98 protein-coding genes and 1 tRNA gene (1 of these 99 running past the window's edge) are annotated in these 115343 nt (G+C 63.2%); 9 read left to right on the forward strand and 90 right to left on the reverse strand.

Going from position 1 to position 115343, the window contains the following annotated elements; genetic code table 11:
• The 14 genes from B5F33_RS04530 to B5F33_RS04595 all read right to left on the reverse strand — a co-directional run.
• On the reverse strand, window positions 1–485 hold a 485-nt coding region (locus tag B5F33_RS04530), incomplete at its 3' end, for a transaldolase family protein (RefSeq protein ID WP_087410615.1).
• Window positions 486–636: 151 nt separating this feature from the next.
• Window positions 637–1599: a transketolase C-terminal domain-containing protein gene (locus B5F33_RS04535; RefSeq protein ID WP_087410616.1), complete on the reverse strand. Its 963-nt coding sequence runs from the start codon at window positions 1597–1599 to the stop codon at window positions 637–639.
• Entirely contained in the window at window positions 1599–2453 is an 855-nt protein-coding gene (locus B5F33_RS04540; protein ID WP_239284794.1) for a transketolase, read from the reverse strand. The genes B5F33_RS04535 and B5F33_RS04540 overlap by 1 nt, the downstream gene beginning before the upstream one ends.
• A gap of 56 nt (window positions 2454–2509) precedes the next feature.
• On the reverse strand, window positions 2510–2797 hold the full coding sequence (locus B5F33_RS04545) for a PTS sugar transporter subunit IIB (RefSeq protein WP_087410617.1): 288 nt from the start codon (window positions 2795–2797) through the stop codon (window positions 2510–2512).
• 120 nt (window positions 2798–2917) lie between these two features.
• On the reverse strand, window positions 2918–4345 hold the full coding sequence (locus tag B5F33_RS04550; RefSeq protein WP_087410618.1) for a PTS ascorbate transporter subunit IIC: 1428 nt from the start codon (window positions 4343–4345) through the stop codon (window positions 2918–2920).
• A 51-nt stretch (window positions 4346–4396) separates the two neighbouring features.
• Window positions 4397–4867, reverse strand: coding sequence for a PTS sugar transporter subunit IIA (locus tag B5F33_RS04555; protein ID WP_087410619.1), 471 nt, complete (start codon window positions 4865–4867; stop codon window positions 4397–4399).
• A 15-nt stretch (window positions 4868–4882) separates the two neighbouring features.
• Entirely contained in the window at window positions 4883–6937 is a 2055-nt protein-coding gene (locus B5F33_RS04560; protein WP_087410620.1) for a BglG family transcription antiterminator, read from the reverse strand.
• Window positions 6938–7363: 426 nt separating this feature from the next.
• Window positions 7364–8311, reverse strand: a complete 948-nt coding sequence (gene metA / locus B5F33_RS04565; RefSeq protein WP_087410621.1) for a homoserine O-succinyltransferase — start codon at window positions 8309–8311, stop codon at window positions 7364–7366.
• Between the two features lie 71 nt (window positions 8312–8382).
• Window positions 8383–9495, reverse strand: coding sequence for a Gfo/Idh/MocA family oxidoreductase (locus B5F33_RS04570; RefSeq protein WP_087410622.1), 1113 nt, complete (start codon window positions 9493–9495; stop codon window positions 8383–8385).
• A gap of 134 nt (window positions 9496–9629) precedes the next feature.
• Window positions 9630–10751: an AAA family ATPase gene (locus B5F33_RS04575; RefSeq protein WP_087410623.1), complete on the reverse strand. Its 1122-nt coding sequence runs from the start codon at window positions 10749–10751 to the stop codon at window positions 9630–9632.
• 249 nt (window positions 10752–11000) lie between these two features.
• Window positions 11001–13202 carry an ATP-dependent DNA helicase RecQ gene (locus B5F33_RS04580; RefSeq protein WP_239284795.1) on the reverse strand — a complete coding sequence of 734 codons (2202 nt, stop codon included), beginning with the start codon at window positions 13200–13202 and terminating at the stop codon, window positions 11001–11003.
• A 290-nt stretch (window positions 13203–13492) separates the two neighbouring features.
• On the reverse strand, window positions 13493–14332 hold the full coding sequence (locus tag B5F33_RS04585) for a Cof-type HAD-IIB family hydrolase (protein ID WP_087410625.1): 840 nt from the start codon (window positions 14330–14332) through the stop codon (window positions 13493–13495).
• Between the two features lie 266 nt (window positions 14333–14598).
• A complete protein-coding gene (locus B5F33_RS04590) occupies window positions 14599–14997 on the reverse strand; it encodes a VOC family protein (protein WP_087410626.1) in 399 nt (132 codons plus the stop codon).
• Window positions 14998–15054: 57 nt separating this feature from the next.
• Window positions 15055–16500, reverse strand: a complete 1446-nt coding sequence (locus B5F33_RS04595) for a glycoside hydrolase family 1 protein (RefSeq protein ID WP_087410627.1) — start codon at window positions 16498–16500, stop codon at window positions 15055–15057.
• A gap of 576 nt (window positions 16501–17076) precedes the next feature.
• On the opposite strand from B5F33_RS04595, the gene B5F33_RS04600 reads away from it, so the two are divergent.
• Entirely contained in the window at window positions 17077–17937 is an 861-nt protein-coding gene (locus B5F33_RS04600; RefSeq protein WP_087410628.1) for a MurR/RpiR family transcriptional regulator, read from the forward strand.
• A 417-nt stretch (window positions 17938–18354) separates the two neighbouring features.
• Here B5F33_RS04600 and B5F33_RS04605 read toward each other — a convergent pair whose 3' ends face one another.
• The 23 genes from B5F33_RS04605 to B5F33_RS04715 all read right to left on the reverse strand — a co-directional run bounded on the left by B5F33_RS04605 (window position 18355) and on the right by B5F33_RS04715 (window position 44771).
• Window positions 18355–19044 (reverse strand): Bax inhibitor-1 family protein, encoded by a 690-nt coding sequence (locus B5F33_RS04605; protein WP_087410629.1) that lies wholly within the window; start codon window positions 19042–19044, stop codon window positions 18355–18357.
• A 180-nt stretch (window positions 19045–19224) separates the two neighbouring features.
• The gene (gene moaC, locus B5F33_RS11010) at window positions 19225–20550 is read right to left on the reverse strand and encodes a cyclic pyranopterin monophosphate synthase MoaC (protein ID WP_239284797.1); all 1326 of its coding nucleotides are present in this window, start codon (window positions 20548–20550) and stop codon (window positions 19225–19227) included.
• A gap of 838 nt (window positions 20551–21388) precedes the next feature.
• Entirely contained in the window at window positions 21389–22477 is a 1089-nt protein-coding gene (gene moaA, locus B5F33_RS04615; RefSeq protein ID WP_087410630.1) for a GTP 3',8-cyclase MoaA, read from the reverse strand.
• A gap of 197 nt (window positions 22478–22674) precedes the next feature.
• Window positions 22675–24795 carry an ABC transporter ATP-binding protein gene (locus B5F33_RS04620; RefSeq protein WP_087410631.1) on the reverse strand — a complete coding sequence of 707 codons (2121 nt, stop codon included), beginning with the start codon at window positions 24793–24795 and terminating at the stop codon, window positions 22675–22677.
• Window positions 24795–26690: an ABC transporter ATP-binding protein gene (locus B5F33_RS04625; protein WP_087410632.1), complete on the reverse strand. Its 1896-nt coding sequence runs from the start codon at window positions 26688–26690 to the stop codon at window positions 24795–24797. The genes B5F33_RS04620 and B5F33_RS04625 overlap by 1 nt, the downstream gene beginning before the upstream one ends.
• Entirely contained in the window at window positions 26683–27369 is a 687-nt protein-coding gene (locus B5F33_RS04630; protein WP_087410633.1) for a MarR family winged helix-turn-helix transcriptional regulator, read from the reverse strand. The genes B5F33_RS04625 and B5F33_RS04630 overlap by 8 nt, the downstream gene beginning before the upstream one ends.
• 401 nt (window positions 27370–27770) lie before the next feature.
• Entirely contained in the window at window positions 27771–28097 is a 327-nt protein-coding gene (locus tag B5F33_RS04635) for a helix-turn-helix domain-containing protein (protein WP_239284799.1), read from the reverse strand.
• Between the two features lie 10 nt (window positions 28098–28107).
• Entirely contained in the window at window positions 28108–28680 is a 573-nt protein-coding gene (locus B5F33_RS04640; protein ID WP_087410635.1) for a hypothetical protein, read from the reverse strand.
• A 172-nt stretch (window positions 28681–28852) separates the two neighbouring features.
• Complete coding sequence (locus B5F33_RS04645; RefSeq protein WP_087410636.1) at window positions 28853–29098, reverse strand: hypothetical protein; 246 nt, start codon at window positions 29096–29098, stop codon at window positions 28853–28855.
• A 64-nt stretch (window positions 29099–29162) separates the two neighbouring features.
• Entirely contained in the window at window positions 29163–29954 is a 792-nt protein-coding gene (locus B5F33_RS04650) for a hypothetical protein (protein WP_087410637.1), read from the reverse strand.
• The gene (locus tag B5F33_RS10800) at window positions 29951–30817 is read right to left on the reverse strand and encodes a hypothetical protein (protein WP_143757945.1); all 867 of its coding nucleotides are present in this window, start codon (window positions 30815–30817) and stop codon (window positions 29951–29953) included. The genes B5F33_RS04650 and B5F33_RS10800 overlap by 4 nt, the downstream gene beginning before the upstream one ends.
• The gene (locus tag B5F33_RS04660; RefSeq protein ID WP_087410639.1) at window positions 30738–31676 is read right to left on the reverse strand and encodes an ABC transporter ATP-binding protein; all 939 of its coding nucleotides are present in this window, start codon (window positions 31674–31676) and stop codon (window positions 30738–30740) included. Before B5F33_RS04660 ends, B5F33_RS10800 begins: the two co-directional genes overlap by 80 nt.
• Window positions 31677–32329: 653 nt before the next feature.
• Window positions 32330–34636 carry an NAD-dependent DNA ligase LigA gene (gene ligA / locus B5F33_RS04665; RefSeq protein WP_255376250.1) on the reverse strand — a complete coding sequence of 769 codons (2307 nt, stop codon included), beginning with the start codon at window positions 34634–34636 and terminating at the stop codon, window positions 32330–32332.
• Between the two features lie 548 nt (window positions 34637–35184).
• Entirely contained in the window at window positions 35185–35382 is a 198-nt protein-coding gene (locus B5F33_RS10960) for a hypothetical protein (RefSeq protein ID WP_087410640.1), read from the reverse strand.
• A gap of 12 nt (window positions 35383–35394) precedes the next feature.
• A complete protein-coding gene (locus B5F33_RS04675) occupies window positions 35395–35991 on the reverse strand; it encodes an Rnf-Nqr domain containing protein (protein ID WP_087410641.1) in 597 nt (198 codons plus the stop codon).
• The gene (locus B5F33_RS04680) at window positions 35991–36638 is read right to left on the reverse strand and encodes an Rnf-Nqr domain containing protein (RefSeq protein ID WP_087410642.1); all 648 of its coding nucleotides are present in this window, start codon (window positions 36636–36638) and stop codon (window positions 35991–35993) included. Before B5F33_RS04680 ends, B5F33_RS04675 begins: the two co-directional genes overlap by 1 nt.
• Before the next feature lies 1 nt (window position 36639).
• Complete coding sequence (locus tag B5F33_RS04685; RefSeq protein ID WP_239284802.1) at window positions 36640–37263, reverse strand: FMN-binding protein; 624 nt, start codon at window positions 37261–37263, stop codon at window positions 36640–36642.
• Complete coding sequence (locus B5F33_RS04690; RefSeq protein WP_087410643.1) at window positions 37250–38182, reverse strand: RnfABCDGE type electron transport complex subunit D; 933 nt, start codon at window positions 38180–38182, stop codon at window positions 37250–37252. The genes B5F33_RS04685 and B5F33_RS04690 overlap by 14 nt, the downstream gene beginning before the upstream one ends.
• Window positions 38183–38188: 6 nt before the next feature.
• On the reverse strand, window positions 38189–39526 hold the full coding sequence (gene rsxC, locus B5F33_RS04695; protein WP_087410644.1) for an electron transport complex subunit RsxC: 1338 nt from the start codon (window positions 39524–39526) through the stop codon (window positions 38189–38191).
• A 475-nt stretch (window positions 39527–40001) separates the two neighbouring features.
• Window positions 40002–40472, reverse strand: a complete 471-nt coding sequence (locus tag B5F33_RS04700) for a dCMP deaminase family protein (RefSeq protein ID WP_087410645.1) — start codon at window positions 40470–40472, stop codon at window positions 40002–40004.
• Window positions 40473–40702: 230 nt separating this feature from the next.
• Window positions 40703–42175: a trypsin-like peptidase domain-containing protein gene (locus B5F33_RS04705; protein ID WP_087410646.1), complete on the reverse strand. Its 1473-nt coding sequence runs from the start codon at window positions 42173–42175 to the stop codon at window positions 40703–40705.
• A 439-nt stretch (window positions 42176–42614) separates the two neighbouring features.
• Window positions 42615–43283 (reverse strand): response regulator transcription factor, encoded by a 669-nt coding sequence (locus tag B5F33_RS04710; RefSeq protein ID WP_087410647.1) that lies wholly within the window; start codon window positions 43281–43283, stop codon window positions 42615–42617.
• A gap of 147 nt (window positions 43284–43430) precedes the next feature.
• Window positions 43431–44771 carry a glutamine synthetase family protein gene (locus tag B5F33_RS04715; protein ID WP_087410648.1) on the reverse strand — a complete coding sequence of 447 codons (1341 nt, stop codon included), beginning with the start codon at window positions 44769–44771 and terminating at the stop codon, window positions 43431–43433.
• 754 nt (window positions 44772–45525) lie between these two features.
• Between B5F33_RS04715 and B5F33_RS04720 the strand changes: the two genes are divergently transcribed.
• Window positions 45526–46500: a hypothetical protein gene (locus tag B5F33_RS04720; RefSeq protein WP_239284804.1), complete on the forward strand. Its 975-nt coding sequence runs from the start codon at window positions 45526–45528 to the stop codon at window positions 46498–46500.
• Between the two features lie 346 nt (window positions 46501–46846).
• Here the strand turns inward: B5F33_RS04720 and B5F33_RS04725 are convergent, their stop codons facing one another.
• The 10 genes from B5F33_RS04725 to hisS form a co-directional block, all read right to left on the reverse strand.
• A complete protein-coding gene (locus tag B5F33_RS04725; protein WP_087410649.1) occupies window positions 46847–47053 on the reverse strand; it encodes a hypothetical protein in 207 nt (68 codons plus the stop codon).
• A 95-nt stretch (window positions 47054–47148) separates the two neighbouring features.
• Window positions 47149–49374 carry a ferrous iron transport protein B gene (gene feoB / locus B5F33_RS04730; protein ID WP_087410650.1) on the reverse strand — a complete coding sequence of 742 codons (2226 nt, stop codon included), beginning with the start codon at window positions 49372–49374 and terminating at the stop codon, window positions 47149–47151.
• Between the two features lie 206 nt (window positions 49375–49580).
• The gene (locus tag B5F33_RS04735; protein WP_087410651.1) at window positions 49581–49802 is read right to left on the reverse strand and encodes a FeoA family protein; all 222 of its coding nucleotides are present in this window, start codon (window positions 49800–49802) and stop codon (window positions 49581–49583) included.
• A 57-nt stretch (window positions 49803–49859) separates the two neighbouring features.
• Entirely contained in the window at window positions 49860–50081 is a 222-nt protein-coding gene (locus B5F33_RS04740) for a FeoA family protein (protein WP_239284806.1), read from the reverse strand.
• A 630-nt stretch (window positions 50082–50711) separates the two neighbouring features.
• Entirely contained in the window at window positions 50712–51656 is a 945-nt protein-coding gene (locus B5F33_RS04745) for a type I phosphomannose isomerase catalytic subunit (RefSeq protein WP_087410653.1), read from the reverse strand.
• A 179-nt stretch (window positions 51657–51835) separates the two neighbouring features.
• Complete coding sequence (locus tag B5F33_RS04750; protein WP_087410654.1) at window positions 51836–52093, reverse strand: HPr family phosphocarrier protein; 258 nt, start codon at window positions 52091–52093, stop codon at window positions 51836–51838.
• A 241-nt stretch (window positions 52094–52334) separates the two neighbouring features.
• Complete coding sequence (aspS, locus tag B5F33_RS04755; RefSeq protein WP_087410725.1) at window positions 52335–54089, reverse strand: aspartate--tRNA ligase; 1755 nt, start codon at window positions 54087–54089, stop codon at window positions 52335–52337.
• A 314-nt stretch (window positions 54090–54403) separates the two neighbouring features.
• Window positions 54404–55216 (reverse strand): HAD family hydrolase, encoded by an 813-nt coding sequence (locus B5F33_RS04760; protein ID WP_087410655.1) that lies wholly within the window; start codon window positions 55214–55216, stop codon window positions 54404–54406.
• Between the two features lie 350 nt (window positions 55217–55566).
• Window positions 55567–58344, reverse strand: coding sequence for a phosphoenolpyruvate carboxylase (locus B5F33_RS04765; RefSeq protein WP_239284827.1), 2778 nt, complete (start codon window positions 58342–58344; stop codon window positions 55567–55569).
• 369 nt (window positions 58345–58713) lie between these two features.
• A complete protein-coding gene (gene hisS / locus B5F33_RS04770; RefSeq protein ID WP_087410656.1) occupies window positions 58714–60027 on the reverse strand; it encodes a histidine--tRNA ligase in 1314 nt (437 codons plus the stop codon).
• A 315-nt stretch (window positions 60028–60342) separates the two neighbouring features.
• Here hisS and B5F33_RS04775 point away from each other — a divergent pair, with 315 nt between their 5' ends.
• Window positions 60343–61428, forward strand: coding sequence for a beta-eliminating lyase-related protein (locus B5F33_RS04775; protein ID WP_087410657.1), 1086 nt, complete (start codon window positions 60343–60345; stop codon window positions 61426–61428).
• A gap of 246 nt (window positions 61429–61674) precedes the next feature.
• Here the strand turns inward: B5F33_RS04775 and pyk (B5F33_RS04780) are convergent, their stop codons facing one another.
• From pyk (B5F33_RS04780) to B5F33_RS04835, 12 genes are all read right to left on the reverse strand, one after another.
• Window positions 61675–63135, reverse strand: coding sequence for a pyruvate kinase (gene pyk, locus B5F33_RS04780; RefSeq protein ID WP_087410658.1), 1461 nt, complete (start codon window positions 63133–63135; stop codon window positions 61675–61677).
• Window positions 63136–63251: 116 nt separating this feature from the next.
• Window positions 63252–64742 carry a pyruvate kinase gene (gene pyk / locus B5F33_RS04785; protein ID WP_087410659.1) on the reverse strand — a complete coding sequence of 497 codons (1491 nt, stop codon included), beginning with the start codon at window positions 64740–64742 and terminating at the stop codon, window positions 63252–63254.
• A 436-nt stretch (window positions 64743–65178) separates the two neighbouring features.
• Window positions 65179–66030, reverse strand: a complete 852-nt coding sequence (locus tag B5F33_RS04790; RefSeq protein ID WP_087410660.1) for a class II fructose-bisphosphate aldolase — start codon at window positions 66028–66030, stop codon at window positions 65179–65181.
• 170 nt (window positions 66031–66200) lie between these two features.
• On the reverse strand, window positions 66201–67136 hold the full coding sequence (locus B5F33_RS04795; RefSeq protein ID WP_087410661.1) for a hexose kinase: 936 nt from the start codon (window positions 67134–67136) through the stop codon (window positions 66201–66203).
• A 74-nt stretch (window positions 67137–67210) separates the two neighbouring features.
• Window positions 67211–68383 (reverse strand): N-acetylglucosamine-6-phosphate deacetylase, encoded by a 1173-nt coding sequence (gene nagA / locus B5F33_RS04800; RefSeq protein ID WP_087410662.1) that lies wholly within the window; start codon window positions 68381–68383, stop codon window positions 67211–67213.
• Between the two features lie 361 nt (window positions 68384–68744).
• Window positions 68745–69911 carry an SIS domain-containing protein gene (locus B5F33_RS04805; protein ID WP_087410663.1) on the reverse strand — a complete coding sequence of 389 codons (1167 nt, stop codon included), beginning with the start codon at window positions 69909–69911 and terminating at the stop codon, window positions 68745–68747.
• A 125-nt stretch (window positions 69912–70036) separates the two neighbouring features.
• Window positions 70037–70771, reverse strand: a complete 735-nt coding sequence (locus B5F33_RS04810; protein WP_239284808.1) for a GntR family transcriptional regulator — start codon at window positions 70769–70771, stop codon at window positions 70037–70039.
• 254 nt (window positions 70772–71025) lie between these two features.
• Window positions 71026–72126 (reverse strand): PTS system mannose/fructose/sorbose family transporter subunit IID, encoded by a 1101-nt coding sequence (locus tag B5F33_RS04815; protein WP_087410665.1) that lies wholly within the window; start codon window positions 72124–72126, stop codon window positions 71026–71028.
• A complete protein-coding gene (locus B5F33_RS04820; RefSeq protein WP_087410666.1) occupies window positions 72116–72916 on the reverse strand; it encodes a PTS sugar transporter subunit IIC in 801 nt (266 codons plus the stop codon). The genes B5F33_RS04815 and B5F33_RS04820 overlap by 11 nt, the downstream gene beginning before the upstream one ends.
• Window positions 72917–73009: 93 nt before the next feature.
• Complete coding sequence (gene agaV / locus B5F33_RS04825) at window positions 73010–73492, reverse strand: PTS N-acetylgalactosamine transporter subunit IIB (protein ID WP_087410667.1); 483 nt, start codon at window positions 73490–73492, stop codon at window positions 73010–73012.
• 117 nt (window positions 73493–73609) lie between these two features.
• A complete protein-coding gene (locus B5F33_RS04830; RefSeq protein WP_087410668.1) occupies window positions 73610–73894 on the reverse strand; it encodes a preprotein translocase subunit YajC in 285 nt (94 codons plus the stop codon).
• Window positions 73894–74334: a PTS sugar transporter subunit IIA gene (locus B5F33_RS04835; protein ID WP_087410669.1), complete on the reverse strand. Its 441-nt coding sequence runs from the start codon at window positions 74332–74334 to the stop codon at window positions 73894–73896. The genes B5F33_RS04830 and B5F33_RS04835 overlap by 1 nt, the downstream gene beginning before the upstream one ends.
• A 574-nt stretch (window positions 74335–74908) precedes the next feature.
• On the opposite strand from B5F33_RS04835, the gene B5F33_RS04840 reads away from it, so the two are divergent.
• Window positions 74909–74984 (forward strand) — tRNA-Thr (locus B5F33_RS04840).
• A 412-nt stretch (window positions 74985–75396) separates the two neighbouring features.
• On the opposite strand, the gene B5F33_RS04845 is transcribed toward B5F33_RS04840, so the two are convergent.
• The 25 genes from B5F33_RS04845 to B5F33_RS04965 form a co-directional block, all read right to left on the reverse strand.
• Complete coding sequence (locus B5F33_RS04845) at window positions 75397–75870, reverse strand: YhcH/YjgK/YiaL family protein (RefSeq protein ID WP_087410670.1); 474 nt, start codon at window positions 75868–75870, stop codon at window positions 75397–75399.
• Between the two features lie 39 nt (window positions 75871–75909).
• Window positions 75910–77139, reverse strand: a complete 1230-nt coding sequence (locus tag B5F33_RS04850; protein WP_087410671.1) for a hypothetical protein — start codon at window positions 77137–77139, stop codon at window positions 75910–75912.
• 59 nt (window positions 77140–77198) lie between these two features.
• The gene (locus B5F33_RS04855) at window positions 77199–78284 is read right to left on the reverse strand and encodes an isocitrate/isopropylmalate family dehydrogenase (RefSeq protein WP_087410672.1); all 1086 of its coding nucleotides are present in this window, start codon (window positions 78282–78284) and stop codon (window positions 77199–77201) included.
• Between the two features lie 2 nt (window positions 78285–78286).
• Window positions 78287–78979 carry a hypothetical protein gene (locus tag B5F33_RS04860; RefSeq protein ID WP_087410673.1) on the reverse strand — a complete coding sequence of 231 codons (693 nt, stop codon included), beginning with the start codon at window positions 78977–78979 and terminating at the stop codon, window positions 78287–78289.
• A 19-nt stretch (window positions 78980–78998) separates the two neighbouring features.
• Window positions 78999–79463, reverse strand: coding sequence for a hypothetical protein (locus tag B5F33_RS04865; protein ID WP_087410674.1), 465 nt, complete (start codon window positions 79461–79463; stop codon window positions 78999–79001).
• A 3-nt stretch (window positions 79464–79466) separates the two neighbouring features.
• A complete protein-coding gene (locus B5F33_RS04870; protein ID WP_087410675.1) occupies window positions 79467–80591 on the reverse strand; it encodes an NAD(P)-dependent oxidoreductase in 1125 nt (374 codons plus the stop codon).
• Window positions 80592–80749: 158 nt separating this feature from the next.
• Window positions 80750–81700 carry a DegV family protein gene (locus B5F33_RS04875; RefSeq protein ID WP_087410676.1) on the reverse strand — a complete coding sequence of 317 codons (951 nt, stop codon included), beginning with the start codon at window positions 81698–81700 and terminating at the stop codon, window positions 80750–80752.
• An 83-nt stretch (window positions 81701–81783) separates the two neighbouring features.
• Window positions 81784–82368, reverse strand: a complete 585-nt coding sequence (raiA, locus tag B5F33_RS04880; protein ID WP_087410677.1) for a ribosome-associated translation inhibitor RaiA — start codon at window positions 82366–82368, stop codon at window positions 81784–81786.
• Between the two features lie 169 nt (window positions 82369–82537).
• On the reverse strand, window positions 82538–83638 hold the full coding sequence (locus B5F33_RS04885) for a transporter substrate-binding domain-containing protein (protein WP_239284810.1): 1101 nt from the start codon (window positions 83636–83638) through the stop codon (window positions 82538–82540).
• A 564-nt stretch (window positions 83639–84202) separates the two neighbouring features.
• Entirely contained in the window at window positions 84203–84985 is a 783-nt protein-coding gene (locus B5F33_RS04890) for a phosphoribosyltransferase family protein (RefSeq protein WP_239284812.1), read from the reverse strand.
• A 105-nt stretch (window positions 84986–85090) separates the two neighbouring features.
• Window positions 85091–86755 carry a regulatory iron-sulfur-containing complex subunit RicT gene (ricT, locus tag B5F33_RS04895; RefSeq protein WP_087410678.1) on the reverse strand — a complete coding sequence of 555 codons (1665 nt, stop codon included), beginning with the start codon at window positions 86753–86755 and terminating at the stop codon, window positions 85091–85093.
• On the reverse strand, window positions 86746–87888 hold the full coding sequence (gene holB / locus B5F33_RS04900; RefSeq protein ID WP_087410679.1) for a DNA polymerase III subunit delta': 1143 nt from the start codon (window positions 87886–87888) through the stop codon (window positions 86746–86748). Before holB ends, ricT begins: the two co-directional genes overlap by 10 nt.
• Window positions 87889–87891: 3 nt before the next feature.
• Window positions 87892–88647, reverse strand: coding sequence for a dTMP kinase (gene tmk / locus B5F33_RS04905; protein ID WP_239284814.1), 756 nt, complete (start codon window positions 88645–88647; stop codon window positions 87892–87894).
• A gap of 254 nt (window positions 88648–88901) precedes the next feature.
• Window positions 88902–89813 carry a hypothetical protein gene (locus B5F33_RS04910; protein WP_158095309.1) on the reverse strand — a complete coding sequence of 304 codons (912 nt, stop codon included), beginning with the start codon at window positions 89811–89813 and terminating at the stop codon, window positions 88902–88904.
• Between the two features lie 667 nt (window positions 89814–90480).
• Window positions 90481–93084: a DNA topoisomerase I gene (locus B5F33_RS04915; protein WP_087410681.1), complete on the reverse strand. Its 2604-nt coding sequence runs from the start codon at window positions 93082–93084 to the stop codon at window positions 90481–90483.
• A 475-nt stretch (window positions 93085–93559) separates the two neighbouring features.
• The gene (locus B5F33_RS04920) at window positions 93560–94501 is read right to left on the reverse strand and encodes a DUF4097 family beta strand repeat-containing protein (RefSeq protein WP_087410682.1); all 942 of its coding nucleotides are present in this window, start codon (window positions 94499–94501) and stop codon (window positions 93560–93562) included.
• A gap of 2 nt (window positions 94502–94503) precedes the next feature.
• Window positions 94504–95172, reverse strand: a complete 669-nt coding sequence (locus B5F33_RS04925) for a helix-turn-helix transcriptional regulator (protein ID WP_087410683.1) — start codon at window positions 95170–95172, stop codon at window positions 94504–94506.
• Window positions 95173–95442: 270 nt separating this feature from the next.
• Entirely contained in the window at window positions 95443–96126 is a 684-nt protein-coding gene (gene hypB, locus B5F33_RS04930) for a hydrogenase nickel incorporation protein HypB (RefSeq protein ID WP_087410684.1), read from the reverse strand.
• 181 nt (window positions 96127–96307) lie between these two features.
• Window positions 96308–96661, reverse strand: coding sequence for a hydrogenase maturation nickel metallochaperone HypA (locus B5F33_RS04935; RefSeq protein WP_087410685.1), 354 nt, complete (start codon window positions 96659–96661; stop codon window positions 96308–96310).
• A 7-nt stretch (window positions 96662–96668) separates the two neighbouring features.
• Window positions 96669–97457, reverse strand: a complete 789-nt coding sequence (gene tatC / locus B5F33_RS04940; RefSeq protein ID WP_239284816.1) for a twin-arginine translocase subunit TatC — start codon at window positions 97455–97457, stop codon at window positions 96669–96671.
• Window positions 97457–98155: a twin-arginine translocase TatA/TatE family subunit gene (locus tag B5F33_RS04945; RefSeq protein WP_087410686.1), complete on the reverse strand. Its 699-nt coding sequence runs from the start codon at window positions 98153–98155 to the stop codon at window positions 97457–97459. Before B5F33_RS04945 ends, tatC begins: the two co-directional genes overlap by 1 nt.
• 120 nt (window positions 98156–98275) lie before the next feature.
• On the reverse strand, window positions 98276–98590 hold the full coding sequence (locus B5F33_RS04950; RefSeq protein WP_087410687.1) for an STAS domain-containing protein: 315 nt from the start codon (window positions 98588–98590) through the stop codon (window positions 98276–98278).
• A 66-nt stretch (window positions 98591–98656) separates the two neighbouring features.
• A complete protein-coding gene (locus B5F33_RS04955) occupies window positions 98657–99352 on the reverse strand; it encodes a tetratricopeptide repeat protein (protein WP_087410688.1) in 696 nt (231 codons plus the stop codon).
• Window positions 99353–99360: 8 nt separating this feature from the next.
• Complete coding sequence (locus B5F33_RS04960) at window positions 99361–99855, reverse strand: hypothetical protein (RefSeq protein ID WP_087410689.1); 495 nt, start codon at window positions 99853–99855, stop codon at window positions 99361–99363.
• Entirely contained in the window at window positions 99855–101141 is a 1287-nt protein-coding gene (locus B5F33_RS04965; protein WP_087410690.1) for an aminotransferase class I/II-fold pyridoxal phosphate-dependent enzyme, read from the reverse strand. The genes B5F33_RS04960 and B5F33_RS04965 overlap by 1 nt, the downstream gene beginning before the upstream one ends.
• A 292-nt stretch (window positions 101142–101433) precedes the next feature.
• On the opposite strand from B5F33_RS04965, the gene B5F33_RS04970 reads away from it, so the two are divergent.
• Complete coding sequence (locus tag B5F33_RS04970) at window positions 101434–101688, forward strand: hypothetical protein (RefSeq protein WP_087410691.1); 255 nt, start codon at window positions 101434–101436, stop codon at window positions 101686–101688.
• Window positions 101689–102093: 405 nt separating this feature from the next.
• Here the strand turns inward: B5F33_RS04970 and nhaA are convergent, their stop codons facing one another.
• From nhaA to brnQ, 4 genes are all read right to left on the reverse strand, one after another.
• Window positions 102094–103452: a Na+/H+ antiporter NhaA gene (gene nhaA / locus B5F33_RS04975; protein WP_204214409.1), complete on the reverse strand. Its 1359-nt coding sequence runs from the start codon at window positions 103450–103452 to the stop codon at window positions 102094–102096.
• Window positions 103453–103731: 279 nt separating this feature from the next.
• Entirely contained in the window at window positions 103732–104676 is a 945-nt protein-coding gene (locus B5F33_RS04980) for a DHHA2 domain-containing protein (protein ID WP_087410693.1), read from the reverse strand.
• Window positions 104677–104902: 226 nt separating this feature from the next.
• On the reverse strand, window positions 104903–105859 hold the full coding sequence (locus tag B5F33_RS04985) for an ROK family protein (RefSeq protein ID WP_087410694.1): 957 nt from the start codon (window positions 105857–105859) through the stop codon (window positions 104903–104905).
• A gap of 427 nt (window positions 105860–106286) precedes the next feature.
• Window positions 106287–107630, reverse strand: a complete 1344-nt coding sequence (brnQ, locus tag B5F33_RS04990; protein WP_255376251.1) for a branched-chain amino acid transport system II carrier protein — start codon at window positions 107628–107630, stop codon at window positions 106287–106289.
• A 180-nt stretch (window positions 107631–107810) separates the two neighbouring features.
• Here brnQ and B5F33_RS04995 point away from each other — a divergent pair, with 180 nt between their 5' ends.
• Window positions 107811–108821, forward strand: a complete 1011-nt coding sequence (locus B5F33_RS04995) for a restriction endonuclease (RefSeq protein ID WP_158095310.1) — start codon at window positions 107811–107813, stop codon at window positions 108819–108821.
• Between the two features lie 36 nt (window positions 108822–108857).
• Here the strand turns inward: B5F33_RS04995 and B5F33_RS05000 are convergent, their stop codons facing one another.
• Window positions 108858–111623: a UvrD-helicase domain-containing protein gene (locus B5F33_RS05000; protein WP_239284818.1), complete on the reverse strand. Its 2766-nt coding sequence runs from the start codon at window positions 111621–111623 to the stop codon at window positions 108858–108860.
• A gap of 226 nt (window positions 111624–111849) precedes the next feature.
• Between B5F33_RS05000 and deoC the strand changes: the two genes are divergently transcribed.
• The 3 genes from deoC (at window position 111850) to B5F33_RS05015 (ending at window position 115061) form a co-directional block, all read left to right on the forward strand.
• Complete coding sequence (deoC, locus tag B5F33_RS05005; protein ID WP_087410696.1) at window positions 111850–112521, forward strand: deoxyribose-phosphate aldolase; 672 nt, start codon at window positions 111850–111852, stop codon at window positions 112519–112521.
• Window positions 112522–113057: 536 nt separating this feature from the next.
• On the forward strand, window positions 113058–113774 hold the full coding sequence (gene deoD / locus B5F33_RS05010) for a purine-nucleoside phosphorylase (protein WP_087410697.1): 717 nt from the start codon (window positions 113058–113060) through the stop codon (window positions 113772–113774).
• Between the two features lie 84 nt (window positions 113775–113858).
• A complete protein-coding gene (locus B5F33_RS05015; RefSeq protein ID WP_087410698.1) occupies window positions 113859–115061 on the forward strand; it encodes a phosphopentomutase in 1203 nt (400 codons plus the stop codon).
• A gap of 234 nt (window positions 115062–115295) precedes the next feature.
• Here the strand turns inward: B5F33_RS05015 and B5F33_RS05020 are convergent, their stop codons facing one another.
• On the reverse strand, window positions 115296–115343 hold the end of the coding sequence (locus tag B5F33_RS05020; RefSeq protein WP_158095311.1) for a DHA2 family efflux MFS transporter permease subunit. Its footprint extends 1383 nt past the window's final position; 48 of the gene's 1431 nt are visible here — the last part of the coding sequence; its start codon lies off the right edge, out of view; it ends in the stop codon at window positions 115296–115298.

Genomic DNA, 115343 nt, shown 5'->3' on the forward strand with positions numbered 1-115343 from the left:
CCCGTCCAGTCGTAGTTCTTGACGCAGGTCACGACGTTGGCGAGCTGCTCGATGCCGTCCTCGGCGATGTCGTCGAAGCGGCCCACGAACGGGCTGATGTAGCGGGCGCCGGCGTTGGCTGCCAGCAGCGCCTGCGGGGCGGAGAAGACCAGCGTCATGTTCACGCGGACGCCCTCGGAGGCGAGCTGGTGCGTGGCGGCAAGCGACTCGGCGCAGATCGGCAGCTTAACCACGATGTTGGGCGCGAGCGCAGCGAGGCGACGGCCCTCGGCGATCATGTCGTCGGTCGTGGTAGCGGTGGACTCGGCTGAGACCGGCAGACCCTCGCAAAGCTCGGCGATCTTCACCATGTGGGGCTCAAAGTCGGCCAGCTTGCCACCTGTGCGCGCATAGAGCGACGGATTGGTAGTGACGCCGGCCAGGCAGCCCCAGGAGAGCGCCTCACGAATCTCGTCGAGGTCTGCAGTATCGATAAAGAACTTCATATGCACTCCTTCTGTAATGACAAATTCAGCGTAAACGAGCCCGATGGCGAGACTCTTATACAGCGCCGGCCCAGCCCTCTCGACCTGCGTCCTGTAATCCTTCCGCCATCGGGCTCAACAAATCAGCAAAAGACCGGCATTTCGGCCCGTGCTACCCAAGCAAACCGGCGACCGTCTTGACCAAATCGTCGGCAGTGAGCCCGAATTCTTTCTGCAGGAACGCCGGAGAGCCTACCTGCCCAAACCGCTCGACAACGCCATGGCGGCGGAACGGCACCGCAACCGTATGCTCGGCGAGCACCTCAGCGACAGCGCTGCCCAAACCACCGATTACCCCATGGTTCTCAAACGTGACAACGGCCTTCTTGCCCGCGGACTCCGAAAGTATCAGATCAACATCGAGAGGCTTGATGCAGAACATGTCCACGACCTCGCAGCTTATACCCTGCTGCTCAAGGATTTCGGCAGCATCAAGCGCATCGCTCAACAATTGGCCCGCCGTGATAATCAAGACATCATCGCCGGTGCGAACCACATTGCCGTGTCCCATTTCGAACGTTGAGCCCGGTGCGTATACATTGCGCACCGCCTTGCGATTTGCCCGGAAGTAGTGGATACCTTGACCCATTGCCGCAAACGAGCGAATAATCCACTCTGTCTGCACGTCGTCGGCTCCGTCGCAAACAACTGCACCGGGAATAGTGCGCATAAGCGCCACGTCTTCCCAACTGGTATGCGTGCCACCGTTTGTTCCTACGCAAAAGCCAGGATCAGAACCATAGATATTGATGGCGTTCTTTGCATAGGCACCCGACAAATACACCTGATCAAAGGCACGGCGCGTCGCAAAAGGAGCAAACGTATGCACAAAGGGAACAAAGCCCTCAGAGGACATGCCGGCAGCAATGCCCATCATGTCCGCCTCGGCAATACCGCACTGCACAAACTGATGGGGATTGGTCGCGGCAATCTTGGTAAAACCACTCGCGCCACCAAGGTCCGCCTCAAGCGCCACAACGCGCTCGTTATCCTTCATGATGTCCTGAAGGGTCTCGACAACGACCGAGCGCAGCTCACGCCCCATCTCATCGCGATTTTCTGCAAGCTTAATCATTAGGCCTCACTCCCTTCAATCTGCGCATCGAGCTCAGCGATTGCCTGCTTTGTTGCATCGATAATTTCGGGAGTGTTGAACTTCACCGAGTGATTGGCCATCATCTGCTCAAAGAATGGAACGCCTGCGCCCTTGATGGAATCAAGAACGATACACACCGCACTGTCAGAGACCGCCTTAGCCGCGTCGATGGCAGCGTCGATGGCATCGACGTCGTTGCCTTTGACCCGTTGCGTCTCAAACCCGAATGCCCGCATCTTCTCAGCAATGTCAAACGGGTTCATGACGTCTTTCGTATATCCGTCGAGCTGCTTTTTATTGTCATCAATGATCACGATGCAATGGTTTAAACGATTATGAGCTATGAACTGGAATGCCTCCCAGCACTGCCCCTCGTTCAACTCTCCATCGCCCACGATAAGGTATACGTACGCGTCAGACCCTTTTAGCTGCAGCGCCTTAGCGATTCCCGCGGCGGTCGAGGTGCCCTGGCCCAGAGAGCCCGTAGTCATATCAACACCAGGGGTCTTCGTGCGATCGGGATGCGAAGGCAGGTTGGTGCCTCCATCATTGAGCGTATAGAGCATCTCGCGATTGAAAAAACCACTCTCGGCGAGCGCAGAATACCAACCCGGCCCCGCATGTCCCTTGGACAGCACGACGCGGTCGCGACCCTCCCAGCGCGGCTCTTTGGGATTGAAGCGCAGCTGTTTCCCATACAGCACGGCCATGAGCTCAACGATGGAGAGCGAGCCACCCAGATGACCTTGCCCTTCATCAAGTAGCATCGAGAGCACGTCCCGGCGAATCTTCGCTGCAAGCAGCGTGACATTCGCACGACTCGTATCGTCCACGTAAACCCCTTTCACGGTCTTGCAAGAATCGAGCGATTATCGGAAAAGTCAGAAAGCTACATGCCGAACTTTTCGCGCAGCTTCGCCTCAAGCTCCTTCTTGTCAACAATGTTGGTAAGAATGCAGTGCTGCTCCTCCGGAATATCGGACGGAATGAACGCCGCAAGGTCACGACCAACTACAAACAGATCGGCAGCACCCAGTCGGATATCTCCGGTTACCGAGTGGAATACCTGCACGTCCTCGCGGCCGAGCTTCTTCAGCACGTCCTTGATGTTCATCTCGACCAACATGCTCGAACCCAAACCAGAGCCACATGCGCACATGATTTTCTTGATCTCCATGGTGTTCTCCTAACGTCGTGTTAATGCGGAATAACGTCGGCCGCAATGGCCAGCTATCTGCAACGGTTTCCAGACCGAGGTGCCGCCGTCTGCCAAGGCGGCACCTCGTGAAAAGAGGGGTTACTCAGCGTCCGCAGCCTTCTTGGGCTTAGGAGCGATGAAGTTGTACAGGATAGGCAGCAGGAAGCAAATCACGCAGATGATGAACAGGGGCATACCAGGCGCCATCTGTGCAAGGTTGCCGAAGAGGATGCCCAGCCACGAGAAATCTGCATCCGAGAAGGTTGCGCTCGTGAAGCCCAGCATGGTGAAGACAGGCATGCAATTTGCAGGAAGGAACGTGATGAACAGGCCATGCACGAATGCGCCAGCGATGCAGCCCTTGAGGCCGCCCTCAGCATTGCCGAAGACACCTGCGGTGGCGCCACAGAAGAAGTGGGGCACGACACCGGGCAGGATAAGGGCGCACGGAACAACCGCGGCATTGATGCCAGCAAGCACGAACAGTCCAACAATACCGGCGACGAACGAGGTGAGGAAGCCAATCAGCACCGCGTTGGGAGCATAGGGGTAGCACACGGGGCAGTCGATAGCGGGAACGGCACCAGGGACAAGCTTCTCGGCAATGCCCTTGAAGGCGGGAACAATCTCGCCGACGATCATACGAACACCAGAGAGAATGATGTACACGCCACCAGCGAAGGACAGACCACTCGTAACAGACCAAACAATCCAGTTGTTCGTCGTTTCGGTGCCAACGTTCAGCAGGTTGTTAAGGTAAGAGAACTGCGAGGGATCCTCGGAGAGAATGCCGCGGCCCACGGCGACGCCGGTAACGATGACGAACAGAGCAACCATGGTGATGCCAATAGCGACCGTGTTGTCACGCAGGAAGATAAGACGCTGCGGGAAGTTGATGTCCTCAGTGGACTTGCTGTTCTTAGACTTGAACAGGCTTCCGACCTTGCCCGCGAGAGCATAGCCGATACCACCGAAGTGACCGAGAGCGATATCGTCGGTGCCCACGATCTTGCGGAATGTGGGCTGGCAGTAGGCCGGAGAGAGAACCATGATGACAGCGAGAATGCAGGAGCCGGCAGCAATGAGCATCCAGCCATCCAGGCCACCAATGGAAAGTACAACAGCGAGCATGCAAGCCATGTACAGGGTGTGATGACCGGTAAGGAAGATATAGTGCATGCGCGAGAAGCGGGCAAGGACAATGTTGAGAACCATGCCAAAGCACATGATGAGTGCGGACGCCTGGCCGAAATCGTTCAAAGCCATCGAGACGACAGCCTCATTGTTCGGCACAACACCCTGCATGTTGAACGCATAGTTGAAAACCTCGCCGAAGGCGTTCAGCGAATCGGACTGCAGGAACGCTGATCCAGCGTTGAGCACCAGGAAGCCAACGATGGTCTTGATGGTTCCAAGGGCAATCTCTTCAACCGGCTTACGCTGAAGCGCGAGGCCCAAAAAGGCCAACAAGCCAACAAGGATGGCCGGCGTAGACAAAATGTTGACGATAAAATCAATTACTGCCATTTCCCTTTCCTTTCCAATGACGGGGCAGCGAGCAGGCGCCAAATCGATGCGCTATTCCACTGCCGGAGCACCAACAAACAGTTCATAGGCAGCATCGGCATCCGGCGCCTCAGCAAGGCGCGTGATGTTGTCGGGATCTCCAAACAAAACAGCAAGCTGTTGCATAGCGCCGATGTGCGAATCGGCATCAATCGCCGCAAGCGTCACCAACACGCGGACATCCGGACCTTCCGGCTTGAACCGCACGGGGTTGCGCACAATGGTCAAAGCGACCTGCTGCTTAATGACGCCCTGCTCGGGACGAGCATGAAGCAGGGCCAGATCGGGGCAGAGCACGTAATACGGACCCATTTCATGTGTGTTCTCGATAATGCCGTCAATATAGCGCGGCTCGACGAATCCCCCGTCAACCAAAGGCTGCACCGCTACGCGGATAGCCTCTTCCCACGTGTCAACTCCGTCCAGAATCTGGACGTTCTCACGAAGAACCATATCGGCGAGCGTCTTGACTTCCTGTGCCATCTTTTCTCCTCCTCTCTAGCGGTCGGCGTTTTTCGTTTCAAAATCCGTCACAAAGTCCATGAGCTGTTGAACGTTGTCTGTCTCTGCCAACGTCTGCATGAACTCAGGGGTTGTAAGCAATTCCGCAAGATGAACCAGTGCGCGCATATGAGATGTCGCATCCACCGTTGCCAGCATGAAGACGAAGCGAACCGGATCGCGGTCAGCGGCGCCAAAAGCCACCGGCTCCGCCAACCGTACACAGGACATAGCAGTGCGATGAACATGCCCTGCACCTGCGGCGTGTGGAAGCGCGACGCCTTGTGAAATGACCACGTAAGGGCCAAGCTCGGTGATGTTTGCAACAACTAGGTCGATGTAGCCCGAATCGATGGCCCCGCTCTCAACGAGCGGTTCGCCCGAAACGCGGACAGCCTCTTGCCAGCTATGAGCTTCCTTATCCAGGCGAACGTTGCCCAGAAGCAAATCGCCAAGGGAAGCTCCCATAAGCCCTTCGGCGCTGTCCGCCGTTGCAGGCGACGTCAATCCATGAGGTGCAGACGACGTTGCCGCTGTGGCGTTCGCCTTTGGCACCTCGGCATCCACGATGAATCCGAACTCATTGAGGGCTCGACGAATGTTGGCGATGTCCTCGTTCTTCAAAAGCGGGCGAACTTCGACATAGGGAATATCAATTTGCAAAGGAACTGTCGAAATTACCAGATCGATTCCCATGTCTGAGGTAATGCTCGAAACCTGATGCGCCGGTATATTTGCAATGAGGTTGACGTCGAACACACGGCTGACCTCTGCTGCCAGCAGCTCGGCCGTTCCGAACCCCGTCGAGCACACCACGACAATATTGGGGAGGCGCACCTCAGCCTTTCGGCTGTTGACAATGGACGTCTCGAAATGCAGCAGGATGTAAGCAATCTCGTCCGGTGTTGTCTCGGTCAGTTCTCCCAGAATGCTCGAAGACACAGCCTCCTTGATGATGGCCGCATGCTCGGCATAGCTGCCCAGAAGCTCATCTCTCAGCGGATTTTCCAGCATAAGGCCGACTTTCTTGCGGTAGATGCTGCTGGAAATATGCTGCAACAAGCGATTATAGAGATTCATGTCATGGGTCAGATCTACGCCCACACGGTGCGAGACCGTAGCAATGAGCGAAATGCAGGCGAATTCAACCCCCACATTCCCGTTCGCCAACGCAGAGGCGACCTCGCCCGAACGGGCGCCCATATGAATCTCGATGTAGTAGCGCTCTTCTTCTGGGAGCTTGACATCAAGCTCCTCCTCGATGCGCTTCAAAATGTAGTTCGCCATTTCAAAGTGTGCATCGGAGTCTTCCAGGAAGGCGTCGATGTTGATGGGTGCATCGATTTTGGTGCCTTGGCGACGCCGTTTTATTGATAGCGCAATATGCACCACCATGGCTTCGAATGCCGTATCGTCGAGGGTCACGTGGTAGAGGCGCTCGGCATCGCGAACAATCGCCGCAATGCGCTCCAGGTCCTTCTGAGGAAACCAGGTGGTATAGTCCGCAGGATCAAAACCAACATGGGAGCTGTCCGTTGCGCGGCAATCTCGAATTGCCTGGGTGAACATTCGGCGGCGATCCTGTTCGCTCGCTACAACCCTGGCACCCTTTCCGCGACTCCGTTCAATGGCAAGGCCATGTTCCTCACAGTAGCTGTATACCTTGGCAAAATCGCGCGTTGCGGTAGCCCTGCTCACGCCAAATGTGTCAGCGAACTCCTGGATGGTCACGAAGTCGTCAGACCAACACAGCATAGAGACAATGATCAGGACGCGTTCACGCTGTGAAAGCGCCTCGTTGTTGAAATCGTCGCTTCCCGTAGATGAAAGCGCCATAAGCAAGTTGCGCGGAACGCCCTCCTTGAGCCGGGCGATTTTCGACCGCACCACAATGGCGTCGGCCTCGATGATGCCATAGAGACGATTATTCAGTTCATCGATGTCGTACCGAACCGAGCGTAGCGTGACGCCATACCTCTCGGCAATGCGCTCCAAACTGAACTCCCCGCGTTCAGCGAGCAGCCGAAGCTCATGTCGTTGGCGAATGTTCACGTGGCGCCCTCCTTTTCCGCATCATTAATCTACTCATTCACAAAATGCACACACAAGCGTCATCCATTTCATATCGGCGAGGAAACGGATGACGCATGGTGTGAAAAGAATATAAAATTAGCTTTTTATCTGCGGAAATGCTCTATATAAAGAACTTCAGAGCACGTCGTAAGCCGCCTGAGCTACCTTTCGCCGGGCGTTCAAACGAAGCTTGTGAGCCATGAGAAGCTGGAAGCCCATCACCTATGGCTCATTACATTAAGCCCTGCATAGAAGGTGCTGGCTGCTTCCCATATGACGATATCCCAAGGAGCTCCGCAGGGGGCATCATCACGACGCCATCCAGAACAGCAAACTCCCTGAGATATCGTCAGAAGAACCACCCTGCACGCAATGGCGCAGGGAAGTAAATAGTAGACGCAACCCCTAAACCAGGCCCGCCATGGCGCGGGCGTTACGGCCTGCCTTGCGAATGTCGTAGGGCGTGGTCTGGTAAACGTAGTAGTTGAGCCAGTTGGTGTAGAGCAGCTGGGCCTGACTGCACCAGGTGTTCAGCGGCTCCTTCGAGGGGTCGTCGTCGGGGAAATAATTCACCGGGATGTCCGGATCGATGCCGCGGGCCACATCGCGCTCGTACTCCAGCTTGAGCGTGTCGGCGTCGTATTCCGGATGGCCAAACACAAAGAACCGGCTGCTGTCGGTGCTTTTCACAATGTAGAGCCCCGCAACGTCGGAGGTCGCCAGGATCTCGAGGTCGGGATGCTTCTGCACGTCCGCCTCGCGCACCTCCGTGTAGCGCGAATGCACCGCAAAGAAACGATCGTCGAAGCCGCGCACGAGCGGAGACTGCTTTTTCACGAGCTTATGCTCGTACACGCCCGAAAGCTTGCGCGGCAGCTCGTGCTTCTGGATGCCGTAGTGGTGGTAAAGCCCCGCCTGGGCTCCCCAACAGATGTGCAGGGTGGAGTGGACATTGGTGGTCGACCAGTCCATGATGCGCTCGAGCTCGGGCCAGTAGTCGACGTCGGTGAAATCCAGCTGCTCGACCGGAGCACCCGTGATGATCAGGCCGTCGAAGTGCTCGTGCTCGACCTCTTTGAAGGTGCGATAGAAGGTCTCCAGGTGCTGGGCCGACACGTTTTTGGCGTCGTGGCTCTGCGTGCGCAGCAGCTCGACCTCGATCTGCAGCGGGGTGTTGGAGAGCTTGCGCATGATCTGCGTCTCGGTGGCGATCTTGGTAGGCATGAGGTTCAAGATGAGCACCCGCAGCGGACGAATGTCCTGGTGGATGGCGCGATACTCGGTCATGACAAAGATGTTCTCGCCCTCGAGCGCCTGGGTGGCGGGCAGGGCGTCGGGAATGCGAATGGGCATGAAGACGCTCCTTTATGGCTTCGGTGAGCCTCAATCTTTTCACGCGCCGAGATGCGCGTCAAGCAACCCTCCTACGCTCCTGCGACCGCAACGCCCGCCGCGGCGGCGAGGTCCGCCTCCTCGGGGTAATAGATGCCCCAGTCGTAGCGCAGCCGCGTCATGGTGTCCATAACATCCGCCGCATAGTCGATGAGCTTGGCTTTCGATTCGTCGCCCGCCGCAGCCGCCTCGAGGTCGGCCATCTCATAGGCGAGGGCATACGCCTCCTCGCCCTCCTCCACGATCTCGCGATGCCCGTCTTCGGTCCACACAATGCTTGCGCGGTCGGCGCGCGGATAGTCGTTGATCTCCAGGTAGCACTTGTCGAAGCTGATGACCGCGCGCTTGGGCTGCTTGGAATGAAGCGACAGCGAGAACACGCCCAGCTGGCCCTCGGCGTTGCGTGTCACGAAACCGCTCGTCTGGTCGACGCCCGTGACGGCGCGGTTGGCAAGCGAAACCACCTCGTCGGGGTGGCTCGCCATGAAGATACGCGCCACGGTGAGCGCATAGACGCCAATGTCCAGCATGGCTCCGCCCGCCAGGCGCGGGTTGTAGAACCGGTTGGTAAGATCGCCGTACTCCTTGAAGCTGCCGAAGTTCACCTGCGCAAGGTTCATGGCGCCAAACTCGCCTGAGGCTGCGCGGGAGCAGAGCTTCGCATAGAGCGGCATGTGCAGGATGGTCGTGGCGTCCATGAGCACCACGCCGTGCTCGGCGGCAAGGGAGCGGGCCTCGGCCAGCTCGGCGCTGTTGAGCGTGATGGCCTTCTCACAGAGCACGTGCTTGCCGGCGGCCAGCGCGTCGCGCAGGAAGGAGATGTGGGTGTTGTGCGGCGTGGTGATGTATACCGCGTCGATATCGGGGCTCGCATAGAGTTCGTCGAAGCTGCCGAACACGCGCTCTACGCCGTAACGCTCGGCAAAGGCGACGGCCTTTTCGTGCGTGCGATTTGCCACGCCGACCAGCTTGCGCCCGGCGAGCCCCATGGTCTGCGCCATCTGGTTGGCGATGGCGCCGCAGCCGATCACCGCCCAGCGCAGATGCGGGGCGCTAAAGATGTCCTTGGGAAACGGTTTGCCCTGCACCGCTTTATAAGCGGCGGCAGCGGCAGCAGCAGAATCGAGGGGCGTGGACGAAGACATGGTGGAAGACCTCCTCCGACGACATTTGCGACGGGATGCGGACGCGCGCCGTATCCCGTCGTCGTTTCGGAGAAATTATACCGCGCGGTGCGGACGCCCCTTCTGCGCGGCGACGGCAGCATCCGCCGCGACGCTCACCGTGCAATGTATCGCATGCGGATTTCATCTCCGTGTTTTCTCAGATAGTCACGCATGTAAGGAATCGAGAACGCCACGAATCCACGCGCCGTAGGCTCGATTACCTGATGCTTGATCAGCATGCGGCGATAACTGGTCAGCGAGCTTGGAGCTACATGCAGGCGCTCCGCAATCTCCGCCGTTGCGGAAACCTCTTGGTCCTCAGTCATCGCCAGTGCATACTCAATCGCCCGCAAGGGAAGGTCCGCAAGGGCCGTCTCCAGTACCACGTTACCAAACTCATCCATAGCACGTGACACGCCTTCTTGAACGTCGTGCTTGTCGATGGCCAGAGATGTCTTGGCGTGTTCCCGCGCGATCGCCCAAACGTGGTACCCAACAAGCTGGATGAGGTATGCATAGCCAGCCGTTGCCTGCGCCATGCTGTCAAGAGCCATCGCGTCGATGCTCATCCCCGCGTGTTCGATGGTATGGCGAAACGCCCTGGCTACGTCATCGTGCGCGATGGGTGCTAGCTCCTCACTTTTAGCACGACGTAGAAACGTCAACGCCTTTCCGTTGATGAGGTCGAGCACGCCCGTTGTGATACCTGCAAACACAAATGCAATGTTCTGCCGCTCTCGAATAAGGTGTTGGACCGTCGCCGCAACAAGGCGAATATCGTGTTCATCGGCATCCTGTATCTCGTCGATGGTCACCAACAGACCACGGCCTTGCTCCGTCTGCTCCGTAGCGATACGCGTCATGATTCCGCGCAGGCTTTCCTCGCGATACATTGTCGTGCTTGTCCCCTGCACGGAAATCAACCCAAGGTTTGCGCCCAACGACACTTCTTGCTGTTGAGGAGACCCTTCAAGCTCGTAGCGAATCGCCTCGGCAACATTGTCCACCGCGGTTACATCAACCACACGCCAGCCTTTATCGCGAGCAATATCCCCTAGTTCAGTGAGTAGCACTGTTTTGCCCGAACCACGCGGGCCGGTGATGCGCATCAGGCGCGCGGGCGAGCCAATACCCTCTTCAAGGCCGTCGATAAAGTCGTGTGTGACCTTGCTCCGTCCAATAAGAACAGGCGGCTCGGCGCCCGCTGTGGGGCGGAAGGGATTGAGCAGCGCCATTGAAGCCTCCTTTGGCACCTCGCCTCTCGTTTGTTGTGTTAACCATAGCTCTAGCAGCTATCGTAACTATCGTAACAATAGCAACTATAGTAAGAATAGTAAAAGCAGAAGCACCGAACCAGTGATTGTTGATTGCGCAAAACGAAACTCACAGCCCAGCGAAGGATCAAACGCAGGCACCTCCGCCTGAAGACGCTGATGTGAACGCCCGACAGACCAGAACTTGCCTGCAAAGACACCTGCCAGAACCTACTGTCCCGCTTCAAACGTAGCGATGGCGCCAAGCAGCACCTCGCCGTATTCTTCGGCCTTTCGCTCGCCGATGCCCGTGACCTCGAGCAGCTCGTCTTTGGTATGGGGACGGCGACGGCAGAGCCCGCGCAACGTCGCGTCGTTGCACACCACGTAGGCCGGAACCTGGCGCTCGTCGGCAAGCTCGCGGCGCAGGACACGAAGCTGTTCGAAGAGCTCGGCGTCGTCGCCCACCCGCGGGCGCGCATCCTGCTGAGCCTCGTCGCGCAACAGGTCCACCGCCCGTCGCACGCGCGTGGCCGCCCGCTTGGACGCACGCCGCTTGATGGTAAAGCGAAACGGCGGGAAGGCGCGGCCGCCGGCAGCGGGTGCGTCTCCTGCAACCAGGTCGCCGGTGTCGGCGGCCGGCGCCTCACCAGCGGCTCCCAGGCCGTCGGCGATGCCCGGCGCGGCACCGGCCCGCACGTCATCCGCAGCTGCCAGGGCAGCCGCCCACGCCCCTGGATCCACCAGGGGGTCTCCCGCAAGCGCCTCGGCCGCACGCGGCCCCAGCCCCACCACCGGGTACTGCCCCTGCGAGATCGACAAATAACCGCGACCCGCCAGCTGGTCGATCACCTCGCGAATCCGTGTAGCGGGCATGTCGGCAAGCGATCCGTAGCCCGCGACCTCGTCCAGCCGATACGAGCGAACGCGCTCGTTTTCGGCTCCATGCAGCGCGTCGGCAATGACGGTCTTGCCAAACCGGCCCGGCCGCGCGGCAACAAAGCGAACAGCGGCGCGCGCGGCATCGGTGACGTCCTCCACCGCGAAGGACGTCAGGCAATTCGAACAGTTGCTGCACCCTTCCGCAGCGTCGCCCGGAAGGCTTGACGACATCCCCGCCGCCTCATCGCCAAAATAGCGCAGGATATACTCGCGCAGACAGCCCGTCGTCTTGCAGTACCCCTCCATCTGCGAAAGCAGGCGAAACCGGTTCCGCCTGGCCTGTTCGCGCTGCTCGGGGTCAAGCGTCTCGTCGTCGCGCTCCTGGTCGATCAAAAAGCGGCGAATGCGAAAATCGTTGCCGTTCCACAACAGCAGACACGATGCCGGGTCGCCGTCGCGCCCCGCGCGGCCCGCCTCCTGGTAGTAGGCCTCGATGCTCTCGGGCACGTTGTGATGTATGACGTAGCGCACGTTGGGCTTGTCGATGCCCATGCCAAACGCGTTGGTCGCCACGATCACCGACATGTCGTCGCAGATGAACGCCTCTTGCGCGTGCCGACGTTCTTCGACACCCATGCCCGCATGATACCGGCCCACCCGCACGCCATGGGGCCCAAGCGCGCGCCCTAGCTCGGCTGCAAGCTCGTCGGTAGCCTTGCGGGTCGAACAATACACGATGCCGCTTTCCTGAGCATGCTCGAGCACGTAGTCGCGAATGCGCGTGAGCTTGGCTTTTTCGCCCAACTCTTCCACCCCAAAATACAGGTTCGTGCGATCAAACCCCGTCACGACCGTCTCGGGAGCGCGAAGCCCCAGCATAGCGGCGATGTCCGTGCGCACGCGCTCGGTCGCCGTAGCGGTAAAGGCGGCAAGCACCGGGCGCTGCGGCAGCGCGGCGACGAAATCGGCAATGGCAAGGTACGCCGGGCGAAAGTCCTGCCCCCACTGCGACACGCAATGGGCCTCGTCGACCGCCACCAGGGGCACGCCGAGCCCTCCCGGAGCCGCCGCATGCTGCGCAAATGCCAAAAACCGCGGGTCCGACAGGCGCTCCGGCGCCACGTACATGATCTGATACCAACCCTCAGACGCACGCTTGAGTACGGTGTTCTGCTGTCCGGGCGTAAGCGTGGAGTTGAGATACGCCGGCCGCGCGCCCGCTGCCTTGAGCGAACGTACCTGGTCGGCCATGAGCGACACGAGAGGCGACACCACAAGCGTGATGCCCGACATCATGAGCGCCGGCACCTGGTAGCAGATCGATTTGCCGGCGCCGGTGGGCATAACGCCCAGCGCGTCGCGGCCGGATAGAATGGCCGACACCATACGGTCCTGGCCGGGTCGAAACGAGGTGTAGCCGAAGTAGCGCTTGAGCGTCTCGAGTGCAGCCGCCGGGCATCCGCACTCGGACGCGCCCTGAAGACGTCCGTCGCCCGCGGACGCAACGCTCGCCACACCTGAGGCCATCGCTGTTCCCGACGTCGCTTCCACCGCCGCATCCTCCCCTATCTCCCCTGTGTGCATCCGTGTGTATCGCGAGCATTATACCGTCGCCTGCAGACGCGAGAGGAAGCTGCGGTCTGTGCGCCGATTGTTGGTGTCGGCCCGGACCAAGGCGGCCGGCCTCGCGTTGTGTAGCAATTCACACGCTTGCCAAAAGAATTGTGGCAATCCACACGCTCAACCCACCTAAAAGGGGCCTCGAACGTGTGAATTGCCACACAACAGACATTGGGCGTGTGAATTGCTACACAACAGGCTTCGAGCACACGGCGACGCGGCTACAGCAAGCCCAGGTGCTCGAAAGCGTTCCACAGCCCGTCGTCATCGACCGCGGTGGTCACATAGTCGGCCGCAGCCTTGGCCTCCTCGCCGCCCGAACCCATCGCCACGCCCACGGCACAGGCCTGAAGCATGGGGACGTCCACCTTGGCGTCGCCCATGGCGATGGTGTCGGCCATGTCGGCCCCCAACGCGTCGACGGCTACGCGGACCGCACGCGCCTTGTCGATGCCCCTCACCCCGAAGTCGCCAAACAGAGCGTGCTCGCCCTTACCGCCCCAGGTACCTACCTTCATGTCAGAGAAGTCGCGGCGGGCGTCGAGGTAGTCGTCATAGCTGCGGAGTACGAAGCTCACCTTGTTGACGTCGTCGCGATAGAGCTCGCAGCCAAACTGGAGCAGGGGAAACACGTCCTCGACCGTGACATCGGCGGGCACCGGAGCACCCGCGCCCTGCGAGTAGGCGACCACGGCCTCGTGCCCGTCCTCGCGGAAGTTCTCGCTCGCAAAGAGGCCGTTGTTGCTCTCCAGGTAGAAGGCGAGCCCGCGTTCGTGGCACCAGTCGACGATCTTGCGGCATTGCTCTGCCGAGATGTGCTGATGCATGACCTCGCGACCCTCGACCTCGACATAGGCTCCGTTGCCGCCCAGCATGCCATCGAAGCCAAGGGCCTCGAGCTCGGGCGAAACTTCTCCCTTGCTGCGCCCGGTACACATGAGCACCTTGTGGCCGTTTGCCCGTGCCTGGCGGATGGCGCGTGCGGCGGATTCCGGCAGCTCGTTGTCGTAGGTGACGATGGTGCCGTCGACATCGAGGAAGATAATCTTGCGGTCGGACATGAGGCCTCTCCTAGCGGTCTTGGGGTGTTGGATGGTTTGGGGGGGTTGGACGGGCGCTTGGCATGCGGTGTCTGACGGGTGCTGGTGGGCGTCGGGCGGGCGCTGGCGGGCGCCCCCACGGACGCCTGGCGGTGCTTGGGTGAACGTCTGGCGGGTGTCCCACGAGTGCTGGGCAGGCGCTGGCGGGCGTCCCACGAGTGCCGGGTAGCTACCAGCGGACGTCCCACGGGCACCCGGCGGGTTATTGCCGGGCGCCCAGCAGACGCCTACACCGTGATCTCGATGCGATTGCCCTCGGGGCCGGCGACGCAGCTCTCGTAGTAGCCGTCACCGGTGGTGCGCGGGCCGCTCAGCACCTCATAGCCGTCCGCGGCAAGGCGCGCCGTGAGCTCGTCGACCTCCTCGGCGCTTCCCACCGAAAACGCCAGGTGGGCGAAGCCTTGGCGCTCTGCGGAAAGATCCACGCCATCGGAGGCACCTCCGCCCACTCCGGGCTTGGCCATGACCTCCAGGCGCGCGCCGTCGTCAAAGGTTAGAAAATGCGAGCGAAAGCCCGTGCGCTCGTTGTGATACTCGTCGTTCGCCCTCGCCCCGAAGTAGCGCACGAAGAAATCGCGCGCGGCGGCAAGGTCCTCAACGTAGAGTGCAACGTGTTCGATCCTCATGGGTGTTCTCGCCTTCCTCTCGTAACGTAAAAGCCCCGTCGCAAACCGAATCAAAGGCTACTCAAGGCCGTCGGCGCCGTTGCTCTGAATGATCTTCTGATAGGCAAAGAAGCTGTCCTTGCGCAGGCGGCTGTAATCGCCGGTGCCGTCGTCGTGCTTGTCCACGTAGATGAACCCGTAGCGCTTGCGCATCTCGCCGGTGCCGGCCGACACCAGGTCGATCGGGCCCCACCACGTATATCCAATGAGGTCGACGCCGTCCTCGACCGCCTCGCGCATGGCCAAAACGTGCTTCTTCAGGTAGTCGATGCGATAGCCGTCGTGAATCGAGCCGTCCGCCTCCACGGTGTCGAACGCACCCATGCCGTTCTCGACCACCATGAGCGGAATCTGGTAGCGCGCATAAATCTGGTTGAGCGCAATGCGCAGGCCCGTCGGGTCGATCTGCCAGCCCCAGTCGGTGGACTCCAGATAGGGGTTCTTGCCGCCGGAGACCATGTTGCCGCCGGTGGTCTCGACGTCGCCGTGCGTGGTCACGGTGTTGGACATGTAGTAGCTGAAGGTGTAGAAGTCCACCTTGCCGTCGGCGATGTTCTGCAGGTCGCCGTCGCGCACGTCCAGCTCCACGCCGTGCTCGCGCCAGTAGCGGCGCGCGTAGTACGGATAGGCGCCGCGAACCTGCACGTCGGAGCAATACCAGTTCATGCGGTTCATCTCGAGCTCGTTGGCAAGAACGTCGGCAGGGTCGCAGGTGGCGGGATAGGTGAGGATGAAGCAGTCCATGTTGCCCATCTTGAACTGCGGGTACTTCTCGTGCGCCAGGCGCACCACGCGGCCGCTCGCCACAAACTGGTGATGCAGCGCCTGGTAGCACTGCTGCGGGGTGACCTCGACCTTGGAGGCCGGGCCCTCGAAGCCGCGGATCATGCTCGTCTCGAAGAGCGCGCCGGCCGCCGAGGCGCCCAGATTGATCTCGTTGAAGGTCAGCCAGTAGCGAACCTTGTCCTGATAGCGCTCGAACACCGTGGCGCAGTAGCGCTCAAACAGCTCTATGAGCTCGCGGCTCTCCCAGCCGTTGTACTTCTCTACAAGCGCGTAGGGCATCTCGTAGTGCGAAAGCGTCACAAGCGGCTCGATGCCGTGCTCGCGCAGGCAGTCAAAAACGCGGTCGTAAAACGCGAGGCCGGCCTCGTTGGGCTGGGCATCGTCGCCATTGGGGAAGATGCGGCTCCACGAGATGGACAGGCGGAACATGTTGAAGCCCATCTCTGCGAAGAGCTCGATGTCCTGCTCGTAGCGGTGGTAAAAATCGATGCCGTCGTGGTTGGGATAGAACCGATTGGGGTCGATGTCGATCGTGATCTCGCGCGGGGTGTCCACGCTGCCGCCAAGGAAGTGGTCGTCGACGCTGGGACCGCGGCCGTCCACGTCCCACGCGCCCTCGAGCTGGTTCGCGGCCGTCGCGCCGCCCCAGAAGAAGCCTTTTGGAAATGCCTGTGCCATAAGTCGCTCCTGTCTCTGTTCTCCGTCGTTGTCGGGCGGTGCGGCACGTGGCACCTGCGGAGATGCCCAGGCGGTGCCGCGTGCTGCACCGGGGAATGCCCGGGCGGTGCCGCGTGTTGCACCCCGGGAGGGCGCCCAGGCGGTGCTGCGTGTTGCACCCCGGGGGCTCCCAAACGGTGCCGGGCGTGGCACCCGCGGGGGTGCCCCAGCGCCGCCCGTCTTGGCGTGCCGTGCCTACAGTATGCCTGTCAGCGCCCAAGATGAGAATGGGTGTCAGGCAATTGGAGACATCTTTTCTAAGGTCAACGGCATATTGTCGGTATCGTTGATACTTTTTGATACATTGGTGTCGTGCGGTGCGAAGCTGGAGGTCGTGCGGCGCGGACCTGGGCGCCGCGCGGTGTGCCGTCGTAGGCGGGCACGCCCCGGCGCAGCGCGGCGGCGCGTTGCGCGCGTCCCGGCGTAGCGCGGCGGCGCGTTGCGTGCAGACACCCCCGCGACACGGGACCGCGCTGCGCGCAAACCCCCTCCCGGCGCAACACGTCATCCGACGAGCCAGACCTGCAAGGAGACATCGTGGACATCAGACGAAAGATTCAAGAGGCCCGACACCTCACCCCTACCGAGCAGCAACTGGGGCAGGTGGTACTCGCCCTGGGCGACCGCCTGCAGACCTGTTCCATTAAGGAGCTCTCACAGATGGCCTCGGTCTCCATCGCAACGGTGCATCGCTTCTGCAAGAAACTCGGCATCGATGGCTTCAAGCAGCTCAAGGTCGAGCTCGCCCGCTCCGACACGGCAAGCGCCCGCGCGCAATCGGTCGACATCAATTTTCCGTTCATGACAGGCGAGACGGCGGCGACCATCCTCCCCCACATGCGCGCTCTCTACGACGAAACGCTTGCCGACACCCTGCAGCTGCTCGACGCCGAGGCGCTCGACCGCGCGGCGGAGCTGCTCGACCGTGCCCGGCGCATCGATATCTACACGCAGTCGCATAATCTCTTTCCTGCGCAGATGTTCTTCGAGCGGCTCCTGTCGTCCGGCATCGAAGCCACCTGCCATGAGCGCGACGAGCGACAAATACGGCGCGTGCTTGCCTCGGACGAGCACGACGTCGCCGTCATGATCTCGTACTCGGGGCTCAACCCACACCTGCGGCGGCTCATCCCCTTGTTGGCGCAGCAAAAAGTACCCGTGGTGTTTATCGGCACGCCCGCCGGGGCTCGCCGGAACCCTGGGCTCGACGTATACCTGTCAGTGAGCGACCGCGAGGACCTGCAAGGACGCATCACCCAGTTTGCCAGCCACATCGCCGTGCAGTTTGTACTAGACGCGCTGTTTAGCTGCCTGTTTGCCCGGCGCTACTCCGCATGCGAGACCTTCCTGGAGCGCGCCCTTCCCTACGCGAGCTTGCCCGGCATCGATCAGGCCTAGGGGATGCAACGCAAAGGCTGCTTTCCGGCGCGGACCAGATGCCGCAGGCAGACAATACGTCTTTGCATGACAGCCGGACGGACTCCGCAAGGCTTCGAGCGCGCCCTTATGCCAAGCGGGGAGAGCGCGGCACCCCCTATAACGGCCCCATATGGCTATCCCAGAGAACTCGTTTCGGTTTTATGCAGTTAATTCGCGACAAGCCGAGTAGATCCCGGTTTAACCTTCTCGCGACCTGCGGTTTTGTCGCGAAAAAGTGGCCCCTACTCGCCAAATCGAGAAATAACTGCATAAAACCGAAACGGGTTTCTTTTGACCTCTCTTCGCCTGCACCATGGCGCATACATTGCATAGATACGACAAAGGCGCGGGCCGCACCATGCAGCCCGCGCCTTTCCGGCAAAAAGATCTCGCAGCCTAGTCGCGGTTGCCCAAAAGAGACAGTATGCGCAGGAACACGTTAATGATGTCCAGATACAGATCGACCGCAAACCACAGGGCGTTCGTGAGCGTCGGTGCCGCTGCGGAGGCGCGGTACACATCGAAGCCAATGAAGCCGCAGAAGATGAGGATGACCGCGATGTCCGTGAAGTTCTGGCGCACACCCATCACCATGAGCACCAGCTCGACAACAAGAATCGCCAGCAGCGAGATGCTCAGCACGCCCTGGATCTTTGCAAAGAAGTTGGGGAACAGGAAACCCGCCGCCCCAAAGATGACCATGATGGCGGCCGTCGCGGCAAACGCGGTCGAGATGCTCTCGAGCGAGTAAGCCGTAAGGGCAAACGACGTGGTAAACCCAAAGGAAAGCGTGAATAGAGCGTAGCCCACAACCGCAATCGGCATGCTCTCCTTGGAGCGGCCGATGCTCATGGCAATAAGCCCGCCGATGGACAGCACGAGGCTTCCAATCGTGTATGTAAGCGCGTTGTGGCTCACGAACAGTAGGAAATCGGCCGTGGACGTGTAGTACGAGCATGCCGCCATAACCACGAAGGACAGCAGCACGAGCCCGGTAAGGACCGCGTTGTATAGCCGGCGCGAGACGAGCTTGCCAGCCGGGCGCTCGGCCACGATGGGGCTATCGAAGCGCTCGAGTTCGTTCATGATGACTCCTAATCTCTCGGCGGCGGCAAGGGACCGCCGCGTAGTTGGCACCAGTATACCCAGCGCGCAGCAGCCGCAGGCGATGCGGACAAACGTTGGCTTTCTAGTCACAAATGTCTAGGTTCTGTCAAGCTGCAGCCGCCACCTTGCGACAACCTGCCCGCTCGGCGTGGGAAGGCGCTACGCCCGACCGGCAAGAGCCTCGCGCACAAGGTCGGCCACGGCGTGGGCATCGTTGATGTCCACGACCCGGGTGCCCCGCGGCGCCTGACGCGCCACTACGTCGTTGCAGGCAAGCGCGATGGTGCCTTCGTCCATAAGGTCCACTGAGCTCGCGCCGCGGCGCCGATCGACGCCCGACCGCGCGACCACGATATTGCGCAGCCCTGCCGTCTTGTAGCCCTCGACGATCACCACGTCGACATCGGTGAAGCGCGCAAGCATGTCGCCGAGCGGCATCTCGGCGGAGGTGTCGGCGTATTCCGCAAAGCGGTCTGCGCTGATGAGGCCCACGTGCCGGCTGCCGGCGTGGGCGTGGCGCCACGAGTCCTTGCCCGGCACGTCGATGTCAAAGCCCGCGTGCCCATGATGCTTGATGGAACCCACGCGCAGGCCGCGCGCGGTCAGGATGGCGATGACCTTCTCGACAAGCGTCGTCTTGCCGGAGTTCTGATAGCCCACAAACGCGATGGCCGGAGCCGGATGGCCGCTGGACGGCGCGGCCGGCACGCTCGCAGTTGCGCGCGCAGCCACGGGCGCCACCTGCGCGACGGCCGGGACGGCGTCGCTGCTGGAAGCCGACTGTGGGGTCGGCACGTCCTCGGCCGCGACCTCGCTTGCCACTGGGGCCGGCGCCGGTGTCTCGAGGGTTGCGGCCGCCTCGGCTGCGCGGTCGGCGTCTGGTGCGGCGGAAACAGATGCCGCTTGCGCCCCGCGCTCCCACAGACCGCTACGACCGCCCTCCTTGCGAAGCAGCCGCACGTCCACGACCTCCATGCCGCGATCGACCGCCTTGCACATGTCATAGATGGTGAGGCACGCGATGCTTGCCGCCGTAAGCGCCTCCATCTCGATGCCGGTCACACCCGTCACGCCGCAGGTGGCCTGAACACGAAATCCCACGCGCCCATCCTCACGCGCCGGGGCCCACCCTTCGCGTTCCGAAGCGCCGGAGGCCGCGATGGGCTGAATATCCACCTTACTTTTGGCGATCAGGAGCGGGTGACACATGGGGATAAGCCCGCTCGTGCGCTTGGACGCCATGATGCCCGCGACGCGCGCGCAGGCAAGCACGTCGCCTTTTTTGGCGCGGTCCTCGAGGACCATGGCCTGCGTCTCGGGATGCATGAGGATGCTCCCCTCGGCAATGGCGATGCGATGCGTCTCAGCTTTTTCCGAAACATCGACCATGCGCACATCGCCGCGCTCGTCCACGTGCGTCAACGTGTCGCGATACGCATCGCGCGCGCCCACCGCAGAGTCAGTCATGTCGTTGCGAGTCCCCATGCGAACCTCCATGCCCGTCGCTTCAAGCCCTATTGCCATGATTGTATCCCGAAGCGATACGTACCCGCCATGCAAGGTATCTCTCAAGCACAGTCTTACTGCGACGCGCTTACGGGGGCGCATCCTCCCGGTGGCGCATCCTGTTGCAAAAGGCGCTCCGGCGCCACCGACCCAGCTTGTCATGCCGTAAAACACGTGGCGCCGGGCGCCTTCGGCGCTGCGGCAGGCTTGTGCACCGCCGCCCCAGAGGCTCGCGGGGCCCAACCGGCGCCTGGAGACGCCGTGGTCACGCTAAAAATCGTTTCGATGGTCAAAAAGGTCACTGAGGTAGTTTTTGCGGGGTGTTGCTATTTTGAATATTTGCCATGTATAAAGCCTGCACCAAATATCAACACCCCAAAACACTCGAAATCACAGCTCCACGAAGCAATGTGGGCGACTTTTCGGCGCATATTGGGGAACTGAAAAACTACCTCAGTGACCTTTTTGACCACTGCGATGATATTTAGCGTTGTTGACACCAGCAAAAAGTGAAGGATTTTAATCAGACACCCAATTCTATACATTCTTTAAATGATTTTATGCAATTTACCACCGCGGCGCATCGAATGGGCCCGCGTCACTGCAGCAGCGGGCCAGGCCCCGTCGGTGCGGCGCGTCGCACCCCGCGTGGCGCCCGCCCGCGCGGCGCAGCGTCTACCGGCACAGCGCGGCACGCCATCCATCGGCGCGGCGCCGCATACGCCGCGCCTCGACGTACCTCCGACCAGCGCGGACACCCTCTGGACCGCGAACCCCAGTAACGCACCATCACCGCACGCCAAGCGGATCGGCGGCGTCAGCCGCCGATCTGTGACATAAAGCGCTCGGTGCCTTCGATAACCTCGTGTTCCTGCGGCTTGTGCGCGATTGCATCGCGATAGATGGCCAGCACGCGCGCGTCATCCCCGGCGCGTAGGGCGTCGCGCACCGAGTATTCCGCATCCGAGAACAGGCAGGGTCGAATAGCCCCGTCGGCCGTCAGACGCATGCGATTGCACTGCGAGCAGAAATGGTTTGACATAGCCGAAATGAAGCCAACCGTTCCCGCCGCCCCCGGAAAACGCCAATACCGAGCGGGTCCGGCACCCGAGGGGCCGGAGCCCTCCCCCACCGGCTCGAGCGCGCCCAGGCCGGCGGCAACGCCAGCCTCGGAAATCCGCTCTCGCAGCTCCTCCGAAGGCACCGTATCGCTCGCGTCCCACGCGCTCGCATCGACGCCGCCCGGGCAATGCGGGTCTGGGCCCTGGCGGGGCGCCTCGGCAACGTCATGGGCGCGCGCCGTACCCGTGCTTTCGTCGCCGATGGGCATGTACTCGATAAACCGCACGTGCACCGGCCGCTCCACCGAAAGACGCGCAAGCCCAAACACGTCCTGCTGCAGGCGCCGAACCACCACGCAGTTCACCTTTACAGGGTCAAACCCCCATGTCAGCGCGGCATCGATACCGCGAAGCGTCTGCTCGAGCCTGCCTAGACGCGTGATCTGCGAGAACTGGCGGGGGTCGAGCGTGTCCAGAGAAATGTTTACCCGGTCGAGGCCCGCCTCCCTGAGCTCGGGCGCAAGACGCGGCAGCAGGGCACCGTTGCTGGTAAGCGAGATGTCCTCGATGCCCGGAATGGCCCGCAGCTCACGCACGAGCGGTACGATGCGATGCGACACAAGCGGCTCGCCACCCGTAAGGCGCACGCGGCGGATGCCCTCATCGGCAACGAGCCGCACAAAATGGGCAATCTCCTCGGCGGAGAGCAGCTCGCCGTGTGCGCGCGGCGGCACGCCCTCTTCGGGCATGCAGTAGACGCAACGGAAGTTGCACTTGTCGGTTACGGCAATCCGCAGGTAGGAGATACCGCGACCAAAACCGTCATGAAGTTCATGGGTGGACATGCGCCCTCCCTGCCCGTCTGCTTATTATTCCCACATGAGGATAATAACACGGCGCAACAGGCGCAACGTCAACGGGCCAAACGGGCTGCGGGGCCCACGCGACCAAGAAACGTCGCGCGGGCCCCGCAATGCGTACGGCTTCGGCCAGAGCGGGCGCGCCTGCACAGCCGCAGCCAGCGCGCCCTTATTCCACAGGCCTAGTCAAGCTCCTTCAGCCCCTGGCAGAGCTTCCAGTACTCGCCATGCAGCGCGTAGAGCTCCTCGTGCGTGCCGCGCTCGATGATGCGCCCGTGATCGAGCACCATGATCGCGTCGGCGTTGCGTACGGTGGACAGCCGATGGGCGATCATGAACGTCGTGCGGCCACGCATAAGTGCATCCATGCCACGCTCGATCAGGGCCTCGGTACGCGTGTCGATAGAGCTCGTCGCCTCATCCAAAATGAGCACCGGCGGGTCTGCGACCGCGGCGCGGGCGATGGCCAAGAGCTGGCGCTGCCCCTGCGAGAGGTTCGCGCCGTCGGAGGTGACCATGGTGTCGTACCCCTGCGGCAGACGCCGGATAAAGCTGTCGGCATTTGCCAGGTGCGCCGCGTGACGCACCTCCTCGTCTGTGGCGTCGAGCTTGCCGAAGCGGATGTTCTCCGCGATGGTGCCCGTAAACAGGTGCGTGTCCTGCAGCACGATGCCCAGGCTGCCGCGCAAGCTTGCCTTCTGGATGTTCTTGACGTTGATGCCGTCGTAGGTGATCTCGCCCTCGTCTATGTCGTAGAAGCGGTTGATGAGGTTGGTGATGGTGGTCTTGCCGGCGCCCGTGGAGCCCACGAACGCGATCTTCTGACCAGGCTTTGCAAACAGGTTGAGGTCGTGCAGCACCTCGTGACCGGCTTCGTAGCCAAAGCTCACGTCGTGGAAGCGCACGTCGCCGCGAAGCGGGATGAGGCCCGTTGCCAGCACCGTGCCATCCACGCCGATGGCCGTGGTCTGGGCGAGGGCGCCTTGGTCCTCCGCCGGGGCGTGTGAGGCGGCGTCGATGGCGCCCATGCCGCCCGCGTCAGCCACGGCGCCCGCACAGCCCGCACAGCCCGTACCGCCCGCGCCGACCGCCGCAGCAGCCGTGCAGCGCACCGTCGCATCCGCGCTGCCCGCGTCGGTCGCGGCGCCCCGGCCGCCCGTGCCGCCCGCGTCAGCCACGGCGCCCGCGGCCATCGCACCAGCCGCACCGCCCGCCACCGGCACCAGCGCGCCCCAGGCGCCCAGGCCCATGCCGTCGGGCAGCTGCCAGGCCCACGTGTCCTTGCCGGTCTTGACCAGACGAACCTTGCCCTCGTCCACCTCAGGCTTCTCCTTCATGGCCGCAAACACGCGCTCGGCGCCGGCCAGGGCCGAAAGCAGGAAGTTCGACTGCTGCGTAAACTGGTTGATCGGCAGCGCCGTCTGACGCACAAACACCAGGTAGCTCGCCAGCGCGCCCACATCGGTGAGCCCCGCGATGGCCATGAAGCCGCCCAGCACCGCCACGATCGCGTAGTTCACGTAGCTGATAGACACGACCGCAGGGATCATCGACGCGGCATAGGCCTGCGCGCCGGTGCCCGCCACGCGCAGCCGCTCGTTCTTCTCGCGGAAGGCGTCGACGTTGGGCGCCTCGTGGTTAAAGACCTTGACGACCTTCTGGCCGGTCACCATCTCTTCGATATAGCCGTCAAGCTCACCCAGCACGCTCTGCTGCCGCTGGAAATAGCTGCGGCTTTTCTTGGTGGAGAAGCGAATGTAGGCGAACATGGCAACGTAGCCCACCACCACAAGCAGGCTCAGCTGCCAGTTCAGCACAAAGATCATGACCAGCGTGCCCGCGATCTGGATGAAGCTCTGGATCACGAGGGCGAAGCTGTTGTTCATGGCCTCGGCCACGGTGTCTACGTCGTTGGTGAAGTAGCTCATGATGTCGCCGCGGCTGCGCGTGTCGAAGTAGCGCAGCGGCAGCGTCTGGATGTGAGCAAACAGGTCGCGGCGAATGTCGAAGAGCACCTTCTGCGCCGCGTGCACCATAAGCTGCGTGTAGCCCAGAGCCGCCACCACACCCGTCGCGTAGATGATGGCGGTCGCGATCACGCACCACACGAAGCCGTCGAAGTCACCCGCGGCCAGGCGGTCGACCACGGGGCGAATCATGTAGGTGCCCACCAGGTTGGCCACAGCCGAGATACTCACCAGCACGGCCACAGCCAGGAAGAGCAGCTTATGCCTGCCCATGTACGACAATAGCTCGCGCAGGGTGCGCATGAGGTTTTGAGGCTTGTTTCCGGGAGCCGGCATCAGCGCTCACCCCCTTCCACAGACCCCTGTTGGGGCGGGGTTGTTTTAGATGATTCGGAGACAGAGGGCGCAGGGGCCTCCGCCACAGCGCGGCCCCCTTCGCGGGCACCATCCGCGGCGCGACCCATTTCGGCCTCTTCCCCCGTTGAGTCCCGAGAGCCCTGTTCGGCTTGCATCTGCTTGGTCTGAGACTCGTAGATCTCCTGGTAGATGCTGTCGTGCGCAAGCAGCTCCTCGTGCGTGCCCACCGCATGCACGCGGCCGTCGTCCAGCACGACGATCTGGTCGGCAGACATCACGGAGCTCACGCGCTGGGCGATGATGATCTTCGTCACGCCGGTGAGCGCCGCCAACGCCGCGCGGATGTCGGCCTCGGTGGCCATGTCCACCGCGCTTGTGGAGTCGTCAAAAATGAGCACCTTCGGATGCTTGAGCAGCGCACGGGCGATGCACAGGCGCTGCTTCTGCCCGCCGGATACGTTCACGCCGCCCTGACCCAGGTCGTAGTCGAATCCGCCGGGCAGCCGGTCCAAGAACTCGTCCACGCGGGCCTGCCGGCACGCCTCTACCAGGTCTTCCTGCGTGGCGTGCGCGTCGCCCCACAGCAGGTTCTCGCGCACCGTGCCGCTAAACAGCACGTTTTTCTGCAGCACGATAGAGACGGCGTCGCGCAGCACGGCCAGGTCGTAGTCGCGCACGTCGTGGCCGCCCACCATCACCGTGCCCTCGGTGGCGTCGTACAGGCGCGGAATAAGCTGCACGAGCGTCGTCTTGCCCGAGCCCGTGCCGCCCAGCACGCCCACGGTGGAGCCGGCGGGAATGGACAGCGTCACATGCTCCAGCACGTTTGCCTGGGCGTCTGCACGGTACTTAAAGGACACGTCGCAAAACTCGATCGAGCCGTCCGCGACCTCGGTCGCCGCGCCCTTGGGCGAGGTGAGGTCCACCGGCTCATCCAGCACCTCGCAGATGCGATGGATGCTCGCAAGCGACCGCGTAAGCAGCAAAAACACGTTCGAGATCATGATGAGCGAGTTCATAATCTGCATCACGTAGGAAAGAAATCCGGTGAGCTCGCCCACGGCCAGCGCGCCGCCCAGGATCATCTGGCCACCAAACCACATGATGAGCGTGGTCACGGTGTACATAGACACATAGAGCACAGGCATGTTGAGCACCGCGAACCGGAAGGTATGCTCGCTTGTGCCGGCCAGCTCCTCGTTCACGCGGCGGAACTGGTCGCACTCGTAGTCGCCGCGCACGTACGCCTTGACGGCGCGCACGGCGGTGAGCATCTCCTGCACCACGTCGTTCAGATGGTCGACGGTGCGCTGCAGCACGCCGTAAAGCGGGCCCACGTGCCGCACGATCAGCACGAGCGCGATCGCCATGACAGGTGCCACGGTCACAAACACCAGCGCAAGCGTAGAGTTGAGGTAAAACGCCAGGCCAAAGCCAATAATGAGCATCACCGGGCCGCGCACCATGGGGCGAAAGCCCGCGTTGAGGGCGTTTTGGATCACGGTGACGTCGGTCGTCATGCGCGTGACGAGCGAGCTTGTCTCGAAGTGGTCGAGGTTGGTGAAGGAGTAGTCCTGCACGCGCTCGTATTCGGCTGCGCGCAGATGCGCGCCCAGGCCGTAGGAGGCACGTGCCGCAAAGCGCGCGTACAGAAGGCCCGTGATAAGCGAGAGCACCGCGCACACAGCCATGTACATACCCTGGCGCAGGATGTAGTCCACGTCGCGCGTGGCTACGCCCACGTCGATGATGTCGGCCATAAGGATAGGGATGACCATCTCGAAGGCGCTCTCAACAACAACGAGCAGCATGCCGATAATGGCGTCGCGGCGGTACTGGCCCAAAAAACCCACGATGCGGCGAAACTCATGCATGGTGTGCCTCCTTGCCGGTTGCGACGGCAGAAGCGAAGGCGGCCGGCGCGTCGGTGGCAGCGGGCGTCGGGGTCACGGCGGGTCCGTCGGCAGAGCGGCTCCCGTCGTTGGTGACGCCCTCGGCTGCTGCCGGCTGCGCGACCCGCACGGCGCGGGCATCGCGGTCGTTGCGGGCGTCGATAAGTTCCCGCTCGTAGGCTCGCAGGTTGGTACGAGCGCGCGTGAGGTAGTCCGCAAACGCCAGGCGCTCTTCGCGCGTGAAGCCCGTAAGCATTGCCGAGGCCTCCTCGCGGCAGGCGGCGTCCCATGCGCGGGCCACACGGCAGCCGTCGGACGTGAGGGTCACCACCTTCGCACGGCGATCCTCGGCGTTGGTCTCGAAGGTCACAAAGCCCTTGCGCTCCAACGCGTCGAGCGCGCGCGACACCCCCGCCGGATCAAGTTCGTAGTAGTCGGCAAGTTCGCGCTGCGAGCACGGCCCAAAATGGTTAAGGTACGAGAGCAGCTTGGGCTGCCCGGTACCCAGGCCAATGCTTGCCATAAAGGGATGCAGCAGCGCCCGCTGCGCATGGCTCGCTCTAAACAGCAGCGAGCGATAGGTAATGAGGTCGGGCTCGTCGCCTCCGGGGGCATCGGCGGCCGCACCTCGTCCGGTCTGCACTGGATCATCCTGTGCCATATGACCATCTCCGATTATGTGACTGGTCAACTAATTATGCGGCACCAGTATACGCCCGCGGTAAAGCGCCCGCAATTGCAACACGGCGACAAGCAGAGCTGTAACAGCGTTGCCGAGCGCTATGGAGGCCCCCTTTGGAACGTTCGTTTCGAAAAAGGGCGTCCAAAACGCGAAGCGGCGAGTAGACCGGATTATTGCAGAACAAAACCGCAGGTAAAACGGTTGGGGCAAAAGGGTCTACTCGGCGAATCGCAAAAGCGACGCCCTTTTCCGAAACGAACGTTCCTGCAAGGGCGAAATAGCCCAAAACGCCTCGCCCGAGCGGGCCGAAGCACGGCGAAGAGGCGGCGGCCAGCGCCCAGCAGCCAGCGGTGCCGCCCAAACGTTACCAGCCGGCAGCCTTACTCGTCGCTCAGGTCCACGGCATAGACGTTCGTGGGAAGCGAGGCAGCCTCGGCGTCGCCTTTCATGCGGCGGATGCCGTTGCGCGTGCGCTCGATAGCAAGCTCCTCCAGCTCTTCCTCGCTCACGCGCTTGATGAGGTCACCGGGCTGGCAGTCAAGCTCTTCGCAGATATCCAGCAGCGTCTTCAGGCGAATGGCCTTGACCTTGCCATTGCGCAGCTTGGAGATGTTGGCCGGCGTGTGACCTGTGGCGCGAATTAAATCGGAGCTGGTCTTGCCAGCTTTGAGCAGCTGCGCCTCGAGTTCGATGATCAGATAATCCACAGCCGCCCCCTTACACGAGCTCGTCCGTTTGCTCCTGGAGCAGCGCCGCATAACGCCACATGATGGAGATGGAAAAACACACGAGCGCAGCAAGTAGCGACCCCACATCGATCGCGACGCCGTTCTGCCCGCCCACGAGGAGGACAAACGGGTTGGGCCAATAGGAAATGGAGAGGGTCGGCGCAAAGTCTAGCAGCACATTGCCTCGAAATATCAAGGCCAGCAGTGCGTTGACCACGAATAGACCACCGAGTCCGGCTATAAGCCGCGCATGCCGCACAGTAAATGGCGATTCGCCGCGCGACATGTCTCGAAAGATGCTCAAAAGCGTCGCCTCGAGGACGAGCGCTATGAACAGCCACATAACGGCAGGAAAGATGTGGATGTTAAAGTCCTCGCCCTCGAGCACACCGAAAGACGTGAAATGCGCACCTAAGCTCATCTGATGCCCAGCAATGACACCACAAGCGACCGCGATGGCAATGGTCACCACCATGAACACCGCAAAGACGGCGCTCAACACCGACCCCAACCTCTTCAGTCGGCGCATGGAAGCCTCGATATGTTCGACGCTCTTCGACATGGTTCTCCTTCGACGAGGCAATGTTATCGTGAAACACATTCTATCGGTTTGCGCGAAACCCTGCGGCAAACCCATCACCTCCGGAGGAGAAATCAGTCGGCGCACATTGTCGCTCGCGATACGACATGTACGGGTAACGTTCATGTCTGGAAGGGCGCCCAATCTGAAATAATCAGACCCGCTGTAGCAGGCTTTGCACCAAAATGTCGGCCATTTCGTCACAGCCATCTTCTGTAACCATGTCACCACGACGCAGCTGCTCGATCAGATCATCGAGGCAATCTGTCTCCCCACGTTCAAGCTGTTTGAACTTGCTGTAATATTCGGCGTTCAAACCCAGGACTCCACCGCTGCGCGCATTGAATATGATGGCACCGTCGCCATCTGGCAGCACAACATTAAATTTGGACATCACCATATGAAACACCGTCTTTCACTAATATCTTCACTAATATCCATGGTCGTTAACTAAGGACGAACACTTAGCTCCGAAGTCGATGGACTCCAAGACACACGGCAGCTACCGCAACTGCAATCAACGTGCTCGCAAGGGAAAACTGCAGTGTAGGCACGACGTAAGCATCGATGTAAACTGGAGCACATATGTACATCCACCAACTCATCTGAGCTTGCACGACATGTGGAATCCAAAATCCCAAGTAATTTGCCAGAAGCAACGTTCCGAGAACAAACGTTCCTTTTCCGAGCAACGAGATGGCAACTGAAGCGATTATTACGAACGAGATGCAGAGAGACGAGCAGAGCAAGAGACGGAACGCAAACTCGCCAATCTGTGACAGCTGCACCGGTGTGCATAGCATCATTGCCATAGCGGCTGCAACGCTATAGAGAACAAACGCTCCCACCACATAGATAGTCGCTACAATACCACGAATAAATAAAATACCGGCATATTCTTGACCTTTACCTGCCGACAACTGGCACGCTTTACCGAACAAGCGATCACCATCAAGCCGACCAACCACAAGAAGCGCAATCATCGGGAAAAACAACGAATGAGCCAGAGGGGCAACACATATGGTAAGCACGTTGGCACCCAAAGGAATCATGTCGACATCCACATACGTTGGATCGGGGAAAAAGCCCCATGCCATAGATGCCGGTATGTTGTCTACATAGGCAATCCATGGGCCACTTGTCACCATATAACAAAGCGTCACGAGTGAATAGCAAATCAGAAGCATCTGAGGGATCTTGAGCCTCCATGCGCGACTCATTTCGAAACGCAGCTCACGTGATAACTGTTCCATCATTTGCCCCGAATCTTAAACGCTGCTACGCCGACTATGAGAGCGACAAATACGCTTTCAACTGCATAGACAACTATCGATGAAATGCTCAATCGACCAAAAGCAAGCGCGCAAGAGAACAGCAAATAGGGCGCCGGCGTCAACATAACCCAGTCTGCGTTTGCCAGAGGACGGCCGCCTTTATCAAACCAGCTAATCGTCGAAGCATAAAGAAACAACACCGTAATACCAACAACAGAGACGAACGGGTTACGTGTAACGTGGTATAGCGCCAGCGATTGCGCAACGACTGACATAAGCAGAAACACGTTTATCAAACTGCACCCTGCGAACCTCATCAGAGCGGCACCATCAATCACGGCACCGTAACGCGTCGCAGCCGCTAAAAAGCTAACAGCGCACATCACAGCATACCCACTGCCGACTACCAACGAGCAAGCCAAAAACTCTGAAACAACCCCACGCGCCGCCGTCAATCCTCGCGCTCGCGAGACGCAATAGCTCTTCGAACGGTAGTTGGAAGATGCCATTCCCACAGCGCAGGCAACAGCCAAGGGAACCCACAGGAACGTCAGAAAAAAAGAATTACGAATGGCGGTTCCGATCAAGTCATGGGGATCAATGCAGTTGGCAACATACCCGATCACGTTACCGACCACATAAGCATTTGCTATGTCTTGCGACAAGAAAATGTTGTCGCCGGTTGTCATCACCGAGTAGAGTCCAAGCACAATTACACATGCCGCTATTACCCATGTTGTCCAGACTGAAGGCAAATGCCTTACATCAGCTGCTAACCTGCGAAGCATCGCTTTCGTGCGCCAGCAGCCTTCCGTAATACTCTTCGAGCGATTCATGTTCATCATATGCCTCTTCGACAGTTATGCCGTTTTGTACTAAAAGTCCTACGAGAGAGCCAAGACTGCATGCTGGATTCTTGATTTCGAGGCCTTGATCCCCATCCAGCGCCACTGAGTCTGTATAGCTCTTATCCTCTAGCAACCGTTTTGCCCGGAGAACGTCGGAAACTTTGAGCTTCACGGTAACGTCGCTCGCGCCGTTCAGCTCTTCCCGTCCAACCTCTTGCAACACCCGGCCATGACTCATAAACACAAACCGTGTGGCAATACGTTGCAGCTCGGGGAGGTTGTGGCTGGAGAGCAGGATGGTCTTTCCGTCGTCCTCACGCAGCGTACGGATGATTTCACGTACCTCAGCAATGCCCGTGGGGTCCAACCCGTTAATAGGCTCATCCATGATGATAATTGCCGGGTTCCCCAGCAACGCAGTTGCAATGTCGAGGCGTCGCTTCATGCCCAAAGAATAGCGTTTCACCTTCAGGTTCTGAGCATCGAGCAGATTGACTTTCTTGAGCACCTCGACAACCTGTCCTTTGGGAACGCCCCACTCCGCACAGCGAACTATGAGGTTGCCACGGGCGCTCATCTCTTGGTATGCGCCGCTTGCGTCAGGCACGTACCCGATGTTCATGCGTGCTTTCAACAGTCCGCTTTGGCCCGTCGCCCCCAAAAGCGCGATGCTGCCGGAGGATGGACGTGTAAGGCCAACCAAGATATTGATGAGGGTGCTCTTGCCGGCGCCATTCTCTCCAATGAGTGCGCAGACATCTCCCTCGTAAACGGTCATGTTCACCGAATCCAATACGACACGCTTGCCATATCGTTTCGTAATGTCATGAACCGTGATGACTCCGTTGTTGTTCATTTTTACACCGCATTTACAATTCTGCGCCTTAGCAGGCGTTTTACTGCAAGCGGCCCCACTGGAGGATGGCTATTCAGTGGGGCCGACCACCGTTGTCAAGCAATCTGACAGACGTTCGTTAAGACAAAACATCAAGCCTAGTGAACGTTACAAAAATAGATTCCTTTGCACGCACACGACGGATTGTAGTTAGCACAACCCTTCAGGCCGCAGTTATTACCACCACTGACAACTGCATACCATTCCATAATTTCCCTCCCTTCCTTCTTTCCTGTTGGACAAACTTACTGTAATTCGATAACTATCAACTTTCAAGAGTAGTTTTTTGTTTATGACATTCTTATTACAAAGATTGCTCGCTGACACGCATTGCCGTACATCGGGTACGCGTCCCCAATCGCCGCTCGCCTGCGATACAGACGGCCATGTCCCTCATAGAGGCCATGTTGCGTGCAGACATACATCCTCGGTGCATAAACAGAAAAAGGGTGCAGCCTTGCACGGAACAGAGCGGAAATCCCTCTTGTTCCGTGCCTGGCTGCACCCATATTCCTAATTTGCACCGCCGTTGCGTTGCCGCACGCGACACAACAAGGGCGGCTATCCGCCACCCAGGCTTCTTTGCGTTGCAGGCACATGCGCCCGCGCCGTGGCTACTCCGCCTGCGGCACCTGTCCGGTCGCGAGAATCTGCTCCAGCGCATCCTCGTCCAACACGGGAATGCCCAGGCTCTCGGCCTTGGTGAGCTTGCTGCCCGCCTTGGGGCCCGCCACCACGTAGCTCGTCTTCTTGGAAACCGAGCCCGTCACCTTGGCGCCAAGGGCCTTGAGCGCCGCGCCCGCCTCGTCGCGCGTGCGCCGCTCGAGCGTGCCGGTAAGCACAAAGGTAAGACCCTGAAGCGGGCTCTCGCCGGCAAGCTCCGCCGAGACGCCGGTCTCCTCTGCCGTACGAGCCGCGGCGGTGCCCAGGTCCTCCTCGAGCGTAATGCCCGCCTGCCGCAAACGCTCGAGCACCGCCAGGTTCTCCGGCACTGCAAAGAACTGCTTCACGCTTGCCGCGATCTTGGGGCCAATGCCATCAATCTGCGCGATGTCTTCCTCGTTGGCAGCAATGAGCGCCTGCAGCGTAAGGAAGCGCTGCGCCAGAAGCTCGGCCACGCTCTTGCCCACGTGACGAATACCCAGCGCAAAGAGCACGCGAGAAAGCGGCTGCTGCTTGGAGCGGGCAAGCTCGTCCACCACCTTCTGCGCGATGGTTGTCCCCACCGGAATGGGATCGCCGGCATGCACGCCGCGGCGTTTGTCGTCCTTCTGGTAAGTGCGGCCTGTGTCGAGCGCGGCCACCGCGTCGACGGTGAGGCTATAGAAGTCCGCGACATCGTGCACAAGGCCGGCTTCCATGAGCTTGTCGATGAGCTCATCGCCCACGCCGTCGATGTCCATGCAGGGGCGGCTCACCCAGTGCGCCAGACGCTCCTTGGTTTGCGCCGGGCAGTCGATGGAGACGCAGCGGTAGGCTACCTCGCCCTCCTCGTGCACCACGGGGCTGCCGCAGGCCGGACAGCGTTCGGGCATGTTCCAGGGCTCGGCGTTTGCGGGGCGCTTGTCCAGCACGGGGCCCACGACCTCGGGAATCACGTCGCCGGCCTTGTGGACCACGATGGTGTCGCCCTCGCGCACGTCTTTGCGACGAATCTCGTCGATGTTGTGCAGGGTCGCGCGCGCGATGGTGGAGCCCGAGACCGTCACCGGGTCGAACTCCGCGACCGGCGTAAGGACGCCGGTGCGCCCCACCTGAATGCGAATCTCGCGCAGGACGGTCTGCTTTTCCTCGGGCGGGAACTTGAACGCGATGGCCCAGCGCGGGGCGCGCGCCGTGAAGCCGAGCTCGTTTTGCTGGTCGAAGGAGTCGACCTTTACCACCACGCCATCGATGTCGTAGTCCAGGTCGGCGCGGTGTGCCAGGGCCTCGGCGCAGAACTCGTGCACCTCGGCGGGCGTGGCGCAGCGCGCCACGTTGGGGTTGACCGAGAAGCCGGCGTCGCGCAGCCACTGCAAAAACTCGTGCTGGCTGTCAACGTGCAGCGGAGCCGTGTCTGCCACGGCATAGAGGAAGGTCGCAAGGTCGCGGCGCGCGGTGATCTTGGGATCCTTCTGGCGCAGGCTGCCTGCGGCGGCGTTGCGCGGGTTTGCAAAGGGGTCACGACCCTCGGCGTCGGCCTCCTCGTTGAGGCGCAAAAAGCTGCCCTTGGGCATGTAGACCTCTCCGCGGACCTCGATGGTGGTGCCGGCGTCGGCGCCCATGTGCTCGAGCGCCGCCGCCTTGAGGTGCATGGGGACATCCTTGATGGTGCGGACGTTCAAGGTCACGTCCTCGCCCGTGGTGCCGTCACCACGCGTGGCCGCACGGATGAAGGCGCCGTCGCGGTAGGTAAGAGCCACGCCCAGGCCGTCGATCTTGAGCTCGCAGGTGTAGACCGCCTGGCCGGCCCCCAGCGCTTCCTCGGTGCGCTCGAGCCATTCATCGAGCTCGTCGAGGTTCATGGCGTCGTCCATGGAGTACATGCGCGCCATATGCGTGACGGGCGCGAACTGCTCCGAGACGTAGCCGCCGACGCGCTGGGTGTAGGACTCGGGCGTGACGAGGTCGGGATAGGTGGCCTCGATGTGCAGGAGTTCCTGGAGCAGCTTGTCGAAGGCTGCGTCGGTGATCTCGGGCGCATCGAGCGCATAGTAGCGATAGGCATGGTAATCCAGCAGGTGACGCAGCTCTGCCGCGCGGTCGGCGGCAGCGCGGTGCTCCTTGGCGGCGTTATCGGCCGGCTGCGCGCCTGCGGCCGCAGCCGTACCCGTTGCCTCGCTGCCTGCGTGCGCGCCACCCGCGGCGCCATCGGACCCCGAAGCCAGCGCGTCTGATCCTGCCGCATTGATCGTTTCGCCAAACAGGTTTTCCTGCTCCACGATACCCTCCTTGTCCTGCGCCAGCCGGTATCGGGCGACGCTCGAAACGTTCAACCTATAGGGTACCATCCCGCGCGGAAGTGCCTCTTGGGGCTCTTGGGTCGTGAGGCCGAGACCATGCCTAACAGCATACAAAACCGGCTAGAACGCGCCGCAAAAACAATGGTGTGCAAAATCGCGATTTTTCGGCTCTTGAAGGCAGTATGCATTACCCATATTGGGGAATTATTGCCCACGAGACACACTTTACATCGGGTTTGTATGGCCCGAAGGGCCAATATGCCTCCTCTGAGAGCCAAAAAGTTGCGATTTTGAACACCTAGCGATGGATATCTGACTGTCGCCAATATATGCTTACATTTCTATGTATATCTTTGTATAAATATCGCATGAATCTGCATATCTATAATTTTGCCAAGGAATGGATCACTGGCGGCCTAGAGATTGACCGAAAAAGGCCCTGCGGCGGCGCGTAAGCGCCGGCCGCAGGGCCTTATTTCGCACTAACCTGCACTCGCAGCAAAACAAAGGTTGCAGGCTCAAACCAGCTACGCCCTGGCGGGAGCCTCCGTCGCAGCCTCAGGTGCCGCGGCTTCAGCCGCGGCAGCCTCTGCCGCCTCCTCGGCGGCGCGCCTCTCCAGCCAGGCCGCGCGACGGTCGCGACGCGACACGACGCCCAGCACCACAGCCGGAATAAAGGCAACGACCACCAGCGCCATCAGCGGGGCAAACACGTAGATGAACATCCAGATACCCCCTTACACGAAGAGACCGCCGGCAATGCCAGCAACACCCGTAAATGCAAGCGCAACCAGCGAAGCGGTGATAAGCGAGATGGGCAGGCCACGCAGTACGCCGGGAACCAGGCGCTCATCGATGCGGTCGCGCAGGAACGCGAAGGCGACGATGGCAATGAAGGCACCCAAGCCGGCACCGAAGGAGCTGCCGAGCGCAACGTCGAACGTCGAGGTGGCAGCCACAGCGGCGTTGCCCATCGGCACGGCAAGCATAGCCGCGTTCACGGCGACCACAGAGGCCGTCATGAAGGTGCGGTCGCGCACCTCGCGGTCCTTGCCGGCAGCCATAACGGCGGCGATGACGTACGAGACGGTCACGCCAACCACAAGATAGGCCATAGGCGCAAGGTAGGAGATGCCCCACGGCTGGAACAGACCGGTGTACAGTGGCCATCCGATGAGCCCCACCAGGAAGGACGCGGCCCACACCATGCCGCCGAAGCGGAAGGCGTCCTGCGGGCGCTCAGCCACAAGCAGCACCGACACCATGCCGACCAGCTGCACAAAAACGAGATTCTGGTCGAGCGCGGCGGTGAAAAGGGCGTTCAGAAGCTCCATTACCGCTCACCTCCCTGGGACGCAGCGCTCTTCTTGGCAGCGTCGACGATGGAATTGATGAAGGTCGTCACAAGCGCCAGCACCAGAAGCGAGCCGGCAGGCGTGCCAAAGATGGCGATAGGCGTGGCGGCGAGCTCGTTCATGGTGAGGCCAAAGATCTCGCCCGTGGAGAACATGCCGTTGATGAGGCCGACGAACGCCAGCGTGGCCACCGTGCACACCGCGCCGAAGACAGCGGTGCCGCACGAAGAGGTGCGGGCCGGCGAGGCCGCGTAGCCATCGTCCATGACAAACGCCATGGCAAGCGCGTTCACCGCGGCGATGGAAACATACATACCAAGGTTCTCGTTGATGAGCGGGTCGACCACGCGCAGCGCAAAGCCGCAGATGGTGGCCACGGCGGAGCTCACCATGAGCATCACCGGCAGGTAGGAGAACTTGCCGGTCACGGCGCGCAGCGGGTGCGCAAGGGCAGCCATCACAAGAATGGAGACCGCGCTCACCACGCCGATCGCAAAGCCGTTCTCAAGCGACGTCGCCACGTACAGACCCGGCAGCGACCCCGCGACGACCACGAACGCCGGCGAATGCACGAGCTCGTGCAGGCGCGCGTTCTGGTCTTGAAGCACAGATTCATGCAGTGCCATCTTAGTTACCTCCCAACGCGGCATAGGCCTCGAAGGCAATGTTGAGGTCCGACACCACCGCGGTCGAGGTGAACGTGGCGCCCGAGACGCCGTCCACCTGGGTCTCGCCCGAGCCGGCCTCGTCAAGCGTGAGGGTGCCCGATGCGGCAAGGCCCTCGAAGGTGCCGAAGAAGTCGTCGGTCAGGGCGTTGGAGCCGATGCCGTCGGTCTCGTCCTCGGCCACGACCTGGATGCCGGCGACGGTGCCGTCGGAGGCGATGCCGATCATGAGCTCGACGTCACCGTGGTAGCCCGTCGATGACACATCGAAGACGTAGTCGCCGGAATCGGTCTGGTACACGGAGTTCAGGCCGTCGATGGCAGGAGCGGTAACCTGCTCGAAGGAACCGGCGTCGGGGAACAGCAGAGCGCGCTGCGCACCGCCCTTGGCCTCGTCCAGGCGCTGGTCGGCATCGGCAAAGGCCGTGCTGCCCCACTCGCCGGCGTAATACACGCCGGCCGTCACGCCGCCGCAAACGCCGGCAGCGATGAGGATGGCAAAAAAGGTGTACAGGGAGCCATTGCGGTGCCGCTTGATCCAAGAGGGCTTCTTGGGGGCGGCTGAAGTCTCGTTAGACGAGGGCATTCTTGACACCTCCCACCGGCTGAGACCGCGTGTAGCGATCGATCAGCGGAACGAACATGTTCATGAACAGAATGGAGAACGCCACGCCCTCGGGGGCAGAGGCGAACAGACGCACGAGCGAGGTGACCAGGCCGCAGCCCACACCGAAGATGATCTTGCCCTTGGGCGTCATGGGCGTGGTGGTGTAGTCGGTCGCCATGAAGAACGCGCCCAGCGCAAGACCGCCGGAGAGCAGCTCGAAGAGCACGTCCTGGCCGGCGATGCCGGTGATGACGGCCACCGTGGCAATGAACGGCAGCGTCGCCCAGGCGTCCACGACCTTGATCGCCAGCAGGAAGATGTAGCCGATGAGCAGGGTCAGGATGCAGGTCTCGCCGAGCGCGCCCGCATGGTTGCCCAGGAAGAGGTCGAGGTAGCTGTACGGCATGGAGCCCTGAGCCGCCATGGCAAGCGGCGTGGCGCCGGTCACGGCGTCAAGCGACTTGCCCACGACATCCGGATACGAGGCGAGCGCCGAAGGCAGCGCGACCATCACGAACACGCGGCCGGCGACGGCGGGGTTCGCGATGTTGCAGCCGATGCCGCCGAAGAGCATCTTCACGATGACGATGGCGAACGCCGTGCCCAGCATAGCGACCCAAAACGGGCAGTTGGCGGGCAGGGTGAACGCAAAGAGCATGGCCGTGACCACGCAGGACATGTCGCCTGCGGTGGACTCGCGCTTCATGATGATGCAGCACAGGTGCTCACAGACGAGCGCCGTGGCAATGCACACCAGCACAAGCAGCGGAGCGCCCAGGCCGTAGAGCACGGTCGCAGCGATAAGCGTGGGCACCAGCGCCAGGCACACGGCGCCCATGACCTTGAACGTGGAGCTTTTCCCGTGGAAGTGAGGGGAGGCTTCGTTGATGAGATTCATGACGGCTTACGCCTCCTTCGCAGGTTGGGTACGGCGAGCGACGTCGCTGCGGTAGAAGCCCTTGCCCTCGCGGATCGAGGCGGTGATGCGGCGATGCGCCGGGCACGCGAATGCACACGAACCGCACTCCATGCAGTTCATGACCGCGAACTCGTCCAGCTTCACCACATCGTGGCTGCGCGAGGCGGCGTCCAGCTGGAAGGGCATAAGGCCCAGCGGGCAGGCGCGCACGCAGCGGCCGCAGCGGATGCAAGGCGTCTCGTCCGGCAGGATCGCGGCGTCGTCAAGGCACAGGATCGCGTTGTTGGCCTTGAGGATCGGGCAGTCGATGTCGGTGATGGTGCGGCCCATCATGGGTCCGCCCATGATGATCTTGCGCGGCTCCTTCACCAGGCCGCCCGTGGCCTCGACCACGTCGTGCACACTCATGCCGATAGGAACACGGTAGTTGCCGGGGTTCTTCACGCAGTCACCCGCGATGGTCACGGTCTTGCGCACCAGCGGCACGCCGTAGCGGAAGTACTCCTCGATACGCGAGACGGTGGTGACGTTGAGCACCAGGCAGCCGGCGTCCACGGGCAGACCGCCCGCAGGAACGGCGCGGCCGGTCGTGGCCTCGATGAGGACCTTCTCTCCGCCGGCGGGGTACTTCGTGGGAACCATGAGCACCTCGACGAGGTCGCCCGCGCCCTTCTCCTCGATCGCCTTGCGCAGGGCCTCCACGGCCTCGGGCTTGTTGTCCTCGACGCCGATCACGGCGGCGGGAATCTCAAGCGCGCGGGCGATGCGGACGACACCGTCCACGACGCGTCCGGGGTGCTCGATCATCTGGCGATAGTCGCTCGTGATGAACGGCTCGCATTCCATGCCGTTCACGACCACGAACTCGAACTTCTTTCCCGGAGGGCACTTCATCTTGAACCACGACGGGAACGATGCGCCGCCCAGGCCCACCACGCCCGAGGCGCGGACGCAATCGATGAACTCATCCTTGTTGGAGTACGTCGGCTTGGTGAGCGACGGATCGTTCTCCATCTTGCCGTCGGACTCGATCTGCACCACCGGCGCATGCTGGCCCGTGGGCAGCGTCTCCTCGGCGACCGAGGTCACCGTGCCCGAAACCGTCGCGTGGATGGGCGCGCACAGTCCCGTGCCGTCGCCGATGAGCGTACCGATGTAGACGTGGTCGCCCACGCTGACCACCGGCTTGCACGGAGCTCCGATATGCATGTTCAGCGGGATGCGAACCTGCTTGGGGGGCTCGATCGACGTGACGGGACAGTCTCGGGTGTCCTTACACTGGGGCGGATGTACACCGCCCAACGTCTTGTGCAGAGAGAACATAGATCCCCTTCCCTCTTTCCCCTTCTGTAGCGAGGCGTGGCGTCGCCTCGCAACCCAGCACAATGCAAATATGCCAGCCATACAGTTTACCGTATTGCTTCACATTTTGAACACTTATTTGGGGTAATGCGTGCACCTCACACGCGATGTACGTGCGGGTTGATTGTTTGCGCGCGGGGATGAGGGGGCGCAGGCGCGGCTTGGCGAGCGCGAGACGGGCCGTCACCCGCGCGCCGCCGGGGAGGTGATGGCCAGGGTACGTGGGCCAAAGACTGGCAGGTACGGGCATCACCTGGCGGGCGGAGCGGTGCCTGGAGCGAGTGTGCGGTGGGCGGCGCCCGGAGCAGGGCGGGTGCGAACGCGAGTTGTGCTCGAGGCAGGCGCGCACTCAAACCAAGCACGGCACCCAAAGCAAGCGCTGCGCCCCATGCGATCGCACCCGAAACAAACGCCCGCCGTTCATACGATCGGAATCTTAGTCCTCCACCGAAACGGCTCGATAGGTAATGCCGCATCGGTCGAGGATGCTCTTGGAGATGAGGTTGTCCTCGGTGCCCTCGTACTTGTCGCTGAGATACACCACCTCGCCGATGCCAGCCTGCACGAGCGTTTTTGCGCATTCGTGGCACGGGAACAGCGTCACATACACCGTGGCGCCGCCCATGTCCTTGAGCGATCCGCGATAGTTGAGAATCGCGTTCGCCTCGGCGTGGATCACGTAGCTGTGCTTGTCGTGGAGCGGATCGTCGGCGGTGTCCCAGGGGAACTCGTCGTCGTTAAGCGCCGAGGGCGTGCCGTTGTATCCCACCGAGAGAATACGATGGTTGGTGTCTGCGATACAGGCCCCCACCTGCGTGTTGGGATCTTTGCTGCGCATGCTGGCCGCCATGGCCACACGCATGAAGAACTCGTCCCAGCTGATGACATCCGTGCGCTTGCCCGGCATGGCGCGCTCCTTTCCGTCGTGTCCACTGCCCGTTGTATATCTTGCTCGCATCAAACCATAGCGAGGCGGGCGCTGTCAAAACAGCGTGCGGGCTTGGGCCGTCTCCCCCACCCCGCACGCCCGCAAAACAACGAAGGCGGCGGGGCCGAGTCACTCCCCGCCGCCTTGCGGTCTTGTTGCGGCCCCTGCGGCCGCTGCACCAAAGCTCCTAGAAGCTCCGGCTGCCGTTGTTAGAAGCCCTGGCCACCGTTTTGGCCATAGCCCTGGTTGCCGCCCAGCAGGTCCTCCAGGTACTGACGCAGCTCCTCCTCGGAAAGCGAGTTGCCCGCGCCGTTACCCGTGGTGTTGTCCTGCTGCTCGGACTGCAGCGCCTCATCGGACCCCAGGGTCACGTCGACATCCTGGTCCTTGCCGTCGCGGTTGATGGTAAGCGTCACCTTATCGCCCACCTCGTGCTCGCGCAGAGCGATGATGAGGCCGTCGGCCGAGGTCACCTCGTTGCCGTCGATGGCGGTCACGATGTCGCCTTCCTGGATGCCCGCCTCGGCCGCGGGACCACCCTCGGTTACCGCGGCAATCTGCGCGCCGCTGCTCGTAGAGAGTCCCTGCTGGCGCGCGGACAGCGCGTTCACCGAGGTCACGGACACGCCGAGGTACGGATGCACCGGGGTCTTGCCGTCGATGATCTGGTTAGCGATATTGATCGCGTAGTTCACCGGAATCGCGAACCCGACGCCCGAGCTGGAGCCCGAGTAGCTCTCGATGATCGAGTTGATACCGATGAGCTTGCCCTCGTCATTCACGAGCGCGCCGCCGGAGTTGCCGGGGTTGATGGCCGCGTCGGTCTGGATCATGTTGGCATAGATGGTGGTGCCGCTCGTGGCCTGCATAGCGGTGGAGCGATACAGCGCGCTCACGATGCCGGTGGAGACGGACTGCTCGTTGCCGAAGGGGCTGCCGATGGCCATGACCCACTCGCCCACGGTCAGGTTGTCGGAGTCACCGACCTCGATCGGGGTAAGCGCAGAGGCGTCGGCGTCCTTGAGACGGATGACAGCCAGGTCACTGGACTCGTCGCTACCCACGACGTCGGCCTCGTAGGTCGTGCCGTCGTCGAGCGTTACCACGATGCTCTGGGCGCCCTCGATAACGTGGTAGTTGGTGATGATGTTGCCGTCGGTGTCCAGAATCACGCCGGAGCCGATGCCGCCGCCGTCACTCGTGGTGGTGGCGATGGACACCACCGAGGGCAGCGCCTTTGCCGAGACGGCCTCGGCGAGCGTGGTGTCCTCGGGGTCGATGTCGATGGTCTGCACCGAGTTGGACGCGGGCTCGACGTCGGTGTTCGTGATGCGGAAGGCCCCCGTCATGGCCAGCGCGATAACCAGCACCGCGCCCACCACGAGGCCGCCGAGCGACGCCAGGAAGACCGGCAGCGCCTTGGCCTTGGTCTTCACCACCGTGCGGGTGACGGTCTCGGTCGATGGCACAAACGGCACCTGCTCGGTCGTGCCGGGCTTGGAGCCCTGCCCGCCTGCGCTTGCACCGCCGTCTGTGGACGAGCCGCCGGGCATCTGCGTGGTCTTAGCCGTGTCGTCCTCGGGACGACGCGGGGTCTGCTCTATCTCGACGCGCGGGGTGGACGATCCCGTCCCGGCGTTCTCGCCCATCCCATCCGGGCGACGAGGCGTGTTCTCACTCATATCCTCTTCCTTTCCGAATGCTTGGCGGCAATGCCGCGGTCGCTCTCTGTGAGTCTGGAACCGTTGTACCCCATGTCTTGGCCTGCATATATCCTCGTGTAGCCAGTTTTAGTGGAGCTTAAGTATTTCGACGCTGCGGCGTAAGAAAGTGGCCCATCCCGACCATCACGCCGACACAATCGAATCCGCGACCTCCGCGTGCAGGACGCTCTGCAGCAATCCGCCAGCCACCGCGCCCGCCGTGGGCGGAACACCGGGCGCAGAACCGGAGGCGCACCCGCCGGCTACCCGAGGCCCGCCGCGCGCCACACATGCCGGCCGCCGCGCCCGCCGCACACAGCAAAGGGCGACCCCGACGCTTCTCAGCCGAAACGCCGGGGCCGCCCCGTCCACATCGTATTAGTTATACAAGACCCGCCCACGGAGGGCAGCCCTCTGGCTACTCCTTGAACAGGTAGCCCACGCCGCGCACCGTGGTGATGTGCGCTGCAATCTGCGGGCCCACCTTGGAGCGGATGCGTCGAATGTGCACGTCGACCGTGCGCGTGCCGCCGCAGTACTCGAAGCCCCATACCCGGTGCAGCAGCACCTCGCGCGAGTAGGCGCGGTTGGGATGCGTCGCCAAAAACGACAGCAGCGAGTACTCCATAAGGGTGAGGTCCACCGGCTCGTCGTCCAAATAGACCTGATAGGTCGCCAGGTTGATCACAAGGTTGTCGATTCGCAGCACGTCGTCCACCGCAAACGACTCCTCGTCGCCCAGCAGACGCCGCACGCGAACCTCGAGCTCGGTCGTGCTCGCCGTGGAGCAAATGAAGTCGCAACGCGCATGCGGGGGCATCCGAAGCCCGCCAAGCGCCTCGTCGTCAACAATAAGCAGCATCGGAATACCGCCGCGATCGTCGAGCCACTTGCTAATCTGCTCGATGCGGTCGTTGCGCACGCCATCGGCATCCAGCAGCAGTAGGCTAAAGTCGTGCGCGGCGGTAGGTGAGTCGGGTGTGGCAAGGCTAACCTCGACACCCATGCTGGTGGTTAGCGAACGCACAAACTCATGAAATCGCGTCGTGCGCGCCATAAACAAAATACAGGTCTCAGTCTCGGGCATGCCACACCTCCTTGTACAGGTACATCATATCGTATGCATCCATCCTGCAGGTAAATATCCCGCAAATAAGTGACTAGACCAATAGGAATATGGGTAACGAACGCCCCCGAGCAACTTCGGAGGCCTTCTCCCCTTTCGTAAAGGTCGTCACGAGTTCGCCAGGTAATGGCGAATCTCCCACTCTGTGATGGTGGAGGCATACTTCTCCCACTCATCGCGCTTCTTCTTAAGGAAGAACGAGTGGATATGCTCGCCCAGAACATCTTTCATGAACTGGGACTTTTCAAAGATGTCGAGCGCCTCGTCCAGGCTGCGCGGCAGACGCGTGTAGCCCAGGGCCTCCAGGTCGGTCGAAGTGCGACCGAGGGCGTCCACCGGGGTCTCGGCGGGTAGCTCCAGCTTGCGCTCGATGCCGTCCAGGCCGGCCGCCAGCGTCACGGCGTTGGCCAGATACGGGTTTGCCATGGGGTCGGGCGAACGCAGCTCGATGCGCGTGGAGAGCTGCTTGCCCGGCTTGTAGATGGGCACGCGAATCATCGCGGCGCGGTTGCGCAGGCCCCAAGTGGCGTACTCCGGCGTCGGCCCCTCCTTGGCAAGCAGGCGCTTGTAGGAGTTGACGGTGGGGTTCGTGATGGCCGAGATCTCCGGCGCATGCGCCAGGATACCCGCCATGTAATGCTTGGCGATATCCGACAGGTGATACACCGGATCGTCCTCGCCCCAGAACACGTTGTTGCCGTCGTAGTCAAACAGCGACTGATGCAGGAACATGGCGCTCGAAGCCTCGCCGGCGATCGGCTTGGGCATAAACGACGCGTGCACGCCCGAGGAGAACGCCTCAAGACGAATGATGTGCTTGGCGGTCATGATGGCGTCGGACGCCGTAAGCGCCTCTGCGTGGCGCAGCGAGATGCCATGCTGCGAGGGACCGGACGAATGGAAGGTGTACTCCACCGGAATGCTCATCTTCTCGAGCATGAGCACCGTGTCGCGGCGCAGGTCGCGCGCGGAGTCAGACGGCGTGAGGTCGAAGTAGCCCACCTCGTCGAGCGGCTCAGGGGTGCGCTCGTCCGGGAAATGATAGAACTCGATCTCGGAGCCCACGTTCATGATGAAGCCGGCCTCTTCGGCGCAACGGAACATGTGGCGCAGGCATTCGCGCGGGTCGCCCATAAACGGCTTGCGGTCGGGCGTGCAGATGTCGCAGAACACGCGGGCCACGCCGTCGCGCGAGGGGCGCCACGGCAGCACCTGGAACGTCGAGGGATCCGGGAACGCCAGCATGTCCGCCTCCTCGGGCGGGGTAAAGCCCTCGATGGCCGAGCCGTCGAAGCCGATGCCTTCCTCGAAGGCGACCTCGAGGTCCTCGGGGCTGATTGCAAAGCTCTTGAGGCGCCCCAGCACATCGGTGAACCACAGGCGAACGAACCGGATGCCGCGCTCTTCGACCGTACGCAGGACGAAATCGATATTCTGCTGCTGGTCCATGAAGCAACACCTTCCTATCTCGTCGGCGCCTGCGCGCCCACGCCATACTATGCGCGTCTACTGTCTCATAGGATTGTTTCGGAGCGGTTACCCATGGATTGCAACGGTATAGAAGCGTCGGCAGGCGGAGGCGGCAGAGACACGGGCGACTCGGTTTGGAGCATACAACGGAAACGTGGGCGGTTCAGCCTGGAGCCTTAGCGGCATGAGGTGGCGACGCGTGAATGAGCTTTGGCTAGGGGCAACGGTTTCGGGCAACGGCTGCACGCCATCGACAAACTTCGGTGCAGAAATGAAACCTCGGTGCAATTCCGGAAATCGGGTGCAGCCATGCACGGAAACGGGCGGTCGAGGCCTGGATTCCGTGCGGCGCTGCACCCATTTTCAGCTTTTGCACCGAGGTTTCATTTCTGCACGCAATTTCTTGAGGACACCTTGCATCGCTATCGCAGCGTCGATGCATCGTCCTTTCGTCCCGCAAGCACAACACGAATTATTAACTGTAGGAAACCCACATCGCCAGAGACTTGCAACCGTTTACTAGCTATTCGCAACCGTCCACCGAGTCGACATCAGCCCGTCGAAAGCATACACGCGACCTGAACTGCCCTTGTAAGAAAGTGGTGAGAATCTGGTAAGAGACCTGTAAGATACCTTCCTGCTATGGTTCCTCAAAAGCGCTGGTCAACGGTTTAATTACGCCTCGATTAAAGAGACGTTAAGCTTTCACGACCGCCCAATCTGGGGAGGAACCATGTCCAAATCACTCGAAGAGAATCTGTGGAAGCGCATCGCCCATGAAGAACAACGAGGTCGATATCTCGTCCCATCAAATCGGGAGGAGCGACAAGCACTCGAGCGGCGCGTGCGCGCAGGAATGCTCATCTCGCCGTATAAGGATATGTTCGTCCGTCCGGAATACCTCACGCAGCTCTCTGCGCGCGCACGCACGCTGCACACCGTCAAGGCTTTGGCAGCGCTTCATCCCGATTGGACCTTTTGTTTCAGCACCGCAGCGCTTTTACATGGCCTGCAAGTCTCAAATAAGCTGCTTCAACCTATTGATATCGCCATTGAGCCAACGGGAAATCGCCGCAGGGCCTCTGGAATTGCCGCATGTCACGTCGTTCCCCATCAGGAGGCATTGCTTGTTGCGGGCGTGCGCGCCACCGCATTGTTACAGACGCTTCTCGACTGCGCCTGCGCATATCCCTTTGCCTATGGACTTGCCATTGTGGATTCCGCCCTGCACTGGAAGCTCACCACCAAAGAGGAAGTAACGGAGTTCTTCCTTCAACGGGGAAAGGGACGACACGGCATTGAAACCGCACGAAAAGTTGCTGCGTACTGCGACGGCAGAAGTGACAACGGAGGAGAGTCCATCGCACGGGCTATGATCATCGAACTTGGCTTCGCGGTGCCCGAACTGCAAGTTGAGATCTATGACCCCATGGAGCCGTCCGTCCCAAAGGTTGCCGACTATTATTGGCGTCGTCCAGATGGACACGAGATTATTGGTGAGCTTGACGGTCTGGGAAAGTACCAGGGCGTCTTGTCGCATCAGAATTCCGATGCAAGTGATATCGTTCAGGCATTTTCACGCGAACGCATTCGTGAGTCGCACCTTAACCTCACCGGAGCAACCGTAATACGCTTCACGATTGCTCAAGCTCAGGACGAGGACTATATGTTAAAGCTACTCTCGACCGCAGGAGTTCCGCTTCGATAGTCAAGAGGCGCGTCGACGGCGCAGCGTGCAGTCAAGGCGTTAAACGCTCGCCCGCCACAGATGCTCGACAAACTTCGGTGCAGAAATGAAACCTCGGTGCAAAAGCTGAAAATGGGTGCAGCGCCGCACGGAATCCGGGCCTCGACCGCCTACTTCCGTGCATGGCTGCACCCGATTTCCGGAATTGCACCGAGGTTTCATTTCTGCACGCAATTTTCCGACCCCAGGCATCAATACGCCGCGCACGGGTCAGCTCCGGCGTCACAGCATCGCCCGCGTGCGCCTATCGCCCAGACAACACGCGCCCTGGCGCCCAACGCTGCCGGAGCGATGCGCCAACGGCACCTTACTTCACGCCGTGGCCAAGCTCGTCGGCAACCTGATCGACGCCCTTCATCGCCGGGCAGCTCTTTCGCTCGGCCGAGCTGCACCGACCGGAGCACGTGCCTCCCTGGGCGCAATCCGCGCACGACCCCTTGCGACGCACGCGCACGCAGACGGCCACAAAGGCGACGGCGACCAGCGCCAGAATCACAAAGTCGATGAGGCCCATGGGCTCCTCCAATCTAGCTCGTCACCACTGTACCCAAAAACGCCTCCCCGACGCGGCATGCTGCCGGCGGGGAGGCGGGACAGAGGGAGGCTTGTTTACGCTGCTGCGGCAGCAAATGCCTCGTCGTCCTTCCAGGCATCCTTCGGCATGGGCCGGAAGAGCTGGAAGAGGATCAGCGCCGCAAAGATCACGGCCACGACGGTCCACACGCTAAAGACGCCCGTGGCAGCCAGGTAGAACTGGTTGATCATGAGACCCACGACCCACGCGAAGGCGCACTCGTAACCGATGGCGATCGCGGTCCACTTGCCGGACTGCATCTGGGCACGGATGGTGCCCATGGCTGCAAAGCACGGGGCGCACAGCAGGTTGAAGGCGCCAAAGGCGGCGATGGCACCCACCGTGGGGAACATGCCGGCAAACGCGGTCCACAGGTTCGGGTCCGTCTCGGTGCCGTCGGCGATGTGCAGCAGCGAGCTTGCGGTCGCAACGACGTTCTCCTTGGCCACCAGGCCGGTGATGGACATGGCCGTCGCCTGCCAGGAGTCAAAGCCCAGCGGGGCAAAGATGAAGGCGATGGCGCCGCCCAGCATCGCGAGCACGGAGTAGTCGGTGAACTCCTCGGGGATGCCGGCCATATCGGGCAGGAAGCCGAAGGCGCCGTCGTACACGCCGAAGTTCGACAGGAACCACACCACGATGGTGGAGGCGAAGATGATCGTGAACGCCTTCTTGATGTAGGCAGAGACGCGCTCCCACACGTGCAGCCACCACGACTTCAGCGACGGGAAGTGGTAGCTCGGAAGCTCCATGACAAACGGCGTCGGACGGCCGGCAAAGAGCTTCGTCTTCTTCAGCATGATGCCCGACACGATAACGGCAACCACGCCCAGGAAGTAGAACAGCGGAGAGATCCACGGCGCCTCGGCATCGCCCACAAGCGCGCCCATGAGCAGCGCGATGATGGGAAGCTTCGCGCCACACGGGATAAACGTCGTGGTCATGACCGTCATGCGGCGGTCTTTCTCGTTCTCGATCGTCTTGGTTGCGAGCACGCCCGGCACGCCGCAGCCCGTCGAGACAAGCATGGGAATGAACGACTTGCCCGAGAGGCCGAAGCGGCGGAACACGCGGTCCATGACGAAGGCGACGCGGGCCATGTAGCCGCAGTCCTCAAGGAAGGAGAGCAGCACAAAGAGGACGAACATCTGCGGAATGAAGCCGAGCACGGCGCCCACGCCCGCCACGATGCCGTCGAGCACGAGGCTCGAGACGAGCGGGCTCGCACCGCCCGCGGTCAGCAGGCCCTCGATGGCACCGGGAATGGAGGGGAAGCTCATGCCGAACAGCTCGAAGCCCTCGCCGAAGAGGTTGTCGTTTACCCAGTCGGTGCCGGCCGTTCCGATGGCGCCCGACGACGTGGCGATGAAGTAGACGGCGAACATCACCACAAGGAAGATCGGCAGGCCCAGAATGCGGTTCGTGACCACGCGGTCGATCTTTTCGGACACGGACATCTTGGCAGGCGCCTTCTTGACGCACTCGTCCATGATGTGCGCGATTACCGCATAGCGCTCGCCCGTGATGATGGATTCGGCGTCGTCGTCGCAATCCTGCTCGCACTGCTTGACGAGCCGCTCGACGGTCGCCGCGCCCTCCTTGGTGAGGTTCACGAGCTTGGCGGCGTCGCGGTCGCGCTCGAACAGCTTCACAGCATAGTAGCGGCGCTTGCCCGCTGCGACGGAGGACGGCAGCAGCGCCTCGATCTTTTCGAGCACGTCCTCGATCGCGGAGTCAAACTTGTGCTCGGGCACCCTGTCTTTGGACGCGGCTGCGCGCTTGGCCTCGGCGATGAGCTCGTCGATACCGGTGTTCTTGAGCGCCGAGATCAAAACGACCGGCGCGCCCATGCGCTTCGAAAGCGCGCGAGTGTCGATCTTGTCGCCATTCTTCTCGACCAGGTCGGCCATGTTGAGGGCAATGACCACCGGGAGCCCCGTCTCGACCACCTGCAGCGCCAGGTACAGGTTGCGCTCCAGGTTCGTGGCATCGATGACGTCGATGACCACGTCGGGCTCGCCGCTCATGAGGTAGTCGCGGCTTACGCGCTCCTCGGGGCTATAGGGAGACAGCGAATAGATGCCGGGGAGGTCGGTGATGGTCACGCTCTTGTCGCGCGACAGCTTGGCCTCCTTCTTTTCGACCGTGACGCCGGGCCAGTTGCCCACGTAGCCGTTTTGGCCGGTAATGAGATTGAAGAGCGTCGTCTTGCCGCAGTTGGGGTTACCCGCCAACGCGACATGAAGCGAAGATGCTGACATGTACTCCTTCTTCCATAGGCTTTGAAACTTTTGCCAAGTTGCCGAGTCAGCGCGGACGATGGAGTGTGAGGCCGCACATCCGCCGGGAGTTTTAACCCGGGCTAACAAATGCTACTGCGTATGTGCTATTTGTTAGCTAACGCTAACTCTACCTGTAAAAAAAGAGGCTCCCCTGCCATCGTGCAACGGCCCAGGAGCGCCCGCCACTACTGGACCTCGACGATCGCGGCCTCCTCCTTGCGGATGGAGAGCTCGTAGCCGCGCACGTTGATCTCGACCGGATCGCCCAGCGGCGCAACCTTGACCACGTTGAACTTCGTACCCTTGATGAGTCCGAGGTCCATGAGGTGACGACGAAGCGCGCCCTCGCCATGCAGCTTGACGATGGTGGCAGAATCCCCCACCTTCACATCTCCCAATGTTTTCATTACATCCCCCTTCCCGGTGTGTCGTTTGGATACGGCGCGCAAAGGCGCGCTGGCGCCCTAGACCGCCATGACGTGGCTTGCGACCTTGCTGTCCAGGCCGAAGCGTGCGCCCTTGATGGTCACGATGATGTTCGAGCCGCCGGCAGCCACCACATGGACCTCGGACCCCTCGACAAAGCCCAGATTCTCCAAGTGATGTTTGATGCTCTCGCCACCGCGCACGCGCGTGACGGTGACCGTGTCGCCGCTATGTGCCAGCGACAATGGCATGGCAGGCATTCGCGGGCCTTCAGTCATTTCCATCACCCTATTCGTCGCATCCAACATGTCGAAAGCGGTTGCCGTTGGGCGAAACCGCTTGTTCACCTCAGTAAACTATCACGTCACATCATGCTTGTGAAGTAAAAATTAGCCTTGGTCAACAAAAAAGTTAGTCACTACGCACTTTAGCAGGGAAAACACGTACGGGCGTTGGGGCTGTGGCCTTGCCTTGTCGTGTTGGATTGCCACACGCGACGCTAACACATGCAGCGATCGGCACTTTGGGTCACCTGAGGCCTCGCTCAGTGCACGCCATGCCGCGCGCAACGGGTGCCATGCCCCCCACGAGAGGGCTGAAAGAAAACTCGTTTCGTTTTTATGCAGTTAATTCCTGACTCGCCGAGTAGACCCCTGTTTTTGCACCAAAAAGGGCGCCAAAACACCAGGTAAGCACTTTATCTTACTAAAGTGTACTTCGCATATCCCGAACTAACTGCATAAAAACGAAACGAGTTTCCTGAACGGGCGATTTCGAGCTATCGACAAGGGGCGCGGCGGCCCCGCCCTGCTTATCAACCACAAACACAGGCGGCCCCGAGGCAGTTTGCATTGCCCCGGGGCAGCCACTTGCCCGTATGTGGTTTCGCGTTACAGATGCGAGGTGACGACAGTCATGGCCCCCTCGAATGCAAGCTCGTCACACGCAGAGAGCGCCAACAGGTGCGAGCCCTTCTTGACCGGCATGCCACAGCAGGTGCCCTCGCCCTCGACCACGCTCACGCAGGTGAAGGGATAGGGCGTCGGCATGGTAAGCGCGGAGGGGCAGCCGTCCTCCCCCACGCGCACAAGCTCGACGGTGTAGCAGCTGTTGGACTCCAGCTGGGCCACCGGCGCATCGCCCAGGTCGATCGCGCCCGAGGTGGGCGGGACCTGCTCGAAATCGATGACGTCGAGCGCCTGCTGCATATGCAGCGGACGCAGCGTTCCGTCGTCCTGCTTGCGGTCGTAGTCGTAGACGCGGTAGGTCACGTCGCTCGACTGCTGCGACTCCAGAATCACCGTACCGCCCTTGATGGCATGCACGGTACCGGGGTCGATCTGGAAGAAGTCGCCGGTCTTGATTGGCAGCTCATTGAGCAGGTCGCTCCAGCGGCCCTCCTCGACCATCTGTGCGAACTCCTCGCGAGAATGGGCGCGCTGGCCCACGATGATGCTACCGCCCTCCTCGGCCGACAGCACGTACCAGCACTCGCGCTTGCCCAGGGAGCCGTTCTCATGTTCGGCGGCATAGGCATCATCCGGATGTACCTGGATAGAGAGGTCGTCCTTGGCGTCGATGATCTTGATGAGCAGCGGGAAGCGGTCGCCGCCCTCGTTGCCAAAGAGCTCGCGATGGACATCCCAGAGCCACGAGAGCGTCTTGCCCGCGTACTCGCCCGACGTGATGGTGCAGTCGCCGTTGGGGTGGGCAGAAATTGCCCAGCACTCACCGACGGGGCCGTCCGGGATCTGATAGCCGAACTCGGTCTCGAGCTTGCGACCGCCCCAGATCTTCTCCTTGAAGACGGGCTCAAGCGTGATGATGGATTCCATGGAAGCGCTCCTTATCGGACGAGAACGACGCGGTTGGACATCTTGAAAACGTCCTGTCCTAGGATACCGCAACGCAGCATCGCGCTACAGATACCCATGTCATTGGGACTCGCCATTGGGGACGGGTACATTTGGCGAATGGCACATTCGCCAAATGTACCCGTCCCCAATGGCAAAGGTTAAAGGCAGGCGGCGAGGGTGGTGCGCAGACGGACGGCAGCGTCTTCCTCTTCCGGGCCCTCGACCGTGATATGCAGCGTATCACCCTGGCTTGCGTTCAAACTCATGAGACCCATGATGTCGGTCGCCGCGACCTCCACGCCCGATAGCGCTACGGTAATCTTGCCCTCGTAGGAGCCGGCAAAAGAGCCAATCTCGGCCACGGGGCGAGCATGCAGCCCGGCTCGGCTCTGTATTACATGGGTGAACTCGACCATGGCCCCTCCTTTGGGATCGCAACCCGGAATCGGGAACGCCCCGATGCGCGGGCGTATCCGCATTGTACCGTCGCCACGCCAACGGAAGTTCCGGGCCCACAAGAAAAGGGGCACCGTCCTCAAGCGATGCCCCTTCTTAGACAGATTGGTTGAGCGAGCGGAACAGGGTGTGACCCAGCCGCACCGCGCGGCAAGCGCCGGCAGCCATAAGCAACACGGCCCCACTCGACGGCCCTGCCCGCTACATGAGGCGCAGGCCAACCTCCTTGAGCTGTGCCATGGAGACCTCGCTCGGCGCGGCGCTCATGAGGTCGGAGCCGGACGACGTCTTGGGGAATGCCATGACGTCGCGGATGGAGTCCACGCCGGCCAGCAGCATGCACACGCGGTCCAGACCAAGCGCGAAGCCGCCCATGGGAGGCGCACCGAACTCGAGCGCGTCCATGAGGAAGCCGAACTGCGAACGTGCGCGCTCCTCGGTAAAGCCCATGAACTCGAGCATCTTGAGCTGCAGCTCGGAGTCGTGGATACGCATGCCGCCACCGCCGGCCTCGAAGCCATCCATGACGAAGTCGTAGGTGCAGCTGCCCATGGCCAGCGGATTGGTCTCCAGCAAATCGAGCTCGTCGACGTGCGGCAGCGTGAACGGCTGATGCTCGGCCTCGTAGCGCTTGGCCTCGTCGTCCCAGTGGAACAGCGGGAAGTCCACGACCCACAGGAAGTCGTGGCCCTCACGCGGAAGCTCGAGCGCGTCGGCCATATGGCAGCGCATGCCGCCCAGAATCTCGTCGGAGGCAAGACGCGGACCGGCGGCGAACATCACGAGGTCGCCGGGCTCGACGTCGCAGCGACGACGCAGCTCGTCCATCTCTTCGTCGGAGAAGAACTTCACAATCGGCGAGTTCATGGAGCCGTCCTCGCGGAAGGCGATCCACGCCAGGCCCTTGGCGCCGAAGGTCTCGGCGACCTTGCCCAGCTTGTCGATCTTCGCGCGCGGCCAGGTGCCGGCGCCCTTGGCGTTCAGCGCCTTGACGACATGACCCTCGGTGTTTGCGGCGCTCGAGAACACCTTGAACTTCGACTCGCGGAACACGTCGGTCAGGTCCACAAGATGCATGCCGTAGCGCGTGTCGGGCTTGTCGGTGCCGTAGGTGTCCATTGCATCCCAATAGGAGATGCGACGCAGCGGCGTGGGCATCTCGACGCCCATCTTGGCGAAGGCGTCCGAGAGCACGTCCTCGAGCTCGGACATGACGTCGTCCTGGTCGACGAAGCTCATCTCGATGTCCACCTGCGTGAACTCGGGCTGGCGATCGGCGCGCAGGTCCTCGTCGCGGAAGCACTTGGCCACCTGGTAGTAGCGCTCGACGCCGCCCACCATGAGCAGCTGCTTCAGGAGCTGCGGAGACTGAGGCAGGGCGTAGAAGCTGCCCGGCTGCAGGCGGCTGGGGACGATAAAGTCGCGCGCACCCTCGGGCGTGGACTTGAAGAGGCTCGGGGTCTCGACCTCCATGAAGGCGCGGTTGTGCAGCGCCTCGCGGATAGCGAAGGTGAAGTTGGAGCGCAGCTGCAGGCGGCTCATCATCTCGGGACGACGGATGTCCAGGTAGCGATAGCGCAGACGCGTGTCCTCGGACGTCTCGATACCGTCCTCGATCTGGAACGGAGGAGTCTTAGAGCGGTTGAGGACCTCGACGTGGTCGACGAGCACCTCGATCTCGCCGGTGGCGAGCTTGGGGTTGACCGTCTCCTCGTCGCGGGCGATCACGGTGCCGTGCACCAGGATGGGCCACTCAGGACGCATGGTCTCGGCGATCTTGAAGGCCTCGCCGCCGGAATGCTCGGGGTCGAAGGTGCACTGGGTCATGCCCGTGCGATCGCGCAGGTCGCAGAAGATCAGTCCGCCGTGGTCGCGGCGGCGCCACACCCAACCGGTGAGCTTGACCTCTTCGCCGATGTTCTCGGCGCGCAGCTCTCCTGCGGTGTGGGTGTGCATGGAATGCAAGGTGTGGGTGTCTGCCACAGAAATCCCCCTTCATCTGTGCCGCCCCGTGCCGGAGCGGGCGGCGTCGGTACAGATCGGCCCGCCTGCGTAGACCGCACAGGCAGGCCGGGGCACACGGCCCCGCGGCGCTGCGCCCCCAGAGGTCGGCGCGTGCGCACGTGATTGTCGATAGTACCATCTGCCCGCATGTATCGCCACAAAAGCCTGTAATCTACGCCATTGTTAACGTATTGGATTGCGGGCTGCGGGCTGCGAATTGGATGAGCTTGCGGCCCTCCCGCGGACCGCGGCGCGTGCCTCAACCTCTAAAACGGCCACGACCCTGCTGCAAGGGCAAACATGGCATCCGCCACGGCATCGTCCTCGCAACGCCCGATGTGCCAGCGCGCAGCCGCGGCGGCCTCGGGCGTCGCCCCGGCCACCGCCACGGAATTCGGCACCACGTCGAACATGGCAAGGTCGTTCCCCGCGTCTCCAAATACCACAACTTCGTCCAGGCCGATACCCATGTGCTCGCACAAACAGCGCACGGCCGCGCCCTTGTTCCACCCCGACGGCATGATGTTCGTGTAGCCCACCATGGGCATATCGAAGTCCAGGCCCTCGATGCGCTCATTCAGATCTGCAACCAGACCGACCGTGCCGGCGGCATCCGTGTTCATAAACACATTCGCCTTGAGCACGGGGAAATCGGGAAGGCCGTCGCAGGGCAAGCATGCGCGAGCATACGCAGAAAAGACCGCGTCCAAGTCTTCGCGCTGCCCCGCACACAGCAAGGGTTGAGCGCCTTCGAAGCAGATGAGACCGGCACCCGGCAGCTCCTGCAGGTACGCCATGAGCTGCTCCAACGACGTCCGGGGAAGCAGCTTCTCGCAGATCTTCTCGTTGTGCAGATACACCTCAAGACCGTTCGTGGCGATGCACGTATCACAGCACGCGCGGTCCCCGCCAAAGAACGGCGGAATCTGCGCCTTGCCACGTCCGCTTGCAGGACCAACCACCAGGCCGGCGTCCAGGGCGGCATGAATCGCCTCGACCGTTCGCGAAGACACCTCATGCTGGCCCGTGGGGAGAATCGTCCCGTCGATATCCGTAAGAATGAGCTTCACCTGATGCATGAGATACCCCCGTTCAACGTCACCCGCACAGTATAGCCGCACCGGACGCGCGGCGGCGCGGGCGCGACCGGACGTGGCGGCGGGACCGCGCCGACCCCCGGCGCGCCGGACGCCTGAGCGGCTATTGCATCGCGTGGAAGGCGCGCTAACCAATCCCGCCGCGCCGCACACTAAGCGCTCCTCAACCGTCGACCCCCGGCGCACCGGTCGCACAGCGGCGCTGCCCCGAGCCCCACGTTCCAACCTCCACGCTCCAAAACAGCAAAACGCCGCCGGCAAGAAAGCCCTGCCAGCGGCGCATACCATGCAAAAACGCTCTCAGCGATTCGCCATCACTCAGCGATTCGCCATCACCCGGTGTTCTGGAGGCCGGCAGAGACGCCGGCCACGGTGGACAGAATCAGCGACAGATACTTCGCCTTCGCCTCGTCCGAGAGCTCTTCCTGCTCCTCGCGCACGATGCGCAGCGCACGGACCTGCGCAAGCGAAAGCGCGTCCACATAGGGGTTGCGCACGCGGACGGCGCGCCCCAGCACGCGACGATGTTCGAGCGGCCAGTCGTCGCCCACGATGGCGAGCGCCCACTTGCGCGTGAGCATCATCTCGTCGTACACCTTCTGAGCAAGGTCCTCGCGGTCGCCCAGAGCCAGGTACATCTTGGCGATGCGCCCGTCGGTCTTGGCAATCGACATCTCGATGTTGTCGATGAACGTGTTAAAGAGCGGCCACTCGTGATAGGCGCGACGCAGCAGGTCGAGGTCGCCCAGCCGCTCGCAGGCGGAGCCCAGGCCATACCAGGCGGCAAGGTTGATGCGCGCCTGCGACCACGAGAACACCCACGGAATGGTGCGGAGGTCGTCGAGCGACTGCGCGCCCAGGCCGCGCTTGGCCGGGCGGCTGCCGATGGGCAGCAGGCCAACCTCGGTGAGCGGCGTCACCACCGAGAACCACGGCGCGAAGTCGTTGGTATGCAGCAGGTCGAGGAAGTGCTCCTGTGCCGTCGAGCTCAGACGATCGGCCATGTCGGCATAGCGCTCGGTGGTCTCCATGTTGGTGCGCTCCACCGACGGCGCGGAGTTGAGCAGCGTCGCCGCCGCGACCGACTCGATGTGGCGCTCGGCCAGCACCGGGTTGCCATAGCGGGCGAAGATGACCTCACCCTGCTCGGTGACCTTGAAGAAGCAGTTGACCGAGCCCTTGGGCTGGGCCAGCACCGCGCGGTTGGCGGGACCGCCGCCACGGCCCACGGCGCCGCCGCGGCCATGCATGAGCACCAGGTCGATGTCGTGCGCCTCGGCCCACTCGGCAATGCGGCGCTGCGCCTCGTGCAGCACAAAGGTCGCCGTCACGGGGCCGGCATCCTTGGAGGAATCCGAATAGCCGAGCATGACCTCCATCTTGCGGCCGGTTTCCGCCAGGCGACGCTGCACATCGGGCAGCTCAAGCATCTGGTCCAAAACGTTGGTGGCGTTCTCCAGGTCTTCGACCTGCTCGAACAGCGGAATCACGTCGAGCGTGGGCACGTCTTCGGCATGGGCGAAGGCCAGGCGCGCAAGCTCGTAGACGTCGGCCACGTGCTGGGCGCTTTTGGTGAAGGAGATGATGTAGCGGCGCGCCATCTTTTCGCCGTAGCGACGCTGGATGAAGCCGATGGCACGGAAGGTGTCCAGCACCTCGCGCGTCATGGGCGCAAGCTCGCCACGCTCGCCGTGCAGACCATGCTCGCGAATGTCTTCCAGCGCACGCGAGTGCACGAGCGAGTGCTGACGGAACTCCATCTCGACCATATGGAAGCCAAAGGTCTCGACCTGCCAGATGAGGGTCTGAACAGGACCGTAGGCAGCGCGCGGAGCGCCGGCGCTTGCCAGCGAACGCTGCACAATGCGCAGGTCGGCCAGGAAGTCCTCGGGGGACTTGTACATGGTGTCGGCGTTGCGACGCACGGTGGCATCCAGACGGTCGGCCATGACGAGCATCACGGCGCGATGCGGCTCCGAGGCCGAGATGGCGTCGGCGCGGGCAGTGAGCACCTCGCTCATCTCCACCTGGTGGCTCCACAGGTTAAGCAGCTCGTCCGACGGCTTCGTATAGCGCGACTCCAACGTAAGGTTGCGCGCGATACGACGGCACTTTTCGGCCAGCTTCTGCACCATATGGGTGGCGAACTTCGCAGCTACCTGGCGGCTCACCTTCGCGGTGACGTTGGGGTTGCCGTCACGGTCCGAGCCGATCCAGCTGCCCGGATGGAAGAACGCGGGGCACACCGGCGGAACCGAGCCGGCATACTCGCCCAGCACCCAGTCGTCGAAACGGCGGTACACAAGCGGCACCGTGTCGAACAGGGTGTTGTCGAAGATATCGATGATAGTGTCGGCCTCTTCCACCGGCGTGGGCTTCTTGATGGCCGTGGGGCTCGTACGCACCAGGGCGTCGATCTCCTGCAGCATGTGGCGCTCGTTTTCCACCAGCGCCGAGCCGCCCAGGTGCGGATGCTCCTCGAGCAGGCGCGCGATGCGACGGATCTTGCCCTCGACCGCCTTGCGGCGCGCCTCGGTGGGATGCGCGGTGAAGACCGGGTGGAACTCGAGCTTGGCGAGCAGGCGCGTCGCGGCGCCGCCGCCCACCTCATCGGTGAGCTGCTTGAACGCCACGGTGAGCTCGTTGGTGGAGTCGACCTCGGAGTCGAGCGTCACCTCGCGCTCGCGCTCGTGCAGCGTCTGGACGCGGTAGTTTTCCTCGGAGAGATTCGCCAGGTGGAAGAAGGAGGTGAATGCACGCACCACCACCTGTGCCTGGTCGATGGTCAGCAGGTCCAGCAGCTTCACAGCGTGGCGGAACGCACAGGCCCCCGGCGCGTCGGACGTTGGAATGCCCTGCTCGTCGGTTGGCTCGTCGGCCGCCTCGGCGCCCGGGTCACCGGCGTTTGCCTTGATAACGTTGTTGAGCAGCGTGTCGAAGACGGAACAGGTGTCGGGGTCGTACTCCTTGAGCACCCGTCGCTCCAGACGCAGGAACAGCGCGAGGCTGTCGCGCAGGCCCTCGGGGATATCGATCTCCGAATAGGCCTCAATCGCGGCGTCGGTATCGGCGGCGCCAAGATCGCGGTCGGGTCGTGGACCGGACTGCACGCGGGGCGTTGCCTCGTCCTGCTTCGTGTCGCTGCGGTCGATTTCGTTGGTTTCGGCCACATTGCCCCCTTTCAAGTGCATGTTCGCACGCGCACACATTATACGGAAGTTACCGTATCGCATGTGAAGCACCCATGAAATGCTGGAAGGTTAACAAGGCTGTAGCGCACGGCGTCGACTGCGCGTGCGCCGACAAGCGCGCCGGTACGCGCGACGGCACGCGGCTCAATATGCAGGCGACGAGGTGGCAACCAGGGCCGGAACGCGACCGGCCTCCCTACAAACATGCAGCCGGCGGGTGCAAGGAGCTCGCCTCACACCCGCCGGCACACAGCTTATCTCCAACCAGGAGCAATGTATAACCGGGAGCTACAGACGCTCTTGGACGGCGGCGACCACCGCATCGACGTCGACGAGCGTCTCCTCGTGGGAAACCATGTCGCGCAGCCGCACCTTGCCCTGGGCAAGCTCGTCGCCGCCCAGCACCACCACGAGGCGCGCACCCAGCTTGTCGGCCTGCTTAAACTGGCTCTTGAGCGAACGGCCCTGGTAGTCGGCCTCGGTGCGCACGCCTGCAGAGCGCAGCTCATGGGCCACCGAGAACACGCGGTCGCGCAGCTCGGCCCCTGCGTTTGCCACATAGACGCAGCTCTCAGGCTCGCCGCCCATCTGGACGCCCTGGGCCTCAAGCGCAAGCATCACGCGCTCGAATCCCACCGCAAAGCCGACGCCCGGCGTGGGCTTGCCGCCCTCGAGCTCCACGAGCCCGTCGTAACGGCCGCCGCCGCCGATGGAACCCACTCCGGCGCCCGGAGCCTCGACCTCAAAGACCGTGCGCGTGTAGTAGTCCAGGCCGCGCACCAGCGTCGGGTCCTCGACATAGGCGATGCCCGCCTCGTCCAGATAGCGCTTTACCTGCTCGTAGTGCGCGCGGCAGTCGTCGCAGAGATTGTCGGGCGCAAGCGGGGCGTCCTTCATAATCTCGCGGCAGTGGTCATTTTTGCAGTCGAACGCACGCAGCGGATTCACCTCGGCGCGCTCGCGGCACTCGTCGCACATCTCGTCGGCGTGGTCCAGAATGAAGGCGCGCACCTTGTCGCGGTAGGCCGGACGACACGCCGGGTCACCCATAGAGTTGATGAGCAGGCGCAGCTTGGACAGGTCAAAGCCCAGGCGCTTGTAGAACTCCATGAGCATGATGATGCACTCGGCGTCCGCTGCCGGATCGGGTGCGCCGAGCCACTCGATGCCCACCTGGTGGAACTGGCGCAGGCGGCCCTTCTGCGGACGCTCGCCGCGGAACATCGCCTCCGCGTACCAGAGCTTTGCCGGGCTGGCACCCTGCGGAACCAGGTTGTTCTCCACAACCGCACGCACCACGCCGGCTGTGCCCTCGGGGCGCAGCGCCAGACGCTGCTTGGGCTTGAGCTTGGTGTCGGTGCCCTCCGAGAGCGCGCGCTCGAGGTTCGCGCCCGAGAACACGCGGAACATCTCTTTGCGCACGACGTCGGTCGAGGTACCGATGCCGTGGACGAAGACGTCCACCTGCTCGATGGCCGGCGTCTCCACCGCGTCGAAGCCGTAGGGGCCGAACACCTCGGCCGCGACGGTTTGCATCTGCTGCCAGGCGCGCATGTCGCGCCCGATGAGGTCTTTCGTTCCCTCTGCCTTCTGTGCCTGCATGGCCCAGCCTCCCCTCGCGCGCCTCCCCGGCGCCGGCGGTCTCGTCGTTCGGCCACTCATTATATGGGCAGCGTGGTGGCCCCGCAAACGCTCAGTTTTTCTCCGCGCGAACGTGTCTTGGCGCATTGCGGTACCATGTCCCGCGGGCGCTCGAAACCGGTCACGGTAAGGCGCGCAGCTTCAGCGCGACGCACGGATGACGGACGCGCAACACCTGCGCGACACCCGGCACGCACGGCTTCGGCCCATAAGCGCCGGCCAAGGTGCCCGGATGCGCCCGCCCACCACATAACAACCTCAGAGACGGGAGCCGTCATGCACCAGTTTCGAAATGACTACAGCGAAGGCGCCGCGCCACAGATTCTCGACGCGCTTCTGCGCACCAACCTCGAGCAATGCCCGGGTTACGGCACCGACGAACACTGCGCACACGCCGCCGAGCTCATCCGCGGCGAAATCGGCCAGCTCGACGCCTTCGTAAGCTTTGTGCCGGGCGGAACACCGGCGAACATCCTCGCCATCACCGCTCTTACCGAGGAGTTCGAAGGCCCGCTCTGCGCTGCCGACGCCCACCCGACGATTCACGAGACGGGCGCCATCGAGGCGCATGGCCGCCGCCTGCTTGCAACGCACGATCCCCTGGGCAGGCTCACCGTCGCAGGCATGCAGCCCCTCTGGGACGCCGCCGTCGCAAACGGCAACGCGACCACGCGGCCCGGCATGCTCTACTTCTCGCACACAAGCGAGCTTGGCTACGTGTACACCCGCGCCGAGTTCGACGCGCTCTGCGACTGGGCACACGAGCGCGAGCTGGCCGTCTACGTCGACGGCGCGCGCATGGCGAGCGGCATTATGGCGGCAGGAAGCGACCTCACCATCCAACACATCGCCGAATGTGCCGACGTCTTCACCCTGGGCGGCACCAAAAACGGCATGTTGTTTGGCGAGGCGCTCGTGGTGAGCCCGCGCACCGCGCGCGGGCGCCGTGCGATAGAGCGCCTCCCCTATCTCACGAAGCGTGCCGGCCAGCTTACCGCCAAGGGCCGTGTCATGGGCGTCATGTACGAGGCCGCTTTCGACCCCACAACGCGCGACGATGATGGCCTTGTGCTGTACTGGCAGCTTGCCAAACAGGCCAACAGCTGCGCCTGCCGGCTTGCCACGGGCATGGCACAGGCGGGGTTCGAGCCGGTGCTCGAGACCGCGGGCAACCAGCAGTTCTTCTGGGTCACGCCCGAGCAGGGCGAGCGATTCTCCGAGGTCGCGGGCGCGGAGCTGCAGGTACAGCCCGACCCCACCGGAGCCGGCCGCATCGTCGCGCGCTTCGTGACGAGCTGGGCCACCCGCCCAGAGGATGTCGACGAACTCGTCACCTTCGCCCGCGAGGTCACGGAGAGATAACAACACCAGAAACATGCAGAAAGGGGCCCGCACGAGCCCCTTTCTACTCAACACCGCAAGCAACGAGCACCTATGACGAAGCGGCTCCATCGCTTGCGATGACCGTCTGATATCGCCAAAACGAGTCCCTGAGAAAACCGGTGGGCGTGCCCGCGCTTGCAGGCACGCCCACCATCGCTCCAGAACTCATACCCACCGTGACTCGCGCGGCGAGTTCACATCCCGTGGCGCTACAGGACCCGCGCCTTACGGTACCTGCACCAGATACACGACGTTCGTAGAAGCGTCCTCGTTGCCAATGTGCACCTGGAAGGCCGGATCGCCAGCGGACACCACGACCAGGTCACCCTGCTTGACGATGCCCCGCTCCTTGGCCTCGGCCATGGCGTTATCCACCACGTAGGCGATGCTGCCAACGGTGCGACCCGAGAGCCTGGGCTCAACGCCCCAGTAAAGGGTCATCTTGCGCATGGCCCACTCGTTGGGCGTCGCCGCCTGGATGGGCAGCACGGGGCGGAAGTTCGACACCAGACGTGCCGAGCGCCCCGAATTGGTAGGCGTAAGGATGGCCTTCGCGCCTACGTTGAACGCCGTGGTGACGGCCGCGAGGCCCACGGCGGCGTTGACCAAATTGCGACCCGGATTGATCTGCTTGAAATCGAGCGGCTTGTGGTCCGGAATGGTCGACTCGGCGATGAGTGCGATGTTGGCCATCATCTTTACGGCCTCGAGCGGGTACTTGCCGCCCGCGGTCTCACCAGAGAGCATGATGGCGTCCGTGCCGTCGTCGATCGCGTTGGCCACGTCGGTGACCTCGGCGCGCGTCGGACGCGGGTTGCGGATCATGGAGTCGAGCATCTGGGTGGCGGTGATCACCGGCTTGCACACCGCGTTGCACTTGGAGATGATCTCCTTCTGGATGACCGGGCACACCTCGGGCGCCACCTCGACGCCCAGGTCGCCGCGGGCGACCATGATGCCGTCGGAGACCTTAAGGATGTCGTCGAAGTGGTAGACCGCCAGCGCGCACTCGATCTTGGGGAGAATGTCGACGTGCTCGCCGCCGTTCTCGTCGCAGAGCTTGCGAATCTCCTTCACGCCTTCGGCGTCGCGAATGAAAGAGGCCGCGATGAAGTCGATGCCCTCGTTCAGGCCGAAGAGGATGTCGGCGCGGTCCTGCTCGGTGATGGCGGGCAGCGACAGCTTGACGTTGGGGACGTTCACGCCCTTCTTCTCGCCCAGCTCGCCGCCGTTCTCTACGGTGCAGTGGATGTCCTGACCATCGACGGACTTGACGGTGAGGCCGATGAGGCCGTCGTCGATGAGGATGGAGCTGCCCGCGTGGACCTCGCGCGGGAGCTCGAGGTGATCGAGGTAGAAGTGCTCGGCGGTGCCCATGAGCTCCTCGGAGGTCTTTGCCGCCGTAACGGTGACCTCGGCACCCTCGGCGAGGGTTACCTTCTTGTGCCCCTCGAGGAAACCGGTGCGGATCTCGGGGCCCTTGGTGTCGAGCAGGATGCCCACCGGGATTCCGAGCTCGCGGGAGATGCGCTTCACGCGCTCCATGCGAATATGGTGCTCCTCGTGGCTGCCATGGGAGAAGTTGAAGCGGGCGACGTTCATGCCCGAGAGGATCATCTGCCGCAGGGTCTCCTCGTCGTCGCAGGCGGGGCCCATCGTGCATACGATCTTTGTGCGCTTGTTCATTCGTACCTCCTGTGTTTGTTTCTACGTTCTCATGTGGCCTTCACGTCGCACCGACACGGGCCGGTGCCCATAGGAATCGGACCGCCGGCAAGCCGACGGCCCGGAATCATCCAACGTTAATACGTCTTGCGCGCTTCGGCGCCCTTGGCACGGACCTCGGAAACGAAGACCACGTTGGTGGAATAAAGCCCGTCAGGCAGAAGCACCGAGGTGCGGGGATCGCCGACCGTGATGACGGCGATGTCACCCTCCTTGATAAGCTCAGTCTGCTCGGCCACCTTCACGGCGTTCTCCACCGTCGGCGTGACCCAGTCGCTCTGGAAGTCGTCGAGCACAGGGTCGACGCCCCAGTACACCGTCATGCGGCGCTGCGCCCAATCGTTGTGCGTGACCGCCTGAATGGGCAGCGACGGGCGGAAGTTGGAGACGAGCCGCGCCGAGCGTCCCGAGGAGGTCGGCGTGAGAATCGCTCGCGCACCTACGCTGTAGGCGGTGGTCACCGCGGCAAGGCCGACGGCGTTGTTGATTACGTTCGAGCCCTTCTCGTTGGTGTGGATGTCGAGGCGGGCGTGCTCGGGCATGATCGCCTCGGCGATGAGCGCCACGTTTGCCATCATCTGGACCGCCTTGAGCGGGTACTTGCCAGCGGCCGTCTCTCCGGAGAGCATCGTGGCGTCCGTACCGTCCGCAATGGCGTTGGCCACGTCGGTGACCTCGGCGCGCGTGGGCCGGGGGTTGCGAATCATGGAGTCGAGCATCTGGGTGGCGGTGATCACGGGCTTGTAGGCCGCGTTGCACTTGGAGATGATCTCCTTCTGGATCGTGGGGCACACCTCGGGCGCCACCTCGACGCCCAGGTCGCCGCGGGCGACCATGATGCCGTCGGAGGGCTCGAGGATGTCATCGAAGTGGTAGACGGCGGTGGCGCACTCGATCTTGGGGAAGATGAGGACGTGCTCCCCGCCGTTCTCGTCGCAGAGCTTGCGGATCTCACGCACACCATCGGCGTCGCGGATGAAGGAGGCCGCGATGAAGTCGATGCCTTCCTTCAGGCCAAAGAGGATGTCGGCGCGGTCCTGCTCGGTGATGGCGGGCAGCGACAGGTGCGCGTTGGGCACGTTCACGCCCTTCTTCTCGCCCAGCTCGCCGCCGTTTTGCACGGTGCAGTAGATGTCCTGGCCGTCAATGGAGTCGACCGTGAGGCCGATGAGGCCGTCGTCGATGAGGATGGTGCCGCCCACGGCGACCTCGCGCGGGAGGGCAAGATGGTCGAGGTAGAAGTGCTCGGCGGTGCCCAGCAGGTCCTCGGAGGTCTCTGCCGCCGTAACGGTGACCTTCTCGCCTGTGACGAGCGTGACTTTGGCGTGGTCCTTGAGCAGGCCCGTACGGATCTCGGGACCCTTGGTGTCGAGCAGGATGCCCACTGGGATTCCTAGCTCGCGGGAGATGCGCTTCACGCGCTCCATGCGCGTGTGATGCTCCTCGTGGCTGCCATGGCTGAAGTTGAAGCGAGCGACGTTCATGCCCGCAAGGATCATCTGTCGAAGCGTCTCCTCGTCGTCGCAGGCGGGACCCATGGTGCAAACGATCTTTGTGCGCTTGTTCATATGCCTTCTCCCTCGTGCGCTGTACTACCTGTCTTCTAGGCGATGTAAACCTGACCTTCTAAGGATACGGGATGCTATCAGCATACCGGCCCAATAGGACAGACGCGCCAATTCCGTCGGCAGGCGGCAAGACGCTCGCGTGTCTTTCGACACTCTTAACGGCCCCTTCACAGACATATTACATGCCCGTGCACACATTGCCCCCCCCCGCTCGCCCGGGTATCGACGGCCTTCACAACAAAGCCCCCCGCACGCCCGGCAGCCGTCACAACAAAGGCCCCCACACGCGCAGAGGCCCGTTCAGCATCTATTTCATTACGCGAGGTGATCGCGAAGCGCAGGGCGGGCCGATGGCCGTTTCCTAAGCGAACATTCCGCAGGCCGAAGGCCGAGGACGTTCGCGTGGAAACGGCCGTTGGCCCGCCCGATCGGGAAGCTACGCCCGGCCGACCGAGCCCAGGTTCTCCATGCGGATCTTCACGATGTTCGTAATCTCGGCCATGCCCTGCTTTGCCGGCTTCTTGGGGTCGAAGCAGCCGGGATTCTCGGCCATGTACGCCATGAAGCCCTTGGTGTAGGCCTGGCGCAGCTCGGTGGCATAGTTGACCTTGCAGATGCCGTTCTTCACGGCCTCGGCCACCTGTTCGTCGGGCACGCCGGAGGTGCCGTGCAGCACGAGCGGCACGTCCACGGCGGCGCGGATGGCACGCACGACGTCCTGCTCGATGTGCGGGGTCTCGGTGTACACGCCGTGCGCGGTGCCCACGCCGATGGCCAGCGAGGTGCAGCCGGTGCGCTCGACGAACTCACGTGCCTCGTCCGGGTCGGTATAGGGGTTCTCGCCCTCCACGGCCGGGCCGTCGTCCTCTTTGCCGCCGACCTTGCCGAGCTCAGCCTCAACCGGCACGCCCATCGCGGCGCCCACCGCGGCGACGCTCTTGGTAAGGGCGATGTTGTCCTCGAAGGACTCGTGGGAGCCGTCGATCATAACGGAGGTGTAGCCCGTGCGCAGGGCCTGCATGCAGCGGTCGAAGCCGTCACCGTGGTCGAGGTGCAGGGCCACCGGGACCTCGGTGCGCGCGGCGGCCGCGGCGACCATGCCATAGAAGTAGTCGAGACCGGCGGACTTCACGGTGCCCGGCGTGGTCTGCATGATGACGGGGGACTTGGTCTCCTCCGCGGCGGCGAGCACCGCCATGACGAACTCAAGGTTCTCGATGTTGAAGGCGCCCACGGCGTAGTGGTTCTTCTGAGCGTCGAGCAGCATTTCCTTGGTGGTAACGAGCATCGTGCTCTCCTTTCGTCTCCGCCCACGAGGGCGAATTTCTCCGCGTTTTATTCTAGGTTACGGACCCAGCGCAAACTGGGCCAAAATGGGCGTACCAGCAGGGAGGCCAGCTACCGCGGGCGGTGTCTCCCGGACGCAAAGACCACCCAGGCAGCAGGAGGAACGACCCCCTACAGCTCCGTGATCTGGATGGCGCCGCAGACCTCGTCCCAGCGGTCCATGACCAAATGTCCCGTCTGCGGGTCCATGGCGTTGAGCTTGCCGCAGGTGTTGCCGCACCGCAAGACCTCGTCGTCATCGGCGCCGCGCGCGATGGCGTGGGCGAAGCCAGCGATGGTGGAGTCGCCGGAGCCCGTGGCGTTCACCGCGGGAATGGGCGGCGTCACCACGCGATACCCCTTCTTGTCATGGAAGGCCACGGCACCCGCGCCGCCCATGGTCACCACGACCCAGGGAATGCCGGCAAACCGCTCGTCAGCGGCAAGGGCGGCCTTGAGCGCTGGCAGATCGTCGGGCGTAAAGGAAGTCCCCAGAAGCCCGTTGATCTCCGTGAGGTTGGGCTTGATGAGCGTCGGCTTGACCTCCGCCTCAAGCGCGGCGTCGAGTGCGGCACCCGAGGTGTCAAGCAGCACGGACTTGCCCGCCGCAGCCGCCGTCCTCACCATGCCGACGTAGCAATCCGCGGGCACGCCCTTCGGCAGGCTGCCCGAGATGGTCACGCAGTCAGCATCCGCCACAAGCTCGGTGTAGTTCGCCAAAAACACCTCGAGCTCTTCGGGCGCGACAGTGGGGCCACTCTCCAGAAGCTCGGTCTGCTTCCCGTCGTGCAGCAGCGCCACACAGGTGCGCGACTCCCCCGCAATGGGCGTGAACCGATGCGGAATATGGTCGTCGTCCATCAGGTTTCCCAGGTAGGCACCTGCATGTCCGCCCAGCAGGCCCGTCGCCAGCACGTCGTCGCCCAGCTGCACGAGCACGCGCGAGACGTTGAGCCCCTTGCCGCCCGCCGTCTTTTTGGGCGTCACGCGGTTCACGTCATCGATGACCAGATGATCGATTGCATACGCCGTATCGATCGACGGGTTCATAGTGACGGTGAGAATCATGATTCCTCCTCTAAGAGACAAAAGTCCCCAGGGGAGGCCGTCGATGCGGCCGAACCTCTGGGGAACCCGTCGCGCTAGGCCTCGATGAGCGCGCCACCCACGAAGGTCGCGGCGAGCGTCATGTCGGCATTGAAGATGGTCATGTCCGCCTTGCGGCCGGGCTTGATGGAACCAAAGCGGCCGTCGACGCGGGCAGAGCGGGCGGGAATCTCGGTTGCCATGCGAATGGCCTGCTCGGCCGTGACGATCTGCCAGTCCACCATGTTCTTCACGCCGCGGGCGAGCGTGAGCACCGAGCCCGCGATGCTGCCCGTGGTGCCGTCCTCGTTCTTGAGGTAGCACAGGCCGTCCTTCATGACGACGGGAAGCCCGCCCGAGACGTAGTCGCCCTCGGGCATGCCGCCGCAGATGAGGCAGTCGGTGATGAGGACGCAGTGCTGCCAGCCCTTGGCGTCCACGAGCGCCTTGATAGCGCCCGGCACCACGTGCTTGCCGTCGCAGATGATCTCGGCGTAGGTCTCCGGCGTGGTCATGGCGGCACCGGTCACGCCTGGGTCGCGATGGTGCAGGCCGCGCTGGCCGTTGTAGGTGTGCACGAAGCAGCTCGCGCCGGCGTTCACCGCGGCAAGAGCCTCGTCGTAATGGGCATCGGAGTGGCCGATCGCGGTCACGACGCCGCGGGCATCGAGCGCGGCGCAGTACTCGCACGCACCCGGCTTCTCGGCGGCAAGGGCGCTTTTCACAATGCGGCCGCCCGCCTGTTTCTGCCAGCCGTCGAAGACCTCGACGTCCGGGTCGATGAGGTAGGCCGGGTTCTGCGCGCCCACGTGCGCCGTCGTGAAGAACGGACCCTCCAGGAAGATACCCGCGATGCGTGCGCCCGGGAAATCGTCGGGTCGATGCTCGTCGGCCTCGGCGATGGCTGCGCAGGCGCGGCCGATGTTCTCGACGGACTCGGTGAAGGTGGTGGGAATCCACGCCGTCGTGCCACGCTTGGCAAGCGCGATGCTCGAGTCGTCGATGCTCGCCGGGTCGCAGTCGGTCGTGGCATGGTTGTGGAAGCCATGGATATGCGTATCCACCAGACCCGGTCCGACGATGCAGCCGGTGTAGTCCTTGATCTCGACGCCCTCAGGGGCCTCGGCAGACCAGCTGCCAAAGACGTCGTCCACAACGGTAAGGTAACCGCCCTGCATGGTGGCACCAGGCAACACGAAACGGTCGGCCTTGATAGCAAACGTACTCATGAAAACCTCCCATGAGATTCGAATCGAGAATGATGTGGGCGAGGGGACACGCCCCCAGCCGGGATGCCGGCCTCCCGTGGCACGCATCTGCCAAACGTACCCGTCCCCAATGGCAGGTGAATGACAGGTGGCTCGCACATCTGTCATATGTACCCGTCCCCAATGGCAAACGTACCCGTCCCCAATGACAGGTGGCTCGCACATCTGTCAAATGTACCCGTCCCCAATGACAGAACCACGGCCACGATTACGGCCTTCCGTAGTGCCCGAGGTCGCCGCGAAAGAGGAGGGAGGACGCCTAGGGGCGCCGACCGACGATTGAACGGCGAGATCGGGTGCTACGGGAGGCCGTCCGGGTCAGTTACCCCTCAAAGGGATGAATGGTCACACCCTTCACCACACGGTTGACGGTGCCCGTGGGGCTCGGCGTGTCGGGGGTGTTGCCCACACGCACCGAGTTCAGCAGCGAGACGGTCTGCGCCACCATGACGAACGGCAGCGCCAGATACGCCTCGGGAAGCGCCTCGTGGCCCTCGAAGGTGAAGGACTCATGCTCAAACGCCGAGGAGCCCGCCTGCTGCACGGCGATGGTCTTCTGCGCGATACCGTCGCCGTCGATCTCGTGCAGGATGTCGAGGTCGTACTGGCGGGTGTAGGCGTCGTTGTTCACAAACACGAACACAAGCGTCTTGTCGTCCACGAAGCTCTTCGGTCCGTGGCGATAGCCCATGGAGGTGTCGTACGACGTCGCGACGAGGCCGTGCGCAAGCTCGAGGATCTTGAGCTGAGCCTCCTGCGCAAGGCCGCCGAAGGCGCCGGAGCCCAGGTAGGTCACGCGGTTGAAGTCGCCCGCCAGGAAGGCCGCGACCTCGCCCTCGCGCTCGATGACCTCGCGGCCCATGGCGGCGGCGTCACGCACCCAGGCGAGCTTCTGCTCGTCAGGGGCGGTATCGAAGATGAGCGTCGAGAGCAGCGCCATGCACGAATAGCTGCCCGTCATGGCAAAGCCCTTGTCGTTGGCGCGCGGAATAAGCAGGGTGAGCGCATCGGGGTCGTCGGCGCTCTCGACGGCAAGCTTGCCCTCGGGCGCGCAGGTGATGTTCAAGAACTTGATGTTCTTTACCACGGTGTGCGCGACCTGGACGGCGGCCAGGCTCTCGGGGCTATTGCCCGAGCGGGCAAAGGACACGAGCAGCGTCGGGTCGTCGGCGCGCAGGAAGTCGAGCGGCGCCGAGACGATGTCGGTCGTGGCGATGGGCTTAAAGTCAAAGCGGTCGGTGTCGCCCGAGCGGCGCAGGTACGGCGCAACCGTGTCGCCCACGTAGTCCGAGGTGCCGGCACCAGTGAAGATGACCGAGAGGCGTCCCTCGCCCATGACGCAGGCGTCGGCGAGCAGCTTCTCGATAGCCTCTTTGTTGTCCTGGTAGATCTGGTAGGTGTCCTCCCAAAGCTCTGGCTGCTGCTTGATCTCGGCGGTGGTGATATCGGCGCCGAGGCCCTTCAGCTCCTCAAGGCTCTTCTCAAACATGGACAGCTCCCTTTCTGCTATCTCGCGTCGGTCGGCATCCACCGACAGACCCAATACCCTACACGCGGCGGCACGTCCCTCGCCCGCCGCAGCATACAAACGGGGCGTCGAGCCCCGTGTTGTACTCACTCCATGCGCTGGTGGTAGACCTTGTACTTGAACTGGTCGGCACGCGCGACCGAAAGCGTATACTCGACGATTTCGTTCGACACGTTGAAGGTGGTACGCACCAGGTCGAGCACCGGCGAGTTCTCCGAGATGTCCAGCAGGCGCGCATCCGCCGGACGGGCGATGCTGGCAAAGAACTCCTCCTCGGCAACGCGGATCTTCTCGTGATAGTCGTTTTCGATGATGTCGTAGAGCGACTTGCTCTCGAGCTGCGGCCGCTTGAGCGAGAGGAACTTCCGAACCGGAAGATAGGTACGCTCGACCATGAGCGGCATGCCATCTGCAGAGCGCAGGCGCTTCAGCTTGAAGAGCTTGTCTCCGATCTTGGTGTGCATGTGCTCGGCGAGGTTCTTGTCGGCCTCCATCTCGGCAAACTCGAGAATCGTCGTCTCGGGAACACGTCCCAGCTCACGCATCTGCTCGGTAAAGCTGTAGGTTTGCATGAGGTTCGTCGTTTGGGCCGAACGGTCTGCCACGAAGGTTCCGCGCCCATGTTGACGCACCACCAACCCCAGACGCTCCAGCTCCTGAAGCGCCAGGCGCACGGTGGTACGGGAGAGACCGTAGCGCTCAGAGAGCTCACGCTCGGAGGGCATGAGGTCTCCGGGGCGAAACTCGTGGTCGATCTTCTCGGTGAGAATATCGACCAGCTGATCGTAGAGCGGCTGCTTGCGCACGCCATATGCTGCCACGGCACTCGCCTCCTTAGCTTGTAGATCGACGGTTCGCATCAGGACAGGCGTTTATGGACGCTTCAAACGACTGTCCTCAGGCGAACGGCGCTTGCGGCAAACGGTTCGGCAGACCCCCTCTTGCAAGACCCGCCATACCATCTTGCCGGCGACAAAAGGCCGCGCCCCCGACGATGCGGAGGACGCGGCCTTTCCCAGGTACTCGAATGAGCGGGGCGCACGACCGCGCGGTGCGCGCCCCAGTCGCATGCGACTTACCAGATACCGGTGTACCAGGACATGCCCGGGATCCACTCGCCCAGCGGAAGGGCGCCGAGGATGCCGATGATGAACAGCAGGACGATGCCCTTGATCGGCGTGAAGTTCTTCTTGGCGAACAGGAAGTACAGCAGAAGAACGAGCGCCAGCGGGACGAGCTTCGGCAGGACGGAGTCCAGCGTGGACGCCACGGAGTAGGAGACCGGGGTCTCGGTGACGGTGGCGTAGGTGACGGAGCTCATGCCGTTGCCCAAGTCGGTGATGCCGGTCTCGACAGCGTTGCCGTCGGCGTCGGCCGCGGTGAGGGCGTTGCCCTCCATGTCGGTCATGCCGAGGGTGCCGGCGTCAGCGGTCTCGGTGTCGATGGCGAGGTCGGCGAAGTTCTCGGCCTCATCATTGGACACGACGACCGTCTGGGCGGACAGGCCGCGGGTGGAGCCGTTGGGGATGGACAGGTTGATCTGGGTGGAGCCCATGGTGACCGTGAGCGCGCCCACGACGAAGACGCCGAGGATGGAGGCCGCACGGGTGAACGCCTGCATGTTGGCGGTCAGGGAGTCGATCGCGGAGGTACCGACCTTGTAGGCCCAGTTCATGAGGCCGAAGCGGCAGGCAGCCTGAGCGATGTTGAAGATGATCAGGAAGATGAACGGAGCGGCGAGGTTGCCCTCGATGGCCATGTTCGAGGTGATGCCGGCCGTGATGGGCACGAGCGTCAGCCAGAACAGGGCGTCGCCGATGCCGCCGAGCGGCGAGGCCGCGGAGATGCGGACGGCGCGGATGGTCTGCGTGTCGACCTTGTTCTGCTCAAGGGCGAGCACGATGCCCATGACGAAGGTCACGAGGAACGGGTGCGTGTTGATGAAGTCCAGGTTGTGGTACATCGACGCAGCGAGGTCCTTCTTGTTGGTGTGGACCTTCTCGAGGCCGGGGATCATGGCGAACAGCCAGCCACCGGACTGCATGGTCTCGTAGTTGAACGAAGACTGGAGCCAGTAGGAGCGCAGAGCCATGCGGTTCAGCGTCTTCTGGTCGACCTGAGGCGCCGGAGTGAGGTCCTCGTAGCGCTCGGGAATCACGAACTCATTAGATGCCATCGGAGAAGTCACCTCCGTCAGAGATAGCGCCCTTCAGCTCGGTCTGCTGCTGGAAATCCCAGAAGGCGATGCCGAAGCCGATGAGGGTGAGGATGAGCAGGGCAGGGCCGGCGATGGCCTCGACGTTGCTCGCGATGAGGGCAAGGCCGAAGCCCATGAAGAAGAAGCCCCACATATCGCGATTCATCATGACCTTGAGCAGGATGGCGAAGCCGACGAACTTCATCATATTGCCCGCAGCGGACAGACCGTTGTTGACCCACTCGGGGATCGCGTCGACGACCTGCTGGCCGAAGGCCTGGCCGCCGATGAAGAACAGGGTCACGATGAGGGCGAAGAGCAGACCGAGGATGCACTCGGAGACGATCGTCCACTTGGTGATGCCCTTGGTATCGGCGTTCTCGGCGCAGCCGCGGAAGAACTCAAGGAGCGGAGCGCGGAGCGTGAAGAAGAGGGTCACGCCATACTGGCCCAGAAGTGCGAACGGCATTGCGAGCGCGACGGCGGCATTGGTGTCCACACCGTCGAGCGTGCAGGCGAAGATGGCGGCCATGATGCCACCGATGACCGCGTTAGGCGGCTGAGCGCCACCGATCGGCATGTTGCCGATGGTCATGAGCTGATAGGTGCCGCCAACAACCAGGCCGGTGTTGAGGTCACCGAGGATAGCACCGACGACAGCACCAGTCACGATAGGCTGGTACAGGGACTCCAGAAAGTCGTACTGATCGATAGCCGCGATAAACGTGACGATGAAGATGAGAACGATCTGGACAATATTGACGTCCATCTGATGCTCCTCCTTTCAAAGAATACGTGCGAGCGTCCTGCTCGCTGGTGTACCTACCGAGTACAACCCGGGGACACGACCCCGTGGGTGCCCTTACGAGAACAGCTTGTTGATGTCCTCGACCGGCGTGCTCGGAACACGCTGGATTTGCAGCTCCACCCCCCTATCCTGAAGCTCCTTGAAGGCGGCGACATCGGCATCGTCGACAGCCACAGACGTGGCAACCTGCCGCTTTCCCTCCGACATGTGCATGTTGCCGATGTTGACTTTCTTTATGGGCACCCCGCCCTTGACGAGCTCGAGCACGTCGTGCGGGTTCTCGGCCACAATGAAGATCTTCTGCTTGGGCGACGCCTTGCCGATGATGTCGATGGTGTGCTGCAGCGAGAAGAAACGGGTGGCGACGCCGGCGGGCGCGGCCATCTTCATAAGGTTCTGACGCATGGTGTTCTGCGACACCTCGTCGTTAGCGACGAGGATGAGGTTGGCGCCGATGGTGGAGTTCCACTGCGTGGCCACCTGGCCATGGATCAGACGGTTGTCGATGCGGGTGAGAAGAATGTTGGGCTCTGCCATAGTCCGCTTCCTTTCGTCCTGTGTTCCTACCTACCGAAAAGGCTGCGCCGAGTCGCTTCGTCGCATCCCGTTGGTACCTGCGTTGCCCCAACCCTGTCTGGGGCGCAGAAAATCGCGCTACTCGGTGATCTCCTGCACGGCATAGCGCGAGACGTCCATGACGGCGCCGGATTTGACCCGGACCTCGACGCGGTCGCCGTTTACCGCCTGGACCACGCCAAAGATGCCGCCGCCAAACATGACCTCCTTGCCGGGGGCAAGCTCGGTATGGAGCTCTTTGAAGTAGTTGCGCTTCTTGCGCATGTTCACCTGCGTCCAGATGGTGTAGATGACGCCCATGATCACCATGAGCGCCAAGATCACGATGGACGAGGCGAGGATGTTCGGTCCGAGGTCGCCCATCAGATGCCGTCCATATCGTCGACGTCATCCTCGACGGCCGTCATGGAGGCAATGGACTGATGCGTGACGCCTGCCTGGCCCACGGCCACCGCCTGCTCGGCGAGCTCTGAGAGGCTCGAGCCTGCGCCGCGGGTAAGCAGCAGCTCGATGAGCATGGGCAGGTTGGTGCCGGTAACGACCTCGACGTTGTCGACGTCGGCGGCGATCATCATGGCCTGGTTGAACGGCGTGCCGCCCAGCAGGTCCACGAACACGAGCACACCCTCGCAGTCCTCACGCATGGAGGTGATAGCCTGACGCAGGTCCTCGCCGTAGCTTGCGGCCTGAGAGCCCTCGAACGGAACGATTTGAAATGCCGGCTGATCGCCCGCGACCATATCGATTGCACTTGCTAGACCATTGGAGAATTGTCCGTGTCCGGTGAGGATGAAACCGATCATCCAAGGTCCCCTTTCTCAACGTTGCGCGAGGCGCATGATGTCGTGTCTCTCTGCGGCCCGCCCGTCCTTGTAAACCGACGGTCCTACCGCTGTACCACGCCCTGTGGTATGTACGTGGTACTGGTAGTAACCACATAACGAGTTTTTCACATCATAACACCCTTTTCTTTTTGCATTTTTTTGGGTAGCCAAGCGGTTGCCTAGGACCGTTGACGGCTATATTCTGACCGTTCGCGGATAGAATCGCAGGTAATCTGCGTGTGTAATTGATTTTTATCGGGTTGGTCATGAATTTGAAATCTGTCAAGGGCTTTTTCGCACACGTTTCCAAACGCGCCTTGGACCTGCGCTTTTTTTGAACAGAATATGAAGAGGTTCAAACTTGTATCAGAAAAAGTAAACAAGTTGGCCCTATAATCACATACCAGTGTATCGTGCCATTTCTTTCGGCAAGCGGTCTGTATTCTTCTGTATACGGTATGAAACAATGCGGATTCGAAGAGATATCTTGCGTCTGAGCCCCATACCACGTATCATAACCACTCGCCGGTCCACTGCGACCGTGCGCACATGTGCCAGCATAGCTCAGTTGGTAGAGCACCGCTCTCGTAAAGCGGGGGTCATCGGTTCGAGTCCGATTGCTGGCTCCAGACTCTTAAAGGGTGTCCGTGAGGGCACCCTTTCTGGTTGATGTCCCCTTTCTTTGGTGCATGTCCCCCTTGCGGGTTTATTCGGAGCGCGCACCACCTCGAACGGCATTGCCCTCCGGCGCACAACCGTACGAATTGCGCACACTTAGCGAAAGTTACGTGCGCCAAACGCGAGTTGCGTGCGGCAGACGAAAATTACGTGCGTGATTCGGTCATTTGAGTCCCCATTTGGAGGTGACTTTGGCCGAAATCCTCTATCAACTTCTGAAGAGCGCACGCAACTGCGCCGCTCGGAACGCAATTACGCAGCGCGGCACGGGGACTACGTCGCGCGGCGCAAAACCAAGGCCCCTTACGCAAAAAGGCCCCATGCACCAAGACGCATGGGGCCTGCTGCTCGCTGAGGTGATGCCTACTCCTGGAAATACTCGTCCAAGATCAACTTGAAGCAAATCTTGCGCACCGGGCACGGACCGTCTCCGGGATACACGAGCGTCGGCATGTGCGGCTCGTTTGCCATGAACACCGCGAACTTGCCGTCTGCCAGGTTGCCGTCAATGCTTCCTGCCGCATCGACGAGCTCGAAATCATCCGCATCGTTGAACGGCTCTACAAGCGTCTGCTCGCCAAGCGCCACCTTGAATGCCTCGCGACCCTCAAGGTCGATCTGCAGGTCCATATAGCGATGATGGGTCTCGTAGTGCGCGTCTTCGGGCATGCGCGTGGTCGCCTCCATGACGTTGGCAAACACGTTCTCACCTTCGATGGGATTGCTGCCCAGCGGAAGCTCCGCCGGGTCGTTTTGCGCAAGCCAGTCGATCAGGATGTCCAGGCTGCGATACATACCGCGGTACCTGCCCAGGTCCTCAAGCGCTCCGTAGATCATGGCTGTCCCCTCTCTTTGGGTCGTTAGCAAGACACGCGTCTAGGCATACAGGCCATACAGCGAAAGGTCGGAGTTCGCAAACAGCGTGTTGGCGTAATCCGTCCACGTCGAGCTCGCCTCGGTCGCCGCCTTGGTGTACTGCTGGTAGGCAACGTAGTAGGCGGTCATCGCCTGATTATAGGTAGCAGAGTCGGCCGTGAAGCTCTCGTTCTGCAGCGCCTGATAGTACGGGCCGTCGGTCGAGGCCCAGGTCCCTGTCTCGGAGTCCCACTCATCGCCCGCAAGGTTGATGATGTAGTCGGCGTATTCCTTCGAGGACGGATTGGAGTCGGAGTCATCCGACGGCTGGGTAGGCGCATCGGGCATGGTTGCGGTGCTCTCGGGCACCACCTGGTCGTGCAACTTCTGAATCATAAGGTTCTGGCGCACGATGTCCTTTGCCTGGTCCTCGTCCACGCCGTACTGCGTAGCGATCGTGGAGTAGTCAGAGGTGCCCAGGTTGGTCTCGGCGTAGTCGGACATCTCGTCGTCGGTCACCTCGATGCCGCGCGACTGGGCGTCGGCAAGCAGGATCTGGTTGCGCACATAGGTGAGAATGCTGTCCGCCGAGGGCGCGGGATAGGTGTCGTCATCGTTCTTGACGCTATCCAGGCTGTACTGACTCTCGATAGCCTCGCGCGCCGTGACCTCGTGGTTCTCGCCGTTATAGGTCCACGACGCCACAACGGTATCCAGCTGGTCGTCGGTGAGCGACGAGCTTGCCAGGCCCTTGGCCGAGCTGAACCCGCCCGTTCCCACGAAGTAGCCAAGAATAGCCGCGGCGATGACCGCCACGACCGCAATCGCAATGAAGATCGGGGCGTGTCCGCTCTTGTGGTCGCCACCGTTGCCGCCCGCGTCCTTGTCGTCCTTGCTGGGAGTCTGCTCCACGCCGTGGGTCTTATCGGCTGCGGCGTCGCTCGGCGCGGCGTCGGAGGTGTCGGGGCCGCCCTGCGCCGTGGCGTTGCCCTGCGCCGGCGCGGCAGCGACCGCGGCATCCGCCACGTCGTCCTCGTGGTCGCCGAAGGGGGTCAGCGGCACCTCGTCCTTGTCGGGAACGTCCTCTCCCCGCTCGTGGCGGCCGGCGGCAGCGATGTCCTCAGCCGAAGCGCCGCCGATCAGATCGACCTTCTGAGACGTCTCGTCTCCCGGCGTATCTCCGCTCTCAATGATCTCGATATCTCCAAGCAGCTCGTCGCCATCCTGCTCCTTGCGCTGGATCAGACCCATGCTCGGGCTCCTTTCGTCATCTTGATACAACAACAGGCGCCCATCGGGGCGCCTGCACGCTATGCGAGGTTGGCAATAACCGCGTCGGCAAACGCCTGCGTGCCAACCGCGCCCTCCTCGCTTCCGGTAAGGCTGCGACGAATATCGGCCGTCACCTGCTCACCGGCCTCAAGCGTCGTCGCGACCGCCGCGCGGATGCGCGACGCAGCCTCGAGCTCGCCCAGATGATCGAGCATCATGGCCGCAGAGAGAATCTCGGCCGTGGGATTGGCGATATCCTTGCCCGCGATGTCCGGCGCAGAGCCGTGGGTCGCCTCGAAGACCGCGCACGTCTCGCCGATGTTGGCTCCGGGCGCCATACCCAGGCCGCCCACCAGGCCGGCGCAGAGGTCGGACACGATGTCGCCATAGAGGTTGGGAAGCACGAGCACGTCGAAGTCGTGCGGGTCCATGACCAGGCCCATGCAGGTCGCGTCCACGATTTTGTCCTCGAACGCGATGTCCGGATACGACGCCGCGACCTCGCGCGCCACGCGCAGGAACAGCCCGTCGGTGGCCTTCATGATGTTTGCCTTGTGCACGGCCGTCACCTTGCTGCGCCCCATGCGGCGGGCGTAGTCGAAGGCGTAGGTCACGATGCGTCGAGACCCTTCGGCAGAGATAGGCTTGATCGAGATCGCCGAGCCGGGACGGAACGAGCGGTCGCCGTTGCGCTCCAGCAGGCGAGCCAGTCGATCGGCCTCGAACGAGCCGGGGTCGAACTCGATGCCGGCGTAGAGGTCCTCGGTGTTCTCGCGCACCACCACCAGGTCGATGTCGCTATAGCGCGACGTCGCGCCCGGCAGGGTCACGCAGGGACGAACGCAGGCATAGAGGTCGAAGGCATGGCGCAGGGCCACGTTGACACTGCGGAATCCCGTACCGATCGGCGTGGTGACAGGCCCCTTGATGGCGACGCCCGTCTGAGCGATCGCGTCGAGCACGTGCGGCGGCAGCGGCGTGCCGTACTCCTCCATGACGCCTGCACCGGCGTCGACGACCTGCCATGCAATGTCGACGCCCGTCGCGTCGACCACGCGGCGCATCGCCGCGGTGATCTCGGGGCCAATACCGTCTCCGGGAATGAGAACAACGTCATGTGCCATGGTTACTCCTCGTCGTCGGAATCGTCGGAAGCGGCCTTGCGCTCGCGACGCTTGGGAGAATCCAACTTGAAACGCTTGACGAGAGACTCGTAGATCTCGCTCGAACGCACCTTGAGATAGCTGCCCTTGCCGTTCTCGGCATCGAAGTGCAGGCGCGCCGCAAGCTCCTCGGCGACCTCGCCCGGAATCTTGCCCAGGGCGTACTCGTGCAGCGAACCCAGCATGTCGCGGTATTCCAGGTCGCCGTGGTAGCACTGAATTGCCTCGTCAAGGATGGGCCAGACCTTCTTGGCCCGCGAGCGATCGGTGGCTCCCCACAGGCACAGGAAGCGGAACGCCGAAAGCCTGAGCGTCGAGGAGAGCTCGTCGAACAGGGCAGCCTCGGCGCCCTCGAAGGCTCCGCCGACTTCCTTGGCGTGCTCAGGCACCAGAAGCGTCAGCGCGTCGAGCACCTCCCAGCGGGTCTGGGCCTCGGGGCGGTAGAGCGCGTCCATCAGCTCGTCGATATACGGCACGAGCATCTCGGGCTCGCGATGGGCAACGAGGCCCACCACGCGTGCGGCAAACTGGCGCTTGCGCCGGCTCGAGCTTGCCAGGTCTTCGACGAGCACGCCCAGAGCGCTCCCGTCGGACTCGATTTGAGCGAGCTGTTCGGCCTCTTCGGCACTCAGCTCCTGTTCGTTGGAATCAGCCATATGTGGTTACCCCTCTTTACTATCGTTTCCGCCCGCCCTTGCGCGACGGCGCCGAATCCTCAGCCGCCGTCGCGGTGGCGGACTTGGAGTTGTCCGAGACCGACATAAGGTCGGGCGCGGGCGCTCCCTCGCGCTTGCGGCGCCGACGGTCCTCGCCGCCGCCGCGCTGCGTCGCCTCACGCTGCTTACGGTTCACGTTGAACACGCGGTCGTGCACGGCCCACGGGCCGACGGACTCGCCGAATCCCATCTTGAGGCCCGCGATACCGCCGCCGAGCGCGCCCAGCGGCACGGCGTAGAGCAGCGGCACCCACGAGATCAGCGCCGTCACCACAACGCAGCCCACGATGGCCACGATGTTGTACTTCCAGTAGTCCCGCGTGGTGACCGCGCGCTGCCCCGCCCAGCTGCCCACCGTGAAACCCATGTAGATGCTGAAGATGAGCAGGACGATGAAGCAGATGATGAAGGCCTGATCGTTCATGCGTTACTCCCCGTGGTGGTGGCAGCAGCCCTCGCCGTGGGCGTGGCCCTCGCCGTGGTGCCCATGGCAGCACTCGTGGTCGCCGTCCTCGTGCCCATGCCCGTGGCAGCACTCGTGGTCGTCGCCGTGGTCGTGGTGATGACCGCAACCGCAGCCGTCGTCGCCATGGTCGTGGCCGCAACCGCACTCGTCGTCATGCTCGTGCTGCGAGGTGTAGAGCGACCAGTCGAGACCGGCTGCCACAGCCTCGGACTCCTCCTGGTACAGCAGGGTGATGGCCTGCGTTCCCAGGCGGCCGCCGCCGATAGCGTCGAGCATGTCATACAGGGCAAAGGCGGTGTCGGCGCCGGGAAGGGCGATCTCGCGCTCCTCGGCCTCCTGAAGGGCCAGCCCCAGGTCCTTGATGAAGTGCTGCACCATGAAGCCGGGCTTCCAGTCGCCCACGAGCGCCTTAGGCGCCAAGGTGTCCATGGCCCCCGAGGCGCCAGTGCCGGCCATGATCATCTCGCGGGTCTGCTCGAGGTCGAGTCCCTCCTGCTGCGCAAGCGAGAGCGCGTCCGCCATGCCCACCATGCTGGCGGCAAGCGCGACCTGGTTGGCAAGCTTTGCGGCCTGTCCCTTGCCGGCGCCACCGAAGCAGCAGATACGGCTCGAGAAGGTCTCCAGCAGGGCGCGCACCGGCTCGATGTCGTGCTCGGTCGCGCCGGCGATGGCTGTCAGGGTGCCTGCGATGGCTCCGGACTCGCCGCCGGTCACGGGGCAGTCAAAGGCCATACGGCCCTCGACCTGCGCGGCGCCGGCGATGTCGCGCGCCAGCGACGGGGAGCTCGTGGTGAGGTCGATGAGGACGGCACCGGGCTTCGAGGAGCTCAGCAGGCCGTCGCCGGCAAGGTAGATCTCCTCGACGTCTTCGGGGAATCCCACCATGGTGAAGATGACGTCGGCTTCGCGGGCAGCATCCGCCACGCTCGGCGCCCACACGGCGCCGCGCTCCACCAGGCCATCAGCCTTCGCCTTGGTGCGGTTGTACACGGTCAGCGGATATCCGGCGTCCAGGATGTGGCCCGCGATGGGTGCACCCATGATCCCGGTGCCGATGAACGCGACGCGCTGCTTGGTATCTGCCATATCTCTTTCCTTTCGCAATCCATTGTGAAGCATGGTTGTTTCTATTTATGTTCATGATGGCCCCTCTGGGGACGGGGCCGTGCCGGGCAATCGCAAGCAACGCCGCCCGGACGGCTCGAGACGATCCCGTCCCGAGAGGGGCCACCACGGTATATGCGCTAGCTGCGGACCTTCTTGGCAATGCGGTCCGTCAGCGACACCTTTTCGGCGCGGTCGCGTCCCCAGAAAATGAGTGCGACCATGCCCGGCCCGACGTGCGCGCCGATGGTGGGGCCCACCGCGCCGCGGATGATGGTCACGTCCGAGCAGCCATCCTCCTTGCGTACGGCGGCCTCGACCCAGTCGCCGTCCTTCTCGGCGTCGGCCGTGACGATGGTGATGGGAAGCGTGGGGTCGTGAACGTAGTTTTCCCTAAACGCCTTGATGAGGGACTTGAGCGCCTTCTTGCGGCCGCGGTTCACGCCGGTAAGCGTAAGCGAGCCGGCCAGGTCGAACGAGAGGCTTGGCTTGATGTCGAGCTTGCTGGAAAGCTGCGCCGCAGCAGGCGGGATGCGGCCGCCCGCGGCCAGCGAGTCCAGGCTGTCCAAGGTGAAATAGCCATGCACGCAGGTCTTGGCCTGGTTGGCCCACTCCACAAGCTGCGCGGCGGTAAGGCCGGCAGAGCGCTGACGCACCGCCTCAAGCGCAAGGAGCTCGCCGCAGGCGCAGGGCAGCGCGTTGTCCACGACATAGAGCTCGAAATCGGGATGCTCGGCGCGCACCTGATCGGCCGCCTGACATGCGAAGTCGTAACTCGCCGAGAGGGCAGACGTGAAGCACAGGTACACCGTGGGCGTCCCCTCCTCGGCGCACTGGGTGAAAAACTCCAGGTAGCGGCCGAGCGAGATGGCAGAGGTGGAGGCGTGCACACCAGAGCGGATCTTGTCGTAGAACTGCGCGGGCGTGATGGATGTCCAAATGTCGTCGGTATGCTCGACGCCGTCGAGCATATAGGGGAAGCCCAGGATGTCCACGTCGAGCGTGGCCGCAATCTCGGGCGTGAGGTCGGCACAGGTGTCGACCACGATGCGGTAGCGGTTCGCGTGTCCGGCGGATGCGGCAGCAGTCATCGCACATGCCCTTTCATACCGAAGCGGGCGGCCGCCCGCATGGGATGGCCGCCCACCTATTCACATGCCTAGAGGGCTTTATTTTACTCGTCAAGCGTCTCGATCTTCGGCTTGATGATGCCATATCCACCATTCTTACGGTGATACACCACATTGATGAGGCCGGTCGTGGCGTTCTCGAACACGTAGAAATCGTGGCCCAGAAGATCGGTCTGGATAAGCGCCTGCTCTTCGGTCATAGGCGTGATGTCAATGATCTTCTCGCGTACGAGCAGGTCGTCTTCCTCTTCGGGCAGCAGCAGGTCGGCGAGGTCCTCGACGTGCTCGGCCGGCATGACCTCGGCTGCCGACGCACCCTGCTGGCGGTTATCGACCACTTTCGTCTTGTACTTGCGCAGCTGCCGCGTGACCTTGTCGGCGGCCTGGTCGATGGCCGCATACATATCGCCGCCGTGCTCGGCCACGCGAATCACCGAGCCACGGACGCGCACCGTGACCTCGACGATTGCCGGCTGGGGATTCGAGGGGTTTTTCTCATAGCGCAATACGACATCGACCGTCATGGGCTCGATGTCGAAGACCTTGAGGGCCGCACCGATCTTCTCATCGACATGCGCACGCAGAGCATCGGTTACCGTGGTCTTACGTCCCGATACCGTGATATCCATACGTGGCTCCAATCTATCCGGGGACCTTACGTATGCTTGTTGTACCCATTCGCGCCACCATCGAGCGCGCAGGCGCGCATCTCCCGTTAGCGACCCAATCCCAGCCGAACGCCGAATCCTCGACGCCGGTGGGGCGCGAGTTGGCTATACGGCCGTGACGGGCGGGATGCTAGCGCGCAGACGTCGTGCCGTCCGCGCTTGCTGTGCTTGTGGAGGTGTCCGTTGTAGTGGTGGAAGCGCTCGAGCCGGATGCCGTCGACGTCGAGCTGTCGTCGCCCGCAGCCGTGTCCGTATCGGAAGTGCCCGCACCCGTGGCGCTGGTGCCGGCGGCGGTACCGGTATCGGTGTCGGCGCCGTCTTCGTCGTCCGTCGCGTCGTCGTCAAAGGTGAGACCGTGGTCCTCGGCCGCCGCGGGGTCGACCCCGTCGATCAGCTGGTCTTCCAGGTTGCTCGGCAGGTCTCCGTACCAGGCGCAGCGTATCGCGTCGAGCGTTCCGTCGCTTTCCAGCTGGGAAAACGCGCTCATGACGTCGTCGGCGAGCTCGGTTGCACGGGAGGAAAAGGCGATGCCGTAGGCGTCCGCGTTGCTCAGAGCCCCGCAGAACGACACGTCACGCTGGGCGCGGGCCAGATATGCCCCCGCCGTGGCGTCGCAGGCGACGTAGTCGACCTCACCCGCCGCAAGGGCGTCGAAGCACTCGTTGATGTTGGCGTAGGTGCGAACCTGCGATGTGGGGACGACGTTGTAGACGACCTCCTCGGTCGCAGAGCCAGACTGCACGCCGACCGTGGCGGCGGCCAGGTCGTCGGCCGTAAGCGCGCCCGAGGCAGGACGCGTGCCAAACACGGCGGTGGCGCTCTCGAGATAGGTTCCTGTCACCGTGACGCCAGAGCCTGCATCGTCTTCGGCAGCACCAAGATAGATGTCGGCCTCGCCGCTGGTTATCGGTTTGTCGGGGGATGATGCCGACACAAGTTGCACGTCCACCCCCAGCTTCTGGGACAGAGCGCGCGCGACGTCCACGGCGTAGCCCACCAGCTCGCCGTCGGCGGAAGACATCGCCTGGGGAGCATCGCTCGTATCGAGCGCGACGGTCAACGTGCCCGGCGTGACCAGCAACGAGTTGTCGATGGTCTGATGCACCGTGGGCGCCTGGACTTCTGAGAGCGGAGGGGTGAGCAGCGAGCAGCCAGCGCAGCCGGTCGCGACCGCCGTTGCGCACGCCATCGTCGCCAGCATCTTGCACAGCACCCGTGTTCCACGCCTCATGGCCGCCGCCCTCCCTCGCCCACCTATGCGGACGTGCATCGCCTTGCAACTGTTGTACAAGACCCCCCGGACACCGATTGGCACCGGAGGGTCTACTTTTGTGAACCCCTCGTCTGACCTGGTCTTTGACCCCACACCTGCGCACTGGGACGTTTGCTGCTGCCGCCGCGGCGACATCACGACTAGCCCGCTCGCCCGCGGGGCGGAATTGCCCTCAAGTAGACGGACGGTGCGACTTACCTCTAGGACGCGCCATGATCGCGTTCGCGCGCACGCGAACGCTTACGTGGGTCCCTTTGACCGCGTCTGTCATGGACTAGGGCGCGCGCCATGCGCGCCGGCAACCACAGCACGGGGGGATGCGCAGAAAAGTATAGCAGTTCACAGGCACGATTGAGCGCCGCCCGGCATGTGATGAAATGGAAACAGACACCCCGAGCGACAGACCCCCTAGGCGCATGTCGAGCTCGTATGGGCACGGCGGCGCGCGGTGTCGCTTGCCGCCGGCGGTTGGCTGTCGGGACGTCTCATGGACGGCCCCGCCCTGTGCGGCGAGCGCTCCGGCTACCACACGCGCGCGAGCGCCAGCGCATCCACCCGTCGTGCGCCGGCGTCGCGCAGGGCGCCGGCCGCTGCCGACATCGTAGCGCCCGTGGTCACCACATCATCAAGCAGCAACAGGTCTTTGTCCTGCACATCGTCCACCACCTGGTAAAGGTCGCGCGACCCAGCAAGGCGGTCGGCGCGGCCAAGCTTTCGCTGGTCGCCGGCTCCATGCTTTGCCAGCGCATCGCAGAGGGGCACATCCGCAAGGCAGGCAAATTCGCGCGCAATGGCCTCCATGTGGTCGAACCCGCGCCGCTTGAATGCGGCGGCAGTCGCAGGAACAAAGACGACCCCCTGCGCCTGCGAGACCAGACCTCCGTAGCGCTCCGGCGCCACCTGCTCGGCATGGCAGGCGGCATCCCATAGCAGCTCTGCCAAGACCGGCGCCAGCCGTCGCTCCCCTGCATCCTTATACGTTCGGATGACGCGCGGCAGCGGCCCATCGAAGCACGCCGCAGCAAGGCAGCGGTCGGGCGATGCGCGGTCGCGGTCCTCCGTGCACTCGCCTCGTCCTGCTCCTTCTTGCGTGCCCACGCCCAATGCCCGATCGCCCGTGGCGCACTCCGTACACAGAACGTCTCCGTGCGACGCGCCACAGCGCAGGCACGCATGGCGCGGGTCTATGGGCACCAGAGCAGCCAGGCACCGGTCGCACAGAAGCGCTCCCGGACGCTCGCAACCCGCGCAGCGCGTGGGAGACAGAACCTCGGCCACAAGGTGGCCCACCTGCTGCACAAACACAAAACCCTCCCCCACGGCAACATGAGCGTGGAGGAGGGTTTCAAGCAATGCCAGTATATCACGGGCCTGGAGCATCACGGGCCCGGGGGACGCCGGCAGTCGGGGCTACGCGTCGTTCCGCGGCGTCTCGGGCGAGCCGCCGTCGCCGCGCATGCCCTTGCCGCCTTCATCGTCGCGCCGCGGCTTGCGGGACCGACGGCGCCGGCGCTTCTTGGGAGCCTGGTCATCGGCGGGCGCACCGGCGCCCTCCGCCGAGCGGTCACGCACGCTCCCCCGCTCAGGACGGTCTGCGTTCTTCGCACGAGCCGCCTTGGCGCCTCCGCCATCTCCCGGACGACGGCGCGTCACCTTGACGTCTCCGGTCGCAAGCTGCTCGGCCACCGACGGGACATCCGGCTTCTGCGCGGCCGAAACGTGCTTGCGGCGGCGCGAGCGGCCCTGCCCCTGGTCCTCGCCCGAGGAAGCCTTTGCCGCGGCGTCGCGCTTGGCGGCGGCGCGGAAGGCCTCGTCGCGCTCCTCGCTGGAAAGATGACGGCGACGTCGACGCGATGGCTGCTGCTGGGCCGGAGCCTGGCCCGCCGACCCCTTGGCAGCCGAGGCGGCGCGGCTGGCTTGGGTAGGCTCGGGAGCGGCGCCCGCCGAGCGCTTGCGACGCTTGCGGCCCGACGACGCCGAAGACGCCTCGGGTTCCGCGGCCTGGCCCTTCTTCTTGCGCGACCCACGCGAGGACTTCCCCAGGTTCTCGTAGGCGGCAGCGGCCTCCTCGCGCTGGCGGCGACGACGCGGCGTGGGGCCCGAGGTCACAATGCGGTCCGCCTTGTCCAGGCCATCGCCCACGTCCACGCCCATCTCGCGATCGAGCTCCATGAGCGCAAGGGTGATCTCGGGGGACTCGATACGCTCGAGCACGTCGCGCGTCACGCAGTCGGGGCGGCAGGCGCAGTTCTGCTCGGACGCCTTCTTCTTGGCAGCGTCGGAGCACGTCATGTCCGACAGGTTAACCCGGAAGACCTTGCCGTTCTCCAGGCGAAGCACCAGCTGCTCACGCGGGGTGTCGTACTCCTGAATGCGCGCCTTTCCCAGCGGGGTGTCGATGACCGCCTTCTTCTTGGGCGCACGGCTCTTGAAGTCTTTGTACGCCTCGAACTCGTAGCGCAGGCAGCACATGAGGCGACCGCACACGCCCGAGATCTTGGCAGAGTTGAGCGGCAGATCCTGCTCTTTCGCCATGCGGATGGAAACCGGCTCGAACTGTCCGCCGAAGCGTGTGCAGCACAGCTCCTGGCCGCAGTGGGCAAAACCACCCACCAGACGGGTCTCGTCGCGCACACCGATCTGGCGCATGTCGACGCGCGTATGCAGGCACGCCGAAAGGTCCTTCACCAGCTGGCGGAAGTCGACGCGTTCCTCGGCGGCGAAGTAGAACACGGCCTTCTCGCCGCCAAACAAGTATTCGACGCCCACCGGCTTCATGTCCAGGTCGTTTTGCTTCACCAGGCGACGGAAGTCGGCCATAGCGGCCTCTCCCTTGCGGGCAAGGCCGTCGGCGCGGTCGAGGTCGGACTCGTCGGCAATGCGCAGCACCGACTTGAGCGGCGCCGAAAGATCGCTCTCCTCCACCTCAAAGGGGTCGCGGGTCACCAGGCCGATCTCGGTGCCGCGCTCCGTGGAGCAAATAGCGTGGTCGCCCTCGATGATGTCGAGCCCCTGCGGGTCGAACCACAGGTCGCGCGAAGCGAAGGCAAACTTAACGGGAACAACTACGGGCATGACAGGGCCTTCCTGATATCGAAGAGCATGACCTCGAAGGTCAGCTGGGGAGTTATGTTGCGGGCGATGGATCGCTCCGCGGCGGCAACGGCATCAAGCGCCCCTACCGCGCCCGGGACCGTCGTCACCTGCGCGAGACGTCCCACGATGTCGGCGACGTCCTCGTTGACGATGTCGGCCGACGCATCCGTGAGGCTCGTCAAGACGTCGCGCAGCAGCGAGCGGACGCTCGCCAGCACTTCCATGATACCCGAACGTTCGCGGGCGTTGAGCTCGCGCTTGTTGCGGTCCTCAAGCTGCTTCAACGCTCCACGGGACAGGTAGTCGACATTTTGGTCGAGGACCGCCTGCTGGGTCGATTTGACCTCGGCGAGCGGTGCGCGCACAGCCCCCATGATCTCTTTCGCGGCGTCCAGGATGTCGGCCTCGTCGGCGTGGGGCAACGCGTCGACAGCGCGCAGCATGCGCCGCCGAGCATCCTGGCGGTCGGCGCTTTTAAGGAACTCGGTCGCACGCTGCGGACTTCCGGCCACCGCGACCGCCATGCGGCAGCGCGCGGCGGGCAGCCCTGTGGCCCGAGAGACCGCCTGAGCAGCCGCGACGGGAGAGATGGTGCGAAACGGCACGCACTGGCAGCGCGAGACAATGGTGGGCAGAATGATATCCTGCGACGTTCCCAACAGTATGAACGTCACACCTTCCGGCGGCTCTTCAAGCGTTTTGAGCAGGGCGTTTGCCGAGTTCGCACGCAACTGCTCGGCGCGCTCGATAATGTAGACCTTGCGCCGCGCGCGAATGGGCGCAAGTGCAACATCGTCCAGAAGATCACGCGTCTGCGAGATGAGGTAGCCGGTCGCGCTCTCGGGCGCCAGATGATGGACGTCGGGATGCGTGTGACGCGCGACGCGAATGCAGGAGTCGCACGCGCCGCAGCCACCGTCCTCGCAAAGGAGCGCCTGCGCGAGGGCCCAGGCGGCATCGAGCTTGCCCGAGCCGGGCGCGCCTACAAACAGGTACGCATGACTCGCTCGGCCGCTCTCGACGGCACGCTGCAAAAAGTCGCGCACCCGAGGCTGTGTCTCAAGATGGGCCAGCAGCGCGGCGGGCGGCGCCGAGTTCTGTGCAGCCGACATGGCCTACGCCTCCTCAGAAAGCTCGGCCAAAGCCGACCGCGCCGCCTTGGCCGGCACGGAGAGGCCCGCGCGGCAGACCTCGGCCAGCACGCACGCAAAGACCACGTCCACGCCCGGCTTGGCGTCAATCAGGCGCACGCGCTCCGGCTCCTCACGCGAGATGGTGCGAAAACCGGCGGCGACGCGCTCCTGGTAGGCGATGCCCTTGGCCTCCATGCGATCGGCCGTGCGCCCCGCCGTGCGTGCCGCAGCGTCTGCGGGGTCGATATCCATAACAAGGGTGAGGTCCGGATGACACGAGCCCACGGCAAGGGCGTTTGCCATCGCGGCCTGTTCGCGCGGGACGCTGCCCGCAAACGACTGATAGGCGGTAGTGGAGTCGTAGAAGCGGTCGCACACCACTACGGTGCCCGCTTCCAGCGCAGGCGCGATCACCTCGTGCACAAGCTGGGCGCGCGCCGCCTCGTACAGCAACAGCTCGCAGGTGTCACTCATCTCCGCGTTGTCCGGATCAAGCAGAAGCGCGCGAATCTTCTCGGAGATCGCGACGCCGCCCGGCTCCCGCAGCAAAAGCGTGTCGTAGCCCGCATGACGCAGGGCGGCAGCCAGCAGACGCGCCTGTGTGGACTTGCCACAGCCATCGATACCTTCCAGTGTGATGAACGCCGGCGACGGCTTGGGGCTTTCCGATTGAGCGAACTCGCCCTCCGGGGTGTGTCCGGAACCGTGGAGCATATCGTCCGCAAGCCGCTCTGCCATGTGTCCTCCCAACGTATATTCGATCTCGACCATCATACCCGTTCGGCGCGACGCAAGTACCCGTTGGAACTTTGGCAACGCCCGTGAGCCGTCAGGAGGCACCTGCTGGAAATTCGACGCGGCTGCGAAAAGTTCGGGGCGCCTGCAGAAAGTTTCCGCACCGAGAGTCCAAATCACCCCCGTTTTTCGAGATTTTTTGGACTCTCGGGGCCGTAACTTCTGCGAGGCACACCCTGCCGCTGGCTTGGCTACAGTTACGACCTCAAGGGAACGCCGGCCTGAAACAGCAGGCGAAAGAGATAGGCTTCATCAGTCGCCTGCGTAAAGGAGGCCCTCAGCACCGTGGCTCCGGTCAGATTGATATGAGACTCGCGCAAGCGCTCCTCCGACATGCGCCGAGCGACCTCTCGCACGTCTTGCGCATCAGACCGTCCTCTGCCCGCATAGTACTTTCCCAGACCATCGAGCTCCAGGATGATGACCCTCCCATCTAGAAGGCACCAATAGTAGTCGACGTTTCGAGGAGCTCCCGGCCTCATAGGATCGTCGACCTCGACCTGAAGCTCGGGAATCACAAACCCAAGTTCTATGATGATCGCCCGCACAATGGACTCACCGCCGTTTTCGCTTCTTCCGTCCATGTAGCGCGCCACCATACGAGCCGCATCAATCCCATGCCTGCCTTTCCCGCGATGCTCGACATATGCTCGAAATCGCTCGGGAGTAACAAGCTTCCAATGAAGCGCCGCGTCACAAACTGCCAATCCGTGGCGAAACCCACCGTGACAGGCGCAGTCGAGCATCGTACGTTCTATGGAGGTCGCCTTGACTCCCCGCATAACGACGGGCGTATCGTCGGTAACGCATTGGCATTGCACCAGCCCCCGCATGCGCCGCTTGTGGCCGTTTGGCCCAATGCCCACGGTAAGAGGCAGCAGCTGGGAGTTTGGCACATCAAGCCCCCAGGCCAGCGCGGCAGAAAACGAGCAGAACGTCCAATCGGGGTGAAGGAACGCGGCGGTACGCAGTACATGCAGGGCAAACTCACGCTTCGAAAGGTGTTGCCGATAGTCTCGGTATGCATACATGCCAAAGTAGGGAGAGACAAGCTCGCCTCGTTCGACGCGTCGGTCCAGCGCCTTTCGTTCGTTGGACGATGAAGCCACTGCAAATCTGCCCTGCCGCTGCGCCGCCAACAGCTTATGTCTGAGTTCCAACGTTTTGCCGCGCCACATGCTGCCCCCTATCCATATAGGTAGATAGCTGCATCGTAAGGCGCATGTCTTACAGGCTTCTCACGCTGGTCTCTCCGTGCTCTCCCCCAAAGCTCACCCAAATCTAACAAGGCAATGAAGCGTCCAGAAATGCGCAGGTAGAGCTGCGATTGTGCGCAGCTTTGTGTGTATTATTCCAGCGTGATACAGGCGGAACATGGAAACCGATCATCGCCCAACGGTTACATGCAGGCTCTGAGCGGCCTGTCAGCGCGGATATAGAGGACGTGGGCGTCCATATGGAAATGCGGGGCAAAGACTTTGGCATTGGGCTCGACGCGGACGAATATGCTGCTGAGATCGCTCCATGGAAGTTCGGGGCGTCTGCAGAAAGTTTCCGCACCGAGAGTCCAAATCACCCCCGTTTTTCGAGAATTTTTGGACTCTCAGGGCCGTAACTTCTGCGAGATGCACGTAACTCGGAAATGCCACACGCAACCAGGAACAACCGTACGCAACTTGAGAGCGGAGCACGTAACTCACAGACGACAGGCAGCGATAAAAAAGAGCCGCGTCGGCTACGGCCAACAACCGGAAGCTGACGCGGCTCTATCGCCCTTTACTGGGACGCCGACGTCTTTGTTGCAGCCTTCGAGCCAGACTTCGTCGACGTCTTTTTAGCGGTCGACTTTGCCGTCTTGGCAGCAGACGTTGCCGCTTTTGCCGACGACTTCGCCGACGCGCCCTTGCGCCCACGGCCGCGCCCAGAAGCGGGCTTCTTCTCCTTACCGGGGCAGTCCATGTTCACGCAGATGCGCCACGGTCCGCGCGCGGTCTCCACCACCACGACGGGCGCTCCGCAATGCTCGCACACCTCGCCGGTGGCCGTGAGCTTGCCGCGCGCCGGCAGCGGATACGAAACCCCGCACTCGTCGTAGTTGGTGCAGCGGATGAATCGCTTGCCGCTGCGCTCGCTCTTATGCGCCACCAGGTCGCCGTGACGACCGGCCTCCTTGCACACCGAGCACTCGCCCACCACCAGATCGGGCTCGTAGTTCGTGGGGCATTTGGGATTCACGCACGTCTCGTAGGCCTTCTGCCTAAACGGCTGGCACTTGATCCGCGGAGCCCCGCATTCGGGACACACGGCGCCCTCGCCCTCAATCGGCGAGACCTTGACGCCGCTCGGCACGGGATAGGTGACGTCGCAATCGGGCCATCCCATGCAGCCGATGAAGCTGCCACGAGTTTTGGCCGAAGTCTTCATGACCAGGTCCTTGCCGCACTTGGGGCAGGTGCCCACCTTGGCATCGGCGGTCACCGCGTCGGCAATCGCCTCGCCCAGATCGTCCTTGTGCTCGATCAGGTCGTCGAGCATGCCGGCCAGCAACGCACGGGAGTGATCGACCACGTGGTCCTGCGTGTCCTGGCCCTCGGCAACCTTGGTCATATCTTCGTCGAGCTCGGCCGTCATCTCGGGCGTCGTGATGCGCGGCGCAAACTCATGCAGCGCGTCTACGATGGCCATGCCGAGCTGACTGGGCTCGATGGGGTCGTTTTTGAGGTAACGCACCTGGTAGAGACGCTCGATGATGCTTGCGCGCGTGGACTTGGTGCCCAGCCCGCGCTTCTCCATCTCCTGCACCAGACGCCCCTGGCTGTAGCGCGCCGGCGGCTCGGTCTGCTTGGCCTCGAGCTTGATATCGTGCACGTCCACCGCATCGCCCTCGGAAAGCGGAGGCAGCTGCTCGTCGCGCTTGAGGCCATACGGATACGCCTCGCGGAAGCCCGGGCTCACCAGCACATCGCCCGACGCCGTGAACGGCTCGCCCGCAACATCGATTGCAAGCTTCGTGTTCTCAATGGTCGCAGGACCCATAAGCGTAGCCAGGAAGCGCCGCGCGATGAGCATGTAGAGCTTCTTCTGTCCGCCATCGAGCGTCTCGGGATTGCCCTGGCCCGTGGGATGAATGGGCGGGTGGTCGGTTGTCTCGGTCTTGCCGCGTGTAGGCTTCATGGGCCCCGCCAGCACCTTCTTGCACACAGGCGCCAGCGCAGGCGAGCCCGCGGCAAGCCCCTTGACGATGCCGCCCAGATCGAGCGAGCGCGGGTACACGGTGTTGTCGACGCGCGGGTACGAGATAAAGCCCGCCATATAGAGGCTCTCCGCGATGCGCATGGTGCGCGCGGGGCTGATGCCCTCGGCCGCCGCCGCGGCCTGCAGCGACGTGGTGTTGAACGGCGTGGGCGGCTGCTGTTTGCGCGAGCGCTTGGCAACAGACGTCACCGTGCCCTTGGTGGCGCCGTCGACGTGCGCGAACGCCTGCTCAGCCGCCGTTTTGTCGGTAAAGCGAGCGGTGGCGTGACTGATCTTGAACTCGGTCTCGGGCTGTCCCGACGCCGCAGCCAGACCGCGAATCTGCCAGTAGTCCTCGGGTACAAACGCCATGCGCTCGCGCTCGCGCTCCACGACGAGCGCCAGGGTGGGCGTCTGCACGCGACCGGCCGAGCGCACATTGCCAAAGCCGCCGAAACGCGCCAAGGTGAGGTAGCGGGTAAGCACCGCGCCCCAGATGAGGTCGATGTACTGACGGCTCTCGCCCGCGTCGGCCAGGTTCTGGTCGAGCTCCACAAGGTTGTCGAACGCCGCGGTTACCTCGCCCTTGATAAGGGCCGAGTACCGGGCGCGATAGGCCGGCACATCGGGCGCGACCTCGCGCACCATATCAAGAGCATCCGAGCCGATGAGCTCGCCCTCGCGGTCGAAGTCGGTGGCGATAATCACCGCGTCGGATTTCTTGGCCAGGTTCTTGAGCGCGCGGATGATCTCCTTCTCCGCCGGCTTCTTTACGATGGGTGCCCAGGTAAGATACGGCAGGCTCTCGACCTTCCAGCCCTTGATATTGATGCCGTTGGGCAGATACGGACGACGTTTGGAGCTGTACGGAGGCCGCGCAAGACCGTCCGGCACGTCGGCCGGCAGCACCTCGCCGTCTTCGGAAACGCTGTACCAGCCCTGTTTCTTGTCGAACAGGATCTCGTCGGGGAAATCGGGCGCCAGGATATGACCGGCAAGGCCCATGGACACCCAATCCTCACCCTTCACGGTGAATCGATAGACCGCGGTGTTGTACACCTTGTCGTTCTTTGGTTTGCCGGCGTCACTCAGCAGCTGAGCAATCTTTTGCGCGGCGATGTTTTTCTCTGCAATGACGAGCTTCACCGAAGGCTCCTTGTCTATATGCATCCTCGGCGCAGCGACATGGCCGTGCGGCGCGCGGCGACCGCAGGCCGCAGCACGCGCCCGAGCAGCGGACGATGTCCGCGCGGGGTTTCTTTCGATACCGCACCATACCATGAAGCATGGATATACGCGAACAGGACACATTTTTTAGCAATGAACCACGTCGAGAGACATGGACGTTTGCAGCCAGCTGGCCACAGATGCAGCGGGCCGCAGGGAGTCGGCGACTGCGCGGACGGCAGAGCCGAGACCCCACGACACCCGAGCGGAACGTGGGGCCCGCGGAAGATGCAGGGCCGCGCGAGCTGCGTGAGGCGGTGCGGCGCCCCTCCACACCCAAAACCTCGACAGCACAGGCCGGCCCGCCGCTCATCCCTCGCGACGGGCCGGCCTGAAACCAGCGCATAGGTTTGTGACATCCATCTCGGCGCGCGCTTCGCTGCGCCCCGACCCGCTATCGAACGGTCACCGACCCCGAGACGGAGTCTGCCGTGATCTTCGCCGCGCCGTCGCCCGCCACCACGCGGGCGCTCGGGCCGTTCTCCGTGGTCTCGCCAAGCGCGCTCGAAAAGCTGCCCGAAACGCGATCGCTCGTAAGAGTAAAGCCGGCGTCGTCCGGAAGGTCGAGCAAGATCGCCCCGCTCGTCGTGCTAGCGTCCAGACTGGGCGGCAGCGAACCGGTCGGAGATACCTTGATGTCGCCGGAAACCGTACTGATATCGAGGGACCCCGTCGCCGACCCGTCGAGAGCAATGGCGCCGGAAATCGTTGCGACCGAGACGCCTCCCGCGTCAAGCCCGCTCACCGTGACATCCGAACTCACCGTGGCCACGTCGAGGTTATCGCAGGCGAGGTCCGCAAGCGACAGGCTCGCCACAGTGCTTTTCAGCGACACCGAGCCAAGCGACACGCCCTGAGGAAGTTCGATCTCGAGCTCCATCGGAGGAAGGTCATATGTGCTGTCGATTCCCTTGGGCAGTCCGTCGTCCACAGAAAGCGTGCCTGCGCCCTCGTCCAGCTTGACCGTAGCCTTGGTCGGGTCCATGTCGTAGGTGCCGATGCCCACCCTCTCGTGGACAGCCACCTGGTCGCCCGTGCCGCGCTTCACGGACACCGAGCCGACGTTCCAGGTGATGTCGAGCGCTTTGACGCTCTCCGCGTCGAACGTCCACCGCTCGCCGATGGGCGAATCGACCGTCGTGCGATGCGCCGCGCTCCGTGTCCCGCCATCCGAAACGATGTCTCCCAAATCGATATTCAGACCCGAAAGCACGTTTGAGACCCGAGCCTGCAGTCCACCGGTCGCCAGATAGACCAGCGGAGCCGCGATGAGCGCGATAATCAGCGCGGCCGCGACGATGACCTTGACCTTCTCGTTCTTCTGCAGACGCACCATGCCTATCGCCTCCCCTCAGGGTCGCGCGGGTCGGCGGGACGGTCACTCATGCCCTCGCCAGCGCCCTTGGCAGCAGCGGGCGGAACATCCTCGGCCTCACGGGCCAAGGCCCCGTCGAGGATATTTGCCAGCCAGTGATACACCGGGATGGTGAAAAACACCAGGAACGAGTAGGGAGCCGCACCGGCAAGCGTCAGTATGAACCACAGCGGTATCATGAGGACGCCGTAGGGGAATGAGCGCCAGGGACCCTTGGTGCGGGCACGGCGGGCGTCGTCGGTCGCCCGCGTGGCCTGGGTGCTCGCCTGCGTCGCGGCCTCTGCGGCCCGCGCAGCAGCCTGACTCGCCTGCGTGGCGGCAGCGACCGCTTGCGCCGCGGCCTCGCGGTCGGCGGCGCGAGAAGCTTGCTCGGCCCCCGCCTGCTCCGCGCGCTCGGCGTTCTCAAACGCGACGTCGTCCTCAATCTCTTTGTCGACACTCAACAAATCGTCCAGGCTCACCCCATAAAGATGCGCGAGGGCAATAAGATTCTCGGTGTCGGGCGAGCTCTCCGCACGCTCCCACTTCGAGACGGCCTGCCGCGAGAGCCCAAGCTCGTTGGCAAGCGCCTCCTGGCTATATCCCTTCGCGCGTCTAAGCTCAGCCAGACGCTGTGCGATCTGCACGTTCATGATGACCCCAATCCGCCGGAGCCCGATGCCCCGGGCCGTTATTCACTCGTTTTGCGGCGCCGTTGGCTATACCGTAGCCGGCGGACCGGTCGCCACACCAGCAAGTCTGGTGGGAATTTCCCGCAACTGCCGGTTGCGGAGCCTCTGAGCTGGGAAAACGCCAACCTGTTCCCCTTGCACCCCGCAGGCTGGAGACCGGGGAACACCACGCCCAGCAGGACCGTGCGGATTGTACAACAGCCACAGGCAAGCGACGGGACGGGACGCAAGCTAGCTGCGGGCGGCCTCGATGCGGTCGACGAGCCACGTGACCCACTCGTCCATGCCGTCCCCCTTGGTGGCGCTTACGCTAAAGCGCGGTGCCTGAGGATTGAGGTCGTCAAGCGTGCCGTTATATGCCTTCTGGTCGAAGTCGAACGCAGGCGCAACGTCGATCTTGTTCAGCAGGATCGCGCCGGCATGCTGGAAGATGCCCGGATACTTGACCGGCTTGTCGTCGCCTTCGGGCACCGAGAGGATCATCACGCTGAGGTTCTCGCCCAGATCAAAATCCACGGGGCATACGAGGTTGCCCACGTTCTCGATAAAGATGACGTCGATGGCATCGAGCCCCACCCCGGCGTCCAGCGCATCGACGGCCTCGCGAATCATGTTTCCCTCGAGATGGCAGAGCCCGCCGGTGTTGATCTGCACGGCGGGGATGCCGGCCTCTTTCATGGTCACGGCATCTACATCGGACGCGATGTCGCCCTCGATGACCGCGCAGCGCAGCCCATGGCCGTCGCGCAGCCGCTCGTTGGTCGCAAGAATCGTGGAGGTCTTTCCCGAGCCGGGGCTGGAAAGCACGTTGATCACAAAGGTATGGCTGCCGCGGAACCGGTCACGCAGCTCGGCGGCCAGGCGGTCGTTGCGCGAGAGGATAGGCGTGGAAATGTCGACGGTACGCTCGGACATGGTTCCTCCTTGGATCGTGGTATGGGTGGTGCGCAGGCACAGGACCGACACCTTGCGATGTTGGCCGGACGGCGCAGGGGACGGCGCAGGGCCTCTCCGACGGCGGCCCGGCAGCGGCGCGAATACACAGGACCGCCCGGGCCACGCGGCGCCGAAGCGGTCCTGAACAGCAGTATCTGGATTAGTCGGGCGTCTCGATTTCGACCGAGACGATATCGAGATCACGGCCGTGCACGAGGCGCGTGTCTCCACTGCCACAGGCGGGACAGCGCAGATGGCGCACGTCGTGGTCGAACTCGTTGCCGCATGCCCGGCAAACGCTGTGCGGATGGACCTCCTCGACCGTCAGCTCGCAGGCCGCGGTCTGCGGATCCTCCTCGCGCAGAACCTCCCACGCAAAGTCCAACGACTCACGCACGACCTCGGTCATGTCCCCGATGCGCAGCGTCACGCCCACGGCGCGCGTCGCGCCCTCGTGCTGCACGGTGGCGCGCACGGTGGAAAGCACGCCGTCCACGATGCCCATCTCGTGCATGAGCGCGCTAAGCCTCCTCGTCCTCTTCCGAGAAGAAGCCCAGGCGGCTGCCCGTGAGCCCCGCCTTGCCCTCGCGCGCCACGATCACGAAGCGCGTAATGGCCAGCGAGAGCTCGTAGAGCGACAGCATGACCGCATAGAGCAGCAACAGCGTCACCGGGCTGGCGTCCGGGGTCACGGAAGCCGAGATGACAAGCATGACCACGTAGATGTAGCGCCACGCCTTGCGGAAGCTGGCGTAGGGCACGATGTGGAACGTGGCCAGATAGAACACCACGAGCGGCAGCTCGAAGGAGATGCCAAAGCCCACCATCAGCAGGATCTCGGTGTTCACGTAGTTCTCGAGGTCGGGAAGCGCGGTCGCGATGGCGTTCGTCTCGCCGATCAGCCACTCGAAAGCCGCCGGAATGATGAGCGCATAGGCGAAGATGGCGCCCGCAAAGAACAGCACGACGGCGATGAGCAGCGTCGGCACCACCCAGCGGCGCTCGTTGGGCTTAAGCGCCGGCAGGAAGAAAGCGAGCACCTGCCAAACGATCATGGGGGTGCACGCCACCGCGGCGATCTTGATGGCGATGCTGAAACGCAGCGAGAAGCCGCCGAGCGAGGACATGATGTAGAACTGGCCGCTCGGCACATACGGGGCGATGGGATCGCTCAGGATGTCCACGATCGTAGGGGTGGCGAAGTACATGACGACCGTCATGACGAGCACCGTCACCACAATGATGGTAAGACGGCGACGAAGCTCTCCCAGATGGTCAAGAAGCGGCATGCGCGCAGGTCCGATAGGCACTACCGCTCACCTCCTTCCACGGCCGGGGCGTCCGGGGCGGTCTTGGGGGCGTCGGCGTTGGCGCCGGCCTCGGGGGCAGCGCCGGTGCTGGCATCAGCGGCCTCGGCGGCGTTGTCGGCTGCGGCCTCCTCGGCCTCCACCGCGTGATGCTTGCGGGGACGGCGAGCGTAGAGGTCCTCGGTCGTGCGCACGGGGTCGGCGGCAGGCTCGTCCTGGTTCGCCGCAGACGCATCCGCGGCCTTCGACGCGTCGTCTGCGGAAGCGCTCGCCGGAGCGGTCGCGGCCGTCGCAGTGGCGGCTGCGGCCTTGTCGTCTGACGGAGCAGCGGAAGCCGTCTCGCCCGACGTGCCTTCAGCCTCGGCCTCCTTCGCCGCCTTCTCGGCAGCAAGGCGTGCACGGCGCTCTGCGAACGTCTCTTTACGGGCCTCGGCGGCCTTCTCGGTCGCGATATCGGCATCCTCGTCGTCCGCTGCGGCGGAAGCACCCGCCTTCTTGGGCTTCAAGGGCGCCTGGGCGGCAGCCGTCATGGGGTCGATGACCTCGGCCTGCACGACGGACGTCATCTTTTCCTGGGTCTCTCGGAACTGCCGCAGAGCACGGCCGATCGTCCGACCCATCTGGGGCAGCTTGTCTGGTCCAAAAAGAAGAAAAGCGAAGACCACGATGATTAGCAGCTCGCCCTCGCCGATACCGAACACGCGAAACCTCCAAGGGGATTCGTTTGAAGGTCATGCGGCAAGACCACATGACCAGCATGAGCACATAACCGTATGAGTATACCGCCCCAGCCCCTTCGTGAGCCCGGGTGCTGGAGTTCTTTACAGGGGCGTGATGGAAATCTCCTGATCCACGCCCAGAAGCTGGGCCACGCGCATGACGCCCGGCTGCGCGTTCACAACCGAGAAGCGCATGCCGTGCTCGGCCGCATGGTGCGCGGCGCCCACGAGCACGCCGATGCCCGTGGAGTCGATATAGGCCACCTTCTCGAAGTCGAGGCAGACCTCCTCGGTGGGCTGCTCGAGAGCCAAATCGATGGCGTCACGCAGCTTGTTCGCGTTCGAGATGTCGACCTCGCCCGCCACAGACACGCTATAGCGCTCGGGCGCGGGCTGTGTGGTGATAGTGAGCTCCATGGTTACTCCTTCTATATAGCGGTAGGGTCGCGCGTTGGTACGACCCCGCGATTTCCTATGTCTGACCTACTCGGACGCCTGGAGCGCGTCCAGGCGCTGCTGCGCATAGTCTTTTACATTGTACGCGTCGTCGTCGCCTGCGGCATCAATCGCTCGCTGATAGGCCGTGGCAGCGTCGTCGGTGCGTCCGTCGGTCTCGTAGAACATGCCCAGATTGGCCCACGCCGGTGCAAACGAGTCGTCGTCGGCAAGCAGGTTCTCAAGCGCAGTGATGGCCGCGTCGTGGTCCCCGGTGTAAAAGACGCAGATGGCTCGGTCGACCACCACCGACTTGGACCCAGGATTGCCATCCAGGTATTCGTCGTAGTACTCGATCGCGTTGGTGAAGATCTCGCGCGCATGCGCCTCGTCTTCGGTGCCATCCGAATGGTTGAGGGCGGCCACACCCCAGTCGAAGTAGCCGTTGGCCAGGTTGAGGAGCGCCGACGGATTGGAGGGATCAGCCTCGTACTGGGTGCGAAGCGTCTGGGCCGCCGTGCCGTACTGGGCGTCGACGGTCTCCATGACATCCTCGTCCTGGGCATCCTGAGAGCCGTCGCTTTGGGCCTGGGCCGCATTCTGCGCAGAGGCGTCCGCCGATCCCGTCGTGGCCGGCGTGGCCAGCTGAAGAACCAGCGCCACGGCGATTCCCGCCACCGCAACGAGCGCCACGATGATGACCGCGATGCGGGCGCGGCCCGTCTGTTGCGCATTGAACGCCATGGGTCCTCCTATTCGGCCGAGGCGGCGTCCGACTGGGCGCCTTCAGCCGCACCGTCGTTTCCGGCGGCGTCGGCAGAGTCACCGGCCGTCGTGTCATCCTCTACATGCGCGGTGCCGTCCTCGTCGACCGTGACGTTTGGATGCCCCTCGGGCAGGCTGTACGAGGAGTCCAGGTCGTCAGTGGACTGATACTGCGCCTGCTGCTCGAGCGCCCCCAGCGTGGCGGACGACCCCAGCAAATAACCGATCACCACGCCCAAAAGCAGGGCGATGACGGCAATGGCAAGCACCATCCAGAACGGCGGCGGGTCGCGACGGGCGACGCTGTCGTCCCCCTCCTGGGGGCGAGGGTCGTCCTCTTGCGCGGCGCGCCGCTTTGAGCGCGCCTGCTTGCGCGACGCCTTCGGGGCAACGCCCTCGGCAGAAGCACCCGCTTCGGGGGCGGCTTCCTGTTCCTCGGATTCCATGAGCTCCTGCTCGTCGTCGAAGAATTCGTCGGCCATTATGCGCGCTCCTCGGCAGCCAGCTGTGCGCACACCAGCTTGGTGGCAAGCACCAAGATGTCCAGCGCGGCCCCCAGTTCCTCGAGCGAGGGATACGTGGGCGCAATACGGATGTTGGTGTCCTGGGGATCCTTGCCGTACGGCCAGGTGGCGCCCGCCGGCGTCAGCTTCACGCCCATCTGCAGGCACAGAGCAACGATGCGCTTGGCGGAACCCGGCTGCGCGTCAAACGAGACAAAGTAGCCGCCGTTGGGGTTCGTCCAGGTGGCGCAACCCGTATCTCCCAGGCCCTCGCCCAGCTTCTGCTGCACGAGCGCAAAGCGCGGACGCAGGAACTCGGCGTGCTTCGCCATGTGGGCGCGCAGGGCCTCCATGGTGGGCAGGAAGCGAGCGTGGGCAAGCTGGTTGAGCTTGTTCGCGCTGATGAGGCCCACCTGCAGGGTGCGCGAGACCTCGGCCATGTTGGCAAACGACGAACCGAAGAAGGCCACGCCCGCGCCCGGGAAGGTGATCTTGGAGGTCGAGGCGAACTCGAGCACGCGGTCCTCGTTGCCGGCCTCGAGCGCCACGTCGTGGATGTTCAGCAACTTGTCGCCGTGATCGGTGAGGTCGTGCACGCAGTACGCGTTGTCCCACACGATGCGGAAGTCCGGGGCGGCACACTTCATGGTGGCCAGGCGACGGACCGTCTCGTCGGAGTACGTGATGCCCGTGGGGTTGGAATACTTGGGCACGCAGAACATGCCCTTGATCGAGGCGTCCTCGGCAACGAGGCGCTCGACCTCGTCCATGTCGGGGCCCGTGGGCGTCATGCGAACGGGGATGTTCTCGATACCCAGATCCTGCGTGAGGCCGAAGTGGCGGTCGTAGCCGGGGGCGGGGCACAGGAACTTCACGTGGTCGAGCTTGTTCCAGGGGGTGTAGCCCGGCACTCCCTTCTCCCAGTAGTGCACGAGCACCGACTGCATGATGTTTAGGCTCGAGGAACCCAAAACGATGGTCTGGCCCGCAGGTACGCCCAGGAATGCGCCAGCAAGACGACGAGCCGACGGGATTCCCTCGAAGCAGCCGTAGTTGCTGCAGTCCACGCCCTCGTCCATGAGGTCGGCGGAGCTGCTGAGCACGTCGAGCAAGGGGCGCGAGATGGCAACCTGCTCGGGGCTGGGCTTGCCGCGCGCCATATCGAGCTTGAGGCCTTTTGCGGTGACCTCGGCAACCTCGGCCTCGAGCTGCGAAATTGCTGCAGCCAGCTCCTCGTTGCCCATGCGCTGGTACATGGTCTCCATGTGCTTCCTCCCCATCGCCATAAACCGGGGCGGCGCCCTGCCGCGCCGACCAGCCGGGCCCGCGCCGGCATGCAGGCGCCGGCGGGACGGTATGTCAATCCCGCCTAGTATACCTACACCGACGGGCCCTCGACGGGCCCAAGCTGCCTCCGCAACAGAACCTACGCCGAAAACCGAAATGCAGACGGCCGGTATCGGCGGGCAGGTGTCGGGTATAGTGGTTTCGCGCGTCAGGACGTCAGCGCCCGGACGCGCCCGCACGAATCGCACGCGCCCGCTGAAAGGATGTCCCATGGATATGGAAATGATTCGCTCGGAGTCCTTTGGCGAGCTCCAACGCCTGGTGGACAGCCTGTACGTTGGCCGCGAAGTCGTTGACCGCCTGGACCTCGTCGTGCAGGCGGAGATACTTGACCTCGATGCCGACCTGCAGGAAATCGTCACTCTCGTACCGCCCGGGGCCTATGAGCGCCAGCGCCTGTGCGACCAGTTGAACTCCGCGCTGGCTGCCCACGGCTGGGGCGCGGTATACGGCACGGTAGAGTAGCGCATCGGGCGGGGCACCGGGACAGCACATCGGGTTAGGCTCCGGGATGGCGTGCCGGGTCAGGCGCCGGGACAACGCGCCGACCGAGCCGTCGCCTGCACCATATTTAGGGACGCGTCCCATCGCCGTAAACGACAACTCGCCGATGAAGTCCTAGATTTGGACGTTTTAGAGGCCCAAAATGGCAAAATCTAGGACTTCAATTGCATGCGAGGGATACGCCGGGGGCCGGCCTTGGAATTCCGGATGAGCGAGCGCGCCGCGCGGCATATGGACGGGCAAGCGGGCGGCGTGTGGCCCGCCCCACGCACAATTCGCGCGGCACCGCGGACAAGCGGGCGCCACAGGGCCCGCCACGCGCACGACTCGCACAGTCCCGCGCAGGCGGCCGGCGCGCTCGACCACCTATCGCTTCTTTCCGCGACAAACAACGTGCATGTATGCCAGGCCAATCAGCGCTGCCGACACCGAGGCGGCAAGGATCGCCGTCTTCGAGGCAAGCAGCTCGGCGGGAATCTCGGTAAACGCCAGACCCGAGATGAGAATCGACATGGTAAAGCCGATGCCGCCCAGAATGCCCACGCCCACGATATGCGGCCAGCGCACGCCCTTCGGAAGGTCGGCCAGACCAACCTTAACCAGCACGAACGTTACGCCCACAATACCGATCGGCTTGCCCAGAAGCATGCCCAGATACGTTCCGAGTGCCACTGGATCGAATACCAGAGACAGCGGGTCAACACCCACCAGGCGAACCTGGGCGTTCACAAAGGCGAACAGCGGAAGAATCAAGAAGTTCACCGGGGTCGAAATGTAGTGCTCGAGACGCTGAAGCGGCGGCGTTACGCGGTGCATGACGCGCTCTACGCCGCGAACGGCATGGGTGAAGTCGTGCTGCCCCAGGATATGCGACTCGTCGTCGAAGCGATCGTCAAGCTCGGGAAGCTTGGAACCCAGCCAGGAGACAAGGCTGCCGGCGTTGATGTCGGACCGGGCGGGGATGGTGAACGCCAGGATCACGCCGGCGAGCGTCGCGTGGATTCCGCTCTGGAACAGGCAGAACCACAGCACCAGGCCAAGCGCCAGATACGGGGCAAGCCGAAAGTGTCGGCGCCGATTGAGCACCACCAGCAGAATCGTCACCACGGCCGCGGCGGCAAGCCACACCAAGCTTGGCGCGTGTCCGTAAAACAGCGCGATCGCGGCGATCGCCAGCAGGTCGTCGGCGATGGCGAGCGTCGAGAAGAACACCTTGATCGCAGGCGGAACGCTGCTGCCCAGCAGCGACAGCACGCCAAGGGCAAACGCGATGTCGGTCGCCATCGGGATGGCCCATCCATAGACGGCGCCCCCGCGGTTCAGCACCGCATAGATCGTGGCAGGCACCACCACGCCGCCGACCGCGGCCAGCATGGGCAGCATGGCCTGGCGCGGACGACGCAGCTCACCGACCGTCATCTCGTACTTCAGCTCGATGCCCACAAGCAAAAAGAAGATGGCCATGAGGAAGTCGTTGACGAACAGCTCGAAGGAAAGCGAGAACTCCCAGCCGCCAATGGCGACGGTCACGGGCTGCATGAACCAGTCATGAAGGGCAAAGAACGCATCGGTGTTTGCGCAGATGACCGCCGCGACAGCAGCCACGATCATCACGAGAGCCGAGATCGTTCCGTTGGAGGTGATGCGCTCCAGCACGCTCCGGCGCTCCAGCCGACGACGCTGCCGGGCGCTGACGAGCCAGGACGTCTCGCCGCCCGGCTCCATCACAAGCGCCTTGCGCTCAGCCACCTTGGGCGTCGCGGCGTCGATGCGGTTTTCGGAACGCTTGGTCATGATGTGCTTGGCACTCCCCTCGTCTCGCGCGGGCTGCGGTCGCATGTCGCGCGCCAGCCCGCTCTCTAAAAAGGCGAGGCACCCAAGATGGATACCTCGCCATTGCTTGCTGATATGAGCCTACCCGAAGGCGGCGCACGTCATCCGCATATCCCGACCGGCTCCACAGGTACTCCGAAACCTGAGGCGCCGCATCGTGACCGCCCGCGCTTACTCGCCGGCAGCGATGATGGGAGCGGCGACCTGCTTCTTGCGGGACAGCACGCCGGGCATCCACACGCCCTCGGCGACGTCCTTGATGCCCAGGCCCTTCTGCGCCACGGCGGTCTCGCCCTCGAAGAGCACCTGGGAGCCCTCCTCCATGATGTCGGTGATGCACAGCACGATGCCATCGGCACCCTTCTTCTTCATGTAGGCCTTCATAGCCGTACGAATCTCGGGAACCATGCCGAGCGCGCGGGACTTATCGACCGTCTCGTACTGGCCGATGAGCAGCTTCTTGCCGCCCACCTCGAAAAGCTTGATGTCGTTGCCGACCATCTGCTCGGGCGTGAAGGAGCCGGACGGACGGGACAGGAAGACCTCCATGCCAAACTTGACGGGGTCGACACCCAGCTTGGAGCCGAGCTCGGCGGCGATGGCGCGGTCGACCTCGGTGGTGGTGGGGCTCTTGAGCATGAGCGTGTCGGTCATCATGGCCGAGAGCAGCAGCTTGGCCTGGGTCTCGGTGGGCTCGACGCCCAGGATGTCGAAGAGCCAGGTGACGATGGTGCAGCTGGAGCCCCAGGGCAGCGCCACGATGTGGAGCGGTGCGGCAGTGGTGAGGCCACCAAAGCGATGGTGGTCGACGACGCCGATGATCTCGGCATGCTCGAGACCCTCGACCGACTGGCCGGCCTCGTTGTGATCGGTGAGGACCACCTTCTGCGGGGCCTTGTTGGCGGCAGGCGCCTTGATGCCCTTTAGCAGACGCGGCTTGTCGACGCCGTTGTCGGCAAGAAGCTTGGCGGACTCGGCGGGCAGCGGGCCCAGGCAGCGGGCCTCGTAGGTGTCGCCGTTGTAGTTGAGCTGGTTGAGCAGCTGGGTCAGGACGACCGAAGACATGATGGCGTCGTTATCAGGATTCTGATGACCAAAAACGAAAACGGTGCTCATGGGGATTCCCTTCGGATGATGAGGCGGGGCGAGCGCTCCGCCGAATGGATTGAGCAGCCTTTATCGTAGCACGAACCGGCAGCGACCCCCGGCTTTCATAGCATTGTGACGCACCGGCTCAAAGCCTTCCGACAGCACAAGGCGGGCGACCCGCTCCCCGCGATGCAGGGAAGCGCAGCCGCCCGCCTTCAAATTCCGCTGACGTGCGATTACGGGTGAACGACGCCTAGGCGCCCGCCGCCTGAAGCGCCACGTAGGCGGCGCCGAAGATGCCGGCGTCGTTGCCGAGCGATGCGACCTCGATGGGGGTCTCGGTGCACACGGCAAGCGCGTAGCTCTTGTAGCGCTCCACGAGACGGTCCAGGAACATGTCGGACGAGTTGGAGGTGCCGCCGCCCAGCACGAACGCCTCGGGATCCACGACGCTCGAAATGATGGCGAGCGCGCGGCCCAGATAGTCGCACATGGTATCGATGGCCGCCCACGCCGCCTCGTCACCACTCTTGGCGGCCGCGAACACCGAACGCGAATCGCTGGGGCCCTCGAGCTCGACCGGCTCGGTGCCGCGCGCGGCGCACTCGGCTTTGTAGCTCGTGACGATGCCCGTCGCAGAGGCATACTGCTCAAGATGGCCCTTCCCGCCGCAGCCGCACACGCGTGTCTCCGCCGGGTTCATGCACATATGTCCAATCTCGCCACCTGCGCCCACGGCGCCCGCGACGAGATGGCGATTGACGATGACACCGCCGCCGACACCCGTTCCCAGTGTCACGAAGACGAGGTTTTGATAGTCGCGTCCGCTGCCCGCCCAAAGCTCGCCCATGGCGGCGGCGTTGGCGTCGTTGGCAAACTGCACCGTGACGTTGGGGCACACCTTCTCAAGCGCCGCCTTGAGGCCGGCCTCGTTGAGCTGGATGTTGGCCTGCAGGCGAATCTTGCCGTCCGCGGGGACCGGGCACGGCACGGCCAGCCCGATGCCCACCACCTGGTCGAGAGTAAACCCTGCGGTCGTGACCAGCTCTTCGACGCCGTCGGTTACCGCTGCGTATCCGGCCTCGTCGACGATGGGCGGCGTGGGCACGCTATTGCGCCCCAGCAGGCGACCACCCTTGTCGAACAGACCCATTTTGACGGACGTCCCGCCCACATCGAATCCGATGAACAGCTCTTTGGCCTCGGCCATGATCTCCCCTTTCGTATAGGCTGCTCGAGCGACCGCGATGCGGCCACGTCACGCGAGGAAGCAGTTCCGCTGGGCGCCTTCCGACACCCCGCCAAAGCAGGACGCCGGCCAACCGAGAGTGCACCGCCCGCGTTGGTTACCGAAAAGAGAGTATAGGGTCCACAGCGCGCATTCCACGCCACGACTGCGCGAGAGTCCCGGTCGCGTCGGCGAACGTGCCGCGCCTATGGGCGCCGAGGTTGCAGCAGCACCGTCAGGCGCGCTCGATTCCGAACCTTTCTGCAGCGTAAACGCCATTTCTATCATTTTCTAAATGTTTCTATCGCTTTCTAAAGCTTTCTATCGTTTTCTAAACGGGCAGCGGCGCCTGTCCGCCACGGCGCCTGCCCGTCACAGCAACCAGAACATCCGATGCTGAAACGGAAGCTCAGCCGCGCGGCCTTGCCGCAAGGCGGGCATGCGCCACGCCCACCACGGCGGCCACTACGGCGGGCACCACCCAGCCGAGACCCACCGACGCAAACGGCAGCGCATCCAGCGGCAACGCCGCGGCCGGAAAGACGGCGTCGCGCAGGTTCGTCGCCACGCTCACCACGGCGGTCACCCCCACCACCCACGGCCACACCTGTGGCAGGGCGTCACACGCACGGCGCAACATGCCCATGATCACCATCACGATCGCCACCGGGTAGAGCGCGCCCAGCAGCGGCACCGAAAACGCCAGGATCGCGTCGAGACCGACGTTCGACACCGCGCACGAGAACAGCGCGAACCCGGCCGCCCATGCGCGATAGGGCACCCGTGGGGCCTCCTGCGAAAAATAGGTGCCGCAGCAGCTGATAAGGCCGATGCAGACATTGAGGCAGGCAAGCAGGAAGATGGCCGCAACCACCACGGTCCCCGCCACGCCAAAGTGCAGCGTGGCCGAGGCGGTGAGCACAGCCGCCCCGTTGGTGGCACCTGCAAGCGACGAGCACAGGCGCACACCAACCACGGCCAAGCCGCCGTAGATAAGCATCATGAGCGCGCCCGCGATGACGCCCGCGCGACACACCTCGCGCGTCACGCCGCGAGATTCAGTCACACCCATGGTTCGGATGTTGGTCGCAATCACCAAGCCGAAGGTGAGCGACGCCAGAAGGTCCATGGTCTGATATCCGGTCAGAAAGCCCTGAACGGCGGCGTTCTCGTTATAGGGAGGTTGGGCCGCGCAAAGCGGCTCCCCCGCCGAGAACAGCGCCGACCCTACCACCGCCGCTATCAGCAGAATGAGCGCGGGACCCGTGATGCGGCCCAGCAGACGCGTGATTCGCCCCGGATGCATGGCGAGCACATAGGCCACCACGAAAAACACAACCGAGAACACCAGGCGGGCAACGTCTATGGATACGTCCGCGGGCAGCAGCGGAGAGAGCATCTCGAACGCCGTGGACGACGTACGTGGAATGGCAAGGCACGGACCGATGGCCAGATAGACCGCCGCGACAAGAATTCGCGAGAACACAGGGTGCACGCGGTCGGCGAGCCCGCGCAGCGTGCCGGAGAGCGCCACGGCCACGATGCCCAGCACCGGCAAGCCCACGCCGGTAACGAAGAACCCGATGATGGCCGGAAGCGTATCCGCGCCCGCCTGCACGCCGAGCAGCGGCGGCAGGATGAGGTTTCCCGCGCCGAAAAACATAGAAAAGAGCGCCACGCCCACCGAAAGCAGCTGGCGGCGATCCAACCCGGCGCGCTCGCACGCGGAGCCCGTCTTCACCTGTGTATCCACGTCTCCCCTATCCCCCAGGGTCTCGTCTGCTCGACAACCATACCAGATGAAGGGCAGGGCGACGGAAGCATGTCTGCGCAGCCATGCGCGATATGTATATATGCTGCATCTGGGCTGCGCTTTGATATATCGTATTCATCGAAGCGCCTTTATACGCGGCATGCCGTTTGGAGGTTTCCCATGGATACCATCGATACGCTTCTCGAGCCCTTTCGCACCGCTGTAGAGAGCCTGTCCGCTGCGCTGGCTCCGCTCATTCAGGACCCGACCGTCTCCGCAACGCTTGACGCCGTGCTCCCGGTCGTCGTGCTCGCCGCGGGGGTCATCGTCGCCATCTTCCTTATCTGGGCCATCTACCACCTGGTGGCACGCATTTCGTTTCGCGCGACCTATCATGTTGCGCCCCCGAAGGGCAGCCGCTTCTCGTTTCGGCACGATGATGGAACGAATCGCTTCGTCCTGAGATATCCGCGGTGGCGCTATGCGCGCAAAGACGGCGGACGCGATCGCCGCAGGTCGGTCAACGCCCTTGTCTGGAGCAAAAACGAGCTGTTCGTAGGCTCGCACAAGGCCGTATGCAAATCGCCGCGCAACATGATAATCCTCGTCTCGCGGCTCCGCGACACCGGCGTGAACATCGCCCCCTGCAAGGAGGAGGAAGCCAAGTTCCAGCAGGCGCGCGCCATGCGCCGTCACGACCGGTCTGCCGCCACGGCCCAAAGCGTCGTCGCCGCCTTCTCGGCAGACCCTACGCAGTTCGAGGACTTCACTGCCTCTCTTTTCAGAGAGCTCGGGTATCGGGCGGAAGTCACGCCCAAAACCAACGACGGCGGGTTCGACATCGCCATGGTCGACCCCCAGGGCCGCAGCTGCATCGTCGAATGCAAGTGCTACGCGCCGACACACACCATCGGGCGGCCGTACCTGCAGAAGCTCGTCGGCGCCAACGAGACCCAGCGCGCGCAGCGCCTCATCTTCGTCACGACGTCGAGCTTCTCTTCCGAAGCCGTCGCATATGCGCGCGAGGCGCAGGTCGAGCTCATCGACGGCGAGCGCCTTACGTCCATCATGGCCCAGGCGAGGGCGTCCGAAGCCCTCTGGGGACAGACGGGCCAGCCCGACCGCTCGGAGTGGGAGCTTTCGCTCGACGATGTCATGGGCCACTACCCGCCCGACTACCGCGGACGGTAGGCCGCGGCGAGCTGCGGCCTACCAGGCACAAGCGCCCTACATCTTCACGATGGGTGCGAAGCCCTTCATGAGCTTCTTGGTCTGGCCCGTCTTTTCAAACGTGACCTCGATCATGTCGCCCGAGACGCCGATGACCTCACCCACGCCAAACGTCTTGTGGCTCACCTTGTCGCCCACGGCAAAGGTCTCGGCGGCCTTCGACGCGTCGGGACGGCGGCGCTCCACCAGCGCGCCGTTGCGGTCGCGCGGCGGGCGCGGCGTGCCGCTACCAAAGGTGGCTGGCTTGCGCCCCGCGTCGGGACTGATGCCCGTATGCCGCGAGACGCTGCCGGTCGAACGCGTATAGGACCCAAAGACGTTGCCGCCATACATGTCCGACCCCACGCCGGAACCGTACGTGCCACGGCGGTCGCCGCGCTTCTCCCAACCGGTGCCCTCGAAGCCGGCAGACCCGACGCCCGAGAACTCGATGTCCTCTGAAGGAATCTCGCCCACAAACCGGCTGCGGGGATTGGCCTGCGTGGAACCATAGGTACGGCGCGTGGCGGCATACGTGAGGAACAGGCGCTTACGGGCGCGCGTGATGGCGACGTAGGCCAGGCGGCGCTCCTCCTCGAGCTTCGCCGGATCGTCCGAGAAGCCGGCGACGTGCGGGAAGATCCCCTCCTCGAGGCCCGCCACAAAGACGGCGGGGAACTCCAGACCCTTTGCGGAGTGCACGGTCATCATGGTGATGGCGCGTGTCTCGCCCGAAAGCGCGTCGAGGTCGCTGCGAAGCGCCAACCACTCGAGCAACGCTGGCAGGGCCCCGCAAGCAAGCGGGCCGTACGTGCGCTCAATCTCACTTGCAGCCTGCGCGGCGCTGCCATTGGGGACGGGTTCATTTGACAGACCGCCCCCCTGTCCGCCTGCGCCTGCACCGCCATCGGGTCTGTCAAATGAACCCGTCCCCAATGGCAGAGCGTCAGTCACATCAGCAATACCGGCGGCTCGCAGCTCCTCCAGGCTCTCAAGCGTGCCCTCGATGTCGTCGTGGCTCTCCTCAAACTCCGCCGCGACGCCCAAGAATTCCTGGATGTTCTCAGCACGGCTCTCGGCCTCCATCGTGCCCTCGGCGCGGAAGGCCTGCACGAGTCCCGTCCGGTCGACAATGGCCTCGACCACGCGCTTGAGCTCCCCGTCCATGCGGCGCCCCTCACGCACGATCTGCACGAAGTCGCCAAGGGCGTTGCGAACCTTGGCGGTGAAGCGACCCGTCTCGGCCGTCGCGATCTCGCACGCCTGGAAGAAACTGCAGCGGTTCTCACGCGCGAGCTCTTCGATCTTAGAGATGGACGTGGACCCGATGCCGCGGCGCGGGGTGTTGATGACGCGCTTCACGCTCATCTCGTCCGCCGGGTTCACGATCATCTTGAGGTAGGCCATGACGTCGCGGATCTCGGCGCGATCGAAGAAGCGCGTGCCGCCCACGATCTTGTAGGGAACGCCCGCGCGCAGGAACATGTCTTCGAGGATGCGCGACTGCGCGTTGGTGCGATAGAACACGGCGATGTCGTCGTAGCTCATCCCGCCAAGGTGGAGCTTTTCGATCTCGGCAGCGATCCAGCGGCCCTCATCACGCTCGTCGGACGCCTGGTATGCCTGGATCTTCTCGCCATCGCCCAGCGCGGTATAGAGCCGCTTCTCCTTGCGCTGCGAGTTATGGCGCACCACGGCGTTGGCGGCGTTGAGGATATGCCCCGTCGAGCGGTAGTTCTGCTCGAGCTTGACGACCTTGGCCTTGGGAAAGTCCTGCTCAAAGTCGAGGATGTTGGAGATGTCGGCGCCGCGCCAGGAGTAGATCGACTGGTCGTCGTCGCCCACGACCATGAGGTTCTGGTACTTGGCGGCGAGCAGGTTGGCGATCTCGTACTGCACGTGGTTGGTGTCCTGGTACTCGTCCACGCTGATGTAGCGGAAGCGCTCCTGGTAGCGCTCGAGCACCTCGGGGCGCGTGCGGAGGAGCTCCAGCGCGCGCACGAGGAGGTCGTCGAAGTCCATGGCGTTGGCCGCGCGCAGGCGGCGCTCGAGCTCCTGGTAGACCTGGGCGGCCTTCTGCTCCTGCGGCGAGCTCGCGCGCGCCTGGAACTCGTCGGGCCCGACCATGGCGTTCTTGGCGGCGCTGATCTTGCTCCGGATCATGTTGATGGGGTACTGCTTCTGCTCGATGCCGAGCGCCTGCATGATGTCGCGCACCATGCGACGCGAGTCGTCATCGTCGTAGATGGTGAACTGCCCCGTGTAGCCCAGCAGGTCGGCGTCCTCACGCAGCATGCGCACGCACATGGCATGGAAGGTGCAGACCCACATGCCGCGCGTGCCGTCGGGCAGCAGCGCCTGCAGACGCTCGCGCATCTCGGCCGCCGCCTTGTTGGTGAACGTGATGGCAAGAATCTGCCAGGGGCGAACGCCCAGGTCGGCAATCATGTGGGCGATACGGAAGGTAAGCACGCGCGTCTTGCCCGAGCCGGCACCCGCAAGCACGAGCAGCGGGCCCTCGGTGGTGAGCACCGCCTCGCGCTGCGCCGGGTTCAACGAGTCGATATCCACGACCGGCTTGGCCGGACGCGCGGGAACCGGCGCGTCGTAGACGTCGAGCGGCACTTGCTCAAAGACGGGAGCGCCACCCGATGCGACGCCCGGCATGGCACCCGTCGCGGTCGCGGACGCGGCGGCCCCGCCCGCAGCGACCCCGGCAGCGCCCTGCGCCCCCGGCACGGCCCCGGTCCTCATGTTCTTCTCCCACGGCAGCTCTTGCGGCATACGTCAACTCCCCAGCGTTTGGCACCCGCTTCGGCGGGCGCGAGGTTTAGCCTGACCAGTATACCTGCCCGCCGGGACACCGATGCGTCGCGCGCGCCTTCCCATCCAAGCGACAGCGCGCCGGCACAGGACGACGGCAAAAGATGAAGCGAATGCACACAAACGCCTGTGCCACAATGAAAGCCTGCCTAACAGTCCTGCACCATCGTCATAAGAAAGGGCCGTCATGGATATCACACGCGACAAGCTGGCGTCCTATATGGACCACACGCTCCTCAAGCCCGAGGCGACTGCAGCGGACATCGACCGCGTCGTCGAGGAGGCGCGCCGCTTTCATACCGCATCCGTATGCGTGAACCCCTGTTGGGTTCCCCGCGTCGCCGAGGGCCTCAAGGGATCCGGTGTCTCCACCTGCACGGTGATCGGCTTCCCGCTGGGCGCCACCACGACCGCCACAAAGGTCGCCGAGGCCCGCGAGGCCGTCGACACCGGCGCGCAGGAGGTGGACATGGTGATCAACGTCGGCCGCCTCAAGGGCAACGAGGACGATGCGGTGCGCGGCGACATTGCCGCGGTCGCGGACGCCGCGCACGAAGGCGGGGCGCTGCTCAAGGTGATTATCGAAACCTGCCTGCTCACCGACGAGGAGAAGGTTCGCGCCTGCAAGCTCTCTCAAGAAGCCGGAGCCGACTTCGTAAAAACCTCGACCGGGTTCTCCACGGGCGGCGCCACCGCAGACGACGTGCGCCTCATGCGCGAGACCGCGGGAGCGAACATGGGCGTCAAGGCGTCCGGCGGCATCCGCACCCTGGCCGACGCGATGACCATGATCGATGCCGGGGCCTCGCGCCTGGGAGTCTCCGCCGCAGTGAGCATCCTGGAAGAGCTTCCCGCCTAGGGAAACGCTGAATATGAGCCTTCGCGGCGGCCCCAAGGCACGCTCGCTTCGGAAAAGGGCGTCCCTTTCCCGAGTCGCCGAGTAGGCACTGAAGCCCCGAGCCATCTACCAGCGGTTTTGTCCGTCGGGTTTCCTGGTCTACTCGGCCGATCGCGTTTCGGACGCCCTTTTCCGAAGCGAGCGTGTATGAGGGGGCACAAGGAGCGGTAATCGGCATTTTCCTAGCCTAACGAGACGCCCGTCCTACGCATTCGGGGCCGGCCGAGGTCGACCGGCCTTGGCCCGGCCCCGCCCCTCGCCCGCGTTTTCTGCCATGCATGTGGCAGAAAACGCACGGGACACGGCCTTGCGCCGCCACCATAATGGAGCCATAGGATTATGGCGAGATGTTGGCGGCGCTCGCACGAGCGTGCCCCGACAGAGCCCCGGCGCATCGGGGCCAGCGGCTTGTCATCGCCGCAGACCATCGGAGGCATGTCTCCAACGCCGCGCCAGCTCACGCTAGAAGGCCGCGCGATACGCAAAGGAGATAGACCATGCCCCACACCCCCACCCCTCACAACGCTGCCCACGAGGGCGACTTCGCACCCATCGTCCTTATGCCGGGCGACCCGCTGCGCGCCAAATACATTGCCGACACCTATCTTGACGACTGCCGCCAGGTGACCGCCGTGCGCGGCATGCTGGGATTCACCGGCACCTACAAGGGCAAGCCGGTATCGGTCATGGGTCATGGCATGGGCATGCCCTCCATTGGCATCTACTCCTACGAGCTCTATCACAACTACGACGTCGAGGCCATCATCCGCGTGGGATCTGCCGGCGGCTACGCCGACGACCTTCAGCTGCGCGACGTCGTGGCCGCCCAGGGTGCCTGCACCGATAGCAACTACGCCTTCCAGTTCAACCTGCCCGGCACCTTCGCGCCCATCGCCGACTTCGGCATGCTGTCCCGTGCCGTCGAGGTCGCCAAGGAGCGCGGCGTGAAGATTCGCGTGGGCAACGTGCTGTCGAGTGACGTCTTCTACGACGGCGGCGCGAACGAGCGCGCCTGGAAACCCATGGGTGTGCTCGCAACCGAGATGGAGTCCGCTGCGCTCTACATGAATGCCGCGGCCGCCGGCAAGCGCGCGCTCTGCCTGCTCACCATTTCGGACATCCCCTCGCGCGGCCTTGCCCTGCCCGCCGAAGAGCGCCAGACGAGCTTCAACCAGATGCTTGAGGTCGCGCTGGAAACGGCCATCACCTGCTAGATGTCCTGGGGGCATGCGCAGCTCACGCGTATGCCTCACTGCTTTAGCCAGCTTGGCACGTCGTCGCGAACATAAAGGAACACCATGAGATACCGCCGCATGATCGTTATCGTCATCGACTCCGTCGGCGTCGGGCACGCCCCTGACGCCGCGCAATACAAGAGCTCGGGGGCCGACACGCTCGGCCACATCGCCGAGTACTTTGTGGACAAGCTGGGTCGTCCGCTCGAGATTCCCACCCTCGCCAGCATGGGAATCGGCTGCACCCATCCCAACGGCCTCGCCGGCATAAGCACCCCACGCCGGCCCTCGGCCGCCTTCGGGCGCATGCAGGTCACAAGCTTTGGCAACGACTCGCTGGACGGCCACTGGGAGATGATGTGCCTGCCCGCGCGCTTCCATGTGGACTACTTCCCCGAGGGCTTTCCGTCCGAGCTGCTCAGCAAGCTCGAAGACTTCTCTGGTCGCGGCATCATCTGCAACAAGCCGTATTCGGGCACGCAGGTCATCTACGACTACGGCGAGCGCCAGCTTGAGACCGGCGAGCTAATCGTGTACACCTCGGGCGACTCGGTGCTGCAGATCGCCGCCCACGAGGACGTCGTACCAGTAGACGAGCTCTACCGGATCTGCGAATACGCGCGCACGCTTATCAACGGCCCCGAGATCACCATGGGGCGCGTCATCGCCCGGCCGTATGTGGGCACGTGCAAAGAGGACTTCACGCGAACGGCCAACCGCCGCGACTACGGCCTGGAGCCCACGGGCGCAACCGTCCTCACCATGCTGAAAGACGCCGGCTTCGACGTCATTGCGGTGGGCAAGACCTGGGACCTGTTCTGTGGCCAGGGCTTCACGCAGTCCTACCACAACGAGAGCAACATGGACGGCATGGACCACGTGGACGACGTTTTGAGCCAGGACTGGGAGGGACTCTGCTTCACCAACCTGGTCGACTTCGACACGGTCTACGGACATCGTCGCAACGCACAGGGCTATGGCGAGGCCCTCGAAGCCTTTGATCGCCGCCTTGCCCGCGTTGTGGATGAGCTGCGGCCGGACGACCTACTTATGGTCACGGCCGACCACGGCAACGACCCAACCTACGAGGGCACCGACCATACGCGCGAGCTCGTCCCGCTACTCGCCTGGTCGCCCTCCATGGCCCACGAGGGTGTCGACCTGGGCCTGCGAGGAACTTGCTCCGACCTGGGCGCCACCGTGCTCGACAACTTCGGCGTCACCGGCAACGGCGAGGGAACGAGCTTCCTTGCCCAGGTGAGCTAATTGAGCGCGGCCGGTCGTATTGTCCCGACCGGCCGCGTCGCACCGGCCAGCTGACCGCTCTGCCCCGTTCTGCCCTGCCCTGTCCCGACCGGCCGCGCCGCACCGGCCGCGCCGCCCCGCTCCGCCCTCGTCCCGACGGCGTCAAACGCACAGCCGGCCGCCCGCCCCGATAGGACGGCCGGCCGGCTGAAACGACAGATTGCTCGCATCCGCCCCGGCGCTTCGCGTGAGCCTTTATGCGGCGGCGCGGCGGCGCGCCCGGAAGGCGACGAGGTTGGCGAC

Origin of the sequence: Collinsella sp. An2 (genome assembly GCF_002160065.1) — a bacterium.
In the GTDB taxonomy this organism is placed as follows: Bacteria; Actinomycetota; Coriobacteriia; order Coriobacteriales; family Coriobacteriaceae; genus Limicola.

What these genes read in the sequence shown, in the direction of transcription:
- B5F33_RS04535 (WP_087410616.1), bottom strand. Translation starts at nt 1,599, where the DNA reads ATGATTAAGCTTGCAGAAAATCGCGATGAGATGGGGCGTGAGCTGCGC.
- B5F33_RS04545 (WP_087410617.1), bottom strand. Translation starts at nt 2,797, where the DNA reads ATGGAGATCAAGAAAATCATGTGCGCATGTGGCTCTGGTTTGGGTTCG.
- B5F33_RS04550 (WP_087410618.1), bottom strand. Translation starts at nt 4,345, where the DNA reads ATGGCAGTAATTGATTTTATCGTCAACATTTTGTCTACGCCGGCCATC.
- B5F33_RS04555 (WP_087410619.1), bottom strand. Translation starts at nt 4,867, where the DNA reads ATGGCACAGGAAGTCAAGACGCTCGCCGATATGGTTCTTCGTGAGAAC.
- metA (WP_087410621.1), bottom strand. Translation starts at nt 8,311, where the DNA reads ATGCCCATTCGCATTCCCGACGCCCTGCCCGCCACCCAGGCGCTCGAG.
- B5F33_RS04570 (WP_087410622.1), bottom strand. Translation starts at nt 9,495, where the DNA reads ATGTCTTCGTCCACGCCCCTCGATTCTGCTGCTGCCGCTGCCGCCGCT.
- B5F33_RS04575 (WP_087410623.1), bottom strand. Translation starts at nt 10,751, where the DNA reads ATGGCGCTGCTCAATCCCTTCCGCCCCACAGCGGGCGCCGAGCCGCCT.
- B5F33_RS04585 (WP_087410625.1), bottom strand. Translation starts at nt 14,332, where the DNA reads ATGTCCGACCGCAAGATTATCTTCCTCGATGTCGACGGCACCATCGTC.
- B5F33_RS04590 (WP_087410626.1), bottom strand. Translation starts at nt 14,997, where the DNA reads ATGAGGATCGAACACGTTGCACTCTACGTTGAGGACCTTGCCGCCGCG.
- B5F33_RS04595 (WP_087410627.1), bottom strand. Translation starts at nt 16,500, where the DNA reads ATGGCACAGGCATTTCCAAAAGGCTTCTTCTGGGGCGGCGCGACGGCC.
- B5F33_RS04605 (WP_087410629.1), bottom strand. Translation starts at nt 19,044, where the DNA reads ATGAACGAACTCGAGCGCTTCGATAGCCCCATCGTGGCCGAGCGCCCG.
- moaC (WP_239284797.1), bottom strand. Translation starts at nt 20,550, where the DNA reads ATGGGGACTCGCAACGACATGACTGACTCTGCGGTGGGCGCGCGCGAT.
- moaA (WP_087410630.1), bottom strand. Translation starts at nt 22,477, where the DNA reads ATGTCCACCCATGAACTTCATGACGGTTTTGGTCGCGGTATCTCCTAC.
- B5F33_RS04620 (WP_087410631.1), bottom strand. Translation starts at nt 24,795, where the DNA reads ATGCCGGCTCCCGGAAACAAGCCTCAAAACCTCATGCGCACCCTGCGC.
- B5F33_RS04625 (WP_087410632.1), bottom strand. Translation starts at nt 26,690, where the DNA reads ATGCATGAGTTTCGCCGCATCGTGGGTTTTTTGGGCCAGTACCGCCGC.
- B5F33_RS04630 (WP_087410633.1), bottom strand. Translation starts at nt 27,369, where the DNA reads ATGGCACAGGATGATCCAGTGCAGACCGGACGAGGTGCGGCCGCCGAT.
- B5F33_RS04640 (WP_087410635.1), bottom strand. Translation starts at nt 28,680, where the DNA reads ATGTCGAAGAGCGTCGAACATATCGAGGCTTCCATGCGCCGACTGAAG.
- B5F33_RS04645 (WP_087410636.1), bottom strand. Translation starts at nt 29,098, where the DNA reads ATGGTGATGTCCAAATTTAATGTTGTGCTGCCAGATGGCGACGGTGCC.
- B5F33_RS04650 (WP_087410637.1), bottom strand. Translation starts at nt 29,954, where the DNA reads ATGATGGAACAGTTATCACGTGAGCTGCGTTTCGAAATGAGTCGCGCA.
- B5F33_RS10800 (WP_143757945.1), bottom strand. Translation starts at nt 30,817, where the DNA reads ATGATGAACATGAATCGCTCGAAGAGTATTACGGAAGGCTGCTGGCGC.
- B5F33_RS04660 (WP_087410639.1), bottom strand. Translation starts at nt 31,676, where the DNA reads ATGAACAACAACGGAGTCATCACGGTTCATGACATTACGAAACGATAT.
- B5F33_RS10960 (WP_087410640.1), bottom strand. Translation starts at nt 35,382, where the DNA reads ATGTTCATCTACGTGTTTGCCCCGCTGATGGCGCTGGTGGTCGTTGCC.
- B5F33_RS04675 (WP_087410641.1), bottom strand. Translation starts at nt 35,991, where the DNA reads ATGGAGCTTCTGAACGCCCTTTTCACCGCCGCGCTCGACCAGAATCTC.
- B5F33_RS04680 (WP_087410642.1), bottom strand. Translation starts at nt 36,638, where the DNA reads ATGGCACTGCATGAATCTGTGCTTCAAGACCAGAACGCGCGCCTGCAC.
- B5F33_RS04685 (WP_239284802.1), bottom strand. Translation starts at nt 37,263, where the DNA reads ATGCCCTCGTCTAACGAGACTTCAGCCGCCCCCAAGAAGCCCTCTTGG.
- B5F33_RS04690 (WP_087410643.1), bottom strand. Translation starts at nt 38,182, where the DNA reads ATGAATCTCATCAACGAAGCCTCCCCTCACTTCCACGGGAAAAGCTCC.
- rsxC (WP_087410644.1), bottom strand. Translation starts at nt 39,526, where the DNA reads ATGTTCTCTCTGCACAAGACGTTGGGCGGTGTACATCCGCCCCAGTGT.
- B5F33_RS04700 (WP_087410645.1), bottom strand. Translation starts at nt 40,472, where the DNA reads ATGCCGGGCAAGCGCACGGATGTCATCAGCTGGGACGAGTTCTTCATG.
- B5F33_RS04705 (WP_087410646.1), bottom strand. Translation starts at nt 42,175, where the DNA reads ATGAGTGAGAACACGCCTCGTCGCCCGGATGGGATGGGCGAGAACGCC.
- B5F33_RS04710 (WP_087410647.1), bottom strand. Translation starts at nt 43,283, where the DNA reads ATGCCCGAGACTGAGACCTGTATTTTGTTTATGGCGCGCACGACGCGA.
- B5F33_RS04715 (WP_087410648.1), bottom strand. Translation starts at nt 44,771, where the DNA reads ATGGACCAGCAGCAGAATATCGATTTCGTCCTGCGTACGGTCGAAGAG.
- B5F33_RS04720 (WP_239284804.1), top strand. Translation starts at nt 45,526, where the DNA reads ATGTCCAAATCACTCGAAGAGAATCTGTGGAAGCGCATCGCCCATGAA.
- B5F33_RS04725 (WP_087410649.1), bottom strand. Translation starts at nt 47,053, where the DNA reads ATGGGCCTCATCGACTTTGTGATTCTGGCGCTGGTCGCCGTCGCCTTT.
- feoB (WP_087410650.1), bottom strand. Translation starts at nt 49,374, where the DNA reads ATGTCAGCATCTTCGCTTCATGTCGCGTTGGCGGGTAACCCCAACTGC.
- B5F33_RS04735 (WP_087410651.1), bottom strand. Translation starts at nt 49,802, where the DNA reads ATGAAAACATTGGGAGATGTGAAGGTGGGGGATTCTGCCACCATCGTC.
- B5F33_RS04740 (WP_239284806.1), bottom strand. Translation starts at nt 50,081, where the DNA reads ATGCCTGCCATGCCATTGTCGCTGGCACATAGCGGCGACACGGTCACC.
- B5F33_RS04745 (WP_087410653.1), bottom strand. Translation starts at nt 51,656, where the DNA reads ATGGAATCCATCATCACGCTTGAGCCCGTCTTCAAGGAGAAGATCTGG.
- B5F33_RS04750 (WP_087410654.1), bottom strand. Translation starts at nt 52,093, where the DNA reads ATGGTCGAGTTCACCCATGTAATACAGAGCCGAGCCGGGCTGCATGCT.
- aspS (WP_087410725.1), bottom strand. Translation starts at nt 54,089, where the DNA reads ATGCACACCCACACCGCAGGAGAGCTGCGCGCCGAGAACATCGGCGAA.
- B5F33_RS04760 (WP_087410655.1), bottom strand. Translation starts at nt 55,216, where the DNA reads ATGCATCAGGTGAAGCTCATTCTTACGGATATCGACGGGACGATTCTC.
- hisS (WP_087410656.1), bottom strand. Translation starts at nt 60,027, where the DNA reads ATGCAGGCACAGAAGGCAGAGGGAACGAAAGACCTCATCGGGCGCGAC.
- B5F33_RS04775 (WP_087410657.1), top strand. Translation starts at nt 60,343, where the DNA reads ATGCACCAGTTTCGAAATGACTACAGCGAAGGCGCCGCGCCACAGATT.
- pyk (WP_087410658.1), bottom strand. Translation starts at nt 63,135, where the DNA reads ATGAACAAGCGCACAAAGATCGTATGCACGATGGGCCCCGCCTGCGAC.
- pyk (WP_087410659.1), bottom strand. Translation starts at nt 64,742, where the DNA reads ATGAACAAGCGCACAAAGATCGTTTGCACCATGGGTCCCGCCTGCGAC.
- B5F33_RS04790 (WP_087410660.1), bottom strand. Translation starts at nt 66,030, where the DNA reads ATGCTCGTTACCACCAAGGAAATGCTGCTCGACGCTCAGAAGAACCAC.
- B5F33_RS04795 (WP_087410661.1), bottom strand. Translation starts at nt 67,136, where the DNA reads ATGATTCTCACCGTCACTATGAACCCGTCGATCGATACGGCGTATGCA.
- nagA (WP_087410662.1), bottom strand. Translation starts at nt 68,383, where the DNA reads ATGAGTACGTTTGCTATCAAGGCCGACCGTTTCGTGTTGCCTGGTGCC.
- B5F33_RS04805 (WP_087410663.1), bottom strand. Translation starts at nt 69,911, where the DNA reads ATGTTTGAGAAGAGCCTTGAGGAGCTGAAGGGCCTCGGCGCCGATATC.
- B5F33_RS04815 (WP_087410665.1), bottom strand. Translation starts at nt 72,126, where the DNA reads ATGGCATCTAATGAGTTCGTGATTCCCGAGCGCTACGAGGACCTCACT.
- B5F33_RS04820 (WP_087410666.1), bottom strand. Translation starts at nt 72,916, where the DNA reads ATGGACGTCAATATTGTCCAGATCGTTCTCATCTTCATCGTCACGTTT.
- agaV (WP_087410667.1), bottom strand. Translation starts at nt 73,492, where the DNA reads ATGGCAGAGCCCAACATTCTTCTCACCCGCATCGACAACCGTCTGATC.
- B5F33_RS04830 (WP_087410668.1), bottom strand. Translation starts at nt 73,894, where the DNA reads ATGGGCGACCTCGGACCGAACATCCTCGCCTCGTCCATCGTGATCTTG.
- B5F33_RS04835 (WP_087410669.1), bottom strand. Translation starts at nt 74,334, where the DNA reads ATGATCGGTTTCATCCTCACCGGACACGGACAATTCTCCAATGGTCTA.
- B5F33_RS04845 (WP_087410670.1), bottom strand. Translation starts at nt 75,870, where the DNA reads ATGATCTACGGAGCGCTTGAGGACCTGGGCAGGTACCGCGGTATGTAT.
- B5F33_RS04850 (WP_087410671.1), bottom strand. Translation starts at nt 77,139, where the DNA reads ATGGGTCTGATCCAGCGCAAGGAGCAGGATGGCGACGAGCTGCTTGGA.
- B5F33_RS04855 (WP_087410672.1), bottom strand. Translation starts at nt 78,284, where the DNA reads ATGGCACATGACGTTGTTCTCATTCCCGGAGACGGTATTGGCCCCGAG.
- B5F33_RS04860 (WP_087410673.1), bottom strand. Translation starts at nt 78,979, where the DNA reads ATGGCTGATTCCAACGAACAGGAGCTGAGTGCCGAAGAGGCCGAACAG.
- B5F33_RS04865 (WP_087410674.1), bottom strand. Translation starts at nt 79,463, where the DNA reads ATGAACGATCAGGCCTTCATCATCTGCTTCATCGTCCTGCTCATCTTC.
- B5F33_RS04870 (WP_087410675.1), bottom strand. Translation starts at nt 80,591, where the DNA reads ATGGCAGATACCAAGCAGCGCGTCGCGTTCATCGGCACCGGGATCATG.
- B5F33_RS04875 (WP_087410676.1), bottom strand. Translation starts at nt 81,700, where the DNA reads ATGACTGCTGCCGCATCCGCCGGACACGCGAACCGCTACCGCATCGTG.
- raiA (WP_087410677.1), bottom strand. Translation starts at nt 82,368, where the DNA reads ATGGATATCACGGTATCGGGACGTAAGACCACGGTAACCGATGCTCTG.
- B5F33_RS04885 (WP_239284810.1), bottom strand. Translation starts at nt 83,638, where the DNA reads ATGAGGCGTGGAACACGGGTGCTGTGCAAGATGCTGGCGACGATGGCG.
- ricT (WP_087410678.1), bottom strand. Translation starts at nt 86,755, where the DNA reads ATGCCCGTAGTTGTTCCCGTTAAGTTTGCCTTCGCTTCGCGCGACCTG.
- holB (WP_087410679.1), bottom strand. Translation starts at nt 87,888, where the DNA reads ATGTCGGCTGCACAGAACTCGGCGCCGCCCGCCGCGCTGCTGGCCCAT.
- tmk (WP_239284814.1), bottom strand. Translation starts at nt 88,647, where the DNA reads ATGGCAGAGCGGCTTGCGGACGATATGCTCCACGGTTCCGGACACACC.
- B5F33_RS04920 (WP_087410682.1), bottom strand. Translation starts at nt 94,501, where the DNA reads ATGGTGCGTCTGCAGAAGAACGAGAAGGTCAAGGTCATCGTCGCGGCC.
- B5F33_RS04925 (WP_087410683.1), bottom strand. Translation starts at nt 95,172, where the DNA reads ATGAACGTGCAGATCGCACAGCGTCTGGCTGAGCTTAGACGCGCGAAG.
- hypB (WP_087410684.1), bottom strand. Translation starts at nt 96,126, where the DNA reads ATGTCCGAGCGTACCGTCGACATTTCCACGCCTATCCTCTCGCGCAAC.
- B5F33_RS04935 (WP_087410685.1), bottom strand. Translation starts at nt 96,661, where the DNA reads ATGCACGAGATGGGCATCGTGGACGGCGTGCTTTCCACCGTGCGCGCC.
- B5F33_RS04950 (WP_087410687.1), bottom strand. Translation starts at nt 98,590, where the DNA reads ATGGAGCTCACTATCACCACACAGCCCGCGCCCGAGCGCTATAGCGTG.
- B5F33_RS04955 (WP_087410688.1), bottom strand. Translation starts at nt 99,352, where the DNA reads ATGGCGTTCAATGCGCAACAGACGGGCCGCGCCCGCATCGCGGTCATC.
- B5F33_RS04960 (WP_087410689.1), bottom strand. Translation starts at nt 99,855, where the DNA reads ATGGCCGACGAATTCTTCGACGACGAGCAGGAGCTCATGGAATCCGAG.
- B5F33_RS04965 (WP_087410690.1), bottom strand. Translation starts at nt 101,141, where the DNA reads ATGGAGACCATGTACCAGCGCATGGGCAACGAGGAGCTGGCTGCAGCA.
- B5F33_RS04970 (WP_087410691.1), top strand. Translation starts at nt 101,434, where the DNA reads ATGGATATGGAAATGATTCGCTCGGAGTCCTTTGGCGAGCTCCAACGC.
- nhaA (WP_204214409.1), bottom strand. Translation starts at nt 103,452, where the DNA reads ATGGAGCCGGGCGGCGAGACGTCCTGGCTCGTCAGCGCCCGGCAGCGT.
- B5F33_RS04980 (WP_087410693.1), bottom strand. Translation starts at nt 104,676, where the DNA reads ATGAGCACCGTTTTCGTTTTTGGTCATCAGAATCCTGATAACGACGCC.
- B5F33_RS04985 (WP_087410694.1), bottom strand. Translation starts at nt 105,859, where the DNA reads ATGGCCGAGGCCAAAGAGCTGTTCATCGGATTCGATGTGGGCGGGACG.
- B5F33_RS04995 (WP_158095310.1), top strand. Translation starts at nt 107,811, where the DNA reads ATGGATACCATCGATACGCTTCTCGAGCCCTTTCGCACCGCTGTAGAG.
- B5F33_RS05000 (WP_239284818.1), bottom strand. Translation starts at nt 111,623, where the DNA reads ATGCCGCAAGAGCTGCCGTGGGAGAAGAACATGAGGACCGGGGCCGTG.
- deoC (WP_087410696.1), top strand. Translation starts at nt 111,850, where the DNA reads ATGGATATCACACGCGACAAGCTGGCGTCCTATATGGACCACACGCTC.
- deoD (WP_087410697.1), top strand. Translation starts at nt 113,058, where the DNA reads ATGCCCCACACCCCCACCCCTCACAACGCTGCCCACGAGGGCGACTTC.
- B5F33_RS05015 (WP_087410698.1), top strand. Translation starts at nt 113,859, where the DNA reads ATGAGATACCGCCGCATGATCGTTATCGTCATCGACTCCGTCGGCGTC.